The 115343-nt window shown below is 45.8% G+C and carries 109 protein-coding genes and 1 pseudogene (2 of these 110 only partly in view); 29 read left to right on the plus strand and 81 right to left on the minus strand.

Annotated elements, in window-relative coordinates; translation table 11 throughout:
* Window positions 1-407 carry the 5' portion of a hypothetical protein gene (locus J1C81_RS09235; protein ID WP_002915842.1) on the minus strand. 250 nt of this gene lie to the left of the window's left edge, so the window shows 407 of its 657 coding nt (coding positions 1-407); it begins with the start codon at window positions 405-407; its stop codon lies off the left edge, out of view.
* 183 nt (window positions 408-590) lie between these two features.
* On the opposite strand from J1C81_RS09235, the gene queG reads away from it, so the two are divergent.
* A complete protein-coding gene (queG, locus tag J1C81_RS09240; RefSeq protein ID WP_002915843.1) occupies window positions 591-1733 on the plus strand; it encodes a tRNA epoxyqueuosine(34) reductase QueG in 1143 nt (380 codons plus the stop codon).
* A gap of 33 nt (window positions 1734-1766) precedes the next feature.
* Here queG and J1C81_RS09245 read toward each other — a convergent pair whose 3' ends face one another.
* The 49 genes from J1C81_RS09245 to J1C81_RS09485 form a co-directional block, all read right to left on the minus strand.
* Entirely contained in the window at window positions 1767-2342 is a 576-nt protein-coding gene (locus tag J1C81_RS09245) for a flavin reductase family protein (RefSeq protein WP_002915845.1), read from the minus strand.
* A 40-nt stretch (window positions 2343-2382) separates the two neighbouring features.
* Window positions 2383-3105, minus strand: a complete 723-nt coding sequence (locus J1C81_RS09250; RefSeq protein ID WP_002915846.1) for an ABC transporter ATP-binding protein — start codon at window positions 3103-3105, stop codon at window positions 2383-2385.
* A complete protein-coding gene (locus J1C81_RS09255) occupies window positions 3092-3883 on the minus strand; it encodes an ABC transporter ATP-binding protein (RefSeq protein WP_002915848.1) in 792 nt (263 codons plus the stop codon). Before J1C81_RS09255 ends, J1C81_RS09250 begins: the two co-directional genes overlap by 14 nt.
* Window positions 3871-4677 (minus strand): ABC transporter permease, encoded by an 807-nt coding sequence (locus J1C81_RS09260; RefSeq protein WP_002915849.1) that lies wholly within the window; start codon window positions 4675-4677, stop codon window positions 3871-3873. The genes J1C81_RS09255 and J1C81_RS09260 overlap by 13 nt, the downstream gene beginning before the upstream one ends.
* Window positions 4670-5611: an ABC transporter permease gene (locus tag J1C81_RS09265; protein ID WP_002915851.1), complete on the minus strand. Its 942-nt coding sequence runs from the start codon at window positions 5609-5611 to the stop codon at window positions 4670-4672. The genes J1C81_RS09260 and J1C81_RS09265 overlap by 8 nt, the downstream gene beginning before the upstream one ends.
* A gap of 91 nt (window positions 5612-5702) precedes the next feature.
* Window positions 5703-7310 (minus strand): nickel ABC transporter substrate-binding protein, encoded by a 1608-nt coding sequence (gene nikA / locus J1C81_RS09270; RefSeq protein ID WP_002915852.1) that lies wholly within the window; start codon window positions 7308-7310, stop codon window positions 5703-5705.
* Between the two features lie 86 nt (window positions 7311-7396).
* On the minus strand, window positions 7397-8206 hold the full coding sequence (locus J1C81_RS09275) for an ABC transporter permease (protein ID WP_002915853.1): 810 nt from the start codon (window positions 8204-8206) through the stop codon (window positions 7397-7399).
* Complete coding sequence (locus J1C81_RS09280) at window positions 8199-9194, minus strand: ABC transporter permease (RefSeq protein WP_002915854.1); 996 nt, start codon at window positions 9192-9194, stop codon at window positions 8199-8201. Before J1C81_RS09280 ends, J1C81_RS09275 begins: the two co-directional genes overlap by 8 nt.
* The gene (locus J1C81_RS09285) at window positions 9187-10170 is read right to left on the minus strand and encodes a M14 family metallopeptidase (protein WP_002915855.1); all 984 of its coding nucleotides are present in this window, start codon (window positions 10168-10170) and stop codon (window positions 9187-9189) included. Before J1C81_RS09285 ends, J1C81_RS09280 begins: the two co-directional genes overlap by 8 nt.
* Window positions 10160-10930 carry an ABC transporter ATP-binding protein gene (locus J1C81_RS09290; protein WP_002915856.1) on the minus strand — a complete coding sequence of 257 codons (771 nt, stop codon included), beginning with the start codon at window positions 10928-10930 and terminating at the stop codon, window positions 10160-10162. The genes J1C81_RS09285 and J1C81_RS09290 overlap by 11 nt, the downstream gene beginning before the upstream one ends.
* Window positions 10927-11709, minus strand: coding sequence for an ABC transporter ATP-binding protein (locus J1C81_RS09295; protein WP_002902478.1), 783 nt, complete (start codon window positions 11707-11709; stop codon window positions 10927-10929). The genes J1C81_RS09290 and J1C81_RS09295 overlap by 4 nt, the downstream gene beginning before the upstream one ends.
* 3 nt (window positions 11710-11712) lie before the next feature.
* Window positions 11713-13308 carry an ABC transporter substrate-binding protein gene (locus J1C81_RS09300; protein ID WP_002915857.1) on the minus strand — a complete coding sequence of 532 codons (1596 nt, stop codon included), beginning with the start codon at window positions 13306-13308 and terminating at the stop codon, window positions 11713-11715.
* 122 nt (window positions 13309-13430) lie between these two features.
* Complete coding sequence (locus J1C81_RS09305) at window positions 13431-14534, minus strand: NADH-dependent flavin oxidoreductase (RefSeq protein ID WP_002915860.1); 1104 nt, start codon at window positions 14532-14534, stop codon at window positions 13431-13433.
* Between the two features lie 55 nt (window positions 14535-14589).
* The gene (locus J1C81_RS09310; protein ID WP_002915861.1) at window positions 14590-15162 is read right to left on the minus strand and encodes a histidine phosphatase family protein; all 573 of its coding nucleotides are present in this window, start codon (window positions 15160-15162) and stop codon (window positions 14590-14592) included.
* The gene (cobS, locus tag J1C81_RS09315; RefSeq protein WP_002915864.1) at window positions 15159-15887 is read right to left on the minus strand and encodes an adenosylcobinamide-GDP ribazoletransferase; all 729 of its coding nucleotides are present in this window, start codon (window positions 15885-15887) and stop codon (window positions 15159-15161) included. Before cobS ends, J1C81_RS09310 begins: the two co-directional genes overlap by 4 nt.
* Window positions 15884-16468, minus strand: a complete 585-nt coding sequence (cobU, locus tag J1C81_RS09320) for a bifunctional adenosylcobinamide kinase/adenosylcobinamide-phosphate guanylyltransferase (protein ID WP_002915865.1) — start codon at window positions 16466-16468, stop codon at window positions 15884-15886. Before cobU ends, cobS begins: the two co-directional genes overlap by 4 nt.
* Window positions 16461-17759 carry a glutamate-1-semialdehyde 2,1-aminomutase gene (gene hemL, locus J1C81_RS09325; protein WP_002915866.1) on the minus strand — a complete coding sequence of 433 codons (1299 nt, stop codon included), beginning with the start codon at window positions 17757-17759 and terminating at the stop codon, window positions 16461-16463. Before hemL ends, cobU begins: the two co-directional genes overlap by 8 nt.
* Window positions 17760-17802: 43 nt before the next feature.
* Window positions 17803-18774 carry a porphobilinogen synthase gene (hemB, locus tag J1C81_RS09330; protein ID WP_002915867.1) on the minus strand — a complete coding sequence of 324 codons (972 nt, stop codon included), beginning with the start codon at window positions 18772-18774 and terminating at the stop codon, window positions 17803-17805.
* A complete protein-coding gene (locus J1C81_RS09335; protein ID WP_002915868.1) occupies window positions 18761-19486 on the minus strand; it encodes a uroporphyrinogen-III synthase in 726 nt (241 codons plus the stop codon). The genes hemB and J1C81_RS09335 overlap by 14 nt, the downstream gene beginning before the upstream one ends.
* Window positions 19471-20391, minus strand: a complete 921-nt coding sequence (gene hemC, locus J1C81_RS09340; protein WP_002915872.1) for a hydroxymethylbilane synthase — start codon at window positions 20389-20391, stop codon at window positions 19471-19473. Before hemC ends, J1C81_RS09335 begins: the two co-directional genes overlap by 16 nt.
* On the minus strand, window positions 20378-21631 hold the full coding sequence (gene hemA / locus J1C81_RS09345; RefSeq protein ID WP_002915874.1) for a glutamyl-tRNA reductase: 1254 nt from the start codon (window positions 21629-21631) through the stop codon (window positions 20378-20380). Before hemA ends, hemC begins: the two co-directional genes overlap by 14 nt.
* A gap of 15 nt (window positions 21632-21646) precedes the next feature.
* Window positions 21647-22078, minus strand: coding sequence for a precorrin-2 dehydrogenase/sirohydrochlorin ferrochelatase family protein (locus J1C81_RS09350; protein WP_002915875.1), 432 nt, complete (start codon window positions 22076-22078; stop codon window positions 21647-21649).
* 11 nt (window positions 22079-22089) lie between these two features.
* A complete protein-coding gene (locus J1C81_RS09355; RefSeq protein ID WP_002915876.1) occupies window positions 22090-22665 on the minus strand; it encodes a cob(I)yrinic acid a,c-diamide adenosyltransferase in 576 nt (191 codons plus the stop codon).
* Window positions 22662-24161 carry a cobyric acid synthase gene (locus J1C81_RS09360; RefSeq protein ID WP_002915877.1) on the minus strand — a complete coding sequence of 500 codons (1500 nt, stop codon included), beginning with the start codon at window positions 24159-24161 and terminating at the stop codon, window positions 22662-22664. Before J1C81_RS09360 ends, J1C81_RS09355 begins: the two co-directional genes overlap by 4 nt.
* Window positions 24146-24961, minus strand: a complete 816-nt coding sequence (locus tag J1C81_RS09365) for an energy-coupling factor ABC transporter ATP-binding protein (RefSeq protein WP_002915878.1) — start codon at window positions 24959-24961, stop codon at window positions 24146-24148. Before J1C81_RS09365 ends, J1C81_RS09360 begins: the two co-directional genes overlap by 16 nt.
* Window positions 24962-25023: 62 nt before the next feature.
* Window positions 25024-25698: a CbiQ family ECF transporter T component gene (locus J1C81_RS09370; protein WP_032909763.1), complete on the minus strand. Its 675-nt coding sequence runs from the start codon at window positions 25696-25698 to the stop codon at window positions 25024-25026.
* A gap of 117 nt (window positions 25699-25815) precedes the next feature.
* Entirely contained in the window at window positions 25816-26121 is a 306-nt protein-coding gene (locus J1C81_RS09375; RefSeq protein WP_002911813.1) for an energy-coupling factor ABC transporter substrate-binding protein, read from the minus strand.
* Window positions 26118-26852, minus strand: a complete 735-nt coding sequence (locus J1C81_RS09380; RefSeq protein WP_002898257.1) for an energy-coupling factor ABC transporter permease — start codon at window positions 26850-26852, stop codon at window positions 26118-26120. The genes J1C81_RS09375 and J1C81_RS09380 overlap by 4 nt, the downstream gene beginning before the upstream one ends.
* 69 nt (window positions 26853-26921) lie before the next feature.
* Complete coding sequence (locus J1C81_RS09385; protein WP_002915880.1) at window positions 26922-27623, minus strand: cobalt-factor II C(20)-methyltransferase; 702 nt, start codon at window positions 27621-27623, stop codon at window positions 26922-26924.
* A 9-nt stretch (window positions 27624-27632) separates the two neighbouring features.
* Window positions 27633-28400, minus strand: coding sequence for a sirohydrochlorin cobaltochelatase (locus J1C81_RS09390; RefSeq protein WP_002915881.1), 768 nt, complete (start codon window positions 28398-28400; stop codon window positions 27633-27635).
* Window positions 28401-28413: 13 nt separating this feature from the next.
* Window positions 28414-29853, minus strand: coding sequence for a uroporphyrinogen-III C-methyltransferase (cobA, locus tag J1C81_RS09395; protein ID WP_002915882.1), 1440 nt, complete (start codon window positions 29851-29853; stop codon window positions 28414-28416).
* 23 nt (window positions 29854-29876) lie between these two features.
* Entirely contained in the window at window positions 29877-30626 is a 750-nt protein-coding gene (cobK, locus tag J1C81_RS09400; protein WP_002915883.1) for a precorrin-6A reductase, read from the minus strand.
* Complete coding sequence (cobJ, locus tag J1C81_RS09405; protein WP_002910545.1) at window positions 30623-31348, minus strand: precorrin-3B C(17)-methyltransferase; 726 nt, start codon at window positions 31346-31348, stop codon at window positions 30623-30625. The genes cobK and cobJ overlap by 4 nt, the downstream gene beginning before the upstream one ends.
* Before the next feature lie 76 nt (window positions 31349-31424).
* The gene (gene cbiG / locus J1C81_RS09410; protein ID WP_002915885.1) at window positions 31425-32486 is read right to left on the minus strand and encodes a cobalt-precorrin 5A hydrolase; all 1062 of its coding nucleotides are present in this window, start codon (window positions 32484-32486) and stop codon (window positions 31425-31427) included.
* On the minus strand, window positions 32476-33249 hold the full coding sequence (locus J1C81_RS09415; protein ID WP_002915887.1) for a cobalt-precorrin-4 methyltransferase: 774 nt from the start codon (window positions 33247-33249) through the stop codon (window positions 32476-32478). The genes cbiG and J1C81_RS09415 overlap by 11 nt, the downstream gene beginning before the upstream one ends.
* Window positions 33249-33818, minus strand: coding sequence for a decarboxylating cobalt-precorrin-6B (C(15))-methyltransferase (locus tag J1C81_RS09420; protein WP_002915891.1), 570 nt, complete (start codon window positions 33816-33818; stop codon window positions 33249-33251). The genes J1C81_RS09415 and J1C81_RS09420 overlap by 1 nt, the downstream gene beginning before the upstream one ends.
* Entirely contained in the window at window positions 33790-34422 is a 633-nt protein-coding gene (locus J1C81_RS09425) for a cobalt-precorrin-7 (C(5))-methyltransferase (protein WP_002915892.1), read from the minus strand. The genes J1C81_RS09420 and J1C81_RS09425 overlap by 29 nt, the downstream gene beginning before the upstream one ends.
* Complete coding sequence (gene cbiD / locus J1C81_RS09430; RefSeq protein WP_002915893.1) at window positions 34413-35540, minus strand: cobalt-precorrin-5B (C(1))-methyltransferase CbiD; 1128 nt, start codon at window positions 35538-35540, stop codon at window positions 34413-34415. The genes J1C81_RS09425 and cbiD overlap by 10 nt, the downstream gene beginning before the upstream one ends.
* Entirely contained in the window at window positions 35540-36244 is a 705-nt protein-coding gene (locus J1C81_RS09435) for a cobalt-precorrin-8 methylmutase (RefSeq protein ID WP_002915894.1), read from the minus strand. The genes cbiD and J1C81_RS09435 overlap by 1 nt, the downstream gene beginning before the upstream one ends.
* Complete coding sequence (locus tag J1C81_RS09440; RefSeq protein ID WP_002915895.1) at window positions 36245-36943, minus strand: cobalt-precorrin-8 methylmutase; 699 nt, start codon at window positions 36941-36943, stop codon at window positions 36245-36247. It lies immediately after the preceding gene.
* Between the two features lie 9 nt (window positions 36944-36952).
* Window positions 36953-37903, minus strand: a complete 951-nt coding sequence (gene cbiB, locus J1C81_RS09445; RefSeq protein ID WP_002915896.1) for an adenosylcobinamide-phosphate synthase CbiB — start codon at window positions 37901-37903, stop codon at window positions 36953-36955.
* Between the two features lies 1 nt (window position 37904).
* The gene (locus J1C81_RS09450) at window positions 37905-39263 is read right to left on the minus strand and encodes a cobyrinate a,c-diamide synthase (RefSeq protein WP_002915897.1); all 1359 of its coding nucleotides are present in this window, start codon (window positions 39261-39263) and stop codon (window positions 37905-37907) included.
* 298 nt (window positions 39264-39561) lie between these two features.
* Window positions 39562-41319, minus strand: coding sequence for an ABC transporter ATP-binding protein (locus J1C81_RS09455; RefSeq protein ID WP_002915898.1), 1758 nt, complete (start codon window positions 41317-41319; stop codon window positions 39562-39564).
* Window positions 41309-43075: an ABC transporter ATP-binding protein gene (locus J1C81_RS09460; protein WP_032909765.1), complete on the minus strand. Its 1767-nt coding sequence runs from the start codon at window positions 43073-43075 to the stop codon at window positions 41309-41311. Before J1C81_RS09460 ends, J1C81_RS09455 begins: the two co-directional genes overlap by 11 nt.
* Window positions 43068-43526 (minus strand): MarR family winged helix-turn-helix transcriptional regulator, encoded by a 459-nt coding sequence (locus tag J1C81_RS09465; protein ID WP_002915900.1) that lies wholly within the window; start codon window positions 43524-43526, stop codon window positions 43068-43070. The genes J1C81_RS09460 and J1C81_RS09465 overlap by 8 nt, the downstream gene beginning before the upstream one ends.
* A gap of 174 nt (window positions 43527-43700) precedes the next feature.
* On the minus strand, window positions 43701-44036 hold the full coding sequence (locus tag J1C81_RS09470; RefSeq protein WP_002903845.1) for a hypothetical protein: 336 nt from the start codon (window positions 44034-44036) through the stop codon (window positions 43701-43703).
* A 78-nt stretch (window positions 44037-44114) separates the two neighbouring features.
* Window positions 44115-44525 (minus strand): peptide deformylase, encoded by a 411-nt coding sequence (locus tag J1C81_RS09475; protein ID WP_002903844.1) that lies wholly within the window; start codon window positions 44523-44525, stop codon window positions 44115-44117.
* A 46-nt stretch (window positions 44526-44571) separates the two neighbouring features.
* A complete protein-coding gene (scrK, locus tag J1C81_RS09480; protein ID WP_002907200.1) occupies window positions 44572-45471 on the minus strand; it encodes a fructokinase ScrK in 900 nt (299 codons plus the stop codon).
* A gap of 158 nt (window positions 45472-45629) precedes the next feature.
* Window positions 45630-47642: a sucrose-specific PTS transporter subunit IIBC gene (locus tag J1C81_RS09485; RefSeq protein ID WP_002915901.1), complete on the minus strand. Its 2013-nt coding sequence runs from the start codon at window positions 47640-47642 to the stop codon at window positions 45630-45632.
* Between the two features lie 195 nt (window positions 47643-47837).
* Between J1C81_RS09485 and J1C81_RS09490 the strand changes: the two genes are divergently transcribed.
* Together J1C81_RS09490 and J1C81_RS09495 are read left to right on the plus strand one after the other, a co-directional pair.
* A complete protein-coding gene (locus J1C81_RS09490) occupies window positions 47838-49292 on the plus strand; it encodes a sucrose-6-phosphate hydrolase (protein ID WP_002915903.1) in 1455 nt (484 codons plus the stop codon).
* Window positions 49273-50238: a LacI family DNA-binding transcriptional regulator gene (locus tag J1C81_RS09495; protein ID WP_002915904.1), complete on the plus strand. Its 966-nt coding sequence runs from the start codon at window positions 49273-49275 to the stop codon at window positions 50236-50238. Before J1C81_RS09490 ends, J1C81_RS09495 begins: the two co-directional genes overlap by 20 nt.
* 94 nt (window positions 50239-50332) lie before the next feature.
* On the opposite strand, the gene J1C81_RS09500 is transcribed toward J1C81_RS09495, so the two are convergent.
* The 6 genes from J1C81_RS09500 to uvrA form a co-directional block, all read right to left on the minus strand.
* Entirely contained in the window at window positions 50333-54040 is a 3708-nt protein-coding gene (locus tag J1C81_RS09500) for a pullulanase (protein ID WP_002915905.1), read from the minus strand.
* A gap of 219 nt (window positions 54041-54259) precedes the next feature.
* A complete protein-coding gene (gene nusB / locus J1C81_RS09505) occupies window positions 54260-54691 on the minus strand; it encodes a transcription antitermination factor NusB (RefSeq protein WP_002915907.1) in 432 nt (143 codons plus the stop codon).
* Window positions 54684-55073, minus strand: coding sequence for an Asp23/Gls24 family envelope stress response protein (locus J1C81_RS09510; RefSeq protein WP_002896484.1), 390 nt, complete (start codon window positions 55071-55073; stop codon window positions 54684-54686). The genes nusB and J1C81_RS09510 overlap by 8 nt, the downstream gene beginning before the upstream one ends.
* Before the next feature lie 19 nt (window positions 55074-55092).
* Window positions 55093-55653, minus strand: a complete 561-nt coding sequence (efp, locus tag J1C81_RS09515) for an elongation factor P (protein ID WP_002896485.1) — start codon at window positions 55651-55653, stop codon at window positions 55093-55095.
* A 61-nt stretch (window positions 55654-55714) separates the two neighbouring features.
* Complete coding sequence (locus J1C81_RS09520; protein WP_002915908.1) at window positions 55715-56776, minus strand: M24 family metallopeptidase; 1062 nt, start codon at window positions 56774-56776, stop codon at window positions 55715-55717.
* A gap of 153 nt (window positions 56777-56929) precedes the next feature.
* Window positions 56930-59761, minus strand: coding sequence for an excinuclease ABC subunit UvrA (gene uvrA / locus J1C81_RS09525; RefSeq protein ID WP_002915909.1), 2832 nt, complete (start codon window positions 59759-59761; stop codon window positions 56930-56932).
* Between the two features lie 128 nt (window positions 59762-59889).
* On the opposite strand from uvrA, the gene J1C81_RS09530 reads away from it, so the two are divergent.
* The 4 genes from J1C81_RS09530 (at window position 59890) to J1C81_RS09545 (ending at window position 63871) form a co-directional block, all read left to right on the plus strand.
* Window positions 59890-60834, plus strand: a complete 945-nt coding sequence (locus tag J1C81_RS09530; RefSeq protein ID WP_002896489.1) for a magnesium transporter CorA family protein — start codon at window positions 59890-59892, stop codon at window positions 60832-60834.
* An 18-nt stretch (window positions 60835-60852) separates the two neighbouring features.
* Window positions 60853-61524: a DUF1129 domain-containing protein gene (locus tag J1C81_RS09535; RefSeq protein ID WP_002915910.1), complete on the plus strand. Its 672-nt coding sequence runs from the start codon at window positions 60853-60855 to the stop codon at window positions 61522-61524.
* 281 nt (window positions 61525-61805) lie between these two features.
* Window positions 61806-62549, plus strand: coding sequence for an ABC transporter ATP-binding protein (locus J1C81_RS09540; protein WP_002915911.1), 744 nt, complete (start codon window positions 61806-61808; stop codon window positions 62547-62549).
* A 2-nt stretch (window positions 62550-62551) separates the two neighbouring features.
* Entirely contained in the window at window positions 62552-63871 is a 1320-nt protein-coding gene (locus J1C81_RS09545; RefSeq protein WP_002915915.1) for a hypothetical protein, read from the plus strand.
* Between the two features lie 41 nt (window positions 63872-63912).
* Here J1C81_RS09545 and J1C81_RS09550 read toward each other — a convergent pair whose 3' ends face one another.
* From J1C81_RS09550 to hutI, 8 genes are all read right to left on the minus strand, one after another.
* Window positions 63913-64122 (minus strand): DUF1648 domain-containing protein, encoded by a 210-nt coding sequence (locus J1C81_RS09550; RefSeq protein WP_002915919.1) that lies wholly within the window; start codon window positions 64120-64122, stop codon window positions 63913-63915.
* On the minus strand, window positions 64122-65729 hold the full coding sequence (locus tag J1C81_RS09555) for a hypothetical protein (protein ID WP_002915920.1): 1608 nt from the start codon (window positions 65727-65729) through the stop codon (window positions 64122-64124). The genes J1C81_RS09550 and J1C81_RS09555 overlap by 1 nt, the downstream gene beginning before the upstream one ends.
* Entirely contained in the window at window positions 65656-66369 is a 714-nt protein-coding gene (locus tag J1C81_RS09560; protein WP_002915921.1) for an ABC transporter ATP-binding protein, read from the minus strand. Before J1C81_RS09560 ends, J1C81_RS09555 begins: the two co-directional genes overlap by 74 nt.
* 140 nt (window positions 66370-66509) lie before the next feature.
* Window positions 66510-67166, minus strand: coding sequence for a TetR/AcrR family transcriptional regulator (locus J1C81_RS09565; protein ID WP_002915922.1), 657 nt, complete (start codon window positions 67164-67166; stop codon window positions 66510-66512).
* Window positions 67167-67219: 53 nt separating this feature from the next.
* Complete coding sequence (rpsR, locus tag J1C81_RS09570) at window positions 67220-67459, minus strand: 30S ribosomal protein S18 (protein ID WP_000068664.1); 240 nt, start codon at window positions 67457-67459, stop codon at window positions 67220-67222.
* A gap of 36 nt (window positions 67460-67495) precedes the next feature.
* Window positions 67496-67990, minus strand: a complete 495-nt coding sequence (locus J1C81_RS09575; RefSeq protein ID WP_002915923.1) for a single-stranded DNA-binding protein — start codon at window positions 67988-67990, stop codon at window positions 67496-67498.
* An 11-nt stretch (window positions 67991-68001) separates the two neighbouring features.
* Window positions 68002-68292: a 30S ribosomal protein S6 gene (rpsF, locus tag J1C81_RS09580; protein ID WP_002896497.1), complete on the minus strand. Its 291-nt coding sequence runs from the start codon at window positions 68290-68292 to the stop codon at window positions 68002-68004.
* A 178-nt stretch (window positions 68293-68470) separates the two neighbouring features.
* Window positions 68471-69736 (minus strand): imidazolonepropionase, encoded by a 1266-nt coding sequence (gene hutI, locus J1C81_RS09585; protein WP_002910573.1) that lies wholly within the window; start codon window positions 69734-69736, stop codon window positions 68471-68473.
* Window positions 69737-69935: 199 nt separating this feature from the next.
* Here hutI and J1C81_RS09590 point away from each other — a divergent pair, with 199 nt between their 5' ends.
* The 8 genes from J1C81_RS09590 (at window position 69936) to hutG (ending at window position 80081) form a co-directional block, all read left to right on the plus strand.
* Entirely contained in the window at window positions 69936-71966 is a 2031-nt protein-coding gene (locus tag J1C81_RS09590; RefSeq protein WP_002915924.1) for a urocanate hydratase, read from the plus strand.
* 114 nt (window positions 71967-72080) lie between these two features.
* The gene (gene ftcD, locus J1C81_RS09595; RefSeq protein ID WP_002910575.1) at window positions 72081-72980 is read left to right on the plus strand and encodes a glutamate formimidoyltransferase; all 900 of its coding nucleotides are present in this window, start codon (window positions 72081-72083) and stop codon (window positions 72978-72980) included.
* A gap of 14 nt (window positions 72981-72994) precedes the next feature.
* Complete coding sequence (locus J1C81_RS09600) at window positions 72995-73621, plus strand: cyclodeaminase/cyclohydrolase family protein (RefSeq protein ID WP_002915926.1); 627 nt, start codon at window positions 72995-72997, stop codon at window positions 73619-73621.
* A 66-nt stretch (window positions 73622-73687) separates the two neighbouring features.
* Window positions 73688-75361, plus strand: coding sequence for a formate--tetrahydrofolate ligase (locus J1C81_RS09605; protein WP_032909767.1), 1674 nt, complete (start codon window positions 73688-73690; stop codon window positions 75359-75361).
* A 12-nt stretch (window positions 75362-75373) separates the two neighbouring features.
* A complete protein-coding gene (locus J1C81_RS09610) occupies window positions 75374-75973 on the plus strand; it encodes a HutD/Ves family protein (RefSeq protein WP_002915929.1) in 600 nt (199 codons plus the stop codon).
* Window positions 75974-76048: 75 nt separating this feature from the next.
* Window positions 76049-77401, plus strand: coding sequence for an APC family permease (locus J1C81_RS09615; RefSeq protein WP_002898305.1), 1353 nt, complete (start codon window positions 76049-76051; stop codon window positions 77399-77401).
* A gap of 5 nt (window positions 77402-77406) precedes the next feature.
* Window positions 77407-78948, plus strand: coding sequence for a histidine ammonia-lyase (gene hutH / locus J1C81_RS09620; RefSeq protein ID WP_032909814.1), 1542 nt, complete (start codon window positions 77407-77409; stop codon window positions 78946-78948).
* A gap of 143 nt (window positions 78949-79091) precedes the next feature.
* Window positions 79092-80081: a formimidoylglutamase gene (gene hutG / locus J1C81_RS09625; protein ID WP_155114778.1), complete on the plus strand. Its 990-nt coding sequence runs from the start codon at window positions 79092-79094 to the stop codon at window positions 80079-80081.
* Window positions 80082-80142: 61 nt separating this feature from the next.
* On the opposite strand, the gene J1C81_RS09630 is transcribed toward hutG, so the two are convergent.
* A complete protein-coding gene (locus J1C81_RS09630) occupies window positions 80143-83199 on the minus strand; it encodes an AAA family ATPase (RefSeq protein WP_002915939.1) in 3057 nt (1018 codons plus the stop codon).
* A 160-nt stretch (window positions 83200-83359) separates the two neighbouring features.
* On the opposite strand from J1C81_RS09630, the gene J1C81_RS09635 reads away from it, so the two are divergent.
* From J1C81_RS09635 to J1C81_RS09655, 5 genes are all read left to right on the plus strand, one after another.
* The gene (locus J1C81_RS09635; RefSeq protein WP_002915940.1) at window positions 83360-84181 is read left to right on the plus strand and encodes a PrsW family intramembrane metalloprotease; all 822 of its coding nucleotides are present in this window, start codon (window positions 83360-83362) and stop codon (window positions 84179-84181) included.
* A 316-nt stretch (window positions 84182-84497) separates the two neighbouring features.
* Window positions 84498-85547, plus strand: coding sequence for a bifunctional glycosyltransferase family 2/GtrA family protein (locus J1C81_RS09640; protein ID WP_002915941.1), 1050 nt, complete (start codon window positions 84498-84500; stop codon window positions 85545-85547).
* Window positions 85544-86455 (plus strand): phosphodiester glycosidase family protein, encoded by a 912-nt coding sequence (locus tag J1C81_RS09645; protein WP_002915942.1) that lies wholly within the window; start codon window positions 85544-85546, stop codon window positions 86453-86455. The genes J1C81_RS09640 and J1C81_RS09645 overlap by 4 nt, the downstream gene beginning before the upstream one ends.
* Complete coding sequence (locus tag J1C81_RS09650; protein WP_032909768.1) at window positions 86436-86891, plus strand: hypothetical protein; 456 nt, start codon at window positions 86436-86438, stop codon at window positions 86889-86891. The genes J1C81_RS09645 and J1C81_RS09650 overlap by 20 nt, the downstream gene beginning before the upstream one ends.
* A 250-nt stretch (window positions 86892-87141) precedes the next feature.
* Window positions 87142-88487, plus strand: a protein-coding gene (locus J1C81_RS09655; protein ID WP_173334392.1) for an IS3 family transposase whose coding sequence is annotated in 2 segments (ribosomal slippage) — window positions 87142-87592 and window positions 87592-88487 — 1347 coding nt in all. Because the reading frame shifts where the segments join, the coding sequence is not laid out codon by codon here.
* Between the two features lie 50 nt (window positions 88488-88537).
* Here the strand turns inward: J1C81_RS09655 and J1C81_RS09660 are convergent.
* From J1C81_RS09660 to J1C81_RS09700, 9 genes are all read right to left on the minus strand, one after another.
* The gene (locus J1C81_RS09660) at window positions 88538-89140 is read right to left on the minus strand and encodes a histidine phosphatase family protein (RefSeq protein ID WP_032909769.1); all 603 of its coding nucleotides are present in this window, start codon (window positions 89138-89140) and stop codon (window positions 88538-88540) included.
* Window positions 89137-89733 (minus strand): histidine phosphatase family protein, encoded by a 597-nt coding sequence (locus J1C81_RS09665; RefSeq protein ID WP_002915946.1) that lies wholly within the window; start codon window positions 89731-89733, stop codon window positions 89137-89139. Before J1C81_RS09665 ends, J1C81_RS09660 begins: the two co-directional genes overlap by 4 nt.
* An 11-nt stretch (window positions 89734-89744) precedes the next feature.
* Entirely contained in the window at window positions 89745-90587 is an 843-nt protein-coding gene (locus tag J1C81_RS09670; RefSeq protein ID WP_173334378.1) for an HAD family hydrolase, read from the minus strand.
* Between the two features lie 243 nt (window positions 90588-90830).
* On the minus strand, window positions 90831-93068 hold the full coding sequence (locus J1C81_RS09675) for an alpha-galactosidase (RefSeq protein WP_002915949.1): 2238 nt from the start codon (window positions 93066-93068) through the stop codon (window positions 90831-90833).
* Window positions 93069-93176: 108 nt separating this feature from the next.
* Entirely contained in the window at window positions 93177-94121 is a 945-nt protein-coding gene (locus J1C81_RS09680) for an AraC family transcriptional regulator (RefSeq protein ID WP_002915950.1), read from the minus strand.
* Window position 94122: 1 nt separating this feature from the next.
* Window positions 94123-95001, minus strand: a complete 879-nt coding sequence (gene metF, locus J1C81_RS09685; protein ID WP_002915951.1) for a methylenetetrahydrofolate reductase [NAD(P)H] — start codon at window positions 94999-95001, stop codon at window positions 94123-94125.
* Between the two features lie 137 nt (window positions 95002-95138).
* The gene (gene metE / locus J1C81_RS09690; RefSeq protein WP_002915952.1) at window positions 95139-97391 is read right to left on the minus strand and encodes a 5-methyltetrahydropteroyltriglutamate--homocysteine S-methyltransferase; all 2253 of its coding nucleotides are present in this window, start codon (window positions 97389-97391) and stop codon (window positions 95139-95141) included.
* Between the two features lie 230 nt (window positions 97392-97621).
* A complete protein-coding gene (locus J1C81_RS09695; protein WP_002915953.1) occupies window positions 97622-98716 on the minus strand; it encodes an AI-2E family transporter in 1095 nt (364 codons plus the stop codon).
* A gap of 78 nt (window positions 98717-98794) precedes the next feature.
* Entirely contained in the window at window positions 98795-99166 is a 372-nt protein-coding gene (locus J1C81_RS09700; RefSeq protein WP_002915954.1) for a hypothetical protein, read from the minus strand.
* A gap of 132 nt (window positions 99167-99298) precedes the next feature.
* Between J1C81_RS09700 and pabB the strand changes: the two genes are divergently transcribed.
* The 9 genes from pabB to J1C81_RS09745 all read left to right on the plus strand — a co-directional run bounded on the left by pabB (window position 99299) and on the right by J1C81_RS09745 (window position 107744).
* Complete coding sequence (gene pabB, locus J1C81_RS09705; RefSeq protein ID WP_002915955.1) at window positions 99299-101029, plus strand: aminodeoxychorismate synthase component I; 1731 nt, start codon at window positions 99299-99301, stop codon at window positions 101027-101029.
* A 1-nt stretch (window position 101030) separates the two neighbouring features.
* The gene (locus J1C81_RS09710) at window positions 101031-101654 is read left to right on the plus strand and encodes an alpha/beta fold hydrolase (protein WP_002915957.1); all 624 of its coding nucleotides are present in this window, start codon (window positions 101031-101033) and stop codon (window positions 101652-101654) included.
* 122 nt (window positions 101655-101776) lie between these two features.
* The gene (locus J1C81_RS09715) at window positions 101777-102685 is read left to right on the plus strand and encodes an ATP-binding cassette domain-containing protein (protein WP_002915959.1); all 909 of its coding nucleotides are present in this window, start codon (window positions 101777-101779) and stop codon (window positions 102683-102685) included.
* A gap of 16 nt (window positions 102686-102701) precedes the next feature.
* Window positions 102702-103460, plus strand: a complete 759-nt coding sequence (locus J1C81_RS09720; protein ID WP_002915960.1) for an ABC transporter permease — start codon at window positions 102702-102704, stop codon at window positions 103458-103460.
* Between the two features lie 37 nt (window positions 103461-103497).
* Window positions 103498-104190, plus strand: a complete 693-nt coding sequence (locus J1C81_RS09725) for an ABC transporter permease (RefSeq protein ID WP_002915961.1) — start codon at window positions 103498-103500, stop codon at window positions 104188-104190.
* A gap of 144 nt (window positions 104191-104334) precedes the next feature.
* On the plus strand, window positions 104335-105243 hold the full coding sequence (locus tag J1C81_RS09730; protein WP_002915962.1) for an ABC transporter ATP-binding protein: 909 nt from the start codon (window positions 104335-104337) through the stop codon (window positions 105241-105243).
* A gap of 12 nt (window positions 105244-105255) precedes the next feature.
* On the plus strand, window positions 105256-105951 hold the full coding sequence (locus J1C81_RS09735) for a lantibiotic ABC transporter permease (protein WP_002915963.1): 696 nt from the start codon (window positions 105256-105258) through the stop codon (window positions 105949-105951).
* Between the two features lie 145 nt (window positions 105952-106096).
* Window positions 106097-107029, plus strand: a complete 933-nt coding sequence (locus tag J1C81_RS09740; RefSeq protein ID WP_002915964.1) for an ABC transporter ATP-binding protein — start codon at window positions 106097-106099, stop codon at window positions 107027-107029.
* A complete protein-coding gene (locus tag J1C81_RS09745) occupies window positions 107022-107744 on the plus strand; it encodes a lantibiotic ABC transporter permease (protein WP_002915965.1) in 723 nt (240 codons plus the stop codon). Before J1C81_RS09740 ends, J1C81_RS09745 begins: the two co-directional genes overlap by 8 nt.
* Window positions 107745-107854: 110 nt before the next feature.
* On the opposite strand, the pseudogene J1C81_RS09750 reads toward J1C81_RS09745, so the two are convergent.
* The 7 genes and pseudogenes from J1C81_RS09750 to J1C81_RS09780 form a co-directional block, all read right to left on the minus strand.
* Window positions 107855-108472: pseudogene (locus J1C81_RS09750) on the minus strand (helix-turn-helix domain-containing protein).
* A 109-nt stretch (window positions 108473-108581) separates the two neighbouring features.
* A complete protein-coding gene (locus tag J1C81_RS09755) occupies window positions 108582-109412 on the minus strand; it encodes a CPBP family intramembrane glutamic endopeptidase (protein WP_002915969.1) in 831 nt (276 codons plus the stop codon).
* A 454-nt stretch (window positions 109413-109866) separates the two neighbouring features.
* A complete protein-coding gene (locus J1C81_RS09760; RefSeq protein ID WP_002915970.1) occupies window positions 109867-110742 on the minus strand; it encodes a sensor histidine kinase in 876 nt (291 codons plus the stop codon).
* A 1-nt stretch (window position 110743) separates the two neighbouring features.
* A complete protein-coding gene (locus tag J1C81_RS09765; protein WP_002914384.1) occupies window positions 110744-111424 on the minus strand; it encodes a response regulator transcription factor in 681 nt (226 codons plus the stop codon).
* A gap of 279 nt (window positions 111425-111703) precedes the next feature.
* Entirely contained in the window at window positions 111704-113143 is a 1440-nt protein-coding gene (locus J1C81_RS09770; protein WP_002915972.1) for a 6-phospho-beta-glucosidase, read from the minus strand.
* Window positions 113144-113352: 209 nt separating this feature from the next.
* Window positions 113353-113613, minus strand: a complete 261-nt coding sequence (locus tag J1C81_RS09775) for a SemiSWEET family transporter (RefSeq protein ID WP_001291473.1) — start codon at window positions 113611-113613, stop codon at window positions 113353-113355.
* Window positions 113614-113861: 248 nt separating this feature from the next.
* Window positions 113862-115343 carry the 3' portion of an ATP-binding cassette domain-containing protein gene (locus J1C81_RS09780; RefSeq protein ID WP_002915980.1) on the minus strand. Its footprint extends 93 nt past the window's final position, so only the last 1482 of its 1575 coding nucleotides appear in the window; its start codon lies beyond the right edge, outside the window; its stop codon occupies window positions 113862-113864.

Here is a 115343-nt window from a genome sequence, read left to right on the forward strand (position 1 = left end):
TAGAGCAAATTAATCAACTGATAAGACAAGCTGAGTATGATAAAAATCATAAAAAATGCTAAGTGGTTCTCACCAAAAAAGATGGAGCCCCAAAAAAGCAATTCAAAATGAAGAAATAGGTAAGAGCTGGTCGGAATGAGCTGCAAGACTTTGGTATCAAAAAACTTTTGGAAGAGTAAAAAGGCCAGGAACAAAATAAGCGCGTGAATGATAGTAAAATTCATGACTATCATGCTCAGATGATGCATCTCACCGCGTAAGAAAATAGAAACGATAAATACCAGTGAGATAAAAAATAACTCAATTAAACCAGCCTTATAAAAATCTAAGTTTCTAATTGGATTACAATCCGTAACAAGAACATTCAAAAATTCATAATATCTCTTTTTCATTTTGTAAACTCCCATTGTTTAACTTTATAAAATTTCCCCTAAACTTTGCGAAATTTTCTATAAAAAAATTCCACATTTCATTATATCATACAGTATATAGGCTAAGGAAGTCTTATAAAACTATAGGTATAGTTCTATAGGATAATTCCCTTTCTCAATCATTCGCCAAGTTGGCATTTTTCCGCTATAATAGTAAGGATGAACATCAAAGAAGAAATTATTAACTTAGCAAAAGACATTGGGATTTCTAAGATTGGCTTTACGACAGCGGATGATTTTGACTATCTGGAGAAGTCGCTGCGCTTGGCTGTAGAAGAAGGACGAAATTCTGGATTTGAGCATAAAAACATCGAGGAGCGGATCAAGCCCAAGCTCAGTCTAGCCTCGGCCAAGACCATTATCTCTATCGCAGTCGCCTACCCCCACAAGCTCAAGCAGCAACCTCATAAAACGGCCTACAAGCGAGGGAAATTCACCCCTAATAGCTGGGGGCTGGACTACCACTATGTCCTGCAGGACAAGCTGGACCGGCTTGCCAAGGGAATCGAAGAGCTGACCGCTGATTTTGAATACAAGGGCATGGTGGACACGGGCGCCTTGGTCGATACCGCCGTAGCCCAAAGAGCAGGAATCGGCTTTATCGGCAAGAACGGCTTGGTCATCTCCAAGGAATTTGGCTCCTATATGTTTTTGGGAGAGCTAATCACCAATCTGGACATTGAGCCTGATCAGCCTGTCAACTACGGCTGCGGAGACTGCAACCGCTGCGTGACAGCCTGTCCTACTTCCTGCCTGATTGGCGATGGCAGCATGAATGCCAAGCGCTGTCTGTCCTTTCAGACTCAGGACAAGGGCGTCATGGATTTGGAATTTCGCAAGAAGATTAAAACGGTCATCTACGGCTGCGATATCTGCCAAATCTGCTGTCCTTATAATAAAGGTTTGGACAATCCTCTGGCGACAGAAATTGACCCCGACCTTTCTCATCCCGAGCTCCTGCCTTTCTTGGAGCTTTCCAACGGTCAGTTTAAGGAAAAATTCGGTCATGTAGCCGGCAGCTGGCGGGGTAAAAATATCCTACAGCGCAATGCCATTATCGCTCTGGCAAATGCCAATGACCGCTCTGCCATTCCTAAAATGCTGGAAATTATTGACAAGGGGCAAAATCCGATTCATGTCGCTACAGCTATCTGGGCTCTGAGTCAGCTGGTGCGTGAGGTCCATCCAGAAATGATAGAACTGGTCATGAACGTCAAAAATCCGACCCCTCAAATCCAAGAAGAGCAAGGCCGTTTCCTAGAGAAATTTGGCCTAAAAGAAAAACTTGTGATAGAAAACTAAACCGCTGAGATTCTTCAAATCTCAGCGGTTTCTTTATTTTTCTTCTTGTTTGCGGATTTCTTTGATGATAGAGCCCATCTTGACTGACTCGTCGCTGAAATAGCGGTAAAGCCGTCCATCACCGTCTCCCATGTAGCTGATAGGGGAAAAGCGATCGCTGCGGAAAGCGTCATTCTCATCAATCAACTCCTCATCAACCACGCGCCGAGTGACACGGGCTATGACATTGGTCAAGGCACCGCATTCGACCATATCCAGCACCTGACACTCAATGGATACAGGGCATTGGTCTACCAGCGGAGCATCCACGGTCTCGCCGATTGTGTAGCTAAGACCGGTTAAGGCAAACTTGTCCTTGCGGCTGTTGAAACCAGCAATTTCAGACTCTTTGGTCAGATCCTTCTCTGGGACATTAACAGTGAATTGCTGGTGCTTGGTAATCTCTGTAATGGCATTTCCTTTTGTACGCATGGCAATAACCATCATGCTGCCCAAGGAATAAACCGAGCTTGAGGTTGAAATATTATAGCCGTGCACATCGTCCTTATAGCCTAAAAAGAAGACTGGAAAGCCGAAGTAAAGTTTTCTTGTTTCAAAAGTACGTTTCATATATGTTCCTTTATTTTTAATTTTAAAATAGATCAGCTAGTTAAGATATTCGTGAGCTGAAATGTCCCTTGTCGCCTATCAACTTTTTTGTCACGGGGTGATGAGCCTGGATAGGAAGCTCAAAGTCCTTTATCTCGTCAACGATTTCCCCATCTGCCATGACCAAAATCCGATGGCAGAGAGCGTAGCTCAGCTTGAAGTCATGTGAGATGAAAAGATAGGTCAGCTGGTATTTCTCCCACAAATCATATAGGAGGCGTAACAACCTGCCTTGAACAATGGGATCCAGACCGCTCAGAGCCTCATCAAAGATGAGAACATCTGGCTTTAAGAGTAAGCCGCGGGCGATGCAAATCCGTTGGAGTTGGCCGCCACTGAGCTGGCGCGCAGGCTGATCCAGATAGCTTTTATCCAGACCGACGTCTTCTAGAATGGCTTCTATCTCTTCTCTAGCCACATCTTTTGGCAGGGCCTCTGTCAAGACCTGCTCGACTGTAAAATGCGGATTGACCGAATGGAGTGAGTCTTGAAAGACCAGTAAAATTCTCACGCCAGACTTTTTGACTGAGTAGGGCAGGCCATCCAGTAAGACCTGGCCTTGACTGGGCTTTTCTAGACCAATCAGCAATTTAGCCAGCGTGCTCTTGCCACTGCCGCTCTCGCCCATCAGACCGATCATTTCACCCTTCTGGACGGTGAAGTTACAGTCTTTGACAACCATTTTGTCCTCGAATTTTTTAAAAACATGTCTACATTCCAGCATCTTGTCTCACCAACCGTTCGTATGGATTTCCTAAGATAAGGTCTTGGCTATAGGATTGCGAAGGACTTTCAAGGAGCTTGGCCACTGACCCTTCCTCCATGATAGCCCCCTGATACATGACAAGCATCTTGCCTCCCAGCTCTCGCGCCAAATGATAATCATGGGTCACTGTGATGAGGGTCTTTCCTTTAGCTAACTGCTCCTTTAAGATGAGAATAATCTGCTCGCGATTGTGGATATCTAGCGCCGAAGTAGGCTCATCCAAAATAATAGTCTCTGGCTCTAGGCAAAGCAAGATAGCCAGCATGACACGCTGCAGCATACCGCCGCTGAGCTCAAAAGGATATTTCTTCAAAAGCTCTTCCGGCTCTCCCAGTCTGACTTCTTTCATAGAAGCTATGGCCTTAGCCAGACAAGCGCTTTTTGAAATCTTGCTATGGCTGCGCAGGGTTTCCCAAAAATGACTTTGAATGGTCTGAAAGGGATTGAACATAGCCATCGGATTTTGAGACATATAGGCCACTCGTCTCCCCCGCAGCTGCTGCCAGTCCTTGAGAGAATTGCGCTCCAGAGACATGGAGCCATAGTGAACTTCTCCTTGCATGCTCAAGGATGAAGGCAACTGGCCAATCAATATCTTGGTTAAGAGAGTTTTACCAGAACCACTCTCCCCAATGATGACCAGAGACTGACCCGCCTCCACTTCAAAGCTGATGTCCTGCAGTATGGTCTTTCCCTCAATCTGGGCTGTCAGTTGCTTTACTACTATTTTTTCCATATCTGTTTCCAGCCTTTCTCTTCAAAGCATTCGGCAAATAGATTAAAGGCGACCACATTCAGAAAGATAGCCAGTCCAGGCGCCAGCATCATCCAAGTTGCCGTTTGAAAATGGCTTCTAGCATCATGCAGCATCATGCCCCACTCGGTAATGTTGGGCTGGACACCGATTCCCAGAAAGGAAAAGCCAGAAATCATGAGAATGATATTCCCGATATTCATCAACACAATAATCAAAATAGGCTTGTATATAAAGGGCAGGATATGAGTTTTGAGGATATGAATCTGAGAGAGTCCCATGGTCTGGGCAGAAATGACATAGGCTTCCTCTTTGGCACTCTTGACTAGATTGGCCGTTACCCTTGCATAGTAGACCCACTCTATGATGACAATGGCTAGAATCATATTGGTCATTCCCTGTCCCAATATCCCAACTGTAGCTAGCGATAGCAGGAAGCTAGGAAAGGCGGAAATAACATTTGCAAACCATAAGAAGGTGGCTTCAGCCTTTCCTTGGTACCATCCGATCAGCAAGCCGACTGTGACACCGATAACTACTTCCAGCAGACTGATAGTCAAGGATAAAAAGAGGGAATAACGAGCCCCGTGCAGCAGACGAGACAAGACATCTCTGCCCAGCTGATCGGTTCCCAGCAGATGAACAGTGTCAGGCGCCATTAGTTTGTTTGAGATTTCTACCTGCTGGGGATCAAAAGAGGATAGATAGGGAGCAAAGAGAGCGAAGATGAAGAGGACCAGCAAAATGACACTTGAAAAAATAAATCGTTTAGACATTGCTCCTCCTTTTTCTGACTCTAGGGTCTATCCAGAGCGGCAGCTGCTGGGTTAGAATATTATTTCCCAAGAATAATAGGCCAAATAAAAGCATACAGCACTGGATGATGGGTAGATCCACAGCCTGCAAAGCATCCACAAAGAGAGAGCCGACACCATTCCAAGAGAAGACTTCTTCGACAATCAAGGAGCCTGTCAGAAGATAGACCAAGGTCAGGCTCAGGCCTGTCGCAATGGCTGGCAGGGAATTTCTCAAGAGATGATTCTTGACCAGGAAGAACTTGCTGACTCCGCGCAGGAGGGCATTTTCAACATGGACACTCTTCATCTGTTCTATCACGGCCTTACGGATCAAGGCGGTATATTGGCCAATCAATGACATACTAAGGGTCAGACTGGGAAGAATCAAGCTGCTAAAATCCTGCTTGCCCGAAACTGGCAGCCATCTGAGCTGAACAGCAAAAACCACAATCAGCATGTAACCTAGCCAAAAGCTGGGCATGGAAACGCTGGAAAAGGATAGAAAGCGATTGACCTTATCAAAGAGAGAACCCTTGTAGACTGCACTAAAAATTCCCAAAGGAATAGACGTAAGCAAAATGAGGGCAAAGGAAGTCAAGCCCAGAGAAAGGGTGGACTGGAAACGCTCCAACACCAGGGGCAGGACAGGAACCTTTAATAGATAAGATGTCCCAAAATCCCCACGAAGAGCCTTAGTCAGCCAGCCTAGATACTGCTGGGGCCAAGGTTGATTGAGTCCCAGATATTCTCTGGCTTTTTCCAAGGATTGAGGAGTCACTTGAATCTTAGATACCCTTAGATAATTTTCTGCTTGATCCGCCGAGGATAGCTTGGCTAAGAGAAAGGTCAATACTGATATCATCAACAGGGCAGCTAAGAAAGAAACTATTTTTTTAAATAAATCTTTTTTCATAGTCCTTAAAAGAAAAGGGGCGGCTGATAAGCTTTTCAACTTAGCAGCACTACTCCCTTTATATTAAAATTTGCAGTTATGAAGCCAGTTTTTATTTTTTCTCAATATAGCGCAGTGGGAAAGCATTTTCTTCTGGAGCAAAACGCATGCCATTGATTTCTCCCTTGCGGTAGACGGAAACAACGGATTGATAAGTGATTGGAATATAGATAGCTTCATCGTGGAGCATAGTGAGGACTTTCTTGTAGCCTTCATCAACTTTTGCCTCGTCTGGTTCGACCAGAGTCGCCTTGATAATGCTGTTCATTTCTGACTTAGATGGCAGAGCTTCTAGGGAAACATTTTCTGGGTGGCCATGGTCAGCTGGTGAAGTCAGGGCAGTCATCCAAGCATGCGGATCCCACGGTGCTCCCCAAGAGAAGGTCAGCATCAAATCAAAGTCGCCCGTCTTAATATTTTCCCAATAGTCATCTTCTTCCATAGCTTTGAGCTGAACGTCAATTCCGATTTTCTTCCATTCGCCTTGGAAGTACTCAACCAAGTCCTTGTCTGTCGCCTTAGAAGAAATATAAGGAACATTTAGGCTTAATTTCTTGCCATCTTTTTCGCGGATACCGTCAGAGCCTTTCTTCCAGCCTGCTTGATCCAGCATCTTTTCAGCCAGTTTGATGTCGTAGTCATAGGGAGTCAGATTGGCGTCAGAGTGTGGTGTAGACTTAGAGAAGATGGTATCAGCTGGTGTTTCTGTTCCGCGGAAAATGTCTTTCGCGATAGACTTTTTATCAACCGCATGGTTCATAGCCTGACGGACAGTCTTGTCTTTGAAGATTTCCTGCTTGGCATTCAAGAGCATGAGGCGGCTGGACATTGGCTGAGATACATCTGTCGTGTACTTGTCATCCTTGGCATACTTGGCAAAGTTATCCAAACCGATAACGCCATTTCCATAGATCAAGTCAACATTGCCAGACTCAAACTCAAGAGCACGGGTTTGTGGATCTGGAATAATCTTGACTGTTACTTCTTTCAGTTTAGGCTTTTCACCCCAGTAATTTTCGTTACGGGTAAAGGTGATGTACTCGTTTGGCTTCTTATCTTTGACAACCCATTGACCTGTTCCGATTGGCTTCTTAAGGTTGTCCTTAGTCGTGTCGTCTCCGTCAGGGAAGGCAGCATCAGCTATGAAGCGGATTGGACGAATCATTGATAAATCATAGAGAGTCGCACTGTAGGCTTGTTTGAGTTTGATCTCAAAGGTATGGTCATCTACAACTCGATAGCTTTCCAGCTGGTTCGTAAAGTCAAACCAAGTGTGGTTTTTCTTATTTTCCTCTGAAAAGACGGTATCGAAATTCCGTTTGACATTCTCAGCATTAAAGTCAGAGTCGTCTGAGAATTTTGCCTTTCTCAGCTTGAAGGTATAGGTTTTACCATCTTCGCTGATATCCCAGCTTTCAGCCAAGGCTGGCTCGATTTTCCCATTGTCACCGTAGCGGACTAGGCCTTCATAGACCATATCCTGAATGACAAATTGGTCTGGATTGTAGCGATGAGGATTGACATCCCCAAAGTCCTCTCCCCAGACCATGGTGAGTTTGTCTTTCTCATTAGCTTGTTTGGAAGAATTTGAGTTTTGCTGGCAGGCTACCAAGAATAAAGGCAGCAAGAGGACAACTAATAAAAATAGTTTTTTTCTCATTTTTATTGAATCACTTTCTTGTATTCATATTTTTTTATGATTGCAGTCCCAAAAGATAGGGGCTATAGTTTATGTTTTTTTGATGATCAATTCATGCGGTTGTACTTGCTGTTCAGAGCGTCTCCGAATTTGGTAAAGAGGAGAATGGTCAAAATTAGCAAGATACAAGGGAAGACCACAATCCAGGGGGCTTCCTGGATGTAAATCCGGCCGTCATTGATCATGGCTCCCCACTCAGGAGACGGTGCCTGAGCTCCCAATCCGACAAAGCTGAGACCAGCGATTTCCATGATAATGGTGCTGATGTCAAAGCTCATGGTCGTCAGAATCTGAGGAAAAAGACTGGGGAAATAATAGTTTTTCAGGCTTGTCCAAAAACTATTGCCATACATTTTCGAGGACTGGATATAGGGTTCATTTTTCAGCTGCAGGGTCATGGAGCGCATCAGGTAGGCATACTTGGTCCAGGCCGTCAAGCAGATAGCGATGAGGGTTTGCTGGAGACCGATGCCCAAGATACTGACGATAGCAATGACCAGAATGATAGATGGGAAAGACTGAAAAGCCGTGATAACCAGCAAGATGAACTGGTCGAATTTCCCGCCGATGAAGGCGCTGGTTACCCCAATAAAGGAGCCTACCGTCGCAATTAGCATCAGAATCATCAGGGCTGGCAGGACTGTTTCCGCACCTCCGCTCACTGCACGCGCAAAGACAGACCGTCCTAGAGCGTCCGTTCCGAACCACTCACTGCTGCTCGGCCCTTGCAGGGCTTGGCCCAAATTGACCTTGGTTAAACTATCACCCAAGAGATGAGGGGCCAAGGAGGATAGGATCAGAGCCAGGACGATGAGGCCGCCCAAGGCCAGGAGTTTTCGATTGATTTTCTTATCCATACGAACCCTCCTTGCTTGCTTTTAATTTCTTCGTGCGCGGCAGCAGTTTGGGATTTTCCTGAGCCAGTCGGACGCGAGGATTGAGCCAAACCGTAAGCAGCTGAAAGACTAGATTTACAGTCAAGACTCCCGCTGTGATAAAGAGGACCGCCCCCTGAATGAGGGGATAATCCCGCTTGGCAACTACGCCAATCAGCATCTTACCGATGCCCGGCCAGGAAAAAAGATGCTCGATAATAGCCACACCGCCCAAGAGCGAACCCAGAGAAAGGCTGACCAAGGTGAGAAGAAAGGGCAGGACATTGTAAATCACGTCATGCAACAGGATATGCCCCTCTCGAATCCCCCGACCACGCGCACCTTCGACTTCTGGCGAATGCAGCACTTCTATCAGAGCGGTCCGCAGCTGCGGGATATAACGAGTGGACATAATCATGGCCAGTGTTATGACTGGCAAGACCAAGCCCAACTCATTAGCCGTTGCCTGAATGGGAAACCAGTGCAGCTGAACGGAAAAAATCAGAATCAGGATAATCCCCATAACAAAGCTTGGAATGGCATTTAAGAAGGCCAGACCTGCCATCAGGAAGCGATCAACTGGCTTTCCAGCATGGTAGGATGTGTAGAGAGCTGTCGGCAGGGAAATTCCCAAAGTCGCTAGCAGGGTATAAAAAGCTAGGTAGACTGTATTGGGAAAATAGAAAATCAGCTGCTCCCAGACCGAAGCTCCGGAATTATAGGTCACACCAAAGTCGCCATGGGCAATCCTGCCCAGCCAGGCCAGATATTGCTCCATAAAGCTACCATTCAGACCCATCTCTGCCCGCTTGATTTCCAGCAATTCCTTGGTAAAAGGAATGCCCTGAGCATTGAGGATACTCTCAGCCGGATCTCCCGGTGCTAGATAAACCAGCAAAAAGGAGATAAAGCTGACGCAGAGCAGGATGAGGACGAATTGCAGAATAGTTTTGATAATAAATTTAATCATGCGCCTCCCTTTCAGATGTCTGGTAGCTTTCAGGCTTCTTGCTAGCTACGGCCAGCAGCACTTCGTCTTGGTGGACAACCAGGGTCGCCTTCTGGTAGAGGACCAGACCGTCTTCCTTGGCAGTCACCTTTTCTAAAATATTGCCATAAATATCACAGATTTCGCCGATGACCTGACCAGCCTGTACTGTTTGATTGGGCCGGACAAAGCACATCCAGCAGCCCGACCTCTGACAGGTCAGATAATAACTGTCGTCAAAGATTAGCGGTGTCTGCTTATAATAAGGCATGGTCCCTTCAAAAAGATAGCGGGCGACTTGCTTGACTGACTCTTTCATAGCCAGCACATCCTCTGGCAGACAGGTGCCATTTTCCCCCTGCTCCAGCAGGATGCTAGGCAGTCCATAATCTACCGAGGCAGCGTGATAAAGATTGCCGCAGTCCTGAGATTGATAGATAATCGGTGTCCCTGAAGCCTGCAGCATCTGATAGGACTTTTCGACCACCTCTGGATCGGCCCGTAGAGAGTAGTAACCATGCGGTGTAAGCAGTTCTTCCCGATTGCCGCTATGCAGGTCAATCAGGAAATCACTGACGCTAAAGACCTGGCTCTCAATCACAGACCGAATCTGATAGCTGAGGCTGGAAACTGGCTCTTGGTCCTGAAAAATCCTGTTCAGATTGAGACCGTCCTCAGGTACAAGCGTCGTCTCCCGAGCCCAGAAGCCGCTGACATTGACTGCATGCAGGAGGAGGACAGAGCCTTGAAAGTTAAAGTCCCACTCATGCGCTAAGTCCATCAGCGCCTTGACACCGACATACTCGCAGCCATGGACTGCAGCACTGATGGTCAGCAAGGGCTGGGAAGCCTGTCCTTTGAGCAGAGTGTACTGGATAGCCAGCTCATCTGTGATAGGCAGACTTCCTTGATAGCTGCTGCATGGAGCCATAGAGTCTAGTTCTTGCTTAATCCTCATCTTTATCCTCCCTGTACTGACTGAGCAAGAGCTTGGTATAGTCACTCTTGGGAGCAGAGACGACCTCTCGCATGCTGCCCTTTTCCTGCACGATTCCGTCCTTGAGGACGACCAAATCTTCCGCAAAATTACTGACCAGAGCGATGTCATGAGAGATGAAGAGAAAGGAGGTCTGCGAGCGCTCTTTGATGTCTGCCAGCAGCTGCATGACTTCATACTGAACGGTCACATCCAGAGCACTGGTGATTTCATCGCAGATGAGCACATCAGGATTAATCAGCAGGGCACGGGCGATGGCCGCCCGCTGGCATTCTCCTCCGCTCAGCTGATGCGGTAGCCGCTGGGCAAGCTCAGCTGTCAGACCAACTGAGGTCAGCAAGTCATGGATGGCCTGCTTTCTATCTGACGGCTGCTGATAGAGAGAGAAGTTTCGACAGACCTCTTCCAGGCTCTGCTGAATGCTGCGCTTGGGATGAAAAGTCGACTGGGGCTGCTGGGCGATGTACTGGACCCGACCATAGTAGTCCCTATCCTTGTAGGCAGAGACTGGCTGGCCCAGTAGGGTTAGCTCCCCTTGGTCCGGCTTTAAAAAGCGGCAGATGAGTTTGGCAATGGTGCTCTTACCAGAGCCTGATTCACCGACCAGACCCAAAGCCTGTCCCTTTTCCAAGCTAATGTCAATATCAAAGACACCGATTCTCCGATTATCAATCTGACCATACTCGTAGGTCAGTTGGCGACCAACCAATACTTGATTCATAGCTGCCCCCCTTCTCTAAATGCTGCTAGCTTAGGCACAGCCTTCAGCAATTTCTGGGTGTAGGCCTGCTCAGGATGGCGAAGAACTTGATGGGCTGGACCACTTTCGACAATCTGCCCTTCTTTCATGACGACTACTTTTTGCGCTAGATGCTCAGCCACACTGATATCATGTGTAACAAAGAGAATGGCCATTTTTTCCTCCTGATGAAGCTTGCTCAAGAGATCAAGCAGCTTCATTTTCGACAGGACATCCAGAGCGCTAGTCGGCTCATCAGCCAGCAATAGTTTGGGTCTGCTAGCTAGAGCTAGCGCCACACCGACTAGCTGCATCATACCGCCACTAAGTTCGAAAGGATACTTATTGACGACTTTTTCAGGCAGCAGTCCCACCATTTCTAGACATTCTTCCAAGGGACGGAGATTTGCTGCCTGCTGGCCCTGATTTTTCACCAAGTCCTGATAATGCTTTTTGATCTTACGGCGGTTATTGAAGCTGAGACTGGCATGCTGACTAATCCAAGCCACTTCTCGGCCTACAAAAGGCAGATAAATGCGGTGGTCCTGGGGCTGAATTTCCTGCCCCTCAAAGGTAATACTGCCCTCTGTCACTGTCAGCCCCCTAAGAGGGAGGCCCAGCAGCATCTTGAGCAGGGTGGACTTGCCACTGCCACTCTCGCCCACAATCGAAAGGGACTCCCCCTCTGCAAGAGAGAGGGAGACCCGATCGAGAATGACTTTATCTGCTGACTGCACCAGCAGATCTTTCATTTCCAGCATGCTTTATTCCTTTGATAGTTTGTTGCTGACGTGATAGTAGTCTGTTGGATGGGATTCCAAACCAGAGACGGACTTGTCCATTACCAGAGCGACCTTGAAGAAGCCGATAATGGTAAAGCCGTAGTCCTTATCCATGATTTCTTGGATTTCCTTGCTGAGCTGATTGCGCTTAGCTGGATCCGTTTCAGTCGCCAGCTCTTCAATTTTCTTGTCTGCTTCTGGGTTGCTGTAGTGACCGATATTGGCTGTACCATTGGTCTTAACAGCACTGTTGAAGAAGGCATACGGGTCACCGATAGGAGCTGCTACCACCGCGTAAGGTGTGAAAGCATAGTCCTTTTCACTGGCAACAGCACTGACTTCAACTTTCTTAATGGTCGCTTCGATTCCGACTTCCTTGAGCTGTTGTTGGCTTGCTTCTACAGCCAGCGGCATTTCAGGCAGACGGGTGAAGGACAGCAGCTCAATGCTGACTTTTTGACCGTCTTTTTCACGGTAGCCATCGCCGTCAGTATCCTTGTAGCCAGCTTCATCCAAGAGTTTCTTAGCCTTGTCTACGTTAAATTCATGGACGCTCTTTTGCAGGGCAAAGGCAAACCCTTTAGGGAAAGGTCCAACAGCTGGTACAGCTGAGCCTTTAAAGAGGGATTCTGAGTAGGTCTTCTTGTCTACCAAGGTATCTAAAGCCTGACGGAACTTGTCATCTGCTACGTAAGGATTTTCAAAGTTATAGTAGTAAGCTAGGTAGCGGGAACCTTCTACTTCAGAAATTTTGTAGTTCTTATCGGAAGCATAAGTACTTAGATTTGCATAAGGCAGACCATAGACGGCATCGACTTCCTTAGACTTGAGGGCTGCAGAAATAGCTGTCGGATCAGAGAAGTATTTAATCTTCAGATTAGCAACTTTTGGCTTGCCATCCCAGTAGTCTTCATAAGCCTTGAGCTCTGCTCCGCTCTCAGGAGTGTACTTGGTCACCATGTAAGGTCCAGTTCCGACAGGAGCCTTGTCAGATGCGCTCTTGCCAGTCGTATCAACAATAGCGGAGTAGGGCTCTGCCAAGAGATTCGCCATGATAGGCTGCACAGCCTTTGTCTTGATGGTCACGGTTTGACCCTCCGCAGAGATACTGTCAATGCCCATATCTGATGCTGCCCGTTCGCTGGTCTTAATCAAGCGTTCCAGAGAAGCTTTGACCTTTTCACCGGTCATTTTTTCACCATTTTGGAAAGTCACCTTATCCTTGAGGGTAATTTTCCACTCTAGGTCTGAGACTGCTTCGATTTTCTCAGCCAGCCAAGGTTTTACTTCAAGTTTGTCGTCCATCTTAAAGAGGGTTTCTCCCACTCCGTAACGGACCGTGAACCAGCCATTGTATTCCGCTGCTGGATCTACATTTGCTGGAAACTGAGTATAGCCAATGGTTACAGTCTTGCTGCCACTATCGCCAGAAGGCTCACTGGTTTTGCTAGGGTTTACACAGGAGGCTAGGGCTAGGCCTGCCAAGGCTAGAGCCATAATTTTTTTAAAATGTTTCATAAAATATTCAACTTCCTTTTCTATTTTGTAAACTACTTTAAGACGGTCTGTCCTAGTCAAATCTAAATACGCTTCGCTCTCTGTCTAAGGTGGTTCTATGTCCTGAAGATGAGAGAGCAAACGAGTGAAAAACAAGTGATTGCTCATTTTCTTTCCTCCTTGGAGATTTGTTTGTCTTAGTCTTAATCTTTTCCTTCCAGATAGCTTCTAGTATCTTCGACAAAGGCAGTTGGCAGAGCCAAATCAGCCTGCAACTCATCGCGATAAGCTCGGATAACTTCTGCCTCTCGGCCGGAGACAACTTTTTCAGCCCAGTCTGGGTCTAGGAGCAGGGCCTTGCCGAGAGCAAAGAGCGGAATCCCCGCATCCAATACTCGCTGGGCATCCTGCTTGGTCTCTATCTGACCGACACCAATCAGGGGCACTCTATCATTAATTTTTCTGATAATTTTTTCAATCACTGGCTCCGAGTCCTGAGAATCTCTGATAGACGAGCGCCAGACATCAGAGGTCGAAATATGCAGATAGTCCACCTGATGATAGATGAGCTGCTCCAGTAACTGCAGGGTATCATAAAGCTGGATACCTGGCTCTTCAATCTCTTCCGGAGAAAAGCGGTAGCCAATCAGGAAGGGGCGGTCGGCCTCTTCTTTGACTAGTTGCTTGGCTCTTTTCAGCAAAGTCTTTGGAAAGCGCAGGCGGTTGTTAAGGCTGCCGCCCCACTTGTCCTGACGGACATTGGAATGAGGGGAGACAAACTGCTGGATCAGATAGGTATTGGCACCATGAAGCTCGACTCCGTCAAAGCCAGCCTGAATCGCTCTTCTAATAGCTGACAGAAAGTCCTCTATCACCTGCTCCACTTCAGCGTTCTTGAGCGCCCTTGGCTCTGCCAAATAATCGCGCGGAGCCTTGACAGCACTGGGTGCCACTGGCTGCCCGTCAATCAAATCAGGCAGAACCATACGACCACCATGATAGAGCTGGACAATAGCCAGAGCCCCTTGATCCTTGATGGCCTTGGCCAGACGGCTAAGCCCCTCAATCTTATCGTCCTCGGCGCCGCTGAAGCTCTCCGCAAAGGACTTGCCCAGAGGATGGACATAGGTACTGCCAGTGATAACCATACCAACCGACCTAGACCGGCGGGCAAAAAAGTCAATATCTGCCTGAGAGACATAGCCGCCCAGCTCACTAGCGCAGATGGTCATAGGCGCCAATACAACGCGATTGCGTATGGTCTGACCATTTTTAAAAGTAAATTTATCCTGAATCTGTGTATTCATCTGGTCACCTCTTTCCCAAGATAAATCATGTTGTTTGTTTTTAAATAATAAATCCTTAGAGTAAGGTAGCCTGCCAAGTCTGATCCCGCTCTTCCAAGAGCAGCACTCGTCCTTGAGGGACATCAATGTTCCAAAAAACAGCCTCTCCATCAACCAAATGCTGGTAAATCAAGCGAAGGACTCCCAAATGAGCGACTAGAGCCATTGATTCCTCCTCGCTATCCAGTAAGCGGTCTGTTGCCCTCCAGACTCTGGTCTGAAAGTCTGAGAAAACTTCTGCCTCAGGAGGCGTGACCTCAAAGGGAGCCTCCAGCCAAGCCTGCCAGATTTCTGGAAAGGCTGCCTGAATCTCATCAGCTGTCAAACCTTCCCATTGTCCAAAGCCCCGCTCGTCAAAGTCGCCTATGGGCTGGACTTGTCTGTCTGGAAAAGCTAACTGGGCTGTTTCCTGTGTCCGTTTGAGACAACTGGTGTAAATCACATCAACCGTGTTCTCCTGCATCAGTAGCGCCAGCTGCTTGGCGTCCGCTTGGCCTTGCCCGTTGATAGAGACGTCATGGCTGCCGTAAAAGCAACGCCTGCGGTTGTAGTCTGTCTGACCATGCCGCATTAGATACCATCTTTTCATCCTAGTACCACCAAACCTAAGAGATAGAGGAGCTGGGCAATTTCGACATAGGCCCCTAGCGTATCGCCTGTGTGGCCGTCAATTTTATTATAAACGAAACGACGATAGCCAATTGCTCCCAGAAATACCAAGCCGTAAGCCAGAAGGCCTCTCCAGCTGAAAACCAGCAGAGACAGGAGCAAAGGCAAAAGCTGGGCAAGAAGGATATGACTAGTCTTGCTGCCACTGAAGAAATTTCCTGAGCCACCGCCTTCTCTGGCATAGGTCATCCGGTAAAGCTGTAGGCTCAGACCGGCCTTGCCAATCATGGACAGACTAGCCACGATAAACCAGCGAGGCTCTGGCAGATAAGAGTAGAGAACCAGCATCAGAGCATAGTAGAGAATGAGCGCCAGAACGCCATTGCTGCCAATCCGGCTGTCCTTCATAATCTCTAGCATCCGCTCCTTCTTACGAGAGGCGAAGAGCCCATCCGCCGTATCCGCCAAGGCATCTAAGTGAAAGCCACCTGTCAGCAAAACATCGAAAGCAAGGGTCAGAACCCAAGCGACCATCCCTGGTAGGACTAGGTTCGTCAGGAAATAAAATCCTCCTGAAATCAAACCCAGCAAGAGGCCAAAGAGGGTCAGAAAAGGAAGTCCCCGTCGCAAGTAGGAGATATCCACTGCTTTTGGAATCACAATCCGGCTAAAAAATTGGGTATAGATAATCAATGCCTTTATCATTTCAACTGCTGAGCGAGGCCGCAGATGACTAGATAAGCCTCACCCGCCTCCTTTGCAATCAGTTGGTTAATCTTGCCCTGCACATCACGGAAAAAGCGTCCTAGTCTGGTCTCTGGGACAATACCCAGTCCAACCTCGTCCGTTACAATCCAGCACTCAGCATCTGTCTGACGGATTGCAGATAGGAGCTCTTGCCATTCTTCTTCCAAGAGCTGCAGCAGGAAAGACTGCTCCTGCCTACTAAGAAAGTGTTCCTCGGTCAGCTCCAGCTTGTCTGGAAAATGCTGGGCAATCAAATCAAAGAGGCGATTGCTGGTCAGAAGGGTGGCACAATCCAGCAGGTAAATTGGATGCGACTGCTCTCGCAGCCAGTCCGCCAGCCCTGCATACTGCTCCTGAGTTGTCCAGGAAGCCGGTCGGCGTTCTTGGTGCAGCCGAATCCGCTCCTGCCATTCTGGATCTTCTCCTCGGGGCAGGCCGGTCGCAATATAGCAAACTCGCTCTCGGTCCGCTAGTCGCTCCTCCGCAAATGCCGACTTACCGCTTCTGGCCCCGCCTGTCACTAACACAATCTTAGCCATTTGCTTCTTCTTTCATTTCTTGAAATGCCCGCTCAAAGGCTGCCAAGGTCTGGTCTAAATCCGCTCTAGTATGGGCACTGGACATAAAGTTGGTTTCATACTGAGATGGCGCCAGATAAATGCCCTCTTCCAGCAAGAGACCGTGCAGTCTTGCAAACTGAGCATGGTCAGCCGCCTTAGAATCCTCAAAGTTACGAACCGGCTTCTGACTGAAGAAGAAGCCAAACATGGTTCCCTTGGACACGACTTGCAGATTAATGCTGTACTTATCGGCTAGACTTCGTAAGCCATCACAGAGGTAGTTCGTTTTCTCTTCAATCTCAGCAAAGAGCTCAGGTGTCAGCTGTTTCAGGGTTTCGTAACCGGCCGTCATGGCCACGGGATTACCTGACAAAGTACCAGCCTGATAGATGCTGCCTAGGGGCGCTACCTGATCCATATAGACGGCCTTGCCGCCAAAGGCTGCGACTGGGAAGCCGCCACCGATAACCTTGCCCAAGCAGACCAGATCCGGCTCTGTCTGATAGAGGCCAACTGCCCCCTGATAATGAGCTCGGAAACCACTCATGACTTCATCCACGATGAAGAGAGAGCCGTATTCCTGAGTGAGGGAGCGAATATTACTGATAAAGTCCGCATTCGCAGGAATCAAGCCCATATTGCCAGCAACTGCTTCTAAAATGACACAGGCAATGTCGTCTCCGTGCTTTTCAAAGCAAGTCTTGAGAGCATCTGTATTATTGTAAGGCAAAGCCAGAGTTTCCCCAGCTACCTGAGCAATGACTCCGGCAGAATCAGCAATCCCAAAGCTAGCCAAGCCTGAACCAGCCTGAACCAAAAAGGAATCGCTGTGGCCGTGATAGCAGCCGATAAATTTGACAATTTTAGAACGCTTGGTCACCCCACGCGCTACCCGAATGGCGCTCATGGTCGCTTCCGTTCCCGAATTGACCATCCGCATTCTTTCCATGAAAGGCAGACGCTCCTGCACCAGCTGGCCGAGGGCAATCTCTCTGGGACTCGGAGCACCAAAACTGGTCCCCTCCCAAATAGCTTCCTCAACTGCTGGTAACACATCCTTAGGAGCATGCCCCAAAATCATAGGCCCCCAAGACAGAACGTAATCAATATAGCGGTTGCCATCGACATCATGCAGATAGGCTCCGCTGGCTTTTTCGATAAAAAGCGGATGGCCGCCCACAGCCTTAAAGGCCCTGACAGGACTATTGACCCCGCCTGGAAAGAGCTTTTGAGCCTCTGTGAAATATTGGTTGGAATGTTCTCTCTTCAAGTTCGTCCTCCTTATCTAGAAAACTGCTGATTTTCCGCAGTCTCTATCCTTCTTTCAGATAGCCAGCCGCATCTTTGGCAAAATAAGTGATAATCAAGTCTGCTCCAGCCCGCTTCATACTGGTCAAAGTTTCCATGACAATGGCTTTTTCATTGATCCACCCCTGCTGAGCTGCTGCCTTCACCATGGCGTATTCTCCACTGACATTATAGGTCACCAGAGGCAGCCAGGTTTCCTGGCGCAGCTCTCTGAGGATATCCAGAAAGGCTAGAGCTGGCTTAACCATGAGAAAGTCTGCTCCCTGCTCCTCATCGCTCTTGGCTTCTCTCAAAGCCTCCAAGCGATTGGCGGGATCCATCTGATAGGTCTTGCGGTCACCAAAGGTCGGAGCACTCTCACCAGCATCTCGGAAAGGTCCATAAAAGCTAGAGGCAAACTTAATCGCATAGGACATGATTGGAATCTCTTCAAAGCCCGCTGCATCAAGCCCCTGACGAATAGCCGCCACAAAACCGTCCATGGCATTGGAAGGGGCAATGACATCTGCTCCAGCCCTGGCTTGGCTGACAGCGACTTCTGTCAGTCTAGTCAGAGACAGATCATTGTCCACTTCCTCCCCTCGCAAAATACCGCAATGGCCATGACTGGTAAACTCACAGAGACAGGTGTCTGCAATGACGACCGTCTCAGGGAAATGCTTCTTGATTAGACGGATAGCTTCCTGCACAATACCATTTTCAGCTGAAGCTTGGCTGCCTCTTTCGTCCTTTTCTGACGGAATGCCAAAGACGATAAAAGCCCGAATGCCCAAGTCCACACATTCCTGCACTTCTGGCAGCAAATCCTTGAGGGAGAACTGATAAACTCCCGGCATGGAAGCTACTTCTTGCTTTTCAGTCAAGCCTTCCTTGACAAACAAGGGTTGGATAAAATCATCCACAGACAGCTTGGTTTCTCGAACCAGCTGCCGCAGACCGCTGCTTCTTCTCAGTCTGCGATGTCTATAAAATTCCATGCTTCTTCTCTTCTTTCTTGATTATTTCATTGACCATTTCCTCGACAGAAGGACTCTGGGGCTGGTAGTCTACTCCATAGCCAGACTCCTTGACTGCCTGAGCCGTTGTCTGGCCAATCACTGCAATCTGATGGCTGGACGCTAGATGGGGCTTAATAGCACAAAAACTCTGCCAAGCCGATGGACTGGCAAAGGTCCAAATCACATCCTCTTGGGACAGATAGGTCTCAAGCTGGTCCTGACCAGCAGGATTTGAGGTCGTTTCGTACATAGGCCAAGCCCAGACATCATGGCCTGCTTCTTTTAACTTCTCGGCCAGACTAGGATTGGATAGGCTGCTCTGGGGCAGCAAGATCTTCTGCGTCGGCAGATCCAAGTCCAGCCACTCCTGAATGAAGTCAAGACCATAGTGACTGCTGGCCTGAAAATCACAGTCTCGGCCTAGCTTAGACAGCGCCTGACTGGTCTGCGGCCCGATGGTCGCAATCTGGTAGTCAGCTTTCAGATAGGGACTAAAAGCCTCCACTGCGACAGCACTGGTAAAAAAGACCCAGTCAGCTTCTGACAGAATTGCTTGGACAGCTTCTGGCAAGGGCAGAGACTGACAGCGAATGAGAGGAACATGATGCGTCTCAAATCCAGCCTGTCTGATCTTTTCTAGCCAGGCAGAGTCCGGCGCCTGCTCCCTGGTAAAGATTATTTTTTTAACCATGGCATTCCTACTGCTCCCTTATCGGCTAACTGGCGCACAGCCTGCTCTGCTAATTCCTGACCATCCTGCCCTTTAAGGCTGACAAAGACACATTGGCCGTCCTCCTTGGCCAGCATGGCCTCTAGCTGATAGTCCTGACCTTTTTTCTGGGCAAAAGCAGCGATAGGGAAGGTGCAGTCTGCATTCATCTGAGCCAAAACTGCCCTCTCAACTGCTACTTCAGCAGCTGTCTTCTCATCCTGAACAGTTGCCAACAGTTGCAGCAGTTCCTTATCCTCTTCCCGGCATTCCACTGCCAAAGCGCCCTGAGAAATAGCTGGCAGACAAAGACTGGTCTCTAAAGGCTGAATGTGAAGATGGCTTTGGTCCAGCCAGCCCAAGCGTTTAAGTCCAGCCATAGCCAAGACAATCGCGTCGTATTCCCCTTCTTCCAGCTTCTTGATGCGTGTATCAATGTTGCCCCGAAGTGGCTTAAACGTCAGATCCGGCCTCTGAGCCTGCAACTGAACTTGTCGGCGAATGCTGCTGGTTCCTATCAGAGCACCCTCAGGCAGGTCCGCCAGCGTCTGGCCAGCTTGACGGAAAATCAAGCAATCCCGGACATCTTCTCGCTGACTAATCGCACCGAGCGCACAACCCTCAGCTAGTTTAGCCGGCATGTCCTTGAGACTATGGACTGCCATATCAATCTCACCAGCCAAGAGAGCCCGCTCAATTTCCTTGACAAAGACTCCCTTGCCGCCAATTTCCTGGAGGCTGACATGGGTCAAGCGATCTCCTTTTGTCGTATAGGGAACGAGGACAAAATCCCGCTCTGGATGGAGCTCCTTGAGCTGATCTACTAACTGTTGGGTCTGGGTCATGGCCAGCTTACTCTTGCGGGTTCCTACCTTAATGACCTTCATCTTTTCCCCTTTCTCTGTGCAAGCCAAATATCTTGGCAATCAAGGCAATGTCATAGTCTGAATGCTCTCCGACTGACAGCTCTTTGAGCTGCAAGATTGGCTCCTTCAAGACTTGGTTGATAATACTCTTCATGTGCTTGGAAATCTGCTTCTGCTCCCGCTCGGTCAAATCTGGAATCTTGCGATTAAGGCTTTCCATGGCCGAAGCTTGAGCTTCCAAAGCCTTGTCCCGGATTTCCTGAATCAGAGGAATAATACCCAACTGCTGACGCCAGTCAGCAAACTTGACCAGCTCCTCATCAATCTCCAAAGCAATCCGAGCGGCAATCTCCTGCCGCTCTGCCTTATATTGCTCCAGTTGATTGGTTAGATTTTCGATATTATAGAGCTTCAGAGACGAGCTCGGATGGCAGGAACGCGGCAGACAGAGGTCAAACACGACCGCATCCGCCTTAAGCATGGAGGGAAAGATAATGTATTCTTCCGTTTTAACCGCTGAAAAGACCACATCCGCATCCGCCAGCACCGCTTCCAATTCATCCCAGCCATGGGCAGATACCCTGTCTTCTGTCAGAAAAGGCTGGGCCTTGCTGACCGTCCGATTGAGCAGCATGACGGATTCGAATGGCCGCTGTAAAGCATACTTGGTCACTAGCTGACCAATCTCTCCCAAACCGATAACAGCTACCTTTTTGCTGGTGTAATCTAGACCTAAACGATCCAGCTCTTGGATAGCTGTCAGACCGATAGAAATAGGTCGGTCATTAATCCGATAAGCATCGTGCATGCGCTTGGCAAAGGTCAGAGCCTGCTTGAAAGCCTGATTGAGGACAATTCCAGTCGTGCCAGCATCTTGCGCTGTCAAGAAAGCCTGCTTGAGCTGGCCCAAGACCTGACTTTCACCAACAATCTTGGATTCCAATCCGATAGAGACCCGCAGCAGATGCCGCAAGGCCTCATCCCCCTCACGAAAGACTAAATACTCTTCCAGCTCCTTGACAGGAATTTGAAACCAGTCTGCCAAAAAATGCTTGGAATAGTAGCGGCCAGTGTGCAGCTGGTCCACCACTAGATAGAGCTCGGTCCGATTGCAGGTGGACAGAATAATATTTTCCAAGATACTTTTTTCTCTTTTCAGGAGCTTCAGAGCTTTGAGCCCCTCCTGATCTGAAAAATGCGCTTTTTCCAAAATTGTCAGCGGCGTTTCCCGATGGGTCAAACCCACATATAATAGGTGCATGCTTCTTTCCTTCTTTTAAAGTTGGTCTAAAATTGCTTCTATCTTCTTGCGAATCTCCTTGGAGCGACTAGGCGAGAGACCATTGGTCGAGATCATGACAGATACATCCTTCTTTCGCGCAATGGCTACATTGTAAAAGTCAGAGAAGGTCTTGTCGCCCGTATTGTTCACCAGCTGGCTAGGTGCCGCATCCTCCATAATCTGACGGTTGACTTCCGCCTGATCTGTACAGGCAAAGACCAGCTTCGCGCCTTCCAAATCACCTGTTTGGTAGGGTCTAGCTAGCCACTGAATTTCCACCTGAGGAATGTCAGCATGCAGAGTCGGACTGACCACTGTCACAGCAGCCTGCTCAGCCAACAGGGTTTTAATCTTCCGCGCTGCGACCTTGCCGCCTCCCACTACCACGACTTTCTTCTCTCTGATATTAATCATGACTGGATACATGCTAGCTTCTCCTATTTCTTTTCCCGAAAGATTTTCGCGCTGCGTTTGTAGACTGTATCCGGCTCCTCTAGACGGTCATTGACCAAGCGAGCCAGTACAAAAAAGTAATCCGATAGGCGGTTGATATAGATTAATCCTACCTCATTGACCGCTTCTTCTGCCTCTATAACAGCCACCATCCGACGCTCTAAGCGTCTCGTCATAGTGCGGGCTACATGTAGAAGACTGGCAATCCGATGGCCGCCCGGAATGATAAAGCGGTCGATTTTCGGAGGAATATGCATATATTCATCCATCCGCTCCTCAAGCCAGATGACATTGCCTGGCTCCTGCTTGTAGGGACGCAATTCCCTCGGTGTCGCTAAGTCGCTGCCACAGTCAAAGAGATGCTGCTGGATTTCCTCACATTCCAGACGCAGGTCATCCAAGATGGGATAGTCGCGCATCTCAGATACGACATAGCCTAGATGAGAGCATAGCTCATCCATCGTTCCATAAGCTTCGACCCGAATATGAGTCTTGGATACTCGATCCCCACCGTAGAGCCGTGTAAAGCCCTTGTCTCCGTATTTCGTATAAATTCTCATTTTTCTTCTCTGTTGATGATTTGATAAATTTGCTCCATGTCCAAAGACTGGCGCAGGACGTCTGCTAACTTATCATACTCCCTGTCTTTAAAGTCTTTGATACTGATAAGCTGGTCCTCTAGCGGCTCTAAGTCCTTAGCCAGACGAAGTTCATTCAGGTACTGACGAGTCCATTCTAGATTGTCAAAGACCCCATGCAGATAGGTTCCTTGGACCTGGCCATCATAAGCCACTGCTCCATCCAGACGCTCGGTTACTTCACCATTTTGCTCCTTGATGATGGAGAATGCCTCCAGACTATCCGCCAGCTGGGTTTCCCCCATGTGAATCTCGTAGCCCTCTAGCTCTTGGCCCTCATGCAGGGCTTTGACCTGAGTCGTCCTCTTGACCGGCTGAAGCACCGTCTCTGTCTCTAAAATACCTAGACCGCTAATCTCATCTAAGTCAGACTCTAAGTGAAGGGGATCGCTAATCTTTTGTCCCAGCAGCTGATAGCCGCCGCAGATACCAAAGATTCGCACACCCTGCTCCAGACACTCGAGAATCTCGGCTTCAAGACCAGACTCACGCAGATAGTTCATGTCTTCGATGGTGTTTTTGCTGCCCGGCAAAATCAAGAGATCTGGCCGACCGATTGCATCACCAGGCTGAACATAGCGGACAGAAACATCCGGCTGGATTTCTAAACTGTGGAAATCCGTAAAGTTGGACAGGCGCTTGAGGCTGACAACTGCGATATCCAGACTCTTTCTGCTATCAAAGCGCCGGCTTTTCTGCACCAATGCGACGCTGTCTTCGCTGTCAATATCCAGTTGGGCATAAGGCACGACTCCGATAACCGGCACCTGGGTCAGCTCCTCAATCATGTCAATACCAGACTGCAGCAAGGCAACATCACCGCGGAATTTATTGATAATAACCCCCTTGATCCGCTTGCGGTCCTCAGGCGGCATGAGCTCAATCGTTCCGTAGATAGAGGCAAAGACGCCTCCCTTATCAATATCCGCCACTAAAATCACTGGCGCATCGACCAGCTTGGCCATACCCATATTGACAATGTCTCGGTCATTGAGATTGATTTCAGCTGGACTGCCAGCACCCTCGATGACGATGATATCATTTTCAGCACCCAACTCCTCACAGACTTCCTTAATCTTAGGCAGGAGTTGCTGCTTGTATTCGTGGTATTCGACGGCATCCATATCCCGCAGTACCCGACCTAGAAAAACGACCTGAGACTTGCGGTCAGACGTGGGCTTGAGCAGGACTGGATTCATGCGGACATCCGGCTCTTTGCCAGCTGCCTCAGCCTGAACGACCTGAGCCCGGCCCATTTCATCTCCTTTTTTGGTGATAAAGGAATTGAGCGCCATATTCTGCGACTTAAAAGGCACCACTTCTAGGCCATCCTGCTTAAAAATCCGGCAGAGCCCCGCCGCAATAATGCTCTTTCCAGCATCTGAGGCAGTTCCCTGTACCATCAATGATTTGACCATGTTCCATTTCCTCCTAGCTGCTCAAAGAAAGCAGCTTCATTTTCTGCCAGTGGCGTCTGGATAGTCTGATGAAGCTTGACAATCCAAGGTACAGCCAAGCCTGCCTCTACTAGCAGTTCTCCCTGCTGGAAGAAATCAAACTTGCTGCCCTCCGCTATCAAATGCCCCTTCTGCAGCAGATAGGCATAGTCACAGCAATCATACATCAGGTCCATATCATGGCTGGATACGATGATGTTGGTTCCAGCTTGGACTAGCTTTTTCATGGTCGCGGCCATCTGGTCCCGCCCTTTTGGATCCAGTCCAGCTGTCGGCTCATCCAGCAGCAGATACTTGGGCTGCAGGGCCAGCATGCCAGCAATAGCCACCCGCTTTTTCTGGCCGTAGCTCAAATACTGCAAGGGTCTGTCCTGCAGATGGGAAATATCCATCATCTCTAAAGCTGTCGCGACTCTGCTTGCTATCTCGTCTTCTTCATAGCCTAAGTTTTCCAAGGCCATACCAATATCGTCCTTCACAATGGTATAAAAGAGCTGCTGCTCTGGATTCTGAAAGACCATATTGACATGCTGCCGATACTGAAACAAGGCCTTCTTAGAGTCGCCCACAGGCTGACCATCATATAAAATGCTGCCCTTCTGCGGTTTGAGCAGGCGGGTGATAATTTTCATGATGGTAGACTTACCTGAGCCGTTAACTCCTAGAATGCCGGTAATCCGGCCTTCTTCGAAGTCCATAGAAATATCGTGCAGCGTTGGATTTTCGTCATACGCAAAAGAAATATTCTTCACTTGTAACATCTGAGTTTCCTATCTACTTTCCATTATAGTATAAAAGCAGTCTTCTTGTAAATGCGCTTTCATTATTCACTGTGCTCTGCATCAAATCTTAGCGTCAGCACCTCATTTAAATGCTGATTATCATCCAGCAGTTTGACAAAGAGAGTATTGGCTAATCTGCCCCAAGCCTGGTGTTGCTTCCTTTTATTGTAAAAGGAGAATTTCAAGTCCAAGGTATCCCGAATGGTCACAAACTCATAGAAGACCAGGAAAATGAAGCGATACATGAGGACAATCAAGTCTAGCAGTACCCGCGGGACGTGCATGGCTTTAAAAAGCCGCAGCATCTGAGCAAAAGGCACTGTCAGGACAAAGAAATAAGTCGAAACCAAGGATGAGTAGATGCGCAAAAGGATAAAAATGGTCTGCTGGACAGAGGATTGGCTGATGCCCAGATAACCCTGACCTAAAGGCAAGGCCAGCAAGAGCTGCTCCTGATTATTCTGATAGGTCAAGATAAAGGTCAAGAGACTAATCAGAATAAAAATACTGGCGTGCAGATACCACTTTAGATAGCGCAACCACGGAAGCCGAGCTAGATAGCAAGTCAGAGGCGCCACCAAGACAATGAGCCCTAGCTGCAGACTCCTGACACCAGAAAAACTGACAGCTAACAAGAGTACATAGATGACAAATTTATAAGCAACCGGCAGATTTTTCAACCGGTTTTGATAGGCGTATTTATCAATCGCAAACATGAGGTAGCTCTCCTTTCTAGCTATGTTTTGCAATACCTCCCAGCACAGAGCAACTCCGGTCCCAGACAAGCTGAATCGCTATCAAGAACCAGAGCTCGCTCTTACTGTTGAAGGCTTTTATTTATGTTCAGAAACTTCCTTTTGTTGGCCTTGTTTTTTCCCTTTGTGGTAGCCAATGACATAGAAGATGATCCCCGCTCCGATACTGCCTTGCAGGGTAAAGAGCAGACTCTCTACTTCCGGACCTGCTGGCTCAAAAATCGGTGAAAACCAAGGCTCGTAGTCCTTTTGGATAGAACTAATAGTTTTTTCAGCAGCGTCATCTGTTCCACTGTATTCCACACCCTTAGGGGCAAAGATAAAGGCAGCTAGAGTGACTGCTACTGCAGCCAAGATTAAGATGATATTCTTATATTTTTTCATTTGAACAGACCTGCTCTTTCTTTGATATTTTCTGAGATCAAGTTATAGAGGACAACTGTCAGCAATCCTTCTACGATAGCAATCGGGATTTGAGTGGTCAAGAAGACACCCATGAATTTCAATGCAGAACCAACAAAACCGCTGTTAGCATCTGGGAAGACTAAACCGAGCTGGATAGAAGTTGTCGCATAAGTCGCCAAGTCCGCAATCACCGCACAGATAAAGATAGATACCGGTGTAGACAGCTTGATGGATTTAGCAAACTTATAGACAAAATAACCGACAAATGGACCAACCACTGCCATTGAGAATGCATTGGCACCCAGAGTAGTCAAGCCGCCGTGAGCCAAGAGGAGGGCTTGGAAGAGCAAACAGATGGTTCCCAAAACGCTGATAACGGACGGACCAAACATAGCTGTCCCCAGACCAACCCCAGTCGGATGCGAGCTAGATCCTGTAACAGACGGAATCTTCAAAGAAGACAGGATAAAGATAAAGGCACCGGACAAGGCTAGCATGGTCTTGGAATTTGGATCCTCTGCAACGATTTTCTTGATGCGCATCAAGCCGACCACAAAGAAAGGCAGGAATACGGCGAACCAGAAGATACACCAAAAGAGTGGAAGATAGCCTTCCATGATATGCATAGCTGACACAGACTGGGTACTCAGTACCGCCAAAATAGCCAACAAGGCCACAAAAGTTACTTTTTTATTTTTCAATAGTTTCATATTTTTTTCCTTTACTAAGAACCTAAGCTCAAAAGGATGAATGTTTATCCATGAACATGGGTTCTGATATTAAAAAATCTTCTTTTTCACGAGGAAGGTAGTAAAATAAGGCAGCTTGGTTTCTGGTGTGATTCCCTCGAGGCCCAGCAGGGTCTGCTGCTTATCCGTCGAAGAATTACTAACCATAAAAGTCTGCTGCAAGAGACCGAGCTTTTCTAGCAGGGGCAGGACGGTATCTAAGTGATTGGCCACCTTCATGATCACAATCGAGTCATGCAGCTCAAGCGCCGCCTCAATCTTCTCAGCAGAAGCCGTAGCTGGCATAACCGCCAGAGACTCCTCATCCATAGTCAGGGGCTGACCTAACTCAGAAGCCATGCTGCAGAAAGAGGTGATACCAGGGATGGTTTGACAGTCGATTTCCTTTTCCAGCAGGGCCAGCAGATAGCTGTAAGTGCTGTAGACCATGGGATCCCCCAGTGTGATAAAGCCGACATTCTTGCCAGACTTGACATCCTCCGCGATTTCAGCAGAGATGGCCTGCCACTGGACTTCTTTGGTCGAATTGGAACGGACCATAGGGAAATGCCGCTGTTTGATTTCCAGATGCTCTTTTAGGTAGGGTTCTGCAATGCCTAATGCAAAGCTCTTGCTCCCCATCTTAGCTTCCGGTGTATAGAGAATATCTAAGCCCTCCAAAAGCCGACTGGCCTTGATAGTTACTAGCTCGCTATCACCTGGTCCCACACCAATTCCGTAAAATTTTGCCATTCCTTCCTCCTATTCGATGATTTCTTCTAAATGCTGGATGTAGAGCTGCTGAACCTCAGGGTATTCACCCAGACCGACCAGATGGGCCTTGACCTCATATCCCTGCTCCTTGAAGAAGTGATACCAAGAACCTTCCTCATCTGAGCTCATATCATTGGTCGCATGGTCACCCGCTACCAGCATGAAAGGTGCCAGATGTACTTCTCGGACGCCCTCTTTCTTCAGTTCCTGCTCAATCAGCTCAACCGGAGGATAGCTCTCTACACAACCGACATAGACTGAGCTTCCCTTCAGCATATGATCCAAGGCTGCATAAGCTGTAAAAGCATAATGCTGGCTGCCGTGGCCCATCAAAACTGTTGCTGCATCTTGCCCCTCATGGCCATACCGTTCCAGCAGAATATCCTTGACAGCCTCATAGTCTTCCTGGCTGTTGAGCAGAGGCTTGGCAACGACCAGCTTTTTAAAAGCTGATTCAAACTCTTTGACTTGGGTGAGAATCTTTTCATACTCGCTGCCCAAAATGACATGGAGAGGCTGGATATAGACCTCTTCAGTTCCCGCTTTCAAGAGCTGCTCCAAAACCTCTTTGACCGTAGGGATATCCAGCCCTTCTTGCTTCTTAATCCGCCGTCTAACGACATTGGATGTAAAAGCTCGGTGGACCGGATAGGCTGGAAAATGTTCCTGAATAGCCTGCTCACAAGCCTCAATTGTTTTGCGTCTGGTCTCGGGATAGGTCGTTCCGAAACTGACTACTACTATAGCTTTACTCATGACCCGTATCCTTTCAGAGAATTTCCCGACATTTATCGATGATGGAAGCGATAGTCGCTTCATCTGTCTCAACAATCTTGCTAAAGCCTGCTTCCTCTAAAACAGCCCGCGTGCTGGCACCCATGACAACGATTGGAACATCCTTCCAGTCATATCCAGCTTCTTGACTGGCTGCCACAAAGTTCATGGCCGCAGCAGAGTTCGGAAGACAGACCACTTCAATCTCTGACCAATTGTCACTGCTAATCTGACTGTCAAAGGCCAGCCTGTGGCTAGCAATAATCGGCAGCGAATAGAGTTCTGCCAGACTGGCTTTCTTATGTTCAGCTGTCAGAATATACCAGTTGCCGCCTTCTTTTTCAAGAGCAGCTGCAAAATCCGCATCCGACTGCTGTGGCGTCCTCCGATCCAGCACAATCCCGCTCGCTTCGATAGATTTAGCCGTATGATGACCGATAGCTGCAAAGCGAATATGCGGCAGACTGCGCAAGTCTTTGCCTGCCTTGCGGAGGGATTTCAAGAAGAGCGGCCAACTCTGCATATCTGCAAAGAGGAGACCATCTACCTGCTCCAAGTCCGGCAGATTCAATTCTAACTCCTCAACCAAATCTCGAGCAGGGAAAGTGCTCAGCGCAGCCCCAGCATCCTTGAGCAAGCGAGGAAGTCTGCCAGTCTCTGACTGCTGGATGAAGATTTTACGGCCGAAAAGCGGCAGATTCTCATGGAAATTCAGCTGCTGTCTATAGGCCACGACATCACCTACTACGATGACACTCGGCGCCTTAAAGTCCTCAGCTTCTGCTAGTTCGACTATGTTGCCCAAGGTTCCGTCCACCGATCGCTGCTGAGGATGGGTTCCCCATTCAACGATAGCGGCTGGCTTGTCCTTGCCATAGCCTCTAGCCGTCAGCTCTTGGACGATGGTAGGCAGATTTTTCATGCCCATAAGGAAGACCAAGGTTCCTTTGAGCTTAGAAATTGCTTCCCAATTAAGCATTTCTGTCTCATCCTTGAGATGGGCTGTAAAGACATGAAAGCTTGTCGCTACATCCCGATAAGTCATAGGAATCCCTGCATAGGTCAGACCAGCCACAGCAGAGGTGATACCTGGCACCACTTCAAAGTCCACACCGGCTTCCACCAGCTTGACTCCTTCTTCTCCGCCTCGGCCAAAGATATAGGGATCACCGCTCTTGAGGCGGACTACCCGCTTACCCTGACGGGCTTTTTCGATGAGAATCTTTTCAATCTCTTCCTGTCGGATGCAGGGCTGGCCTGGCTTTTTACCGACATCTATCTTTTCGCAGTCAGACTTTAGATGCTGAAAGAGCTCTTGATTGACCAAGCGGTCAAAGACCAAGACATCTGCTTCTTGAAGACGTCTCTTGCCTTTGAGGGTCAACAACTCCGCATCGCCAGGGCCTGCTCCCAGTAATGTTACTAAACCGGACATTTTTTCTCCTTTTATTTTATTAGCTATTTTGTCAGATAAGCCTCTAGCTCTTCTAAGCTAGAAACCATCTGCGGATAGGCCACAATTGGCCGAGAGATGATAATGCAGTCCATCCCCAGCTCTTGGCAGCCGTCAATTTTTTCACGAATACCACCGACGGTACCGCTCTCCTTAGAAACAAAGACATCTGCTCCCGAGCGCAGCAAGAGCTCTTTATTACACTCTTTGGAAAATGGAGCCTTAATCGCATCGATCTGATCCGCTACCAGTCCCAGCTGCTCACAAGCCAGAAGCACTTCTGAAGTTGGCAGAACGCGAACAACAATCCGCTGCTCTGGCAGCCCTTTGACAAAGAGTGGCAGAGTCTTGCTGCCTGTTCCCAGATAGACTGTCTTGTAGCCGCGCTTGGCAATCTCATCAATCGCTTCTTGGGTCGAGTGCACCACGATGGCTCCGCTCAAATCCAAGGTCGCCTGACGCTCAAAGCGCAGGTAAGATACACCGGCCATCTCTGCCGCCCGAATGGCTTCCTTGGACACAATGTCCGCAAAAGGATGGGTCGCATCAATGATTTCATCCACATCATTCTCTTTGATAAAGGCAACCATGTCCTCGGCTGTCAGCCGGCCCTGAATGACCGGCTGGCCGTATTTGGAAGCCAAGTGCCGGCCGTAGTCTGTGACAACAGAGCTGGTCACATCAATTTTCAAGCGGTCAAGCACTTCTAAAATAGCGGTGCTGTCGGATGTCCCTCCCAGCAGTAATTTCATCATAAAGTATATCCTCGAGGTGTGATCATGCGTCCGTTTTTAACATAAGTTTCTTTGTTACCAACGATAACGATTGTCGTCATATCTACCAAAGTCTCATCCAAGTCTTTGATAGTCGTCAAGATGATTTCCTCATCCTTACGGCCAATATCCTTACCGATACCGACAATAGTATCCTCTGACTTATACTCAGACATGATAGAAAGTGCTTTTGCCAGATGGTCTGGACGTCCTTTACTCCGAGGATTGTAGAGGCAGACTACAAAGTCACCTTGAGCTGCAGCATGCAGACGCTTCTCAATCATTTCCCAAGGCGTCATCAAGTCACTCAGACTAATGTGACAGAAGTCATTCATAAGAGGAGCTCCCATAGCAGCAGCGGCACCCAGACTAGCTGTGATACCTGGAACAACCTTAACTTCTACATCACTGGCATCTCCCAGCAATTCTAAAATCAAGCCAGCCATTCCATAGACTCCGGCATCTCCACTGGAAACAACTCCGACATTTTTGCCAGTCTCTCTAGCCAAATCAATAGCCTTTTGACAACGGTCGATTTCCTGGCGCATACCATTCGCTACGAGCTCCTTGTCCTTGACCAAATCAAGAATCAATCGCATATAAGTTGAGTAGCCGACGATAATTTCACAATCGGCTATAGCAGCCAATGCTTCTTGTGACATCAATTCTTCTTTACCTGGGCCTAATCCGATAACGTATAACATATATTTTTTCTCCTTTATGGGTATGATAAAATTTTATAGGGGCAGTTGGTTCATAAGACCGTCTGCTCTTTTTGATTTACTTTTTGGTTATTGCTTTTGCAAGCGCATAGGTACAGCCGTTCTTGGCAAAGCGCTCTGTCAGGACTTGACCCTGACTGGCCAAATCTGCGCTGGCCAAGGCGACACTGCCGACTCCGACTGTCTTTTTGACAAATTCTGACTGAGGATAGCGGTCTGCTACGACAGACAGCTCCTCCTTGCTAAAGGTCTCAAAAGGACAGCCCAATTCCTCAGCTAAGGCCAGAATAGCTGCTTCATCCTTCTTGACATCAATGCTGACTATTTTGGAAATCTCACTGGCAGAAATCCCCTGCTGCTGACAAAATTCCTCAAAGCCTTCTCGGAAGACAGCAGGAGCCACATCTTTCCTAGCACCAACTCCTAAGATATAAGGTTGAGGATAGATGAGAGCCAGGTTTTCTCTTTGAATGTCCTTTTTTTCTGCAGTCAGCAGAATCAGCGGTTCCGTTCCCTTGAGAACAGCCGCCAACTCTTCCTCATGCACCAGAGTCAGACCGCGAAGGTCCGTAACCCAGTCCTTTTCCTGATAGAAATAGACTGTTCGGCCACTGCCTAGATAGCTGTTGAAAGGCTTGATGAACTCTCTTAATTCTGGCCGCCAGCCATTGACTGATTTGGCCAGATTGTCCAAGGCTGTCACATTCTGCACATCTGTCGCTGTCGTGATAACAGGATTGGAACCGAGCAATCCTGCGATGTCTAGCGTCACTTGATTGGCTCCGCCTAGATGTCCACTCAGCAGGCTGATAACATTCGTCGCTTTCTCATCCATGACAATCACTGCTGGGTCAGTCGCCTTGTCTTTCAAGACTGGTGCAATAGCTCGCACAACTGCACCGATAGCCATGATACAAATGAGAACATCCACTTCCTGAAAGAGCTGACCAAGCGCCTCAATCACACGTCCTTCGATGGCAATGACCCTGTCATCTGCCAAGCGAGGCGTCGTATAGATAGGAATTTCCTTGCCTAGCTTCTCCCGCAGAGTCAGAGCCAAGTCCTTGCCGACCGCTGTCACTGTTGCGATTGCATAGCGAGGTTGAGGATTACTTGGCATGGCTGCTCTTCCCCCGTCTAAACTCATGCTGGAAATCCGCATGGTAGAGCTTGGAATAGTAGAATTCCTGACCTAAAAAGTCACCGACCAAAATCAAAGCTGTCTTTCTAATCTTAGCTTCCTTGACCTTCTCAGCAATATTTGTCAAATCGCCAAAGACCTTCTTTTCATCCGGCCAAGTAGCCTTGTAAATGACAGCCACAGGCGTTTCTGGAGGATAGCCGCCCTCGATCAGCTCGCTGACGACCTTTTCAATACCTTGAACCGACAGGAAAATGGCCATAGAGGTCCGATGCTGAGCATAACTTTTCAGGGATTCCCGGTCTGGCACAGGCGTCCGACCAGCCATCCGAGTGATGATGAGGCTTTGAGAAACCTCTGGTACGGTATACTCTGCCCCGATACTGGAAGAAGCTCCCAGAAAAGAGCTGACGCCCGGCGTACAGTCAAACTCTATATCCCGCTTCTTCATCTCTTCAATCTGCTCTCGAATGGAGCCATAAATGGAGAAATCTCCCGTCTGCAGGCGGACTACATCTTTACCAGCCTTGACTCCAGCTTCCATGACATCGATGATTTCCATCAAGTGCATGCTGGCGCTGTCATGAACCTCAGCTCCTTCCTTACAGTAGTTCAGAAGGTCTGGATTGACCAAGGATCCTGCGTAAATGACCACATCAGCCTCAGACAGCTGCTTGTAACCTTTGAGTGTAATCAGCTCCACGTCACCTGGTCCGGCTCCAACAAAATGTACTTTAGACATCAATTAGCCTCTCTTTCTTTTTTCTTACAAGAAACGATAATGGTCGGATTCTGAGGCTTAAAGTAGTGCCCCTTGCCTATACCTGTCCAGCGGCTAGCCTGAACTGAAACAATCTCTAAATCCTCCCAGTCCATCTGTTCTGCTATTTGAGCTGCTTCCAGAGCGTTTTCCAGCAGGATAAAGTTCAAGACCAGCCGACCTCCCGGCTCCATGAGTTCGGCACACCAGTCGAAAATCTCCTGCATATTGCCCCCAGTCCCTCCGACAAAAATGGCATCAAAGCTGCCTTCCAGCTCAATCGGAGCCAGTCCTTGATAGAGACGGACATTGTGGCAGCCAAAGTGCTGGATATTCTCCTGCGTCAAGGCCACCGCATCTTCATTTCGCTCCACTGCCACCACTTCCAGTTCTGGATAGGTTCGGGCTGCCTGAATCGTAACACTGCCAGTTCCAGAGCCGACATCCAGCATGCGCTTGGCCCGATGCAGCTCCAACTTATCCAAACTGATGGCTCTGACTTCTTCCTTAGTCATAGGGACTTTAGCCCTGATAAATTCCGAATCCCTCATCTAACACCACCACCACATTCATTTCATATTCTCTATCTTCTACCTCGCTAGCAGGCAGAATGGTAATACGCTCGTCTTCATAACTCAGCTGCTCACCGATGACCAGCACCTTATCTAAGCCTCTTTTAACAGCCTCTTGAGCAATCTCGTAGGGGCCAACTTTCTGATCTGTCACCATAAAGACTTTTGACAGACTCATAATCAAGTCAAAGTTTGGTGCCTTAGCGTGACTGCTGGTCAGATAAGCATCGTTCATGGGGAGGGCAATTCTGCTGGCCAGATACTGCATAGCGCTGATACCCGGCGAGATGACCACGCGTCCCTTAAACTTCTCTGATAGCCATTTGCCCAAGCCATAAATCAGCGGGTCGCCTGAGGCCAGATATAGAATTTCTTCATCCTCACCAAAGCTCGCCAGCAACTCCGCCAGCGCAGCTAATTTTTTAGGAGGGACCAGACCCTTATCCTTATAAGCCGGTGGCAAAATTTCTAAATGCCGCTCGCTGCCTAAAATGCGGTCAGCCTTTTCAAAATAGGCTTCCTGTCCCAGAAGACCATAGCTCGGATCTCCCGGACCAATTCCGATAACATAAATCATGTCCATTCCTCCTTTATCTGCTCTAAAGGCTGAGTTGATGCCAGATAGCCTTCCTCAGTCCCAAAGACGACCACTTCAATACTGACTTCTGGCTTACGATAGCGGAGCAGACGCTCACTTCTAGCCTTAATCTTATCCGCCAAGACCTGATAGACACCCTCATAAGAAAATTCTTTAATGGCTGTCCCAGCTGCCTCGGTCGTCAAGCACTTGTCAACCTTTTCCAACAGCTCCATGGGCGCCCCCATCAGGGCTAGATTAGCCACCAGCGTTTCCATACGGGCATCCGAGTCCTTACTGTGGGTAGAGAAAATCCCAGCCGCCACTTTGACAAACTTGCCCATGTGGCCAATCATCAAAACCTTGGTAAAGCCAATCCGCTGCACTTCTTTGAGGACATGGCCGACAAAGTTACTCATATTGACGATACGCCCGCCTGGAATTCCCACAGTATTAGTAGCAAAATCTTCACCGTAATTCCCTGGCACCAAGACGACTGAGCGATGTCCTTGATTATAGAGCATGGTTAACTCGATCGTTATGGACGCCTTCCAGCTATCCTCGGACATAGGATTGACAATCCCTGTCGTTCCCAAAATTGAAATGCCACCGACAATACCTAGTCTGGAATTGTAGGTCAGCTTGGCCGTTTCTTCTCCTCCAGGAACGGAAATGATGATCCGCGCCCCACAGTTGGGACCGATAATCTCACGGACATGCTGCTCAATCATCCGTCTAGGAGTCGGATTGATGGCTGCCATGCCGACATCGCAGGCCAGTCCTTTCTCAGTCACGCGCCCGACTCCCTGACCACCGTCAATCTCGATTTCCGTCTGATCTGGCAAAAGAGTCACGGTCGAATAAATCAAGAGGCCATGCGTCGCATCCGCATCATCGCCGCCATCTTTTTCAATGGCCGCGGTCGCTTCTTCTGGTCCGAAGGAAGGATTGTGAACATCCATGGTCACTTCCACACCTGAAGCCGTATGAACAGTAACCTTTTCTTCTCTTTCCTGATTTAAAATCATGCTCAAGGCTGCAACAGTCGCTGCTGTCGCACAAGTGCCAGTTGTAAAACCTTTTCTTAATTTCTTTCCATTGACATAAGCGTATTCATCCATCATTAGCCTTCTCCTTTCCCCGGAGCCTGCTTTTTATCTGAAACACTGTAACGCTCATAGTCTGTAGTGTCGAGCTTGAGCTGGTAGAGGATAGCATTGATGACCGCTGCTGCGATGGTACTGCCGCCCTTTTGACCCAGTGCCGCAATAGAAGGCACAGAACTTTCATGTAGCTTGAGCTTGGATTCTGCCGCTCCGACAAAGCCAACTGGAACCCCGACAACCGCATCCGGCTGCAAGCTTCCCTCTTCGACCATATCTAAAACCTTAAAGATGGACGTTGGAGCATTCCCAAAGACAAATAGCTTTGGACCATCCACTTTAGCCGAATATTCCACAGCAGCCATGGAGCGAGTGATTCCTTTCTCCTTAGCTTCCTTAAAGATTGCTGGCTCATTGACCAGACAGCGATAGGAAACACCTAAGTCATCCAGCAGTTTTTTATTAAAACCACCCAAGACCATAGTCGTATCCGTAAAAATGGTGCCCTTGTTTCGGAGGACGTAGAGAATTTTCTCAATAACCTGATTGGAAAATTTGATATTGTAGAGGTAGTCAAAGTCTGCACTGGTAAAGACAACCCGCTTGAGCACTGCCTCTTCAAAAGGATCTGAAAAATGAATATCTGGATGCTCTTGGTCAATAATTTCCTGAATCTTGCTGAAACTAGCTTCTTCAATCTTGTGCGCTGCTTTTAGATAGGACATCTAGTTCTTTCCTCCTTCTTTACTGGATGGTGTGGAGTAGCGGACATAGTCATCCGTCACCACTTCTCTCAGCTGGTAGATAATAGCATTGATAATAGCTACAACAATCGTGCTGCCACCTTTTCTGCCGACATTGACAAGGGCAGGAAGACCTGACTGAAGTAGCTCTTCTTTTGACTCTTCGACATTGATAAAGCCGACTGGAACCCCAATCACTGCATCTGCTTCTACCAGTCCCTGCTCTGCCAGCTCAATCAAATAAGACAGAGCCGTAGGAGCACCACCGAAGGCAAATACTTTAGGGGCTTCAATCTTAGCTGCTATCTCAACAGCTGCCATAGCTCTGGTAATCTGCTTTTCCTTGGCCAGCGCAACCACTTCTTCATCGCTGATTAAACAGCGGTAGCTCACACCTAGCTGGTCAAGTACGCGCTTGTTAATCCCATTGAGAGAGATATTGGAGTCCAGCAGGATTGTTCCCTTAGCTCTGATTACTTCTTCTATTTTTTGAAGAACATCATGCTCAAAGCGCATGGTATAGAGATAATCAAAATCTCCCGTCGTATGGATAGCCCTCTTGATGATGGATTCTTCCATTTCCGAATGGAAGACATAATCAGGATCTTTTTCAGTAATCGTAGACTGAATAATTTGAAAACTCTTTTCCTCGATAGAGGAAGGATTTTGGATATATGTCATAGTATACTCCTAGAAATATGCTTGCTTTACTAAATAAAAAAGAGTGAACAAGATTAAACCTGTCATGGTGCTTGTATAAAGCAGAGAGATAGCCGTCTGAATATCATCCGCCGCAACCGGTCTGGAAGCCTCTCCAATGGTCGGCTTCTCAATCAGCTCTCCGTGATAGACGTGCGGTCCGCCCAGCTGAATGCCCAAAGCCCCAGCTACAACTGCCTCCGAAAAAGCACTGTTGGGACTGGCATGCTGGTAGCGATCCCGCCAGCCAATTCGCAACGCCCCCTTGAAATTTAGCAGTAAAATCTGACTGCTGAGAATCAAGAAAAACCAAGTCAAACGCGCAGGAATCAGATTGGCCAGATCATCCATCTTGGCAGATATCAAGCCGATTTTGCGGTATTTTTCCGTCTTATAGCCTACCATGGAGTCCAAGGTATTGATGGCCTTATATGTCATAGCCAGAATGGGGCCGCCCAGAAAGAGGCAGAGCAGTGGTCCGATAACCCCGTCACTGGTATTTTCGGCCACCGTCTCAATCGTCGCTTTGCTGATTTCCTCTGGTGTCAGCTGGGAAGTTTCACGGCCAACAATCATACCAACTTGCTTTCTAGCTTCTTCCAAAGTGCCAAACTTGAGCGTATGGTAAACCTTTTGGGCCTCAAAAGCTAGACTCTTAGCCGCTAGACTAGCATAGGCCAGATAGATCCAGACGAGCCAGTAGAGGACGGGATGAACCAGACCAGCCAACCAGAGCAACCCGTAGCTCACTCCCAGCGCAAGTCCAACTGTTGTCAGCCAGAGGAAAAAGCCAAACAGATAGGGCGAAAACTGCCTTTTCTCCTGCGAGCGCATACATAAATAAATATAGGAACCCATCCACTTGACTGGATGAGGCCAGCTATAGGGGTCGCCAATGAGCCAGTCCAGTAAGACAGCCAAAAAAATTGCAATGAGTGTCATATCAGTTCGCCTCTTTGATATAGTTCAGCCAGTTGGCTAGCAGCTGCTCGTCCTGATAAAAGTGAACATGCAGGTAGCTGGCAAAGGTCCGGCCCTTTTGATAACCGCCTGTCCAGGCAGCTACGACTTGACCGTCTCTGGCCTTCTCTAGCTTGAGGACCGTATCTTCCTCCGTCTCAAAGACCGAATGGTGAAACTCATGTCCCCTGACCGCTGTACCTTTAGGACCAAAAAGACTATCTACCTGCGTTTCTGCTTGGCAATAACCAAAGCTTTTCAGGCCGGGAGTCATCAGGCTCTTGCCCTTGAAAATACCGACCATTTCATAGACCTGACCATCTACTTCCAGCAGCTCTCCCAGGTACATGAGGCCGCCGCATTCTGCATAGATTGGCCGGTCTTGCTCGTGAGCTTTCTTAACCGAAGCCCGAAAGTCAGCATTTGCCATCAGCTCCTGAGCGTAGACTTCTGGAAAACCGCCACCAAAATAATATGCATCTGCTGCTGGCAGTTCCTTATCTTTCAGAGGGCTGAAAGGTACCAGCTGGACATTGAGCTCTCTTAGAAAGTCCAGATTATCTTCGTAGTAAAAGTGGAAAGCATCATCCAAGGCATAGGCCAAAGTCAAGGGCTGATCGTTTCGAATATGAAAAGGATTGGTCATCTGCTTATCGGGAAGTTCTGCCTTTTCCAGCAGTCTGTCTAGATTTATATGCTTAGCCGCTGCTGCTCCCAAGTCCTCAAATCGACGGTCCAAATCATCCATTTCTACGTCAGGGATTAGACCCAGATGGCGCGATGGCAGCTCTGCTGTCGCATTCTTAGGCAGATAGCCCAGCACCTCCACATCCGTGTAACGCTCAATGGCGCCCTTGATGAGTTCATAGTGATTCTGTGAAGCTACCCGATTGATAATGACCCCAGCAATATCCAAATCCGGATCAAAAGTCGCAAAGCCATGGACCATAGCAGCCGCTGAGGTGGATGTAGCTTTCCCATCAATAATCAAGACAACCGGAATTCCCAACTTCTTAGCAACAGAAGCAGAGGACGCACAGTCCTTGTCTGTTCCCAGACCATCAAAGAGCCCCATGACTCCTTCGACTACTGCCACATCCGCATCTCCATGCCATTTGTAGTAGGACCAAGCCAGACTCTGATCGTCCGGTATCATAAAGCTGTCCACATTCCGCGACGGTCGCTTGGTAATCCGACTATGATAAGCTGTATCAATATAATCAGGTCCTACCTTATAAGGCTGGACCCGATAACCTCTGTCTGCCAGAGCTTTCAAAATCCCTAGGGTAACTGTGGTCTTTCCGACACCGCTGGAAACACCAGCCAGCATAAATTGCTTCATTGCTTTACTCCAGATTCGCTGATAAAAAAAGTACTACAAAAAAATAAGGAATTTTTATTTTTTTGTAGCACCGTTGCTCACTTATATGTAGAACAAACACCCCGTTGTGTTCGCTCTCAGTTCTTATATTAAATTTATTTTAATATAAACGACAAAAGCTGTCAAGTTTTTAACAGAGCATCTGCGAAAAAAGTCAGGATTTTAGAGCGTCCTCACTGAAAATTGAGCATTTTTTACAATTCTGTTAAATTTAAAAAAACATCAGAAAAACGAACATTCCTGATGTTTTATTTGAGCATCAACCTGCATCTTCCTCTACAAACTGACTATTATAGAGGTCCGCATAGAAGCCATTCTGATTCATGAGTTCATCGTGGTTACCCTGCTCGATAATATTTCCATCGCGCATGACCAAGATAAGATCCGCATTACGGATAGTAGACAGTCGGTGGGCAATGACAAAGGAAGTCCGGCCCTCCATGAGTTTGTCCATAGCCTTTTGAATCAGCTCCTCCGTCCGCGTATCGACTGACGAAGTTGCCTCATCCAAGATCAAGAGCGGCGCATCTTTCAGCAGAGCACGAGCGATTGTCAATAGCTGCTTCTGACCGACCGATAAGTTAACCGTATCATCCAACACTGTATCATAGCCCTGTGGCAGAGTCATGATAAAGTGATGAACACCGACCGCCTTCGCTGCAGCGATAACTGCTTCATCTGTGACATGCTTCTGATTATAAATCAAGTTCTCCCGAATCGTCCCCTCAAAGAGCCAGGTATCCTGCAAGACCATTGAAAAGGCATCGTGAACCTCAGAGCGTTTCATATCCTTAATATCTATACCATCAATGCTGATACGCCCTTTATCAATTTCATAGAACTTCATGAGCAGATTAACGATGGTCGTCTTACCAGCACCCGTTGGGCCGACAATGGCAATCTTCTGTCCGGCTTTGGCCTGGGCTGAGAAATCATGAATAATCGTCTGGTCTGGCTTGTAACCGAAGAAGACATCTTCAAAGGCAACATCTCCCTTGACAGCAGCAAGCTGCTGCTCTTTATGCTGGTCGTCTTCCATCTCAGGCTCAGCCAGAAATTCAAGGACACGAACCAGTGCTGCACCAGCCTGCTGCAAGACAGCGATACCTTGGGCAATCTGTGACAAAGGCTGAGAGAAGGTCCGCACATAAACCATAAAGGCGACGATAATTCCGATACTAATAGAGCCATTAATCGCCAGAGCAGCACCTACCAAAATAACCAGCACATAAGCAAAATTCCCTGTAAAGAACATGAGCGGCATCATCATACCAGAGATAAATTGAGACTTCCAAATACTGTTATAGAGATTGTGATTGAGAACTGCAAAGCGCTCCTTAGACTGCTCAATGGCATTATAGCTGGTAACGACATTATGACCGGAGTACATTTCCTCTACATAACCGTTTACCGCAGCCAGATCGTTTTGCTGGGCAGTGAAATAGCCCTGAGACTTGCCCATGATGAGGCCGACAAAGACAAAGCCTAATATAGTAGCCAAGATAGTTACCAAGGCCAAGATCCAGTTCATGAAGAACATGGTCAAGACCACAGCCACCAAGAGCAAGCTGGCAGAGATAACATTCCCCAGACTCTGGTTGAGGGATTGGCCGACCGTATCTACGTCATTGGTCACGCGCGACAGAGTATCCCCCTGAGAATGACCATCGAAATAGCCCAACGGCAGCTTGTTAATCTTCTCCGCAATGGCCGTCCGTAGTCGCTTGGAGAAATACTGGATAACCGTACTGATGATAAAGGACTGGCCGTAGTTGAGCAGGGCTCCGACTGCATAGAGAACGGTCAGCAGAAGGGCAATCTCAGACACAGCTTTTAAATCAATATTGGTAGCCAAACCATCAGAGATGAGATTGGTAATTTCTTTTAGTTTATTTGGCCCATAGACCGTGATAATGTTTGACAAGACAGCTCCCACAAATGCCAAAGCAAGAGGAAGCTGGAAACCTTTGAGATAAGGCCTTATCTGGCTAAATAATGAAGGCTTCTTATTTTCCATTTTCTAATTCCTCCTTGGATAGTTGTGAGTAAGCAATTTCTTGATAGACTTCGTTGCTGGCCAAAAGCTCTCGGTGGGTACCTTGACCGACCACCTTACCAGCATCCAAGACCAAGATTTGATCCGCATCCATGATAGTAGAAATCCGCTGCGCCACGATCAGCTTGGTCATATCCTGCGTCCGCTCAGCCAGTTCCTTGCGCAAAATGCGGTCTGTCTTATAGTCTAGGGCTGAGAAGGAGTCGTCAAAGATGAGGATTTCTGGCTTACGAGCCAAGGCTCTGGCAATGGCCAAACGCTGACGCTGACCACCAGAGAAGTTGGTTCCGCTTTGAGCTACTTCTGCTTTCAGCCCCTTTTCCTTCTCTTGGACAAAGGGCTTAGCCTGTGCAAGGTCAAGAGCCTCCCACATTTTCTGCTCATCCAGCGGGCTTTCTTTGCTTTGACCGAAGTCCAGATTGCTCTCGATATCGCCAGAGAAAAGCACAGCCTTTTGCGGGATGTAGCCAACCTTATTATGCAGATCTTCCAGCTGGTAATCCTGAACATTGACACCATCTACCAGAATCTCTCCTTCAGTCACATCATAGAAACGAGGAATGAGATTGACTAGCGTGGATTTCCCTGAACCGGTTGAACCGATAAAGGCCACGGTATCACCAGCCTGCGCTGTAAAGCTAACATGCTCAATGACCGCTTCTGAATTCTTGGAATAGCGGAAGGATACATCTCGAAAGACCACCTCTCCCTTGCTATCTGATGCTGCCTTAGGATGTTCTGGACTGGTGATAGAAGAATGCAGGTCCAGTACTTCATTAATCCGGCCAGCGGATACAATGGTCCGAGGCAGGACGATGAAGAGTGCCCCCATGAGCAAGAACCCAATCACAATCTGCATAGCATAGGACATAAAGACAACCATATCACTGAAGAGTGGGAGACGCTCCTGCAGCCCAGCCTCCTGGATTAAATAAGCACCAATCCAGTAAATCGCCAGTGTCAAGCCGCTAGAAATCCCCATCATAACTGGATTCATCATAGCCATTAGACGACCGATAAAAAGATTGAGCCGGGTTACTTCATCATTGGCCGCCGCAAACTTCTTATCCTGATAATCCTCAGCATTGTAAGCTCGGACCACGCGAATCCCAGTCAGACTCTCTCTAGTGACGCTGTTTAGCTTATCGACCAAGCGCTGCGCAACTGACTGCTTAGGAAAGGCCAATGTCACCAAAACTACTGTCAGCAGGATATTGACTATAACAGCAATAAGAACAGCTATCAGCCAGTTCTCGGACTTGCCAATAATCTTAGTCATAGCCCAAATCGCCATAATCGGTCCCCTAGTCACCACCTGCAGCCCCATGGTAATTAAGGTCTGTACCTGGGTAATATCATTTGTCGTCCGAGTCAGCAGACTAGGGATCGAAAATTTCTTAATCTCCGTCTGTGAATAGTCTAGCACACGGTTGAAAATATCGCTCCGCAAACTCTGGGTAAAGCTAGCTGCTATACGAGCTGCAAAAAAGCCAACCACAATAGCTGACAGCAAGCTTGCAAAAGACAGACCAATCATTTTCAGACCTGGCTCCCACAAATCTGCCAAACCAGTCCCTGGTGTTTGCAGCAACTCTGTAATCGTCGAAATATAGGTTGGAACTTCTAATTCCAAATATACTGTCAGGAAGGTGAAGAGCACACTGAGAACAATCATGCTCACTTCCCTTGCCGTCAGCCGTTTAAATAACTTAAACATCTTTTCCTCCATTTTCTAAACTTTCGATATTCTGATAAAACTTGGCCATGACTTGAGAAAAAATCAGCAGTTCCTGCTCAGAAACACCATTCAAAATAGAACGGTCCATTTCCTCAAAAAAGTCACGGATTTTCTTCATTCTTTCCTGCGACTGCGGAGTAAGACGGATATACTTGGCCCGCTTGTCCGTCTTGCTCGTTTCCAGCTGGATAAAGCCATTCTTCTCCATCCTTTTCATTAAGTTAGAGGCCACCGATTTGGAAATATCCAACTTCTGCTCAATATCCTTGATAAGAGTATTCTTCCCCTCTTCCGTACGACAGGCGACAATATGCAAGACTTGCCCCTGTGGCCCAGCCATGGACTCAATCCCTTGCTCCTTGGCAAGCTTTTCCGCTATGAGATGAATCTTTCGTCCAAAACGCTTCAATTCCAGTAAAGGCTTATCCATACCTGTATCCTTTGTAAAAATAGTTTTCGTGAGAACTATTTTAACACAAGAAAAAAGAAAGTCAAGAAAAAAGTTTCCATGAGAACTATTTTTTCAACAAGAAAAAAAGCGAAGAAAATTTCTTCACCCTTCCTTTCAAACTGACAAACAGCCTAAAAATTGATTGGTCCCGCATTAAAATTTTGAAGAAGAAGCGAGGAATAGAGCCCCTCCAATGATAAGGAGAATGCCTGCAATCCAGCCTATAAATGGAATGGGCGCGATGTTGCTGCTTCCGACGATAAGGAGGACGCCCGCTGCGACACTGAAACGCATTTGACCTTTGTAATAAGCCAAGGAAGTAATTCCCAAGCCCAGAGCTGCCAATTTAATCACCGCTCCCAGTAAATTCAGGCCAGAATCACCTAGTAGGGCTGAAAAAGGAACAAAAAAGATATTCGAGAGCAGCAAAATAGTCCCTCCAATCAAACCAACCAGACCGCTTATCAGTGCTAAAGTTTTTGTTTTCATTTACATCTTGCCTCCTTCAATATTATTCTGCTAATTATCTCTAATTTTAGACATTTTTTGCAATTTTGTCAAATTTTTCTAAATGATAATCCCTTCCAAATGATCCAATTCATGCTGGCAGATTTGGGCAGGCAGGCCTTTCAAGGTCATGGTCTGCTGCTGCCAATGTTTATCCAGATAATCAATTGTGATTTCCTGATAACGTTGGGTAGGACGGCTTCCAACCAAGGACAGGCAGCTCTCTTCTGTCTGATAAGGGCCTGACTTAGAGCGCAGCACCGGATTAAACATGACTACCGGCACCAAACCATATAGAAAGATAATGACTCGCTTACGGACGCCAATCATATTGGCTGCGAGTCCTATACAGTTTTCTCGATTGGCCTGCAGAGTATCCTGCAAGTCTTGAGCCAGATAAAGGTCTTCTCTGCTAGCCTGCTCTGATGGCTGCTGTAGGAAGAAAATATCTTTGACAATTGCTTTTTCCATTACTTTTCCTCATAGAGAAGGGCCTGATAAATCAGACCCTATAAACTTATTTTGCGTGGCGCTCACTAACTTCTTTAGCCAGTACAAAGTTGCCCAGCGTTGCGGAGCCATTTCCAGCCACAGCCGGTGTCACGATATAGTCACGGACATCAGGAACTGGCAAATAACCATTCAGAAGAACTGTGAATTTCTCACGCACCCGATCCAGCATGTGCTGCTGAGCCATAACCCCGCCACCGAAGACGATAACATCTGGACGGAAAGTTACTGTCGCCTGAATAGCCGCCTGAGCGATATAGTAAGCTTGAATATCCCAGACTGAACTATTGAGTTTAATATTTTCCCCACGAACTCCGGTCCGCGCCTCTAAGCTTGGTCCAGCCGCCAATCCTTCCAAGCAGCCATTGTGGAAAGGACAAACGCCATTGAACTCTTTTTCCACATCCATAGGGTGCTTAGCTACATAATAATGCCCCATCTCTGGGTGACCTGTCCCCCCTACAAATTCGCCTCGCTGGATAGCACCAGCACCGATTCCTGTCCCAATCGTATAATAGACCAGATTTTCAATACGGCCGCCAGCATTGTTGCGAGCTACCACTTCACCATAAGCTGAACTATTGACATCCGTTGTAAAGTAAATAGGCACATTGAGAGCTCGGCGCAGAGCTCCGACAATATCCACATTAGCCCAGTGTGGCTTAGGCGTAGTCGTGATAAAGCCGTAAGTCTTTGAGTTGGGATCAATATCAATCGGCCCGAAAGATCCAACAGCTAGACCAGCTAGATTGTCGAAACGAGAAAAGAACTCAATCGTCTTGTCTAGCGTTTCAATAGGCGTGGTCGTTGGAAACTGTGTCTTTTCAACAACTTCAAACCGTTCATCGCCTACAGCACAGACAAACTTAGTGCCGCCCGCTTCCAAACTTCCATACAATTTTGTCATTATAAATCCTCTTTTAAAATTTGATTTCTACTCTATTCATTATAGCATATCTCTTGCAGACTATTTGCCAAAAACTTTCCTTATGACACTCTTATTAAATAGACTTACGTTATTAGAAAAAACGAACAAATCAACTTTTGTTCGTTTTCTAAATTCCATTAGGCTTTCACTTCGATAATTGCGTCGCCTTTCGCAACAGCTCCTTTTGCTACTGGAGTCACAGAAGCATAGTCAGCTGTGTTGGTAACGATAACCATAGTCGTATCATCCAGACCAGCAGCTGCAATTTTCTCAGCTTCAAATGTTCCCAGAACATCGCCAGCTTTGACCTTGTCACCTTGAGCAACCTTTTGGTCAAAACCTTCTCCGCCCATAGATACTGTGTCGATTCCGACGTGAATCAGAATTTCAGCACCATTAGCTGTCTTCAAACCATAAGCATGGCCAGTCGCGAATGCAATCGTAACTTCTGCATCGGCCGGAGCATAAACCACACCTTCGCTAGGCTTGATAGCAATTCCTCGTCCCATCGCTCCGCTAGAGAAAACAGGATCATCAACATCGCTCAAAGCTACTGCCTGACCAACAATTGGAGAAATAATCGTTTCGTCTTGGAGGGCAGCTGGCACATTACCAGTTGTTTCTTCTTCGACCAGTTTTTCAGTTACAGCTTTTTCTTCAGCAGTTTCTTCGTCTTTGTAACCAAACAAATAAGTCAGAACAAAACTCAAACCAGTTGTCAAAACAACCATAAAGATATATTGCAACAATTGACCATTCAGGTAAAGGAGAGTACCTGGAATAATTGTGATACCGAAACTTGTACCTGCAAGCCCCATAATAGAAGCTAACCAACCACCAACGGCACCAGCACCCAGTCCAATTACAAAAGGTTTAACAAAGCGCAAGTTAACCCCGAAGATAGCTGGCTCAGTAATACCCAATCCTGCAGAAAGTGCTGCTGGGAAGGCAAGAGCCTTGAGTTTTTTAGATTTTGTCTTCACAGCTACAGCCAAAGTCGCACCAGCTTGAGCTGTCATAGCAGCAGTGATAATCGCATTAAATGGATCTTTCCCAGTTTGAGATACCAACTGAGATTCTAGTAAGTTGAAGATGTGATGAACACCAGTTACGACAATCAGCTGATGCACAGCACCGATAATCAATCCAGCAAGACCAAACGGAAGGCTAAGAAGGAACTCTGTTCCATTTAAAACATATGACTCTACAATGTGGAAGACTGGACCAATCACAAAGAGTCCCAGAATAGACATGACAAGGAAAGTAAGGAATGGAACAAGAAGAAGATCCAAAACATCTGGAATTTTCTTGTGCAGCCATTTTTCAAATTTTGCACCAAACAAACCTACAAAGAAGGCTGGAAGCACAGAGTTTTGGTAGCCAACTACTGGAATAAAACCAAAGAAGTAAATTGGGTGAACTTTTGTTGCTGTAACTTCGCTGGTAAATTTCAAACTTCCTAGAACATCCATATTAGCAATTTTGTCTAAAATGTCCTTAGAAGGATCAACAGCAAATTTAGTAGCCTGACCAGCTACCTCCCAAGCATTTGGAAGTGCTGAGTTAACCATCATTAGACCAAGAACCAAACCAATGATTGGGTTTCCGCCAAAAACTCTAAAAGCCGACCAGCAAATCAAAGCAGGGAAGAAAGCGAAGGCAGTATCAGTTAAGACTACTGTATAAGTATAGAAGTCAGTTGCTTTGAAAGCATCCGCAGTAGTACCAAACAAAGCTAAAACTTGATCCTGAGCAATTGCTCCACGAACTCCCATGAAAAGTCCTGTCGCAACAATAGCTGGAAGAATTGGTACAAATACATCACCAAATGTACGGATGGCGCGTTGGAACCAATTCCCTTGCTTAGCAGCTTCTGCTTTCATGTCATCTTTTGATGAAGTTGGCAATCCTAAAGCTACAACTTCGTCATAGATTTTATTAACCGTACCGGTACCAAAGATAATCTGGTACTGGCCGGAGTTAAAGAAGGCACCCTGAACTTTTTCCAGATTTTCGACAGTGTTTTTGTCGATTTTACCCTCATCTTTAACCATCACGCGCAAGCGAGTCGCACAGTGAGCCACACTGTTGACATTCTCACGTCCGCCAAGGGCTTCGATGACTTTTTTTGCAATGTCAGTATTATTCATTTGCAAAAATCTCCTTATAAATATTTTTAACTTTTGAAAGCGATTTTATCGCCTTTACGAATATTATTTTACCATGATTCAAAAATATGTCAAGCGTTTTGCAGAAAAAATATTTTTTCACTGTTAAATGTTGATTTTTCATCGGAAAACGTTTACTATAGTAATAAGAAATAATATGATTCGGAGGACAAAAGATTGGCTTGGACGACTGAAAAACGCTACAAACGCTATGAAGACTGGACTCAGGAAGAGCTACAGCAGATCAAAGAAAACATCTCTAAATCTCCTTGGCGGGCTAACTACCATGTAGAGCCTCATACAGGTCTGCTCAATGACCCCAATGGCTTTTCTTATTTCGACGGCAAGTGGGTGGTTTTCTACCAAAACTTTCCTTTCGGAGCTGCTCACGGCCTCAAGTGCTGGGTCCAGATGGAAAGCGACGACCTAGTTCACTTCACGGAAACTGGTCTTCAAGTGCTGCCAGATACTGCTCTGGACAGCCACGGTGCCTACTCAGGCTCTGCCATGCAGTTTGACGACAAGCTCTTTCTCTTCTATACTGGCAATGTTCGTGATGAGAATTGGGTGCGTCATCCTTATCAAATCGGTGCCTTGTTAGATAAATCAGGCAATCTCAAAAAAATTGACAAGGTCTTGATTGAGCAGCCTACTGAAGCGACCGACCACTTCCGCGATCCCCAGATTTTCAACTACAAAGGACAATTCTATGCTATCGTCGGAGGACAAAATCTAAACAAACAAGGCTATGTCAAGCTGTACAAGGCTGTTGATAATGACTATACCAACTGGGAAGTCGTCGGCGATTTAGACTTCGCCAATGACAAGACAGCCTATATGATGGAGTGTCCTAACCTAGTCTTTATCAACGACCAACCAGTCTTGCTTTATTGCCCTCAAGGTTTGTCCAAGGACGTACTGGACTATGGTAACATTTACCCGAACATGTATAAAATAGGTCAATCGTTTGACACAAACAAGGCTGCTTTGATTAATCCTAGCCCTATCCAAAATCTGGACTACGGTTTCGACTGCTACGCCACCCAGGCTTTTAACGCACCTGACGGTCGTGCACTCGCTGTCAGCTGGCTGGGCTTGCCTGATGTGGAATACCCATCTGACCGCTTCGACCATCAAGGTGCCTTCTCCCTCGTCAAGGAATTAAGTCTGAAAAACGGCAAGCTTTACCAATACCCAGTGCCAGCTATTAAGCATTTGCGAGCAGGGGAACAGCCTTTCGCTGCTTTGGTAGAAAGCAAGAACAGCTACGAACTAGAACTGAATCTCGCTGCAGACGCCGAACACGAAATCATTCTCTTTGTGGACAAGGATGGCAAGGGACTACGCATCAATTTCGACCTCAAGGCAGGTCAAGTGACCGTTGACCGCAGTCAGGCGGGTGAGCCATTCGCTCTGGACTTTGGAACCAGCCGAAGCTGTGATATTGACAAAGAAGCCACAAGTGCTACTATCTTCATCGATAAATCAATTTTTGAAATTTTCATCAATAAAGGAGAGAAAGTATTTTCCGGCCGTGTCTTCCCGAGAGAAGACCAGACAGGCATTGCTATTACTAAGGGCAATCCAACCGGTACTTACTATGAATTAGATTATGGTCGCAAAGCTAACTGATGTAGCAAAACTAGCAGGAGTCAGCCCCACAACTGTTTCCCGCGTCATCAACAGAAAAGGCTACTTATCCGACAAAACAATCTCTAAGGTTGAGGCAGCCATGCGAGAATTGTCCTACAAGCCCAACAATCTTGCGCGGAGCCTCCAAGGAAAATCGGCCAAGCTAATTGGACTCATTTTCCCTAATATCAGCAATGTCTTTTACGCAGAATTGATTGACAAGCTGGAGCATGAGCTCTTTAAACAAGGCTATAAAACTATCATCTGCAATAGTGAGCATGACTCAGACAAGGAGCGTGAATACCTTGAGATGCTGGAAGCCAATCAGGTGGACGGCATCATTTCTGGCAGCCACAATCTAGGCATCGAGGACTACAATCGCGTGACCGCTCCAATCATTGCCTTTGACCGGAATCTCTCACCGGATATCCCAGTTGTTTCCTCAGACAACTATGGTGGCGGAGTGCTAGCGGCTCAGACCTTAATCAAGGCTGGAGCTCAAAACATCATCATGATAACCGGTAATGACAATTCCAACTCACCAACCGGCCTGCGCCATGCTGGCTTTGCTTCCGTCCTGCCGGACGCACCGATTATCAATGTTTCCAGTGATTTTTCTCCCGTCCGAAAGGAGATGGAAATCAAGCAAATTCTGACTCAGACCAAACCTGATGGCATTTTTACATCAGACGATCTGACAGCCATCTTAATTATGAAAGTAGCTCAGGAGCTGGACATCCAGATTCCCGAAGATTTGAAAATCATTGGCTATGATGGCACCTACTTTGTGGAGAACTACTACCCACAGCTGGCAACAATCAAGCAGCCGCTGAAAGATATTGCCCGTCTCTCTGTAGACCTACTCCTCAAGAAGATAGCCGGCCAAGAAGTTCAAACAACTGGCTATTTCCTGCCAGTCAGTCTCTTGCCTGGTAAGAGTGTTTGAAACTTATATAAACAAGAAAAGACGACCTCCATTATCGGAAGTCGTCTTTATTTAGCCATAGTCTAAAAATTCTCACAGGGCATTCATCAAATTATTACTCTTTCTTTCTAAAGGTTAACAGACCGGCCAGGAAAGCAAGGAAGCCACCTAAAAGTGCCAGTAGGGAAGTGCTTGTTCCAGTTTTTGGCAAGGCTTTTTCTGTTTGGCTAGCCACTTCTTTTACTTCTGAAGCCTGAGGTTTTTGCGCATCCAAGGATAAAGCCTGAGGCTGAGCCTTGGCTACAGAAGCGGCAGACAGCTTCTCTTCATGAGCTGCTGGAGCTTGGGATTTTTCTTCCTGAGCTGGGTTAACTTTTCGAAGTCGCAAAATTGTCGCTGTCAGCGGAGCTAGGGCTAAGCCATTGCTGTGTCTGGTGACACCTGCTGGATCAGAAATAGCTGTCACTCCTGCCGTATTGCTATCTGCCACAACCTCTGCACCTGCTAGATGCTTGTAGGCTTCACCAAAGTTGAATTGTCGTTCCTTGGTGTCTGCATTGACAAAGATAGCATAAATATCGCCATTCGCCGCAACCACTTGGTAACCGAGCACGAGGTCTTCTTTCTCAACACCATCCTTGCCAGGCTGGGTGATGAGGGTCACATTTTGCTCCACTTCATCTTTGGAACTGCGGGTAAAGGCATCCGTTGATTTCCGCAAGGCAATCAAGCCTTTCATATAGGCACGGCTCTTGGCATTTTCAGGAAACTTCTCTGAATCAGTCGCCTTAGTCCAGTCAAAGTGGTTGACCGCGTCGCTCGAATCATAAGAATCATGAATGAAATACGGATAGTCAAAGGGCGTGCCGTCTTCATTGGTCAACAAATGCGCTTTGTTTGGAACCTTGTCTTCTGAGACAGGATATTTGTAGGCAGGATCACGGAATTGCTTGGTTCGGCCGTATTCTTGACCAGAGTGGATAAATGGTGTCCCTTGCGAAGTCAAAATCATCAGATTTCCCAGACGCAGGCGGCGATGAATCTCTTGATAATTGGCAGCCACTGCCGGATCTTTCTTGATCGACTGGGCAATGATATCAAAGAGCGTCAGATTATCATGGGCTGCGATGTATTGGATCACATCCCCTGGGCTATCCGCCTCAAAATTTGTTGGCTGCGCCTTGATGTTTTTGAAGACATTTTCCACACTGCGTTTGCCACCGGTGATAAAGGCTGGTGTTCCCTCATTTGGATAACCTGATTTCAAGGTATTGCGAATATCATCCGAGAAAACCGCTACCGTGTCCGTTGACTTCATCCAAGACTGGTCAGCAGGCTGGACAGCTTTATTTTCATCACCTGTATAGGTCTTCCAGCCCTCACCTAGCATAATGAGATTTGGATTAAGCTTCTTGGCTTCTTCGTAGGCTTTTTGGATGGACTCAGCATCATGGTCTCCCATCATATCAAAGCGGAAACCATCTACCTTGTACTGCTCTGTCAGGTACTTGATCGAATCCACCAAGACCCGTCTGCTCATATAGTGAGTAATACCCAAGCGGCCACCGCCAAAGCTGGATCTCGGTGTACCATCCGCATCCATAAAGTGGTAGTAATTGGGCTCCAAATCTTCAAAGATAGAGGTCTTAGCCGTATGATTATAGACCACATCCAGGATAACTCCCATGCCACGCTTATGAATTTCGTTGACAAGGTTTTTGAATTCCTCAATGCGCTTGGCTGGATCTGTCGGCGCGCTGGAGTACATACCTGTCAGCGAGAAGTAGTTTTGCGGGTCATAGCCCCAGTTATAGTTGCTGTTGCTGGAAGCATACTTGTCCATGCGCTCAGCATTTTTCAGCTCATTTACAAAGTAATAACTTAGAACTGGCAAGAGCTGAATGTGAGTCACTCCCAAGTCTTTCAAATAATCTAATTTCTCAATGAAAGCTGAGAAAGTTCCAAATTGAGATTTCAAATCCTTTGAGATAACTGGATCTGAAGTAAAATCACGAACGTGTGCCTCATAAATCAAAGCATCTTCCCGCTTCTTAAAGTTCGGTATAGTAGCATAGGTCAGGTCTTTCGGTCCATATTCACTTGGATCTACAAAGGCTGCCTTGGCAATCTTGTAGGCATCCCCCTTGTCCGCATCTTCACTGTTCCAAGCAGCTAAAGACTTGGCATAAGGATCCAGCACAAGAACCTTTTTGCCACCGCGAGTAATTTCATAATGATAGAAATACCCTCGATAGTCAGAAATCCCCAGACCGCTCTCAGGGGTCAAGCTGCCAGTCCATGTGCCAGATTCCCCTTTTTCCATAGCCAGGCGACCAATGACCTTGTTCTGATCCTCTTTGTCATAGACTACCAATTCAACTTGGTCGGCACTTGGAGACCAGAAGGTTACATCCACTTGTTTGCCCGCTTGAGAAACACGCGCTCCCAAATCACCATCATACTTATAAATACTATCCTTCAGCTGCCAGTTCATGCTGGTTTTGAATTGATCATTGCCATATTTGATAAGGTAAGGTGACTGGGCTTGGTTAAAATCACCGATGAATTTGGCACTTTTGGTCTTAGGATCCAGAACCACATCTTTAACAACGACTTCATGGCCATCTTTGTCTGTAATCTTTAAGTTCTTTAAAATGTCTTCTTTTTTAGCACTTTCTAAGGTAGAAAAGCTGGCTTCAATCTCGGTCAAGCCTATATGCTGGGCTCCCGTCATGCGAATATCGTTGACGAAGTAAGGGTTAGTATAAACTGTCGGATCCGCATCACGCAAGAAAATTTGGCTGTTTTTCTCCAAATTCGCGAAATTATAATCCTGATTTTGAATCTTCACATCATCTCCTGATTTGCTTTCGTCTAGAAGCAAAAAGCCAATCATCTTAGCAGCATCTTTCAAGGGAACATCTACATAGCGACCATATTTCCCAGTATTTTCAAAATCCACTCCGTCAGGCCAATTTTTACTTGGATTTTGGACATCTCCCCAGAGCCAGAGCGACTTCTTATCATACTGGCCATCTGTACGATAGTAGTTGATTCGTACCATCCCTTTTTTCAATGGCTCATAAGTATGAGGTTGATAGTCCGTGTCAAACCAAACCTCATTCATCTGAGGACTGAGCAGTTCGACCGTCTTGTCACCCGTAATATTCTGACCTGCTGTATTATTGATTAGAAGGCTGATTTTGCTTCTTTTCTCAGCCATTTTAACATCAAGATAATAGCCGTAGTCATCTTCTTTAGTAGTCGCAAAGCTAGTCGCTCCGGTTGGCCAACCTCCCTTTTGGCTAGAAGGCGTCTCGACATCATCCCAAGTCCACAGGCCCAAGCTGTCTAGATTTTGTGACGGCAAGGTTTTGAAATGAAAGCGAATATTGCCTTCTTCGATAGCATCTTTTGCCGAAGCTTGCGGCTGACTAACTGGTTCTTGCTTGTCTTTTTCAGTGGAAGCAGCGGTTTCCTTTGCATCTTGCCCAGCTGCTTCCGAACCTGCACTAGCTGGAGCTTGATCTGCTTGCACACCAGTTGGCGCAGCCTGCTCTGAAGCCTCCGCTCCTGAACTATCTGCCTCTCCAGCTTTTTCTTCATCTGCTGACTTAGCTTGGGCTGTCGCATTTGCATCAGAGATTGCTTCTGTTGCAGTGCTGGCCGATGTGCTCACCTCCTCCGCTTGGACTAATTGGGCATTTCCCAGGAGGAAACCTGAGGCAATGACAACAGAGGCTACTCCTACTTTTAAGCAACGAATGCCGAAATAATGACGCTTTTCGCCCATCCGAGACTGTAGGTGATCGTAATTTTTCATAAACAGAAAACTCCTTTATTTTTTCTTATAGAGAACATCTATGCAAACGTTTTCTGTATTTATTATACCGATTCTTTTTCAAGTTGTAAAGGATTTCAATAAGAGTTTTTCTCACTCAGATACTTCATGCTCTCTGAGCAGATTTTGATGAATTATTTCTGATTTAATCTCTGATTTCTAGTAAACAAAAAGGTCAAGACACTTGTCTCGACCTTCATTTTATTCAACGATAAATTGACTCAAAATCCCATTGATGAACTTACTGGACTTTTCGTCAGAGAATTGCTTGGAAAGCTCGATGGCTTCGTTGACTGCTACCAACTGTGGGGTGTCAAACTCTGTAATCTCAAAGATACCCAGACGCAGGATATTTTTCTCTACCAGCGTCAGACGATCCACTGTCCAGCCCTTTTTGAGGTGCTGGGCAATTTTCTTGTCTAAGTCGTCCTTGGACTGGACCACACCAGAGACCAGATTGAGCAAGAAGGCTGGAATATCAGCTTCCGCAGCTTTGTCAGCCTCTTCATCCTTATCATACGAATAAGCAAAGCGGCAAGCTTCTACAAGATCCCCTTCATACTCTAGGCTCATCAGGGCCTGAAAAGCCCGCTGGCGCAGACCTCTTCTGGATTCCAACAGTATATCAGTCATTGAGGAAGTCCTCATCAAATAGATCTTTCAAGTCTGGCTTCGGTGCCTTTTCTGGAACAATGCCTGCCACATGGATATTGACCGCAGACAGCTCTACCTCAGCCATATCAAAAACAGCGCTTTTTACAGCCTTCTGGATTGCTACTGCAACAGTCGGAACGCTGACACCGTATTCCAAATACAGATAGATGTCTACAGTCACATCACCTGTCTCATCTGTATGGAGCGATACTCCCCGACCGAGTGAGCGCATAGAAAGACTGTCTGACATACTCTTATTTGCGAAGGAATAAACACCTTCTACCTTTGCCGTTGCAATGGCAATGATTTTTTCCAAAACACGTGGCGCAATGACGATTTCACCTAATTGTTCAGCTGCCATAGTTATTACCTCTTCTATATTATGCGCGAGAAACGTAAGTTCCTTCTGCAGTGTTGATAATTAATTTTTGTCCAACTTCGATGAAGTCTGGTACGTTGACAACAAGACCTGTCTCAAGTGTTGCTGGCTTACCAGATCCAGTAACAGTAGCTCCCTTGATAGATGGCTGAGTATCTGTTACGACCAATTCAACTGTTGTTGGCACAGTCACACCAATCACTTCTGTTCCGTAGAACTGGATTTTCACATCAGAGTTTTCAAGGATGAATTTCAATTCTTCTTCTACATTGACTACTGGAATTTCATATTGATCGTAAGTCTCAGTATTCATGAAATAAGCAGTGTCATCCATTTGGTACAAGTATTGAGCTGGAACAGTTTCAATAATGGCTTGTTCAAATTTTTCTTCTGGACGGTAGCTGGTATCAAAGGTAGAGCCCGTACGAACATCGCGCAGCTTCATACGCATAATCGTATTTCCCTTACCTGGTTTGTGGTGGCTCGCTTCCAAAACGCGGATGAGTTTCCCATCAGCTGTTTCGAAGGTCATTCCAGCTTTCAGCTTACTTGCTTCAATCATTCTATATTACCTCTTTTTAAAATTATATTTCTACTTATTCTATCATAAAGCCTGATAATTCTCAAATAACAATCAACTCTGTCGGCGCAAGAGTTAGGACTTCGCAGCCTGTTTCTGTGATGAGGAGATCGTCTTCGATGCGGACGCCGTATTTACCGTCCAGATAAATACCCGGCTCATCGGTCAGGACCATGCCGGTCTCAATCGGCTCTTCTGACTTGCCAAAGTAAGGAATTTCATGGATATCCAGGCCGATACCGTGGCCAATCCCATGGCTAAAGTAAGGACCGTAGCCAGCATCGTTAATAATCTGGCGCGGAATCCGGTCAAAATCAATTCGGCTAAGACCAGCCTTGGCTGCTTCTATCAGGGCTTGATTGCTGCGCAGGACAATATCATAGATTTCCCGCTCTTCATCTGTCACTTGCCCCACATGAACAGTCCGCGTCATATCGCTGACATAGTGGTTGTAGTAGCAGCCAAAGTCCATGGTCAGGGTTTCACCCTTTTGAATAACCTTGTCACTAGCCACACCATGCGGCATAGCAGAGCGGTAGCCCGAAGCGATGATGAAGTCAAAAGAGGCACCTGAAGCACCTAGCTGACGCATACGGGCATCTAAAAAGTTCATAACAGCTAGCTCTGTCGTCTCACCGGGCTTTATAAAGTCCAGTACATCTAGGAAGGCTTGGTCCGAAATCTGACAGGCCTTGCGAATGGTCACGATTTCTTGCTCATCTTTAATCATGCGCAAATTTTCAATAAAGGCTGTCATGGGAACCAGCTCGTAGGCCGAGAAGACACTTTCCAGCATTTTGAAATAGGCATAGGAAATCTCGTCATCAAAACCGATTTTTTGTAGCTTGTCGTCTGCAATAATCTTGACAATCTCCCCAATCGCGTCGCGCGTTTCGACAATATCAAAACCTTGGACTACTCCCTTGGCAATCAGCGTATAGCGTGCATCCGTCAGGAAAATCCGACGAGTCTTGCTGATGAAAACCGTCGCTTCTGTACCGCTGAAACCAGTCAGGTAGTAAATATTTTTCAGATTGGTTACTAAAACAGCGTCGCATTCTGTCTGAGCCAATGCTGCTTCAAACTTCTCAACTCTTGTTAACATGAGGCACCTCCATGAAATAACTAAGCTTATTATATCAAAAAACCAGTCAAATAGGACATTTTTTAACAAGTCCTATTCAAGACTTAAATCTGACCAACATTCTCCGACACGAAAAATCCCTGTTCTTTTCTAGAAAAACAGGGATTTGATGTATTATTTCACATGCAGCTTGCCTTTCAAATATTGGCCGGTATAGCTGGCTGGATTAGTAGCGACTTCTTCTGGTGTACCCGTCGCTATGATCGTACCGCCACCGACACCGCCTTCTGGTCCCAAATCAATGATATGGTCAGCCGTCTTGATAACATCCAGATTGTGCTCGATAACGAGGACTGTATTGCCATCGTCCACAAAGCGAGATAACACTTGAAGGAGCTTGGCAATATCTTCAGAATGCAGACCCGTGGTCGGCTCATCCAAGATATAGAAGGACTTACCAGTCGAGCGCTTGTGAAGTTCGCTGGCCAGTTTCATCCGCTGGGCTTCACCACCTGACAAGGTTGTGGCTGGCTGCCCTAGAGTCACATAGCCTAGCCCCACATCCTTGATGGTCTGGAGTTTGCGGGCAATCTTGGGAATATGCTGGAAGAATTCTACCGCATCATTGACCGTCATGTCCAGAACCTGAGCGATATTCTTCTCCTTGTAGTGAACCTCTAGAGTTTCGCTATTATAGCGGGTGCCGTGGCAGACCTCACAGGCCACATAGACGTCAGGCAGGAAGTGCATCTCAATCTTGATAATTCCATCACCCGAGCAAGCCTCACAGCGGCCACCCTTGACGTTAAAGCTGAAACGGCCTTTCTTGTATCCGCGAATCTTGGCTTCGTTGGTCTTGGCAAACAGATCGCGAATATCGTCAAAAACTCCAGTATAAGTAGCCGGATTAGAGCGTGGTGTCCGGCCAATCGGACTTTGGTCAATATCAATCAGTCGATCCACATGCTCAATACCGCTGATTTTCTTAAACTTACCTGGCTTGGCAGAATTACGGTTGAGTTTTTGGGCGATGGCCTTTTTAAGGATAGAATTGACCAGCGTTGACTTACCGGATCCAGAAACTCCTGTCACAGCGATAAATTTGCCCAAGGGGAATCTGGCCGTGATATTCTGCAAGTTATTTTCCTGAGCCCCTGTCACTTCAATAAAGCGGCCATTGCCTACACGGCGGTCCAATGGCACTGGGATTTCGCGCTTACCTGACAGGTATTGGCCAGTGATGGATTTCTTGCTCTTGGCCACTTGTGCAGGAGTGCCCGCTGCGACAATTTCACCACCGAAAACACCGGCTCCTGGTCCCACATCAATCAGCCAGTCAGCCTCCCGCATGGTGTCCTCATCGTGCTCAACCACAATGAGGGTATTTCCTAGGTCGCGCATCTTCTTGAGGCTAGCAATTAGGCGGTCATTGTCACGCTGGTGCAAGCCAATAGAGGGCTCGTCTAGGATATAGAGGACCCCACTCAAGTTAGAACCAATCTGAGTCGCCAGACGAATCCGCTGACTCTCACCTCCTGATAGAGTCCCAGCCGAGCGAGACAAAGTCAGGTAATTAAGGCCAACGTTATTGAGGAAGGTCAGTCGGTCATGAATTTCTTTAAGAATAGGCCGCGCAATCGTAGCTTCGTTGTCAGTCAAGCTAAGCTTGTCCAACTGAACCAGATGATCTGCAATGGACAAGTCTGAAATCTCACCGATATGCAAGCCGTCCTCGCCGCCAACCTTGACAGACAAGGCTTGGGGACTGAGTCGATAACCATGACAAGCCGCACAAGTCAGCTCATTCATATAAGCCCGCATCTGCGTCCGAGTAAAATCACTATTGGTCTCATGGTAGCGACGGTTGATATTGGTGACAACCCCCTCAAAAGGAATGTCAATATCGCGCACGCCGCCAAATTCATTTTCATAGTGGAAATGGAACTCTCGTCCATCTGAGCCAAAGAAAATCAGCTGCTTTTCTTCCTCCGTCAGCTCCTCAAAAGGCTTGTCCATATCAATGCCAAAGGCTGCCATGGCCTGTTCTAGCATCTGCGGATAGTAGTTGGAGGATATGGGATTCCAAGGTGCTAGCGCTCCTTCGCGTAAGGTCTTACCAGCTTCTGGCACAACCACATCTAGATCCACCTCCAGCTTAACCCCCAGACCATCACAGTCCGGACAGGAGCCAAAAGGCGCATTAAAAGAGAAGAGACGTGGCTCTAACTCTGGCACCGTAAAGCCACAGACTGGGCAGGCATAGTGCTCAGAAAAGAGAAGCTCTTGACCGTCCATGGTATCAATAACCACATAGCCCTCAGCAATCCGCAGAGCAGCTTCGACCGAGTCAAAGAGGCGACTGCGCACCCCTTCCTTGATAACAATTCTGTCTACCACAACCTCAATATCATGCTGCTTGCTCTTAGAAAGCTCTGGCACTTCCGTCACATCGTAAATATCGCCATCCACGCGCACACGGACATAACCGTCTTTCTGAATCTTATCAAAAACGGTCTTATGCTGACCCTTTTTCTTGCGGATGACCGGCGCTAATATCTGCAAACGCTGACGATCTGGCAATTCCAAGACCTTGTCAACAATCTGTTCAACAGATGAAGCCGTAATAGCTCCATGACCATTGATACAGTATGGCGTTCCAACACGAGCATAGAGAAGGCGCAGGTAGTCATTGATTTCAGTAGCTGTCCCCACTGTTGAGCGGGGATTTTTACTGGTCGTCTTCTGGTCGATGGAAATAGCCGGGCTGAGACCATCAATCGAGTCTACATCCGGCTTTTCCATATTGCCCAAAAACTGCCGAGCATAGGCCGACAGACTCTCCACATAGCGGCGCTGCCCTTCTGCATAGAGGGTGTCAAAAGCCAGACTGGACTTGCCTGAACCAGACAACCCCGTCACCACGACTAGCTTGTCCCGTGGAATTTCTACATCAATATTTTTTAAATTATGAGCTCGCGCTCCATGAATCACAATTTTATCTTGCATCTTGACCTCGTTTCACTTATAAACCTTCTCCATTATAACAAATTTTTCTGCAAACTTTTGCCCCAAAAGCCTGAATTTGTAGTATAATAGTACGGTATGCAAAAAACACTCTGGAAAGGAAAAAGATCATGAAGCAAGTCTTTTTATCTACTACGACCGAATTCAAAGAGATTGATGCGCTCGAATCAGGCACTTGGATCAATCTTGTCAATCCTTCCCAGAGCGAATCAATCGAAATCGCCAACGCCTTTGGCATTGACATCACTGACCTGCGAGCGCCGCTTGATGCGGAAGAAATGTCTCGGGTCACCATCGAAGATGAGTACACACTGATCATCGTTGACGTGCCCATCACTGAGGAGCGGAATAACCAGACTTACTATGTCACGATTCCCCTTGGTATTATCATCACGGAAGAGGCGATTATTACCACTTGTTTGGAAAAATTACCTCTGCTGGATATCTTCATCCACCGGCGCTTGCGTAACTTCTATACTTTTATGAAGTCACGTTTTATCTTTCAGATTCTCTACCACAATGCCGAGCTATATCTGACAGCCCTGCGCTCCATTGACCGTAAGAGTGAGCAGATTGAAAGCCAACTGCACAAGTCCACACGAAATGAAGAACTGATTGAGCTCATGGAGTTGGAAAAGACCATCGTCTATTTCAAGGCCTCTCTTAAGACAAATGAGCGCGTGATTAAGAAGCTGACCAGCTCTACTAGTAATATCAAGAAATACCTAGAAGACGAGGACTTGCTGGAAGACACCTTGATCGAGACCCAGCAGGCCATTGAGATGGCTGATATCTACGGCAACATCCTCCACAGTATGACTGAGACCTTCGCCTCTATCATTTCTAATAATCAGAACAATATCATGAAAGCCTTGGCTCTGGTGACCATTGTCATGTCTATCCCGACCATGATTTTCTCAGCCTATGGGATGAACTTCAAAAATAACGAACTGCCTCTCAACGGTGAACCACATGCCTTCTGGATTATCATGTTCATCGCCTTTGCCATGAGTGCTTCGGTCATGGCCTATCTCATGCACAAAAAACTATTTTAACCTTTAGAAAGAACGCCTATGTCACAAGTATCCCTCGACAAACTCAGCAAAAAAAACAAAGAATTTATCCATATCGCGACTAATCAACTCCTACAAGATGGCAAATCTGATCAGGAAATCCAGACTATCTTAGAAGGTATTCTACCGGAAATCCTGGAAAATCAAACCAAAGGAATCACTGCCCGCGGCCTCTACGGAGCCCCAACTACTTGGGCAGCTTCTTTGACCGCAAAAGAGCGCTATGATGCCGAGCATCCAAAAGAAAATGACGATCCTAAATGGATGATGCTGGACTCTGTCCTCTTTATCTTTGGTTTCTTTACCCTCCTGACCTCAATCGTCAATCTAGCTTCCTCTCAGCCATCTGTCTATGGACTGACGACTCTCGTACTCGGAAGCATCGTCGGTGGCCTTTCTTTCTATGCCCTCTACCACTTTATCTACCGTTTCTACGGACCAGATAAGGACCGCAGTCAGCGCCCTAAACTGCTCAAGTCTATCCTTACAATGGCAGCGGCTATTCTCCTCTGGAGCATGTCCATCGTATTGACTAGTCTCCTGCCTGAATTCCTCAACCCCCGTCTATCCAATATCGTAGTTGCTATTGTCGGCGCTATTACCCTAGTCCTGCGTTTCTATCTCAAAAAACGCTTCAACATCAAGAGTGCGACTATGGGACCGACGAGATAAGATAATAAAACGAGTCTGAAATATAAAATTTAGACTCGTTTTAATTTAGCACTTATTCTTAGAAAGTACAAAAACAAATTGATAAAACGCTTGCAAACTCATTTTTAAGAGAGGTATAATAGAATGGGTTAGTTGTTTGATGAATTATTTTCTAATTTAGAAAGCAATAATTCATATTCCATTCACGACACTCTTTTTAATTTAAACATTTTATTTATAACTGACATATGTAAGCTAGAGAATGGTAAGCTTGTGAAAATAAAGTAATTGGAGGTAAAATCATGATGAAAGCTGCAGATATTTTGCAAGTAAAAGAATTATACCATCAATTCTCGCTTGGAAATAATAAAACTTTACCTGTGTTAAAAAATATATCGCTCTCCGCTTCAAGAGGCGAGTTTATCAGTATTCTGGGGATTAGTGGTTCTGGAAAAACAACACTATTAAAGTGTATCTCCAGTTTATTAAAGCCAACCAGTGGAAAAGTAATGTTGAATCGAATAAATCCTTATAATATCGGAAATTCAAAATTATCAAGTTTAAGACGCAACGATATAGCCTTTATTTTCCAATCCTATAATCTAGTACCATCTTTACCAGTTTTTGAAAACATAGTCCTCCCTTTAAGATTATCTGGAAAAAAGATAAATACTAAAGAAATCAAAAATCTACTTGAACGGATGAAGTTTAATGCAGGCTTAAATGATTTTGTAAATACCTTGTCAGGTGGGGAACAACAAAAGGTAGCCATTGCTCGCGCTATTGTCGCGGACAGTGATATAATTTTTGCTGATGAGCCAACCGGAGCACTAGATAGTGTCTCACGTGAAGTAATCTTCGAATTATTAAGAGAGCTTGTTACAGCAGGGAAATGCGTCATAATGGTAACTCATGATATTGAATTAGCTTCAAAAACTGACCGAGCGCTAATCCTAAAAGATGGAGAAATTTTTAAAGAACTACAAAATCCTAAAGGAGAGGAACTTTATAAAATACTAGAAGTACATTCATCTAAGGAGGAGTAGAAATGCTTAAATTAATACAATATCAGTTTCAACATAATAAAAAACAATGGTTAGGCATTTCTCCTGTAATTTTTGTTTCTAGCCTAGTTATAGGTTTGGCGATCAACAGATATATTAATGTCGATATTAACTCACAAGCTTTCGCAGGACTCCCAGATCCAAAACCTATTTTTATGTTTCCAGTAGTATTTGGAGGAATAACGTTATTCTTTGCAATTTCTGCTTTAATAAATATGCTAATTGAAATGTTCAAAGATGATTATACGCTTCTAGCTGTACTAGGTGCAAGCCGATTTCAACTCTCGTTCTTGGTCGGGGGACAGCTATTTATAATATCGTCATTAGTTAGTTTTGTTGCATATTTATGTTCTATCCCTATCACATCTAGTTATTACTATTTTTTACAATATTTTTTCGGAAAAAATGTTTTACCTGATATTCAGTTCCAAATGAGCTTATTAGGCTGTGTAATAACAGTCTTGCTCATTTCGCTTCTAGCATTTTTTAGCGGCTGCTACTATACCTTTAAAGGTATTAAAGAAAAAAATACTACTAAATTCAAACATATATTATCCATTATGATAAAAGGGAGCCTACTATGCACTTTAATAATGATTTGGGGAGCCTTATTCTATCAAATCTTTCAGGATAATACTATCTTAATGAGAGCCCAACTAATTTTCAATATTGTCATTTTAGACATTGTTATTATTTACCAAGTATCTCCATACCTACAAATATTATTTATCAAGTTGTTTTCAAAATCGATTTTTAGAAGCAAATTCATGTTTATTTCTTCAAAATGGAATTTATTATTTCGTAAACCATATATAAAGTCTGTTAGCGCTGCAATTATTGGAGCAATACTCCTAATTTCTAGTTTTCAAATGATATCTCAGAACATATTAGCACAATTTCAAAACAATAGTGACTTAGAGATGAAAGTATCATTCATTGTTTATGTAGGTGCCCCTATTCTTATTGTGCTAGGAAATATCATTTCTATTGCATTTCTATCCTCTTACCAAGAAAAGAGCGAAATAAATCAATTTGAAATTTTAGGTGTTTCAAACTATCAAATGATAATGGTTAAATTAGGGGAATCTCTGTTTTTAACAATAGTTATCGCAGCAATTTCTCTGCTATTAACTATTAAGATCCTAGCATTGATATATTACTCTCTAAACGGAGTTTCTCTCAAGGAGTTAAATTATTCTGGCTTAATACTTTCTAACATAACAATCTCCACAATATTATTCGTTTTGTTATTCCTGACTAAAAGCTTTTATTTTATCTATAAAACTAATAAAAATAATTGCTAGTCATTTACAATTTATTGATGAGACAAACTATCAAAAAGAGGTCAGTGACCTCTTTTTGATTTGTTTCGAAAATATTTCCAATAAAGAGAGTAGGGAATGGGCAAACTGAGAATCAAGCAAAAGCGATTGACAACAATGTCCGCCTTTCCTGCGCTGTTAAAATGAATGGGCACTTGCTCTGGCAGCAGGCAGATAATCAAAAATATGATTACTGCTAAGAAAAACAAAACGAATAAATCTTTCTTTTTCATTAGCCATGGACCTCCTTAAAATATCCTTGTTTTATTAAATGCCTATAAAGGACGACTGTCAAAAGCAAAAGTTCAAGAGCTGAGATTCGCAGCGAAATCTCCAAGTCCATACCAAATAGTAAGGATAAGCAAAGAGGGAACACAAGAACCAAGATGCCAATTCCTCCAGACAAGATAGTCGAAAAACTTTGCTTAATAACAATCATTTCATTGTCCCAGATGAACTTAGGATAATGAAAATTGACCACAAGTCCCTGAAGAGCTGTAAATAGAGAATAAGCCAGTGAAACAAGGACCAAATCCACTACTTGCAAGCCTCCTAGCGAGAAACGCCAAACCAGAACAGGCAAGCCCAGCAGCAAGGCTGTGCAGTGTAAGGACACCGTCAAGGCCAGCTTTGCCATCATTATATGCCTCATAGAAACCGGGAGTGTCTGAAGCAGCCAAATCTCTTCCCCCTCCAAGGAAATACTGACAGCTGCAGGATTGGAAATACTGAGACAGCCAGCCAGTAATAGGGGTAAAAATTCTCGGCTATCTCTGAGTACAATCGAAGAAAAGAGGACATCAGGGCTCATAAAACAAAGTGAGATGGCTAAAACGATGATTAAAATGGTTCCCAGTCCACTATTGAGCATATAAAGATAGGAACTCATAAAATTCGCAATTTCTCTCCTATAAAGAGCCATAAAGGGAGACTTCTGCCGGCTTCTATAGACTTTGCTTTCTGACTTCACCCCTGTTATCATCTGATTTATTTTTAAATAATTTCTACTTAAATACCTTAGAAAAAGTCCTGTCAGCGCAAAAGATATAAGCATCAACAGAAGGCTAGGCCACCAAAAATGCTGAGAGTTAAAAAACAAGCTTGTCGGAGGATAGAGAGAAGTCAGCTGCTTGGTAAGCAAGAGACCAACATTTTCCGCTGACAGTCCGGCTCTCATAGCCCACATACTGCCTGTTGCCAGCCCCAAAAGCAAGAGTAGAGAAAAAAGGAAGGCAACTAGATTTTTATGAGGGGCCTTTGAGGCTATGTAGGCAACGCACAAGCCAAGTAAAGAGGCTAAACAGAGAGGTAAAAGAGGAACAAATCCCATTAAAAGCAGATAAAGAAGCAACTCCAACAAGGACGCACCATATCCAAACCAAACGAGGCCTGCTGGAAGCATGAGAAGGACGGAAAACACACTGTTCAAAAGATAAAGAAAAGCGTATTTCTCATAGACGATTTCTCTAATACTGAGCGGCAATACGATGAGCCTGTCAAGTTCCTCTTGGTCAAACAAGATGCCATTTGACTGCATCAGACTGAAAAAGAAAATAATAAAACTAACCAAGGCAATCATATAGGCTGGAATCAAATTTGCCTGCCCCAACCTGACCAAACTCAAAGCCGTCAAAAGGTTATAGCCTGAAAATAGCAAAACAAGCAAGAAGAGCAGACCCAGCTTAAAACACCTAATCAATCCTCCTTTCCTTAAATCATTAAGCGAAAATGTGCTGTATAATTGTACTTTTAAAAGCAAAAGAATATTAGTCATCTTCCTGTAACTCCATAAATACTTGTTCCAAACTGGATGTCCCCTTAACTTCAGAGGTCCTTCCATTAGCCACCAAACGTCCCTTTTGCAGAATTGCTACCTTATTGCAGAGTTCTTCCGCAACCTCTAAAACGTGAGTAGAAAAGAAAATCGCATGCCCTTGATCGGCTAACTCTCTCATGATCTGCTTAAAATAATATGCGCCTTTCGGATCTAAACCGACAAAAGGTTCATCTAAAATCAGTAATTCTGGCTCATGCAAGAGGGCCGCTATTAGTGCCAATCGTTGCTTCATTCCATGTGAATAAGCCGATATCAACTGATCCAAAGACGTATCCAGCTCAAACATTTTAGAATACTTTTCTATAGCTGCTTGCCTCTTTTCCATAGAAACCCTATAAATGTCTGCTACAAAATCCAAAAACTGCCTTGCTGTCAGATTTTTATAAAGGTCTGGGTTATCCGGCAGAAACGCCATCTTTTTCTTACAAAGCAAGGGCTCCTTACTGATAGAGTACCCGCAGATATAAATCTCTCCTTTATCAAAATCATGAATCCCCACAATGGACTTAATGGTGGATGTCTTACCTGCTCCATTAGCGCCGATGAAGCCATAAATATCTCCAGGCTCCACCATCAGACTAAGATCATCCACAGCCTTTTTACCATTGCTATATACTTTTGTTAAATGTTCTATTTTTAACATGAATTTCTCCTTTTATTTGAACTGACATTTTGTCAGTTTTAGCGTAAAATTTATTAAAATTTAGATTAAGAGATTGAAGGCTTGAACTGACATTTTGTCAGTTATGTTTCTAAATAAAAGGCAGAAAACTGCCGATTATTCTAAAAAATAGATTCTTCTAATCCTAAGCTTCTTTCTAGGATTGCCTGGAAGCTGGTGAGATAATCCTGCAAAGTTTCTGGTTTTTCCTGACTCATCTTGATATCATTGGACACAAATACGTAGGCAGTCATGAGAAAAGAAGCCGTCTCATGCGGATATTTTAAATGAAAATCTCCAGATTTCTGACCTTCCTCCAAGATATGAGTGAAGAAAACAATCATCCGCTCACAGAGTCTATGATAAAAGCGATCCAAGACATAACGATTGGTCTCTAAATTGACTGTTTCCTGCAAGACTTGATTTTCCTGTGTTCTGCTCTCCTCTGGGATAAGGGTTGCCTCAATAAAAGTTCTGATTTTTTCCTTAGCTCCGACATTTGGCTGATAGCTGATTGTTTCGAGCTTTCTCAGCAAGGGCTCAGAGTTCTTTTCAATCAGACAATAGAGAATGTCTTCCTTATCCTTAAAATGATAGTAAAGCAGGCCTCGAGAAATTCCAAGCTTATCAATAATGTCTTGAGTTCTAGTCTTTAGATAGCCCTTTTGGGCAAAGAGCTGCAAGGCTGCAGACATAATCTCTGCCCGCCGTACCTCTACTTCCTTGACATCACGCATGATTTCTGCCTCCTTGTGGTCAGTATAGCACTCCACTGACATTTTGTCAATGATGAAATAAAAAAACAGCAAGCCAGAGCCTGCTGCTAATCTAATTAGTCTTCATTTACGAAAGGCATCAAAGCCATTACGCGAGCGCGTTTGATAGCTGTTGTTACTTTACGTTGGTTTTTAGCTGAAGTTCCTGTTACGCGACGAGGAAGGATTTTCCCACGTTCTGAAACGAAACGGCTAAGAAGCTCAGTATCTTTGTAATCAACATATTCAATTTTGTTCGCTGCGATGTAATCAACTTTTTTACGGCGTTTGAATCCGCCACGACGTTGTTGAGCCATGTGTTTTCTCCTTTATATTATAGTTAGATTCGATCCTTAGAAAGGTAGATCGTCGTCTGAGATATCCATCGGGTTAGAATTACCAAATGGGCTCTCATCACGAGAAAAGTTCGGTACTTGGTTAGACGAGTCTGCACTGCCATAACTTGAAGCAGAGCTGCCGCCGAAGCTGTTTCCACCGTAACCGCCAGATGACTGACCTTCACGATTAGAGCGACTTTCCAAGAGTTGGAAATTGTCCGCAACAACTTCTGTGACATAGACACGCTGGCCTTGCTGATTCTCGTAGTTACGCGTTTGAATACGGCCTGTAATTCCGATCAGGGCTCCTTTTTTAGCCCAGTTTGCAAGATTTTCTGCCTGTTGGCGCCAGATGACAACATTGATAAAGTCTGCTTCTCGCTCGCCACTTTGATTTTTAAAGTTGCGATTGACAGCCAGAGTAAATGTTGCGACCGCTTGGTTCTGCGGAGTATAGCGAAGCTCGGCATCACGGGTCATGCGACCCACCAGTACAACGTTATTAATCATAGTTTACCTTCTTAAGCGTCAAGTTTGACGATCATGTGACGAAGAATGTCAGCGTTGATTTTTGAAAGACGGTCAAACTCTTTAAGAGCTGCATCGTCGTTAGCTTCAACGTTAACGATGTGGTAAAGTCCTTCACGGAAATCTTGGATTTCGTATGCAAGACGACGTTTTTCCCAGTCTTTTGATTCAACAACAGTTGCACCATTGTCAGTCAAGATAGAGTCAAAGCGTGCTACCAAAGCGTTTTTAGCTTCTTCTTCAATGTTTGGACGAATAATATAAAGAATTTCGTATTTAGCCATTGATTTTTCCTCCTTTTGGTCTAATGACCCCAAGACTTTGCAAGGGGTAAGTGAGGTTTGCTCACAAATAACTATTATAGCAGACTTCCAGCAGAATGGCAAGGGAAAATTTTGATATAAAGAAAACTCTCCCTGTCACCAGAGAGAGTCCGAAAAATACGATTCGTTTTTAGAGACGCTAGACAATTCTACCTTGATCGACGACCAGTTTTCCTGCCTTGTAGACCTGATGGGTCAGGTTAGTCGCAAAGAAATAAAGTGGATAGTCAATATTCTTAGCATCTAGAATGGTAATGTCAGCCTGCTTGCCAGTATCAAAGCTACCAATCTTATCTTGGCGGTTAACTGAGTAGGCTGCATTGATGGTTACAGCATTGAGAACTTCTACTGGTGTCAGACGCATCATAAAGCAGCCCAGCTGCATGACGAACTGCAGGTTAGCTGTTGGACAGGAGCCTGGATTGCTGTCGGTAGTCAGGGTGATGGCCATACCAGCTTCCAGCATCTTGCGAGCTGGTGCATAGGTATCTTCCATCAGACTGAAGGTAGTTGCTGGTAGGAGATTCCCGATAACCTTGGCTTCTGCCATCTTGCAAATGCCCTCATCGGTCGCTACCATCAAGTGCTCTGCACTAGTTGCTCCTAGTTCAGCTGCTACATCTACTCCACCGATAGACTCGATTTCATCAGCATGGATACGAAGCTTGAAGCCCATTTCTTTAGCCTTAGAAAGCAGGTAGCGTGACTCGTCAGCTGTAAAGACGCCTTTTTCACAGAAAATATCACAGAATTCAGCTAGATTTTCTGCCTTTACCCGAGGCAACATTTCCTCGACGATGAGTTCCAGATATTCCTGAGAACGTCCCTTGTATTCTGGTGGAACGGCGTGGGCAGCCATAAAGGTCGAAACCAAATCAATATCGTGGTCACGGTCCAAAGCCCCAACGACATCCAGCTGGCGCTTCTCTGTTTCCCAGTCCAGACCATAGCCACTCTTGGCCTCAACAGTCGTTACCCCATGCAGTAGCATATAGTCCAGCAGCCTCTTGGACTTATCATAGAGAGTGTCAAAAGAAGCTTCTCGCGTTGCCCGGACTGTACTGAGAATACCGCCGCCTTGGGCAAGAATTTCCAGATAAGGGACTCCGGCTAATTTCTTAGCAAATTCATGCTCCCGGCTGCCGCCATAGACCAAGTGAGTGTGACAGTCGATCAAGCCAGGTGTGGCAATCTTGCCCTCATAAGACTGAATCTTAGTATCTGGTCCAACAAGACTGGCATCCGGCTCTCCGCTGCCAACCACTAGGATTTTGCCGTCTTTGACTGCAATGTAGCCGTCTTCTAACACTTGAGCTTCCTTCATCTCTGCTCCAAAAAGGGGATGGCCGAGGTCCTTGGGACAGAAGACTTGATTAAAGTGAGTTAATAGTAAATCAGCAGTCATGCTTGTTCCTCCATTTCATTTTCCGACATATTTGCTTTTCATCATAATACACTATCGTCAAATTATAGTCAAAAGCTTGTAAAAGATAGGAGCCCCACTTTTTTTACTGTTTTTGTCATTTTCTTGACTCTTTATGGACGGGAGTCTTATAGAATGTAGGAGAAAGATATTTTACACTTGACTAAAAGGAGGATTTTTCATGTCATACTTTAGCGAAAATGAAATTGCAGCAGCAATGACCGTCAAATTAGACGATGTACTGCCTGAAAAAACAGTTTTCCAAGAAGGCATCCGCCGAGCACCTGACCGGGGCTTCCGTTTGACTCAAGCTCAAACCGAAATTGCTTTAAAAAATGCCCTTCGCTATATTCCAAAGAGATTCCATGAGGAAGTAATTCCAGAATTCTTAGAAGAACTGAAGACTCGCGGACGGATTTATGGCTACCGCTGGCGTCCAAAAGAACGCATCTACGGCAAACCAATTGATGAATATAAAGGGAACTGTACTGCGACCAAAGCTATGCAGGTCATGATTGACAACAACCTGAGCTTTGAAATCGCCCTTTATCCTTATGAATTGGTTACCTACGGAGAAACTGGATCTGTCTGCGCTAACTGGATGCAGTATAACCTGATCAAGAAATACTTGGAAATCATGACCGACCATCAAACCTTGGTCGTGGAATCTGGCCATCCACTTGGACTTTTCAAATCTAAACCAGAAGCTCCGCGTGTTATCATCACCAATGGCCTCTTGGTCGGTGAATACGACAACATGAAGGACTGGGAAATTGCAGAAGAAATGGGCGTGACCAACTATGGTCAAATGACAGCTGGCGGCTGGATGTACATCGGCCCTCAAGGCATCGTCCATGGTACTTTCAACACCCTCCTCAATGCTGGGCGCTTGAAACTGGGTGTAGCTGATGATGGCGACCTGACTGGCAAACTCTTCATCTCTTCTGGTCTGGGCGGCATGAGTGGAGCTCAAGGGAAAGCGGCCGAAATTGCTAAAGCTGTGGCAATCGTAGCTGAAGTAGACCAATCTCGGATTGAAACTCGTCATTCACAAGGCTGGATTAGCCAATTGGCTGAAAGTCCGAAGGAAGCTATCGACTTGGCTCAAAAAGCTCTGGAAGCTGGCGAATCAACTTCTATTGCCTATCACGGTAACATCGTAGACCTCTTGGAATACGTCAACGAGAACAATATCCATGTCGATTTGCTGTCTGACCAAACTTCTTGCCACAATGTCTATGACGGCGGCTACTGTCCAGCTGGTATCAGCTTTGAAGAGCGGACTCGCCTTCTGGCTGAAGACAAGGAAACATTTGCTAAGTTGGTTGACCAAACCTTGGAACGTCACTTCAAGGCAATCAAGACCCTGACTAGCAATGGTACCTACTTCTTTGACTATGGTAATGCCTTTATGAAGGCAGTCTATGACTCTGGCATCAAGGAAATTTCTAAGAATGGCTTTGACGATAAAGACGGCTTCATTTGGCCATCTTATGTAGAAGATATCATGGGCCCAATGCTCTTTGACTATGGTTATGGTCCTTTCCGTTGGGTATGTCTGAGCGGTAAGCACGAAGACCTAGTCGCTACTGACCATGCAGCTATGGAAGTGATCGATCCTAACCGTCGCTACCAAGATCGCGATAACTATAACTGGATCCGCGATGCAGAAAAGAACCAGCTGGTTGTTGGAACTCAGGCTCGGATTCTCTACCAAGACTGTATGGGACGCGTCAATATCGCCCTCAAGTTCAATGAATTAGTCCGCGAAGGCAAGATTGGTCCTGTCATGATTGGCCGTGACCACCACGACGTATCCGGTACTGACTCTCCATTCCGCGAAACTTCTAATATTAAGGACGGTTCCAATGTCACCTGCGACATGGCCGTGCAATGTTACGCTGGTAATGCAGCTCGCGGTATGAGTCTGGTAGCTCTCCACAACGGTGGCGGAACTGGTATCGGTAAAGCAATCAACGGTGGCTTTGGCTTGGTACTGGACGGTAGCGAACGCATTGATGAAATCATCAAATCTGCTATCGCTTGGGATACAATCGGCGGAGTCGCTCGTCGTAACTGGGCACGTAATGAGCATGCCATCGAAACTGCTATCGAGTACAACCGCCTCCACCAAGGAACAGACCACATTACCATTCCATACTTAACTGACGAAGATTTGGTCAAAGAATCTGTTAAGAAGTTGTTCGAATAAGAAAAACTTGTCCCCCGACTTCCGACCTGAGCTGGGTGTCAACCTGGCTCAAACGGAAGTTCCACTTTATCTACTTTGTAAATTTTAATAACATATAACACGAGGTAATATCTTATGGCAAAAATTGTTGAATGTATTCCTAACTTTTCTGAAGGCCGCAACCAAGCGGTCATTGACGGTCTAGTGGAAACAGCTAAGAGCGTGCCAGGCGTAACACTTTTGGACCACTCTTCTGATGCCAGCCACAATCGCAGCGTCTTTACCTTGGTCGGTGATGACCAAAACATTCAGGAAGTTGCCTTCCGTTTGGTTAAATACGCTTCTGAAAATATTGACTTGACCAAGCACCAGGGTGAACACCCTCGTATGGGCGCAACTGATGTCCTGCCTTTTGTACCGATCAAGGACATCACAAGTGAGGAATGCGTAGAAATTGCGAAGACCGTATCTGAGCGGATCAACCGTGAACTCGGTATCCCTATCTTCCTCTATGAAGATGCAGCGACTCGTCCAGAGCGTAAGAACTTGGCTAAGGTTCGTAAAGGACAATTTGAAGGCATGCCTGAAAAACTCTTGGAACCTGACTGGGCGCCTGACTACGGTGAAAGAAAGATTCACCCAACTGCTGGTGTTACTGCTGTCGGAGCTAGAATGCCACTCATCGCCTACAACATCAACTTGGATACAGACAATCTGGAAATTGCCAACAATATTGCCAAAGTCATCCGTGGATCAAGCGGTGGTTACAAGTACTGTAAAGCTATCGGCGTTATGCTGGAAGACCGCAACATTGCTCAGGTTTCTATCAACATGGTCAATCTGGAAAAATTCCCACTCTATCGTGTCTTTGAAACTGTTCGCTTTGAAGCCAAGCGCTACGGAGTTGGAATCCTCGGCTCAGAAGTCATCGGTTTGGCACCAGCCAAGGCTTTGATTGACGCAGCAGAATACTATCTGCAAATCGAAAACTTTGACTACGGCAAGCAAGTTCTGGAAAACCATTTGCTGGGCTAGGAGGACTGAAACATATGAAATTAGTAGATTTAAGCTTGACAGAATTTGCCCAGGTCCTAGGCTCAGATGCTCCTGCACCTGGCGGTGGCTCTGTCGCTGCTCTTTCCGCAGCGAACGGTATTTCCCTGACTAAGATGGTCTGTGAATTGACCCTTGGCAAGAAAAAATACGCAGAATTTGAAGCAGAAATTGCTCAAGTGCACGCAGAAAGTGCCCGCCTGCAAGAAAACCTGCTCGCAGCTATTGACAAGGACACTGAAGCCTTCAATCTAGTCTCCGCCGTCTTTGATATGCCTAAAGAAACAGACGAAGACAAGGCTGCCCGTCGAGAGGCGATGCAGCAAGCCCTCAAGGAAGCGACCAAGTCGCCTTATGGCATGATGGAAGACATCTTTGCTGCCCTGCAAACAACTCAAAAAGCTGTTGGCAAGTCCAATACCAATGCTGCCAGCGACCTGGGAGTAGCAGCTCTCAATCTTAAGGCTGGTCTGCAGGGGGCTTGGCTCAATGTCCTCATCAATCTGTCAGGTGTCAAGGATGAAGCATTCGTCGCAGACTACCGCAGCAAGGGTGAAGACCTCCTGCAAAAAGGCTGCGCTCTAGCCGATGAAATTTATCAAGAAATTTTGAAAGTTGTCTAATAGATAAACGGAAGAGAAACCCACTCTTTCCCATGAATGGACTTTCTTTTCTCAAGAGGTAACAATATGGTTTTATCAGATATTGAAATTGCGAATTCGGTTCAAATGAAGCCCATCAAAGAGGTAGCAGAAAAGCTAGGAATTGCTGAAGATGCCCTGTCTCTTTATGGAAATTACAAGGCAAAAATCAGTGCCGGCCAACTGGAAGCCTTAAAAGACAAGCCAGACGGCAAACTGATTCTCGTGACAGCTATTTCTCCGACACCAGCTGGAGAAGGCAAGACCACGACTTCTGTCGGATTGGTCGATGCTCTGGCTGCTATCGGTAAAAAAGCCGTTATCGCTCTGCGGGAGCCTTCACTCGGACCTGTCTTTGGTATCAAGGGCGGAGCTGCTGGCGGTGGGCACGCTCAAGTTGTGCCCATGGAGGATATCAATCTCCACTTCACTGGTGACTTTCATGCCATCGGTGTTGCCAACAACCTGCTGGCAGCCCTCATTGATAACCACATCCATCATGGAAATGCCTTAGGTATCGATTCTCGCCGCATCACTTGGAAGCGGGCAGTGGATATGAATGACCGGCAACTGCGCCACATCGTAGACGGCTTGCAAGGTAAAGTCAACGGTGTTCCGCGTGAAGATGGTTTTGACATTACAGTTGCTTCTGAGGTTATGGCTATTCTCTGTCTGTCAGAAAATATCACTGACCTCAAGAACCGCTTGGAAAAAATCATCATTGGCTACAGCTTTGAAGGTAAGCCAGTAACTGCTAAGGATCTGAAAGCTGGTGGCGCTATGGCTGCTGTGCTCAAAGACGCCATCCATCCAAACTTGGTTCAAACTCTGGAACACACACCAGCCTTGATTCACGGTGGACCTTTTGCCAACATTGCCCATGGCTGTAACAGTGTCCTAGCTACCAAGCTGGCTCTCAAATATGCCGACTATGCAGTCACAGAAGCTGGTTTCGGTGCTGACCTTGGTGCTGAAAAATTCATTGATATCAAGTGTCGTACATCTGGCCTGCGTCCAGCCGCTGTAGTTCTAGTTGCTACCATCCGCGCTCTCAAGATGCACGGTGGTGTGGCTAAGAGCGACCTGGCTGAAGAAAATGTCCAAGCCGTTGTAGATGGTCTGCCAAACTTGGAAAAACATCTGGAAAACATTCAAGATGTTTATGGATTGCCAGCAGTCGTTGCCATCAATAAATTCCCGCTGGACACTGAAGCAGAACTGCAAGCAGTTTATGATGCCTGCCAAAAACGCGGCGTTGACGTCGTGATTTCCGACGTCTGGGCGAATGGCGGAGCCGGTGGTAAAGAGTTGGCTGAAAAAGTCGTAGAACTGGCCGAAGGAGACAATCACTTCCAATTTGTATATAATGAAGAGGACTCCATTGAGACCAAGCTGAACAAAATTGTTACTAAGGTCTATGGAGGCAAGGGCGTTCGCCTGACTCCTGCTGCTAAACGCGAGCTCAAACAACTGGAAGAGCTGGGCTTCTCCAACTATCCTATCTGTATGGCTAAGACTCAATACTCCTTCTCAGACGATGCTAAGAAACTAGGCGCACCTAAAGACTTTGTCGTGACTATCAGCCAGCTCAAAGTTTCTGCTGGTGCAGGCTTCATCGTTGCTCTGACTGGTGCGATCATGACCATGCCAGGATTGCCTAAGGTACCAGCCAGCGAAAAGATTGATGTTGACAAAGACGGCAATATCAGCGGTTTGTTCTAATAAATACCAAAAATGACAAATATAAGCCTTTTAAGAGCAAAAGATTTTCAAGTTTCCGATTGGTCGGGGGGAAAGACAAAACAGCTTTATCTTTCCCCGCCAACTGGCCACTATAGTAATCGGGAATTTGACTATCGACTCTCGACAGCAACTGTGGAGTTGGCTGAAAGTCAGTTTTCTGACCTCAGTGGCTTTCACCGCATTCTCGTGAGCCTGGACCACACACTCCATCTCCACAATGCCAGCCGGCAAGAGGAAACGGTTCTAGCTCCCTTTACTCCCTACGCCTTTGAAGGGAGTGATTCTATCACAAGTCGGGGGACTTGTACCGACTTTAACTTAATCTACAGCGACCATTATCAGGGACAGATGATTGCTATCTCGAATGGGCAAGGGCTCGCACGAGATGAAGAAATTCAATTTATCTATGCCTTAGAGGATCTGACGGTGACGGGAACAAACCTGCCAGCGCTTAACTTAGAGGCAGAGCAGCTTCTGATAGTGGAAAAAGAGACTCAGGAAACTGAGCTGCAAATAATGTTTTCGAGTAACCAGCCAAAGGGCGCTCCCCTTGCTATATGGGCTGGTTTGACCCACATCCCTACTAGGTAAAGATACCATGATGCCTTGTCACCATTCTATCTTTACTTGGAAAGGATCCCATATCTCTAAAGGAGAAACATTATTATGGATGCAACTAAACTCACTGCACAAGAACAAGAACAGGAAAAAGCGAAATTCAGCTTTTCCGGTGCAACCCTCTACGGTATCAACGCCGTTATCGGATCAGGGATTTTCCTCCTACCGCAAAAGATTTATAAAGGACTTGGTCCTGCCTCTCTAGCTGTCATGCTTGGAACTGCCCTTCTCGTTATTCTCCTAGCCGTCTGCTTGGCAGAAACTGCTGGTTATTTTAATAAAAATGGTGGAGCCTTCCAATATTCCAAAGCAGCCTTTGGAGACTTTGTCGGATTTAATGTTGGCTTCCTAGGCTGGGCGGTTACCATCATCGCTTGGTCTGCTATGGCAGCAGGATTTGCGAGACTTTTTGTTATTACTTTTAAATCCTTTGCCCCCTATGAACTTCTGCTCAGTGTGAGCCTGATTATTTTGCTCAGTCTAATGAATATATCAGGTCTTAAGACTTCCAAAATGTTCACCTTGACCGCAACCGTAGCCAAGCTCATCCCAATTGTCGCTTTCAGTCTATGTGCGATTTTCTTCATCAAAGGAGGAATTGACAAAGGAAACTTCACTCCGTTTCTTCAGCTAGAACCTGGCGTAGATATCATGAAAGCTATCTCTAGTACAGCCATTTATATCTTCTACGGATTCATCGGATTTGAAACCATGTCTATCGTTGCTGGTGAAATGCGCAATCCGGAAAAGAATGTACCTCGAGCTATTTTGGGCTCTATCAGTATTGTCTCTGTTCTCTATATGCTGATTATCGCAGGAACTATCGCCATGTTAGGCAGCCGTATCCTGCAAACAGATGCTTCTGTACAAGACGCCTTTGTCGAAATGATTGGCCCTGTTGGAGCATGGATTGTTTCTATCGGAGCGCTGATTTCTATTGCTGGACTTAACATCGGGGAATCTATCATGGTTCCACGTTATGGTGCAGCTATCGCAAATGAAGGTCTGCTTCCTAAGAAAATTGCAGAAACCAACTCTAAAAATGCCCCTATAGTTGCCATTATTATTTCAGGAATCCTGGCCATCGTCCTGCTCTTCTCTGGTAAATTTGAAGAATTAGCAGCCCTCAGCGTGGTCTTCCGCTTCTTCCAATACATCCCAACTGCTCTAGCTGTACTAGTATTAAGAAAGAAATATCCAGACAAGAAAGTAGTTTTCCGCGTTCCATTTGGTCCAGTAATTCCAATTTTGGCGGTTCTAGTCAGCCTCGTCATGATTTGGGGTGAAAACCCAATGAACTATGTCTACGGCCTCATCGGTGTCCTTATCGCCAGTGCAGTATACTTTATCTATATAGTACTGATTTGTAAAAATAAAGTTCTTGAACAAGAAGGAGAATGAATCTTATGACACATGTAATCAATTTGGATGGCGAACACCTTACTTTAGAAGACGTCATCGCAGTAGCCCGTCATGGAGCCACTTGCGAAATCGACCAAGAAGCTAAGAAAGCTGTAGAAGCTTCCCGCAAAATCGTAGATGACATCGTCCGCGAAAAGCGGGTCGTATACGGTGTTACAACCGGATTCGGCTCTCTCTGCAATGTCAGCATCTCACCAGAAGATACGACTCAACTGCAAGAAAACCTAATTCGGACGCACTCCTCAGGCTACGGTGATCCCCTGCCTGAAGATGCAGTCCGTGCGATTATGCTAATCCGGATTAATTCCTTGGTCAAGGGCTATTCTGGTATCCGTCTCTCTACTGTCGAAAAGCTCCTGGAATTGCTCAATAAAGGCGTAGTGCCTTACATTCCAGAAAAAGGCTCTTTGGGAGCTTCTGGTGACTTGGCACCGCTGGCTCACATGGTTCTGCCTATGTTAGGACTAGGCCGCGCTTATTATCAGGGTGAATTGCTCTCTGGACAGGAAGCTTTGGACAAGGCTGGTATCGAGAAAATTGCTCTAGCAGCCAAGGAAGGGCTGGCACTGATTAACGGTACGACTGTCCTGACAGGTATCGGAGCTCTGGCTACCTACGATGCCATCCAGCTTCTTAAACTATCAGATGTCGCTGGTGCTCTTTCCATGGAAGTCCACAATGGTATTACCAGTCCTTTCGAAGAAGACTTACATACCATCCGTCCTCAAAGCGGACAGCTGGCTACAGCCCGCAATATCCGCAACCTTCTAGAAGGCAGTGGCAATACGACCGTAGCTACTCAACAACGGGTCCAAGACCCTTACACCCTGCGTTGTATTCCGCAGATTCATGGTGCCAGCAAAGACTCTATCGCTTATGTGAAAACTAAAGTTGAGATTGAAATCAACTCTGTTACGGACAACCCTATCATCACCAAGGAAGGCCATGTTATCTCAGGCGGTAACTTCCATGGAGAACCAATGGCTCAGCCATTTGACTTCCTCGGTATCGCTATTTCTGAAATCGGTAATGTATCCGAGCGTCGTGTTGAACGTCTGGTCAACAGCCAACTGAGCAAGCTACCATCTTTCTTAGTTAAACACCCTGGCCTCAACTCTGGCTTTATGATTACCCAGTATGCTTGTGCTTCGCTTGCTTCTGAGAACAAAGTTCTGTCTCATCCAGCCAGCGTAGACTCTATCCCATCTTGTGAAAACCAAGAAGACTTTGTCAGCATGGGAACAACCGCAGCACGCAAGGCAGCTGAAATTCTCAAGAATTCTCGCCGCATCGTGGCAACAGAAATCATGGCAGCTTGCCAAGCTTTGGATCTGAAACCAGAAAACCATGAACTTGGTAAAGGAACCAAGCCAGCCTACGACCTCTTCCGTCAGCATGTCCGCTTTATCGAGTTCGACAAGGATATCGAAATCTATGAAGAGCTCAACAAGGCTTCTGAGCTGATTGAAAACGAAGAATTCCTAGCCGTCGTTGAAAAGGCTGTAGACTTGAGCATTCAGTTCTAAAGCTGGTGACTCTGTAAAAAAAGCTAACATAAGAAGCCCGCTCTCGTTCAGCTGGGCTTCTTTTCCCGCCAAAAGTCATTGACAGGCTTGCGGGAAACTCTTATAATAAAGTCGCAAGTATCGTTATGGAAAAGGACAAAATCATGTTAGAAGATTACTATCAGCTAGATAACAGCTACTATCATAAGAGACTGGATGATGATTTATATGCTGCCAAGTGGGGTATGGTTATTGAGTTTTTGGACTTAAATGACCCTAACTTAAAACCCTTTGACGGCGTAAACTTTGCCCTAATTGGCTTCAAGAGTGACAAAGGGGTTTATATCAACCACGGCCGAGTGGGCGCTGTCGAAGGACCACAGGCTATCCGAACCCAGCTGGCCAAGCTTCCTTGGCATCTGGGCAGAAACGTTCGCGTCTTTGATGCTGGCGATATTGACGGTCCTAACCGCTCTCTGGAGCAGCTGCAGCAAAGCTTGGCTCGGGCAGTCAAACGCCTGCGAGAGCTCAATCTCCGGCCTATTGTCCTAGGGGGCGGCCACGAAACAGCCTACGGCCACTATCTGGGCCTCAAGTCGTCACTAGGATCTGACCAAGACTTGGGCGTTATCAATATGGATGCCCATTTTGATTTGCGTCCCTATGACCAGACTGGTCCTAACTCTGGTACCGGCTTTCGCCAGATGTTCGATGACACTCTGGCTCAGAAGCAGGCCTTTAACTACCTTATCCTAGGGATTCAGGAGCATAATAACAATCTCTTTCTCTTTGACTTTGTGGCAAAATCCAAGGCTATCCAGTTTCTGACTGGAATGGATATGTACCAAATGGGTTACAAGGAAGTCTGTAAGGTGGTCGATACCTTTTTGGCCGGCAAGGAGCAGGTCTATTTGACCATTGACATTGACTGCTTTGCAGCTGGTGCAGCGCCTGGTGTCAGTGCCATTCAGTCGCTCGGTGTGGACCCTAATCTAGCTGTTCTAGTCTTCCAGCACATCGCCGCCTCAGGCAAGCTGATCGGCTTTGATATCGTCGAAGTCTCTCCACCTCATGATATAGACAACCATACGGCCAATCTGGCAGCCAGCTTTGTCTTTTACCTGACCCAAGTCTGGGCGCAAGCACATGATTGATGGACATTTAAAAACTTCATTACAAACAATAAAAGAGAATGGAATCTATGTTCATCCTCTTTTATTGTGCGTTTAATGCCTGAGACAAGTTCTGGCGTAAGTTTTCTAATTCCTTTAGCTGGTGGCGATCTCGGTAGGGATTGAGCTGGCTTTTAGCCGTTTCATAGTAGGTCTCAAAGTCCTGATCCAGCAAGTCTTCAAAGCCTGCTTCCTGCAAGCTGCCAGTCAGCAGGCAATACTTAATCACAGCCATCAGATAGTAGATCAGCCCTTTGTCCCGCGGATTGCCATAGCGGCTGATGAGACTATCCTTTTTCCGCAGCAGATCAAGCACCGGTTGATAATCTCTCTTCTCACAGCCAATCAAGGCCAAATAAACTTCTAACTGGGTCTCTTTCCAAGGAAAGCTGAGGGACTTCAGAGCTGTTTTCGCCTTGAGGAAAATTCGCTCCGCCTGCTCATAATCTTTCAGCTGATAATAGGTCATGCCCAAGCCGATGTAGAAAGCAAAAATCGAAGGCTCTGCTGTTTTATTTTCCGTCAGCTTAATGGCCTCTTTCTGATGAGCCAGAGATGCCGTAAAATTCCCGCGAATCTGCTCAATCTCTGCCAAATAGTCTAGAGCCGCCGCAATCTGAATCGAGTACTTGGAACGCAGCGAAGACGTCAGGCTGAAACAGTCAATGGACTGGTAGAGATGGTGAAGCGACTGCTCCTCATCTCCAATCATGAGATGATAGAGTCCTTTGAGTCGAAGGTTGATAGCAATGGCCTCGTGATTGTTGGCCTGGACCGAAGCATCCAGAGCCAACTCCGTATAATAGCGCATCTCAGAGATATTCTCCGTCTGGATGCAGTAATAAATCATCTGCCGATATCCTTCTAGAAGAAACTCCATCTGCTGCAACTCCTTGGCAGAAATAATCACCTGCTGGATATTGTCCATCCCCTGCTTGTAATTCCCTGTCCGAATGGCATAGCGCCCTTCTAGATAGAGAAAGCGGAGAACCAATAGCTGAAAATCCTTGTGATTCTGATGTTTTCTCTCTAAGTACTCTATCTCCCGACGAATACGGTCAAATTGGTCTAAAACCGCTGATTGATTGCTATCATCCGTCTTTTCGATAAAGCCAAACTCCCGTGAATAAATCGGAAAGAGCTCGTGATGAAACTGCAAAGTGGCCTCAAGATAATGCAATTCGTACTCCAGAGACTTAATCGGCTGCTTGGACATCTTGTAGTGATAGGTGATTTCATTGAGCAGCTGGGCATGATGGAGAGAGTCTCCCAGCTGGTCTTCCATGCCTTGGGCAATCTGGTGATGCAGCATTCGCTTCTTGGCAAGCGACAGGCGGTCATAGACGTAGATTCTCAAAAGCTCCTGACTGAACCGCACTACCAATTCCTCGCCTTGCTCCTCTTCCACCAACAGCCGTTTCTGCTCAAACTCCTCTGTTATTTCGACCACCTCTTCCGTCGGAAGGCCTATTAGCCTAGCCAAAAGCGAAACCGACGCAGAAGCCCTAAAGCAGGCCAGATAGTCTACCAACTCCTCCTCTTGACTGCTCAGGTAATCCAGCTTCAGAGACAACTTAGCCTTAATAGCCGGAGTCAACGGATAAAACTTCTCTCCTCGCAGGAGCTGCTCAGCGTATTCCGACAGGAAGAAAGGGATGCCTTGACTGACCCGATAAATATCCTCAAGGCGTGCTTCAGACATGGCTAGCTGACCTGTCTGGGCTTGCAAGTAAGCCACACTATCCTTAAAATTCAGCGGCTGCAGCTCAATAAAGCCTAGCTTATTGCGAACCAGCAGGTGATTGAAAAAATGTTCCAAATAAGAAGGGGTGCTCAGATGCTTGGTCAGCACAAAGGCCACAGGATAACCAGTCAAATGATTCATGACCTGCTCCAAGACAGCAACACTGGCCTTATCCATCCAGTGACAGTCCTCAATCAAGACAATCAAAGCCTTTTTCTTAGAAATCTTCTGCAGAATATCCACTACAAACTGAGCCAGCTTGTCCGCATCCAACTGAAGACCAGAAGTGCCGCTTGTCAAAATAGGAAAATAACTCTCCAAAATGACCTGCCACTGGCTGATAGAGAGAATCTGGTGCTGAATGACCAAGTCGCCCAGGCCGTCCAGCAAGCCACGCCAAGGCTGCAGCTCTGCCTTCATCTCTTCCTTGAAGCACTCCGCCATGACAATCTGGAAATACTTGGTCTGATTGGCCAATACTTGACGAGTCACTGTCCTCTTTCCGATACCAGTACCACCGACTAGGACCAGAGCACGCGCCTCCTGAGTCTCTATCACCTTAGAAAAGTAAGATTCCAAACGCTTGATTTCATCGACCCGCCCGAAAAAGTGATCCGTATTGCGCAGAAACTGCTTGGTCTTACGCTCGCTCCGGTCCTTGGCAAGCACCTCATGATATAGTTGCTGGATAGGCTCAGTAGGACTAATGCCCAGTTCCTTATCCAAAATATTGACCAATTTATAATAAGTCTCAATCACCTTGCCAGGCCGATCATGATCCTGATAGAGCTTCATGAGCAGATGGTAGTTCTTCTCATTAAACTCATCAATGCTGATCAAGCGGCGCAAATTCTGCTCAGACTCTTCCAAATCCAACTGGTCTTTTTCTGTTTCCAGCTGTTGGTAGCAGGCTTTGATATAAAGCTGCTCATATCGCGCCCGCATCTTGGACACCCAGTAATCAAAAGCCTCGCTGTCCTTGAGATAGAAGCCCTGCAGAAAATCCCCTTGATAGAGCGACAGATGCTCCGCAGGATGGTTCATAAAAAGTTCTACATCACTTTCAATCGCACACTCGGGATTAAGCGACAGTACAGTCCTGTTGGGAGCGACAATCCATTCCCCACCTAGTAGCTTGTTAGCTTGATAAATGGTATTACGCAGATTCTTTTTGGCGGTCTGGTTGTCCTTGTTTTCCCAAAGGATTCCTGCAATCTCCTCCCGATTGACTGCACCATTGATGTGGAGATAATAAAGCAGAGCATTGATTTTAGCAAAAGGAAAAAAGACTTCCTCCTGATTGAGAAAGACACTCGGACTTCCCAGCAATTTCAATCTCAACAGATTTTTCGACATGCAAACGCCTCCAAGAAACCTTATAGAACTAATATAAACAAAAAGAGACAGTTTGGCAAGTAAAGTATTATACCAGCCCTTAATTTCCAGTTTTTAAATTGGTTTTATTTATGATTTTTTTGTTATACTAGGATGAAAATAAAATTTTAGAAAGTTACTTATGAAGAAAAATATTGTTCTTTTCATTTTTCTCCTTCTGAGCGCGATTGGCTTAGAATACGAGACACAAGCCTATACTACTGGCAGTATGTCAGGCACTTCCTATGGGATTGTCGGACTGTCAGCCCTCTTGGCTCTGCTCTATATCGTCCCTGCCCTGCTCTTGATTCGCCAACTGGGTAAAAAATGGCAGACGCCTGCACTTAGCCTTGGGGTAGCTCTGCTAGGTGGCCTTTTCATTTCTGGCTGGACCTCTGGTTTGGCCAACACCTATATCCACGAATGGGTCAGCACCAGCTTCCCAAATACTCTGCTCAGTGACCTAGAAAATGCCATCGCAGCTCCGCTGGTTGAAGAACCACTCAAGCTGTTGGCAGTTGCCTTCGCTGTCTACCTAGTCCCCGTCAAAAAGTTCAAATCCTTCTTGATGCTTGGGATTACAGCTGGCATGGGCTTTCAGATTAGCGAGGACTTCTCTTATATCCTCTCTGACCTGCCCGAAGGCTTCTCCTTCACTATCTCTGGGATTCTAGGCCGCATCACTGGCGGCGTCGCCTCTCACTGGCTCTACACCGCCCTAACCACTCTCGGTCTAGCTCTCATGCTACGCTATGCCAAAACTCAGAAAAACTACTTCCGAGTGGGGCTCTTCTACTTCCTAGCAGCCTTCGTTCTCCACTTCTTCTGGAACTCACCGCTGACTGCTATCGAAACAGATATCCCAATCATTGTACCGGCTATGACTGCTGTGGCTGTCTTTATCTTTTACCAAGCCTACCGAACAGCTCATAAAATTGACCAAGAAGAATTGGAAGTGGAATGATGCAAAAAAACGACCGTTAAGGTCGTTTTTTTGGGTATTCAGGAATATATTTTCTTAACATTCTACATTTAAGACATACCAATCAATTCCAAAAATCGGAACGATCTATTTTTATACATATCTACATAAGCCCTTTGTCATACTCTAGCATTCATTTCATAAAACCACCTCTAATCCTCTCCCCACCAGCCTTTCTATCCTCTTCTTTCTCTGCTCTTTCCTTAAAGAAATGTTAACATTTTCTTAAAACTAACTTATATTAGGAATCTTTAAGCCGCAGTCTGTATACTTTCTACAAATCATCTAAGAAAGAGGTATGGATATGGATTATCTAGTGATTCCGGCCTATGAGCCTGATTATAATCTTATTAAGCTGATAAAAAAAATTCACCATAAGAGTGATTTTCATATCATTGTTATCGATGACGGCAGCTCTTCCAAATGCCAGATAGTCTTTGAGCAGGCGGAGCAGTACGCGACCGTGCTCCGTCATCAGGTCAATCAAGGCAAGGGGCAAGCGCTGAAAACTGCTTTTACCTTTATCCAAGCACTGAAGAACTATGGCACGGTGATAACAGCAGATGCGGACGGCCAGCACAAGGTCTGGGATATTTTCCGTGTAGCGAGCAAAGCTTCTGAAAATCCCAATAGGCTGATTCTGGGAGCACGCGCCTTTACTGGCAAGGTGCCTCTGCGCAGCCGCTTCGGCAATAGTCTGACTCGGGCTCTTTTCAAGCTTCAGACTGGGGTGGATGTTTCCGATACTCAGACAGGCTTACGAGCCTTTACGACCAACATGATTCCATTTATGCTAAAGGTAGAGGGGCAGCGCTATGAGTATGAAATGAACATGCTCCTAGAAGCCAGCAAGGAATATCCCATTTTGGAAGTTCCCATTAAGACGGTCTATATCAATGACAATCAAGGCTCGCACTTCCGACCAATTCGGGATGGGCTCATGATTTATAAAAATATTTTTAAATTTGCCCTGACTTCTCTCAGCAGTTTCGTCGTTGACTACATCGTCTATGCTCTGGCTCTCTTGTTTTTAACTGCTGCGCCGACCAGCCTGAGAATTATTCTCGCAAACGGGATTGCCCGCGTGACCAGCTCAATCTTTAATTACTCGACCAATAAAAGGCTGGTCTTTAAGAACGATGACAGTATACTCAAGACAGGAACCGGCTATTTCAGCCTAGCTGTAGTACTCTTTATCCTAGATACACTGCTGATTCGCCTCTTCTACGCTGTCTTTGATCTCAATCTTCTGATTGTCAAAATCATCGTCGGCATCTTACTCTTCACCGTCTCCTGGATGGTGCAAAAGAGATTTATTTTTAAGGAAAGGACACACACCGCATCATGAAATTTTTAAAGAAACGCTATGCCTATGCCTCCATTTTCGGACTGCTTCTGACAGCTTCTTTCAGCTACTCCATGCTGAAAACCTTTGTCATCGCAGAGACCATTTCCACGGTTTCAAGCGCAAGTTCGTCGTCCAATGTCGAGGCTGCCAGCAAGGCTGCTGAAACAGCGACAGTGACGGATACCAGCTATTCAGACGACAACATCTCAGTCACGCTGACTGAAAAGACCGTCAGCAACACCCAAGTCTACATCGCTGATGTAACCGTCAGCTCCTCGGAATACCTCAAAACCGCCTTTGCTCAAAACACCTACGGAAACAATGTCACAGCAAAGACCTCGGAAACGGCCGCCAACAACAATGCTATCCTAGCGGTTAACGGCGACTACTATGGAGCCAACACAACTGGCTATGTCATCCGCAATGGCGTCGTTTACCGCGATACTGTCCGCGAAGACTCCAGCAATGGCGATTTAGCTATTTACAAAGACGGCTCCTTCAAGATTATCTATGAAGACCAAGTCTCTGCTGATCAACTGGTCAAAGACGGTGTGGTCAATCTCTTGGCCTTCGGCCCATCTCTCGTAGAAAATGGTGAGATTGTCGTTGATACCAACTCCGAAGTCGGCCAGTCCATGTCTTCCAATCCTCGGACAGCTATCGGTATCATTGATGAAAACCACTACATCATCATCGTCTCAGACGGACGCACCTCAGAAAGCGAGGGGCTTTCCCTCTACCAGATGGCAGAAATCATGAAATCTTATGGTGTTAAGACCGCATACAACCTAGACGGCGGCGGTTCCTCTACACTTTACTTTAATGGTCAGGTCATTAACAAGCCTACAACCAACGGAAATACTATCTCAGAAAGGTCGGTGAGTGATATTGTCTACATCGGTTACTAATCCCAGCAAAAAACGTTTTAGAAAAACGGCCCTTATCTATGCACTATTAACTATTTTCTTCTTTGCTTTCAGCAGAATCTATGAATCCTTCAGCTTCGGCGAAACATCTAGCCACATGCACTATCTCTTTGCCATTCCTCTAGCGGGCGGCATCCTACTCCTGCTCTTCATGAAGGTCATCCCTAATCTCTCTCGGCTCAGCCTCAACCTCTGGAACTCAGCTGTAGCCATTATGACAACTGGCATGCTCTTCCGTGGCATCGTCAACCTATCTGGCCGCTCCACGACGCTGGATATGCCCTACTGGTACCTAGGAGCTGCCTTTGCGGCTCTGGCACTACTCTCCATGGTCTTTACCCGCAGTGAGTGGAAGGCAGAAGGGGAAATCAGTAAAAAGAGAAAAGATTTTACACATACAGAATTTGAAAGAGCATAAAAAATCATCCCCTTCAGCTAAATGGAGGGGATAAGTTCGATGTCAAAATATAAAAAATCAGATAATAATGTAAAAAAATTATTGACATAAACATGTTTCTGTATTATATATAGTATCAGAGATTTATATAAATTTAAATTGAAAAAGGTGGGAGATATTATGACTATATATAAAGGAAAAACAACTGAGGACGCAATGAACTGCACCCCAAAAGTTAGACATAAAATCTAACGATTGGGGTGCTATTTTTATGAAATTGAGTTATGAAGACAAGGTTCAAATCTATGAGCTCATAAAACAAGGTTTAAGCTTTAACCAGCTTTCAAAAAGATTTGGTGTGGATGTTTCTGGACTAAGGTACATGATTCGCCTGATTGACAGGTATGGGTTAGCCATTGTCCAAAAAGGGAAGAATAGTTATTATTCTCCAGAACTGAAGCAAGAGATAATAGATAAAGTTCTGATTGATGGGCAATCTCAGAAACAGACGTCCTTAGATTATGCCTTACCAAATTCTAGTATGATTTCAAGGTGGATTGCGCAATACAAGAAAAATGGCTATACTATTCTTGAGAAAAGAAGAGGGAGACCAATAAAGATGGGGCGTAAACCAAAGAAGACTTGGGAACAAATGACAGAGTTGGAACGACTCCAGAAAGAATTAGACTACCTTAGAGCGGAGAATGCGGTGCTAAAAAAGCTGAGAGAATACCGATTGAGGGACGAAGCAAAGCTCAAAGAGCAACAGAAATCATCCAAGAATTAATCGGTCAATTTTCTCTAGCGACTCTGCTGGAAATCCTTGATTTATCACGGTCAACCTATTACTATCAAGTCAAGCGACTAGCTGCTCAAGAAGATCAGGACATGGCCTTAAAGGAGCTCATTCAAGACATCTATGATGAACATCATGGCAATTATGGCTATCGTCGCATCCATCTGGAACTAAGAAATCGTGGTTTTATCGTCAATCACAAAAAAATACAACGTTTGATGAAGAGGTTAGGCTTAAAAGCCCGTATCCGCCGCAAACGCAAGTATTCATCATACAGAGGGGAAATAGGTAAAAAGGCTGATAACCTCATTAACCGTCAGTTCAGTGCATCTAAACCTTATGAGAAGTGTTATACTGATGTGACAGAGTTTGCTTTAGCAGAAGGAAAACTCTACTTGTCCCCTGTGTTGGATGGTTACAACAGCGAGATTATTAACTTCACTGTGTCACGTTCACCAGATTTGAAACAAGTTCAGAGCATGCTTGAGAAGGCCTTTCCAGCTAAATCATATAGTGGAACAATCCTTCACAGTGACCAAGGCTGGCAATATCAGCACCAATCTTATCATCATTTTTTAGAGAACAAGGGCATTCGTCCATCCATGTCACGTAAAGGGAACAGTCCTGATAACGGAATGATGGAATCTTTCTTTGGGATACTTAAATCTGAGATGTTTTATGGTCTTGAGACATCATATCAGTCCCTGGATGAGCTTGAGCAAGCTATTGCGGATTATATTTTTTATTACAACAACAAACGAATTAAGACAAAACTAAAAGGACTTAGCCCTGTTCAATACAGAACTAAATCCTTTGGATAAATAAATTGTCTAACTTTTGGGGGTCAGTACATATAAGAAACCAGTTTTTTTCATTCACACTCATACACACTACCCGTCAGCGGGTCAATGACTTCTGCCAGCCTAAAATGCCCCTGCTCATAATGGTAATGACAGATGGCGCAGTTGCCAAAGCGTACCTTGGGGTCCAGGGCTTGAGCCGCAATCTTGAGATAGAAGGCCCACATGGCACCGCCGTGGCTAACAGCTAAGACTGGCTCTGCTCCTGCCTGCTCCATAACCTCAGTCAGAGTGATTAGCACACGCTCACCGACTTGGTCCACACCTTCTCCTCCATAGGGAACGAATAGGTCTTCAAATGAGGTGGCTCCTGGTCGAAATTTCGGCTGCAGGCGTTCAGGCTGGGCTTCAAAGAGACCAAAGTTCCATTCTTTAATGCCTTTAAGGCGAGTATAGTCGGTCCGACCGGAGACAAGTTCTAAAGTATCAGAAGCCCGCTCCTGGGTGGAGGAGTAGAGCTGACCAAAACGAATGCCCCGCTCTTGCAAATAAGCTCCTGCTTGCCGGGCTTGATCCTGCCCCAGTTCTGTCAAAGGAGAATCGCAAGCTCCCTGTACCAAGCCCTCTTGATTGAAAAAAGTCTGACCATGCCGCATCAAATATAAATCTTTCATTTTCCCTCCCATTCGCTAAAATCGTGACCGATGGCCTCTTCTAGATAGAATTGGTCATCTTCAAAAGTAAACTTCAAAATCCCGCAGTTGGTCATGTGACCTAGGTCATCCAGACGCCAGTTTTTCCGCCAAGCTCTGGCAAAATTGGCCATAGCCCCGCCATGGGAGACCATGAGCACAGACTGACCATCCGTCTCTTGCATGAGCTGGAGAATGGTCGCTGCCATGCGCTCCCCGACCTGATCTTGTGATTCACCGCCATAGGTAACAAAGAAATCTTTATAAGGCAGGGGTGGATTGAGGTCTTCGCTTTCCCCTTCAAAGGTGCCGAAGTTCCACTCCTTGAGTCCCTTGACACGTTTATAGGAAATCTTACCATCTGTTACCAATTCCAAGGTATCACAGGCCCGCTCTTGAGTAGAGCTATAAGCATCATCAAAAGTAATTCCGGCATCCTTAAAATATTGCCCTGCCACCTTGGCCTGATAGATGCCAAAATCGGTCAGAGGAGCATCACACCAGCCCTGCACCTTATGGCGTAGGTTGAAAAGCGTCTGGCCATGCCGCATCAGATAAAGAGTTTTTGCCATCATTCATTTCTCCTTTAGATGAGACCTAACTTTTCAAAGGCCTTGTAGAGACCGTCTTGACTGACCGAGTCTGTCACCAGATCGGCCATGGTCTTGATTTCCGCTCCGCCATTTCCCATAGCAACGCCGACCTGACAATAGTCCAGCATAGAAATATCAACCTTGGCATCGCCAAAAGCCAGAGTATCTGCCTTATCAGCATGAAGATGCTTCAGCAGAACCTCAATAGCATGCGCCTTGGTAATATCTTTGACTCCTAAATCACCAAAGAGAGCATGCTCGCCCTTGCCACCCCACGTACCTGCCTTGAGCTCAGGAAAAGCAGCCTTGGAATCCAGATGGTCTTGGTAACTCTTTAGGATAAAACTGACTTTGTTCAGGTCGTCCCGATAGAGCTCTCCTCCATAGACCAAGCCGTGAAGATCTTCTTCGGCCTCCATATTTACGACTTCTTCTGGCTTAGCACCTTTTCCAAGGACGTAGGTCTGAAGCACTGGTCGCGCTGCTTCGCGGAAGCCCCTGCTTGCAAAGAGACCGTTATTACTCTCCAGGTAAAACTCTAGCCCTCTCTCCTGAAGCCAGTCGACTAGCCTTTTAGCGACATCTCGCGGAATCAGCTGGTACAAAATAACCTGCCCCTCATGCTCCACATAGGAGCCGTTACCACCAATCATACCATCAAAGCCAATATCCCAAATTTCCGGCGGCATCTCAGCCTTGCTGCGACCTGTACATACATAAACCAAATGGCCCTTTTCCCGTGCCTTCCGAATGGCAACCACAGCAGACTCCGGTATATGATTATCATAGTCGATGAGGGTACCGTCCACATCAAGAAAGATGATTTTTCTCGTCATAATGCTCCCTTCTTTCTCTTTTTTTCCTGGCATTTGCTGAATGCTTTCTTCATTTTTTACAAATTCTCCCATTCTGACCCAGCTCTATTTTATAAAAGCTTCATCCTATTATATACCTTTTTGAAAGCCTTTTCCTATAGAATTATCAGAGATAATGGTACTATCCTTTTTTCAGAGAAAAAAAGCAAGAAGGACAGCTTTTAGTCAACTTGTTCCTTCTGTTCTTTTTATTTCCTAGCTTATCTACTCATCCTCTGCTTCAAACAGCCAGAGTTTGGAATCAAAGTCATAGCTTGGCTTTTGCTCAGAATCCTCCAGTAACTGACCGCTGGAAGCGTCCGTGGTGACCAGCCCAACTCGCATGAGCTCAGCCCCAGTATAGAAACGCCCCTCTAGCCGATAGACCTTATCCACAGCCAGCCCTTTCAGTTGCAAACGCTGATGAGAGCGATTGACTTGATTGAGGACCTTGAAAGTGCCTAAAAGCGCAGTGTTCTGATCCTGACTGACAACCATCCAAGCTGTCTGTCCATCTCCCTTAAATGGCGACTGCAGTCGATAAAAAGTTCCATTATGAATCAGCTCTCGATGGCGCTTGTAAAAAGCTATCTGTTTCCTGACTTCAGCCAATTCTTCTGGGCTTAGCTGATTAAGATCCAGCTCATAACCAAAGGAACCGAAAAAGGCGACATTGCCCCGCGTCTTTAACGGAGTCACACGATTGGTCTGGTGATTGGGCACGATGGAGACATGAGCTCCCATAGACGAAAGGGGATAGAGAAGACTGGTCCCATACTGAATTTTCAAGCGCTCAATCGCATCCGAATCATCGCTGGTCCAAGCCTGAGGAGCATAGTAGAGCATACCTGGATCAAAGCGGCCCCCACCTGAAGAGCATGATTCAAATAACAAGCTTGGGTAGCGACTGATCAAACGCTCATACAAGTCATAAACGCCCAAGACATAGCGGTGAAAAATCTCTCCTTGCTGATCGGCTGGCCAGGCAGCTGAGAAGACATCCGTCAGAGGGCGATTCATATCCCATTTGATATAATCCAGCTGCGCTTCCTCGATAACCGCTGATAGACGCTCAAAAATCTCATCCACTACTTCCGGCCGAGAATAGTCCAAAACAAACTGGTTCCGACCATGGTGGGGCTGTCTATCTGGCACTGCCAGCAGCCAGTCAGGATGAGTTCGGTAGAGTTGGCTGTCCTTATTGACCATTTCCGGCTCAAACCAAAGACCAAACTGCATGCCCAAACCGTGAATACGCTCTGCTAGCGAGCCCAGCCCCTTCGGCAGCCTTTCTGGATTGACAAACCAATCCCCCAGCCCAGCGCGATCGTTAGTCCGCTGGCCAAACCATCCGTCATCTAGCACAAAGAGCTCCACTCCTACATCTTGAGCCTTTTCAGCAAGCTCCAGCAGCTGATTCTCACTAAAGTCAAAATAGGTAGCTTCCCAGTTATTGATGAGAACAGGACGCGCTCGCTCGCGCCAGTAGCCCCTAGCTAGGCGTCGACGAAATAGCTGATGAAAGACTTGACTCATGCCGTTGAGGCCCCGCTCAGAATATACTAGCAGAGCTTCTGGACTGGTAAAGGACTGGCCTGCAGCCAGCTTCCACTCAAAACCAAAAGGATTGATGGCTAGCTGCAACCGGGTCACATCATAGGTATCCACCTCAGCCTGAATGAGAAAATTACCTGAATACACCAAGGCCGTTCCTAGTACTGGACCTGAAAATTCAGTCGTTTCCGGTCGCTTAAGAGCCACAAAAGGATTGTGGTGGGGACTGGAAATGCCGCGGGTTGACTCAATAGACTGAATCCCCTGCTGAAGCGGGCGCTCCTTGATATGGCGTTCCCGGGCCCATGCCCCTGATAACTGCAGCCAGTCATAATCAGCATCTGGCAGATCAAGCGACAGACTAGCTAGGGATTCCAAGTAGCAAGTTTCCCTGCCTTGATTAATCACTTTGCTGGAGCGAGTGATAACCGGCCAATCAGCAAAAATCGTATAAAACAGCTGAACTTCTACTTCTGTCACCTCATCTCGTAGGGTTAGAATAAGAGTCTTAGCCTCCGTTTGAGTCTCTGTATAAGTAGCGGGCAGCCCCTCTAAAGCAGGCTTACCATCTACTATCTGATGACTGACATAGACAAAATCAGTAATACGCGAGCCATTTTCCTGCCGCAGACAGATAGCGGGATGACGAAAATCTGTCGTGCCGTATTCTGGAAATTCCTGCCGCACATGCTCCAAAGAATAGCGTAAATCTCCTTCTTTCCGATAGGTCGTCATGGGCCGATGCTGCAGCTCCACCAGATAAGAATAATCTCGCTCCGGTACCGCCGCTCCGTAGTAAAGCTGCAAGAGTTTACCATCCTCCGAAACCTGGAAGATATAAGAAATCTCACCATTAGTCAGATGAAATTGCCTGCACTCTTCCTTAAACAAAATACTCGCCTTATTCATGGTCTTCTCCTTTCACAGTCTGCAATCAAACTTCCACTTTCATTATAAAAAAGGCCACCCCTTTTGGTAAGCCTTTCTTTCTAGTATTATTTATCCAAATGTGACTTTTTACAGCTCCTGCCCCAGATGAGAGCTAGCCTTGCGAAAATTTAAGGGTGACTGACCACGCGCCTTCTTGAAGGCTTTTGAAAAGCTCTGTGTTCCGGCAAAACCTGTCTTACTGGCAATCTCTTCCACCGAAAGCTGACTGCTCGTCAGCAGATCAGCGGCCAAATTGAGCCGCAAATCATTACTGTACTCCTTAATTCCCTTGCCTACTTCATCCTTGAAAAGCCGAGATAGGTAGGAAGGGTGCAGCGCCAATTTCTGCGCCAACTCCTGCACAGATAAACTTTCTGGCAGATGGCTACTCAGCAGTTCCAATACCTGCTGGACATAAGGATTGACCCGACGGCTTTCCGTGATTAAAGAGGTCTGCTTGAGACGCTGGGACAAGAGCTCCAAGAAGCGATAAACTTGCCTTTGCAGGGCTAGTTCAGCTGTTATTCCACTGCCCTCATAGGCCAAACTTTCAAAGACCAAGGCCTTAAATTCCTGCAAAGAAGTCAGCTCAAAAGACCATTGGCCCGACTGTAAGCTCAGATCCTGCAGATAGCGAGGCAAGAGACGCCCACCCAGTCCCATCCAGACATAAGACCAAGGCTCTTCCCTGTCAGCCTGATAAAAGACCGATTGACCTGGCGGCACCACAAAGCCCTGCCCTTCCTGCAAATCATAACGTTGATTGCCAACGGAGTAAGTCCCTCGTCCCGCCAATACAATATGAACAACATAAACATCCCGAATAGCCGGCCCAAAGCTATGATTGGCTTCCGTTTTTGAATAACCACAGAAGGCAAAAAAACAATCTTCTTGGCCAAACTGCATAGACTTAACCAAGGTCAGCGAATGTTCCATCAGCTCCTCCTTAGATTTAGATAAAACTTTTATCCTAATTATAAAACAAAAACCACTAAACAGCAACTGAATCTGATTAGTGGTTTCTTCATTCATCTTAAAAAGATTGGACAGATGGGTGATGATTAAAGAGAGCATGGGTAGCCTTATAGATATGGTAGGCTGTTGCAGCGTTATTCATAGTGTAAAGGTGTATGCCCGCCACATCCTGAGTCACCAAGTCAACAATTTGATCCACGGCATAAGCCAGACCAGCTGCTCTCAGGGACTCTGGGTCATGTTCGTACTTATCCAGAATAGCCCGGAATTTTCTCGGCAGCTTAATATTTTCGCATGTCTTGAGCAGGCGCAGAGCCTGATTACGATTGAGAATCGGCATAATCCCAGCATGGATTGGCACTTCAATACCGGCTAAAATACACTTATCCTGAAAATCATAAAAGCGCTCATTGTCAAAGAAAAGCTGGGTCACTAGACTAGAACAGCCAGCATCCACCTTTTTCTTGAGATTTTGAATATCTGAAATCTGATTTGGCGAATCTGGATGCCCCTCTGGATAGCAGGCTCCGATGATGTTAAAGTGCGGCGCTTCTGTCTTGATGTACTCGATCAAGTCAGTCGCATAGGTAAAATCATCCTTAGGCGCTGCATCTGGAAAAATATCCCCTCGCAAAGCCAGAATCTGATGGACACCAACCCGATCCAAAGACTGCAAGATATTAGACACCATGTCCTTGGTCAGATAGACCGCTGGTAAGTGAGCAATGGTCGGAATCTTGAGATCATTGGCGATGAACTCAGTCAAACGAACCGTCGTCTCCTCAATGTCAAACTTATTATTGCTGGCTGTCACACTGATAAAGTGTGGAGCCAAATCTTGCATCTCTCTCAATGCCTGAAAAATCTTATCATTGCCTACTGCCGGATTGGGAGGAAATACTTCAAACGAGAGACTAGGTGTATGACGACGAACCATATAACAAAAAGTTCCTTTCAATGATGGTAGTGATAGCTGAGGACAATCCTAGAAGAACAGCTCCTGCAGGATTGTCAGCTCTGCTTCAATTTTTGGGGTATCCTCCATCAAGATCAACTTTTGAGGTTCCAGGAGGATTATTGCAAATGTTGTCTAGCTGCTTTAGCTGCTTCTACTAAGCGCTCCAAGCTAGCCTTAGTTTCTGGGATACCACGAGTTTTAAGACCACAGTCAGGGTTGATCCAGACCTTGCTGCTTGGCACCTTAGCCAAGATAGCTTCGATTGTATGGTCAATTTCCCCTTCATTTGGCACGCGCGGTGAGTGGATATCGTAAACTCCAGGCCCCACTTCTGTTTGGAAGTTCTTAGCCTTAAGCTCATCCAGGATTTCCAAGTTAGAGCGGCTTGCTTCAAAGGAAATCACATCCGCATCCATGTTGTCGATAGCTGGGATGATATCGGTAAATTCTGAGTAACACATGTGAGTGTGGATTTGCGTATCTGGCGCTACTGTTGAGTGTACTAGACGGAAGGCTGGAATTGCCCAATCAAGGTAGTCTTCGTACCAGTCGCTACGACGGAGTGGCAATTTCTCACGAAGAGCAGCCTCGTCGATTTGGATAATCTTAACACCTGCAGCTTCAAGGTCAAGCACTTCGTCCTTGATTGCCAGGGCGATTTGAAGGGTAGAATCCTTGATAGAGATGTCTTCACGTGGGAATGACCAGTTGAGGATGGTTACAGGTCCAGTCAGCATGCCCTTAACAGGTTTGTCTGTACGGCTTTGTGCATAGCTAGACCATTTAACAGTGATTGGGTTAAGACGAGTCACATCACCCCAGATGATTGGTGGTTTCACCCCACGCATACCGTATGATTGTACCCAACCATTCTTAGAGAAGAGGTAACCTGACAGGTTTTGACCGAAGTACTCAACCATGTCATTACGCTCGAACTCACCGTGCACCAGCACGTCAAAGCCGACTTCTTCCTGCCACTTGATCCAATCATCGATTTGCTCAGCCAAGAACTTGTCATAGTCTTCTGCTGACAGCTCGCCCTTGCGGAAGGCCAAGCGTTTGGCACGGACTTCCTTGGTTTGAGGGAAGGAACCAATTGTCGTAGTTGGCAATGGTGGCAGATTGAGCGCCTTGTGCTGGATTTCTTCACGCTCTGCAAAGACCGGCAGGCGAGTGTAGTCTGCATCTGTCAAGCCAGCGATCCGAGCAGCCAGCTCTGCATTTTGCCCAACACGCTCTGCTGCAAAGAGAGCTTTGTTAGCAGCAAGTGCTTCTGCGCCACCGCCATTACGGATAGCATCCAAGTCACGGATTTCATCCAATTTTTCTACCGCAAAGGCAAAGTGGTTCAAGATTGCTGGTTCAAATTCTTCGTTAGCCGTTGTAAATGGCACATGGAGAAGTGAGCATGAGCTTGTCAAAACAAGATTTTCAGCTGGGATTTGCTCAAGCACCGCCAAGCTCTTTTCGTAGTTGTTGCGCCAGATGTTTTTACCATTGACAATCCCTGCATAAAGTGTCTTATCAGCTGGGAAACCACCTTTGACAAGGTCAAGAGTTTTCTTACCTTCGACAAAGTCCAGACCAATCGCATCTACTGGCAACTGTACCAGGTCTGCATAGATGTCACGAACGTCACCAAAGTAGGTTTGAATCAAGACTTCCAAGCCTTTCTTGTCTGCCAAAAGCTTCTTATAAAGGTCCAAGAAGAGAGCTTTTTCTTCTGCTGACAGGTCTTTGACCAGACTTGGCTCATCCAGCTGGATACGCTCTGCACCTAGCTCTGCTAATTTGGCAAAAACTTCTTGATAAGCTGCAACCAGGGCATCTACAAAGTCAGCCGGCGCTACACCGTCTTCAAAGTCAGATACTTGCAGGAGGGTGAATGGGCCAACCACAACTGGACGGGTTACCAAGCCCAACTCTTTAGCTTCTGCAAATTCATCAAAAATCTTATGCCCAGCCAGCTTGACTTGGGTTTCTTTTTCAAATTTAGGAACGATATAGTGGTAGTTGGTGTTGAACCATTTCTTCATCGGAAGAGCGCGGACATCCCCTTTTTCGCCCTGATAACCACGAGCCAGGGCAAAATAACGCTCCAAGTCAGTCAACTCCAAGCCTTGCACAGATGATGGCACCACGTTAAAGAGAAAGGCCGCATCCAACACATTGTCATAGTGAGAAAAGTCATTTGACGGAATCTCTGAAATTCCTTTTCCCTTAACAATATTCCAGTGCTTAGCACGCAGCTCTTTGGCCGCAGCCAGAAGCTCTTCTGCTGAGATTTCATGTCTAAAGTATTTTTCAGTTGTAAATTTCAATTCGCGGAATTCACCCAAACGTGGGAAACCAATGATAGTCGTTGACATAAACGTCCTCCAAAATTTTTCTTGATTTTATCTTATCAGAAAATCCCCCCTCTGTATAATTGGAATTTCCCAGAGTTTGATATAGCCTAAAACTATAACCACCCTCATCAACCAATCCAAAATCCCTATTTTAACAACACTATTGACTGAAATTATTGTTTGCTATAGGTAGAAGTTATGACCTTGGAACTTGAAAAAAACCAGCGATTTTTATTTTCGCTGGTTTCTTTTCATTCTTTTACTAGTGCTTTTTTCTCCTCCTTCTCCACAACAAACTCTCTAACCAAGCGATAGATAACTGCGAAGATCGGCGTGAAGAAAATCATGCCGACCAAACCAAAGAGATTACCTCCAATCAGGGCGGCGGCTAGGGTAAAGAGAGTTGGGAGACCGACGGACTGGCCTACCACGCGCGGATAGATAACATTGCCCTCAATCAGCTGAACCACCTGAAAAACTGCGATTGAAAGAAGGGCTTTCCAAGGGCTGTCGGTGAAGATAAAGATAGCACCTAGAGCACAAGCTGAGAAAGGCCCGATGTAGGGAATGAAAGAGAGCACTCCAGCCAGAACTCCTGTCAAGGCTGCATAAGGCAGGCCTGTCAGAGAGTAGGCGATAAAGACTAAAATCCCAACAATGACGGCCTCTATCATCTGCCCCATCAGAAACTTATCATAGGTCTCAACAATGACAGAACCGACATAGGATAGGCGTTTCACAGCCTTCTCAGGAAGCAGGACCTGCAAGAGACGGCTAGTGATTGTCTGCAAATGCTCCTTGCTGCTCAAGAAGGCAAACATGAGAAAAATAGACATGATGACAGAGAAGAAATTGCCAAAGATAGCAGAGATATTGCCCGTCAGACTGCCCAGAAGAGAGATGGCTCGGTTGACAATGTCACTGTTTTGCAGCTGCTTGGTCAAATCTTTCAGCTGGCTAGAGGAAAGCAAGCCAGACTGTTGCAGCCACTTGGCTACCTGAGGCGCTACCTTGCCGATTGTTGCGCTCAGCTGATTGACCGCTGTGGTCAGAGTCGGTACGACGATAGAGACAATCCCTGTCATAATGAGAGCTAAAATCAGCACCTCTAAAATTAAGGCCAAACCGCGCTGCAACTTCTGAGGGACTCGGCATTTGTCCAAGAATTCTTCCAGTTTTTTCATCGGAACATTGAAGATAAAGGCTAGGACTCCACCCAGTATAATAGGCGAAAAAACCGAAGTCAGACTCTGCAGGCCAGACCAGATGTTTCCGATATAGAGAACCAGAGCCAGAGCGAGCGCCGCAAAGACGATTAGTTTATAAGATTCATTTATTTTTTTCATAAAGCTTCCTTTTAATGTTTTGTCATTTCCTTATTTTATCATAATTTTCGAGGGCTTTCGAGCAGGAGAAAGCGGTCTTTAGTCAGCTTTGTCATTGCTCTTAAAATTTTGCAAATCTTGAAGATAGAGACTTCCTGATATGATAGCCAGAAGACCAGCCGCCTCTCCCAAAAATGGAATAACTCCTGCAAGGAAAGCAAAGAAGAGAAGCTTATGGCTCATCTTATTGACTCTTGAATTTTCGCTATAATGAGCCATTCCAACAATAGAAAGTCCCAAAAACAACAAGCTGATTAATACTATCAGACCGCCCCAACCAGAGTTTTCAACCAGTTTGGGAACTAAAGCAACTATTTTCCAGTGCCATCGCTTAGAAGAAGCGTAAAGGATTAGAAGACCTCCTAAGATACTCACAACTCCATTTACCAATAACAATTTATTCGACTTCATATAAATCTCATTCTTTCTTTTTTTAACATAGTATACCTAGCCACTTTCTAATCTGTCAACCGTTATCAAAGAATGGCTGTTTCATCCGATAAATCCGTTTTCATTCAAATTATCTTATGATAAAATAACTTTATGCACAAGAAAACGATTATTGATTTTAAGCAGTTGGGCCAACGCCTGATTTTTACGAATCCCATCAAGGAGCTAAAGACTCGCCGTCTTGACCAAGTGGAGGAACTTTTGACAGAGATTGAGGGCTGGCAGGAGAAAGGATACTATGCTGTCGGCTATGTCAGCTATGAAGCAGCGCCAGCCTTCGAGGAAAAATTCCAAGTTCATTCGGCTCCGCTCCAGAAGGAATATCTCCTCTACTTTACTATTCACGATAAGGCTGAGGAGGCTTCCATTCCCTTGACCTATGAGGAAGTGGAAATGCCAGCGGCTTGGCAGGGGCTGACTTCTGAGCAAGAGTACCAGAAGGCTATCGAGACTATTCATCACCATATCCGCCAGGGCGATACCTATCAGGTCAACTTCACGATGCAGCTGTGCGCGGAGCTCAATCCTGAGGATAGCTTGGCTATTTACAATAGGCTGGTCGTTGAGCAAAATGCGGCCTACAATGCCTATGTAGAGCATGATGAGACCGCCATCTTGTCCATCAGCCCTGAGCTCTTTTTCGAGGAGCACCGAGGTCAACTGACAACTCGTCCGATGAAAGGAACTACCAATCGGGGACTGACCTTAGAGCAGGATAGAGAGCAGGCCGCATGGCTGGCCCAAGATGCCAAAAACCGAGCAGAAAATATGATGATTGTCGATCTGCTGCGGAATGACATGAACCGTATTTCTCAGACGGGCAGTGAGCGAGTTGAGCGGCTCTGCAGTGTCGAGCAATACTCTACAGTCTGGCAGATGACCTCTACCATTAAAAGCCTTCTGCATGAGGGAATCGGACTGGCAGAGCTTTTCAAGGCGCTCTTTCCTTGCGGATCCATCACAGGCGCGCCTAAGATTTCGACCATGGCGATCATCAAGGCAACAGAAAAAGCCGCCCGCGGGGTCTACTGCGGTACAGTCGGCATCTGCCTGCCAGACCAGAGACGGATTTTCAATGTCGCCATCCGCACCATTCAGCTAGAGCGGGAAAAAGCTATCTACGGCGTTGGCGGCGGCATCACTTGGGACAGCACGTGGAAATCTGAATACATCGAAACCCAGCAAAAATCTGCCGTCCTCTATCGAAAAAATCCGCGATTCGACCTGATTTCTACAGGAAAAGTAACGAATGGAAAGCTGACCTTGCAAGACCAACACCTGCAAAGACTGACAGAAGCAGCCGGCTACTTCGCCTATCCTTTTGACCAAGACAAACTAGAGCAAGAACTAGAAGAAACCTGCGCTCAACTAGATAAAGGGCAGGATTACAGGCTGCGTATAGCTCTAAAAAAAGACGGCAGTATTGAGCTAGAAACGACTCCTCTACTGCCACTGACGGATACTTTCAGAAAGGCAAAACTGCTCGAGCAGACAGCCAATCTAGCCCAGCCTTTCACCTATTTCAAAACCAGTCATCGGCCACATCTGACCTTGGAGCAGCAAGAACAGATTTACTACAATGCCCAAGGCCAACTACTGGAAACTTCTATCGGCAATCTGCTGCTGGAGCTAGACGGCAAGCTCTACACGCCTCCAGCTGAATTGGGCCTGCTCAAGGGCATCTATATCCAGCAGCTACTGGATAAGGGTCGAGCTACTGAGAAAATTTTAACACTGGCTGACCTGGCTCAAGCAGAGAAAATCTACGCCTGCAACGCAGTCAGGGGATTGTACGAGCTGGAGATTGATAAAGGAAAGCTCTGACATGAAAGTTATCTTTCTGCACGGACTAGGGCAAGATGCACATTCTTGGAAGAAAGTCCAAGAAGCCCTAGCCAATGTCCCAACGGAGTCGCTGGCTCTCTTTCCGAAGGGCAATGAAAGTTACCAAGACATTCGACAAGCAACCCTCCAGCACCTTCAAGCTGAAGAACAGCCTTTTATCTTAGTCGGTTTGTCACTCGGTGGCCTGCTGGCACTGGACCTGGCTGACCAAGCCCTTCCTCATCTAAAGGGCTTGATTTTATCCGGAACTCAATACAATTTAGCAGATAATTTTCTCTACAGACTGCAGATTCTCGTCTTTAAACTGATGCCCAAAAGCGTCTTCACCAAGCAAGGAGCCGATAAGGTCCAGATGCTGCGGATTTTGACCGAACTGCGTAAGGTAAATCTCACTGATAAAGTAAAGAAAATCAAGCTTCCCAGCCTGCTGGTTTGCGGCAGCAAAGACAAGCCTAATCTAAAAGCTGCCTATGAGCTTAACAAGCTGCTGAAAGATTCTCAGCTTTGCATTATAGAAAAGGGCGGCCATACTCTGAATAGCCAAGCGCCAGAAACATTTGCTCAAATAATAGAGAAGTTCCTACATGAGTTCACCCTTTTATAAGACCAACCAAAAACTTTAGAAATATTTGAGAAATTCTTTATAAATATTTGAAAGTTTGGTGCTATACTAGTTAATAAGAAGAGGAGTTTTCTCTCCTAGTATCATGAAAAGGAGACTCAATCATGGAAAATGTTTTGGTTTTACAGCAAGTCAGCAAGAAATTCGGCCGACAGTACGCTCTGACCGATGTGAATCTGACGATAAAAAAAGGAGATATTTACGGTTTAATTGGCAAGAACGGGGCCGGTAAGACCACTCTGATTAAGGTCATTACCCAGCTCTTGGAAGCAAGCAGTGGCAATGTCTCCCTCTTTGGCTCTCAGAACTATCAAGAATGGACGCAGAGCCTCAAACGGGTCGGATCGGTTATCGAAACTCCGGTTGCTCACAACCACCTGACAGCCTATGAAAATCTCAGCTACTACTGCAAGCTCCGCCATATTCCCCATGCAGATAAGGTCATCCGTGAAACCTTAGAATACGTGGACTTGACGGATACCGGAAAGAAGAAATTCCGCGACTTCTCTCTCGGGATGAAACAGCGGCTGGGTCTGGCTATTGCGCTTCTTACCAGACCTGACCTGATGATACTGGATGAGCCTATCAACGGACTGGATCCAGTCGGCATCAAGGAATTCCGCCAGCTGGTGCAGCGGCTCAACGAGGAATTGGGCATGACCTTTATCATCTCCAGCCATATCCTGTCTGAACTCTACTTGGTGGGGACCCGGTTCGGCATTATCGAGGAGGGACGACTGATCCGCGAGATTTCCAAGGCGGAGTTTGAAGAACAGAGCGAAGACTATATCGTGCTTAAAACATCGCAGTTAGAAGAAGCCAGCCGGCTGATTCACGACCAGCTCATGCATCGTATCAAGGTGGTCAATGCTTCTGACGAGATTCATATCTTTACCCATTCGCATGAGATTAGCAAGATTGTCAAGGAACTTGCGGTCGCAGATATACCGGTGCAGGAGATTTACTATGCACGACAAAACCTAGAAAACTTCTTTACAGACTTGGTCAAATGACAAAGGGAGGCTTATCATGATGGATTTCATTAGAGCCGATTTTTACCGGCTCATGCGTTCAAAAGGCTTTTGGATTACTGAGTTTTTATTAGTCTGTGTGATTTTCTCAGCAACCTTCTTCCAAGCAAATATTCATTTTGGAGCAAATATCTCCAGAAATGAGGCTGCTACTCAAGCTCTAGGAAAACTAACCGGCCTTCAAGCTCTGGACTATTTTGCAGGAAATACAGACAGTATGCTCTTTTTCACCATCATTGGTATCGGTATGGTCCTTGGAGTGGACCTATCTCGGAAACTTTATAAAAACTGTCTGAGCTATGGCATCTCTAAGCTCAGCTATTATTTTTCTAAATTCTTTGTCTGCGTTAGTATCGCAGCCTTTCACTTCCTGATGATTTTATCTATCTCCTTTGTGACCGCTAGTCTGTCCAACGGAATTGGAAGTGCCCCCAGCTCTTTTTTGCCTCAGCTGGGAGCTGCTCTCTTCATTCAATTTCTCAGCACGGTTACATGGATTGCCATCATTTCTTTTGTACTCTATGCCAGCCACTCCATCGTATCTATCTTTCTGACCTATTTCCTTGGCGGTACCTTACTGACTATTCCCCTCATCTTTTACCCGGACAATGAATGGCTGATCTATCTGACTCTGCGTTTTAACACAAATATGGCAGCAGATGGCGGGGCTGTTATCAAGGCTATCCTGACAGTGGTAACGGTCACCCTGCTCTTTCTGGGTGGCGGGCTGATAGTTTTCAAAAAGAAAGATTTATAAAAAGCAGGAACAATCTTAAATATTCAGAGGAGATTTCATGTTACATACTATCCAGGCGGAGCTCTACCAGCTTGTCCGCTCCAAACCTTTTTGGCTAATAGAAGGGCTGCTCTTTTTTCTCATTTCCATCAGCTCTCTTGGTGAACGAAACTTTAATTTTTATATCTCTACGTCTTCTGATCCAGAAGAAATAGTCATCCAAGGTTGGACAGGATTTGAAGCTCTCGGGCAGCTTGCTAAAGACTTCCTGCCCTTTGTCATGATTACTGTCCTTGTGCTCATCATCTCTCTGTTAGGTCGTGACCTGACTAGAAAACTATACAACAATATATTAGCTGGCGGGATTTCTCGGAAAGAATTTTACCTATCCAAAATAGCTGTTCTTATCACAATTATCATCTTGCAAATGGCGGCAGCCTTTGCTGTAGCCTTTATCTTTGGGAGCCTCTTCCACGGACTTGGGACTATGCCAAAGAACTTTTTCTGGAGCTTTTCCTTGTCTTTCTTTCGCTCCTTTCTCTTTATTATGACCTGCAGTTCTGTAATTACCTGTCTCCTCTACCTAACCCGCTCCACCCTAGCCAGCTATCTCGTCTTTTTCGCCCTGATTATGCTTCAGTCTAGCCTCGTCATCGTTTTCCCTCAGATAAATTCTGAACTATTCTTATTCCTTATCCTAGCTGCTTCTCTCTTAGGTGGTTACCAAGCCTTTCAGCACAGGGACTTATAAATCTAAGCAGTCAGCCCTTTGGCTGCTTTTTTATTGCTTTTGGATTGGTTCTGCATTTCTTTAGAAATATTTTAGAATTTCTTGAGAAATATTTGAAATCTAGCTTGTATACTAAAATCAAACCTAAGAAAGCGAGAATATACCATGCAAACTGTTTTAGAAGTAAAGCAAGTTACCAAACAATATGGCCAGCAATATGCCCTTGATCATGTGAGTTTTTCGATCCAGAAGGGCGAAATTTACGGTTTAATCGGCAAGAACGGAGCTGGCAAAACCACTCTTCTCAAGACCATTAGCCGGCTCATTCATGCCAACAGCGGAACCGTTTCTGTCTTTGGTTCGCAGAACTCTAAGGAATGGAATGAAGCCCTGCGCAAGATAGGTACTGTCATCGAAACACCAGTCGCTTACAATCAGATGACTGCTTATCAAAACCTCAACTACTACTGCAAGGTTCACCAGATTGCCCAGCCCGACCAGCTCATCAAGGAAACCCTGGCCTATGTCGGATTGAGCAATACTGGTAAAAAGAAATTCCGCAACTTTTCGCTAGGAATGAAGCAGCGCTTGGGAATCGCTATTGCACTTATAAGCAAGCCTGAACTCATGATTTTAGATGAGCCCATAAATGGCCTCGATCCTCTTGGCATCAAGGAATTTCGACTGATGATTCAGCGACTCAATCAAGAATTGGGAATCACTTTTATCATTTCCAGCCACATCTTGTCTGAGCTTTATCTGGTAGCCACCAAGTTTGGAGTGATTGACCAAGGACGGCTTGTTGCAGAATTCACCAAGGATGACTTTGACCGAGCCAGCGAAGATTATATCGTCCTCAAGACTAGCTATAAAGAACAGGCTGCCAATCTCATCCAAGGCAAGCTCCACTATCAGCTCAAGGACGCTGATAAATCTGACGAACTGCACATTGTCGCCCAAGAGCAGGAACTAAATGACATCAACAGGGAGTTGGTCCTATCCAACATTCATGTCAATGGTATCTATGCAGCTCACAAAGATTTAGAAAAATACTTTACAGATTTAGTCCAGTAAGGAGAAAAAACCATGTTACATACTTTTCAAGCAGATTTTTACCGTTTCTTTCGTTCCAAGGCTGTTTGGATTACCGAATTCATCTTTCTACTGACGACCTTGAGCGCAGTCTTTGGCAAATTAAATGCCGTCCAGCTTATACAAGCGGTGTCCAACGCTATCGGTAATAATACATTTATCATCATTATCCTCTCTATGGTCGTCATCGGGACAGATCTGAACAAGCAGCTTTACAAGAATACTTTAACCAGCGGCGTTTCTCGTACCAGCTTTTTCGTCTCTAAAGCCCTAGTCATGGTCTGCGTAACGTTCCTGCAGTTGGCTCTCTATTATAGCATCAACTTTATCCTAGCAGCCATTCTAAATGGTATCGGTGATTTATCCGCTACCTTCCTGCTTCAGTTTATTCTTCTATTCTTTGTGCAGTGTCTGACTGTCATTGCTTGGACAGCCATTATTTCCTTTATTCTTTATCTGAGTAAATCTATGATTGCTGCCCTGGGAGGTTACCTTTTCTGCGCATCCTTAACCGGAGCTCTTGCTCAATTTTATCCCAAATCTTTATGGCTGCAGCATTTCACCATGAGCTTTGATTTTGAGACGCTCCAAAGCAACGGTGTAACCTTGAGAATTGTTCTAATCGCCCTGTTTTTAGGAACAGTCTTCACCGCAGCAAGTCTTTATACTTTCCACAAAAAGGATTTATAGTTGAAAATGAGCTGGCTCTCGACTGGCTCATTTTAATCTTTTCAATTTTAAATTTCTTTAGAAATATTTTAGAATTTCTTGAGAAATATTTGAAATTTAGTTTGTATACTAAAAGTATAAACAAAGTAATTAAAGGAGAAACATCATGCAAAATGTTTTAGAAGTGAAAGGACTCACTAAAAAATACGGTGATCAGTATGCTCTGAAAGATGTCAGTCTTTCCATCAAGAAAGGAGAGATTTACGGTCTCATCGGAAAAAACGGTGCTGGTAAGACCACACTGATCAAAATCATCACGCAAGTCATCTATCCTAGCGGAGGGTCCGTGTCTGTTCTGGGCTCTCAGAACCAACAAGAATGGACAAAAGCCCTCAGCCATACTGGATCTGTTATCGAGACCCCTGTAGCTCATGCCCATATGTCGGCTTATGAAAATCTGCGCTACTACTGTACCGATCGGGGCATTCCAAATGCTGACAAAGTCATCAAAGAAACCCTGCAATATGTCGGCCTGACCGATACTGGAAAGAAGAAATTCCGCAATTTCTCTCTAGGGATGAAACAGCGGTTGGGCATTGCCATTGCCATTTTGGGGCGTCCCGACTTGCTCATCTTGGACGAGCCCATCAATGGTTTAGACCCAGTTGGGATTCAGGAATTTAGAGAAATGGTCAAGCGCCTCAATCAAGAATTAGGCATCACCATCATCATTTCCAGCCATATCCTGTCCGAGCTTTATCTAGTAGCAACTCGCTTTGGTTTTATCAATCAAGGGCATTTCATCAAGGAGCTGTCTAAGGAAGAATTTGACCGAGAAAGCGGCGACTATATCATCCTAAAAACGGATAATATCAAGCAAGCTGCTCATTTAGTGCAAGACAAGCTAGGCTACCAGCTCAGACCGACCAACAAGGAAGATGAGCTGCATATTTCCGGTAAGGTACAAGAAATTCGCAAGATTGCCAAGGAACTAGTCCTAGCCGACATCCCAATCGGGGAAATCTACTACGCCCACAAAGACTTAGAAAAATACTTTACAGCCTTAATCAACCAACAAGGAGGAAACACTCATGTTTAATAGTATCAAGGCGGATTACTACCGTCTCTTCCGCTCCGTAGGATTCTGGGGAGTGCAGGCTTTCTGCATCTTTGGAATTCTCCTCGGCATTTTCACTTCCAAAGTTGTCAGTTCCGACAACGGTATCTTTTTTGCCATAGATGTCGTCTCCTACAACAGCGGCATGCTCTTTATTGCCTGCAATGTCATGACTAGCTTGCTTCTCGGTGTTGATCTCAATGACAAACTTTATCACAATAACCTGACTACAGGCAAGACTCGGACCCAGTATTACTTCTCTAAATCACTGACTATCGGTAGCTTACTTCCGATACAGTTCATACTACTCTACATTTTTGGTATTGTCATCGAATTTGTCCGAACCGGTGGTAATATGGGAACCCTGCCAGCTAATTTCTGGGGACAATTCGCAATACTCTTTGTCATGCAGGTCATCTGTACCTATGCTTGGTACTGCATTACCAGCTTTGTCCTCTACTTGACTCGAAACTATAGTGTCGTCTTTATCACCTATATCATGACCTACATCTTACTCGGCCTCCCTAGTCAAATGGTTGATGCCAATAATGAATGGTTCAAGGCTATCAAGATGGAGTTCGTCTACGGAGACGCTTCAATACCAGGTGTCATCACCAAAACAGCTATCTTTGCTCTCAGTCTGATCACGGTCTTTAGCTTAGCAGGACTGGCTACACTGAAAAAGAGAGATTTGTAAAATAAAAACTCAGCTAATCACTAAATTAGCTGAGTTTTTTTGAGCGGATTTTGATTGGATTATGAGCGGATTTCACCCTTTCTGGTCTAGCCCTCTTTATCGGCTTTCTTTCACTGCTTCCAATCTTGCTTTTTCAAGAACAGACTGATGCAGACTCCTAGGATAAGGTAGAAAGTGACAAAGGTAAGACTAGCTGCCAAACTGGTCGGATATGGAAAGATCTTGCCCAGAGGAAAAAGAACATTAGATAGAAATCCGAGGGGAACAAAGAGCAAGAATAAAATCAAGGCTAGCTTAACCTGAAAAGAAGGTCTTACATCGGATAGATTGCGGCCTGTTCCCCACACCAGCAGCCCTACTCCCTGAACAATCAGCACCGGCGTTAGCAAGACACTAATCTTGAGAAAATCAGCTAGGATAATGGAGAGGATGATGCCCAGACCGATAAAGCCAAGAGAGAGCTAATAGCAAATATTGCTGGCTATTCTCCTGTACTTGATTGACTGCTCTTCCTCTTTCTGGACTACAGGCTCAATTCCCTTGAGCAGATAGTCTGTGGTCACCGCAAAATAGTCACTCATGGAAATGATCTTATCCAAATCAGGCATACTCTGCTCGCTCTCCCACTTGGAAACGGCCTGTCTGGACACACCGAGTTGGTCGGCTAGACCCTCCTGCGAAATGCCCCGCGCTTTCCGCAGGTACTGGATTCTGTCTGATAGATTCATGGATTGTTTTACCTATTCTTTCTTATTTTTTATACTTTCTTTCATTTAAACTTATTATAGCACAAGGCGGAGAGACTGCAAAGTCTGATTGTCATCTCTTCATAAAATGCTAGACTTCTTCTTTAGATGGAAGAGCTTTTTCCTCCCTATCCGTCCGATACCAGAGATAGATACTATAAAGTGTCAGGAGAAGCACACCTCCAAAGTAAAAGAAGGGATTAACTTGAGAGAAATCTAAATTGTTAGCTTGAGCTATTCCAACAAAAGTCGGGATGAGGGTGTTGGAGAGTGCATGAAAGATGTTACAAGCAAGGACAGACTGGGTCTTCTTATACAGAGCTGCAAGCCAAAAAGATAGAAGGATACTGAAAATGATAAAAACTGAGAACAGATCCTGGCTTCGATCATAAAAGCGATCGTAAAACCAGAGAGGGATATGCCAGATGGCCCAAATAATACCGGTCATCAAGGTAGAGACAAAGAAAGAAAACTTTTTCTCTAAGGCTGGCTGTAGGAAACCGCGCCAGCCAAATTCTTCAATCCCGCCCGATAGGACAATACAATAGATAAAAAACCAAGGAAATCTTACTAAAGCGCCGTCTACCAGCTTGCCACCAGAAGCTAGGGCATAGAAGGTGGTCAGACCGCCACCATAGATTAGCAAGTAGAGCCAGGTCTCTTTCTTGCCTGAAAAGAGATAGGAGCAAATGGCCTTGAAGCCTTTCTTTTTCAGTACGATTAGGCTGGCCAGCATAGGCCCAAACATAGCAATACCATTTAGAATAGCTTCAAGAGCTAGATAGGCTGTAGGTGGACTGTCTGGCCAAAGGTTTTTGAGGATAATGTCCAGCAGCCAGAATCCCCATGTCCAGACGAAGTTCCAAGCTAGGAACGGCAAAATTAGTTTTAGTTGTGGTTTGATAGTTGTTTCTGTATTCATGAGAATACCTCCTTATAATATAATTAAACTCAAGTTTTTGATCCAAATCTTCAAAGACAGCGACTCGTTCATTCCGAAATCAAAAACTCGGCTTCTGCTTTCAGATTAACAAAAAAGCCAGTTGCCTTTCTAGCGACTGGAATTGGAATAAAGAAAAAATCTAGTTGCTTTTTGAGTGATTGAACTTGGAATCTTTGTCAACTGTCAGTTGCAAGTCAGTTATATCAAGGGTTTAGAGTAGTTGGCTGATTTTTCACTTTGACCGGTAAAATGACCTCGTTGATATGACTTGCTTTTCAAATCACAAAACAAAAAGGCATCTTTATCATGACTTTCTTCGACTTAATCTAAAAATAAACCTCAGCCAATTCGAAAATTAACTGAGGTTTATGAGCGGATTTTGAGGCTAGCTGATAGAGCTGAGCCTTCCTTATTTTGCTTTTTTAAGTCTTTTTTACAAAGTCACAACCAGTTCAAACCAGTCGTCCTCTGCTTTCATTGTCAAGTCCCCGCCTAGGATTTCGACTAACTGCTGGGTGATGTAGAGCCCCAGACCAGAAGACTCCTCACTGCTGGATAGATTTTCTGAGTAAAAGCGATTGGTCAGCTTATCTAGATATTGGATAGGCTGCTGGACGATATTTTTGACGGTAAAGATACAATGCTCGCCCTCTTTTTTCAGAGAAATGCTGGCAGCCTTACGACCGTGCTTGAGGACATTGCTTATCATATTCTGAACAATGCGCTCTAGAATTTCTGGGTCTGTCTCTAGCTCTAGACCTTCAGCCAGCTCTACCTGCAGGTCAATCTGGGCTTTCTGGAAGGCATCATAATAAGTAAAAAGCTGCTGGGTTACCAGCTGAGATATATCTGTCGGCTGGACATTGGCCCGAATGGCTCCCTCCATCAGCCGGCGGTACTCCATCAAGGCTTCCAGCCGTTTGGATACCATTCCCAGACTATCTGCAATTTTGACTAGCTGCTGACTTTCCTGACTATCATCCTTCAGCAGCTGCTGGGTATAGCCGCTGGCAATGGTCAGAGGGGTGCGGATATCATGGGCGATATTACTGATAGCCATATCCAGCGTCTTCTTTTCCTGCTGGACAACAAAGGTCGTCTTATCTAGCTCCCTAAAGAGCAGCTCTGCTTCCTCTGTCAATTCCAAAATACTGGGGGCATGGGCAGCAGGAGCCAGACGATTCTGGCTCCCTGTCTGCCGCTTCAGACGAATCTGCTGAGCCACATCCTTGACCGCCAGATGATAGCGTATGAAACCAATGGCCAGAAACAGACTGATAAGGGCAAATAAAATGACTAACACCAACATATCAGTCCTCCTTGAGCCGGACACCCAGTCCCCAAACAGTCTCTATGTATTCCTCTGTTGGGTCCAACTGAGCCAGTTTCTTACGTAGATTGCTGAGGTGGGTATTCAGGGTATTATCCCCAGGCAGATAGCTCTCTTCCCAGACCTGCTCAAAGAGCTCTTCCTTGGTGTAGATCTTCTTGGGATGACGGAGTAAGAGCTGGAGGATATGATATTCTTTCTTGCTCAGACGGACGCTTTTCTCTCCACAGACCGCCTCAAAGGTAGTCTTGAGCAGCCGGATATTTTTAAAGGACTGGCCTTCTTCCTCGCCAGTCAAAGCCTGCTGGCTGCGCAGCTGCACGGTAATACGGGCAAAAACCTCATCCAGATTGAAAGGTTTGACGATATAATCATTAGCACCATTCAGCAGGTACTGGCTAACCAGCGCTTTCTCACCAAGGGCCGTCAGCATGACCACAGGCACCGTAGCATTGCTACTGCGAATTTCCCTCAACACTTCATCGCCATTCTTCCCCGGCAGCATGATATCCAAAAGGACCAAATCAATCTCCTCCCGCTCAAACAGCGAGATGCCCTCCGTCCCCGAATAGGCGGAATAAACTGTGTGTTCCTTCTGAAAAAGATCTTTTAGAATTTCATGAATATCACTGTTGTCTTCGATGAGTAAAATATGAGCCATAAACACTCGCCTCCAGAAATTTCCTATCACTAGTGTAGCAAGGATAAGAGGCTAAGTCAATAAAAGATGGACTATTCGAAAAACTTTAGAAATATTTTAGAATTACTTGAAGGATATTTGAGAATCGAACTTTAAAATAGAAAGAAATAAGAAATGTATGTGCTATAAAAAGGAGACTCAGAATGTTTAAAATTTTTTGCAAAATCGTTTTTAGAAGTATTACTTTCGTCCTTGAGGGCTAAGGAAAAAAGCTGAGACATTCATATCTCAGCCTTTTTTCTATTTCACAGATGCTCCGTTAGTTGCGATGACTTCCTTATACCAGTCAAAGGATTTCTTCTTGGAACGTTTGAGTGTTCCCTTGCCTTCATTATCCCGGTCCACATAGATAAATCCATAGCGCTTCTTCATCTCGCCAGTACCGGCTGATACCAGGTCGATACAGCCCCAGGTCGTGTAGCCCCACAGCACCACGCCGTCCTCATTGATGGCTTCCCGCATGGCCTTGACATGGGCCGCCAAGTAGTCAATCCTGTAATCATCAGCCACATAGCCATTTTCATCCGGACTATCCACTGCACCCAGACCATTCTCCACGATAAACATGGGCTTTTGATAGCGATCCCAGATGGTATTTAGCGTAATGCGCAAGCCCAGTGGATCGATCTGCCAGCCCCACTCAGAAGCTTCCAAATAAGGGTTCTTCAGTGAAGCAAAGATATTGCCCTCCGTTAGCTCATTGACCTTAGGATCTCCCGAAGACACCCGGCTAGAGTAGTATGAGAAGGAAATGAAGTCCACCGTATGCTCCTTGAGTAGTTGCAGGTCTTCTTCTGTCATTTCGACAGTGATGCCCTCGCGCTCCCAAGCTTTCTTGGCATAATTGGGATATTCGCCACGCGCCTGCACATCAATGAAGAAATAGTTTTTCCTGTCTTCCTCCATACCAGCCCATACATCACGTGGATGACAGGTATTAGGATAATTTTGACCCGCTGCCAGCATACAACCGACCTTATTTTCCGGATCAATCTCATGAGCCAGCTTGGTAGCAATGGCTGACGCGACCAGCTCATGATGGGCTGCTTGGTATTTGACCTGCTCCTCATTTTCGCCTTCTTCAAAGCAAAGCCCCGCCCCCATAAATGGTGCATGGAGGATCATATTAATTTCATTGAAGGTCAGCCAGTACTTGACCAAGCCCTTGTAGCGGGTAAAGAGAGTGCGGCAGAGACGCTCGTAAAATTCCAGCATGCGACGATTCCGCCAACCACCATATTGCTCGATCAAGTGCATGGGACAGTCAAAGTGAGTAATGGTCACCAAGGGCTCAATGCCGTACTTATGGCATTCCTTAAAGAGGTCTTCGTAAAATTTCAGGCCAGCTTCATTGGGCTCCAGCTCATCCCCCTTAGGGAAAATCCGACTCCAAGCAATGGACAGACGATAGGTCTTAAAACCCATCTCGCCAAAGAGGGCAATGTCCTCCTTGAAACGGTGGTACATATCAATGGCTTCCTTGGCTGGGTAGAAATAGCCTTCCTCAAAGTCAAACATCTTTTTCTTACCCGTGATGATGGCCAGACGATCCTCACCAATCGGCACCACATCTACATTGGCTAGCCCGCGACCATCCGCATCATAAGCGCCTTCGCACTGGTTGGCAGCTGTCGCTCCGCCCCACAAAAAACCATCCGGAAAAGTCAGTTTTTCAGTCATATGTCTACTCGCTTTCTAATTGCTTGTTTATTTACTTATATTATAGGTCATTCTGTAAACCTTTTCTTATAAAATACTGTGATACACTGATACTATTCTACTATTTAAGTTGATCAGATCCTTTTTAAAAAAATTATCCTCTCAAAAAAAGCAATAGTCTCCTCTGAAACAAAAAAAGAAGACTGAAAACCAGTCTCCTCCTGTTTCTTTTAAATCAAAGCTGTGATAGCCGTTACTAAGCCAAAAACAATCCCAGGTGCATTGGCTGCTGCAAGTGGAATATCTCTTTCTTTTTTGAAAAGTCCATAATAGACCCAGAGACTGCAGTTGATTGCTGCAACCAAGGGCTGGATGAAATTCCCCTTTTGGCCAGCTAGATTGTTCATGATTTGTGGGAAGTAAGACACATACATCATAACAGACATGAAGGTCGCTACCCAACCCAGAATTTTCATTTGTTTTTCAGACATTTTTATAGTCTCTTTCATTTTTGCTGAATCTTATTTTATAATCTTCTTTCAAAACAATCAAGTCTTTAAAACTTTTGTTATAAAGTTGTAAACTATCACAATCTTGTGATAAGAAAGAAGAGTGAGGTTAGAAAAAGTATATAATCAGAAAAACGCATATTACTATGCATTGAAAAATCTTGATACTGGGTGTTTTATTGCTGAAATATTTACTTTATTTTCTGATAAAACTGACTTTTAAGCCAGATTCAATATTTTCCTAAATCTACAACTTGTTGATATCTACTTTCATCATCAATATGATGGGCAATTTCTAACATCATAACAGGAAGAGAAAATAGTAGTTCATGTACCATGAGGGCGTTTTCTTTATCTAGGGTTGCGGTCACTTCATCAGCCAATAACAGATTTTTTCTACGAAGAAGAAAACGTGCCAATTCAATCCTTACTCTTTGTCCCCCAGAAATATTCTCCCCGTTATTTTTGATAATAAAATCCATCCCACCCGTCAATTCAAAATCTAGTTTGACTTGTTTCAAAACAGCAAGCAACTCTTCCTCAGAAAATTCTTGTCCTAAGGTCAAATTATAACGCACTGTATCATTAAAGAGAAATGGATGTTGACTAATAATTCCTATACTGGATACAAAACTTGATGTACATTCATTAACAGTTGTAACGCCGATAATTTCTCCCTCATCTGCTATTTCTTCTCCAGTAATGAGTCGAAACAAGGTTGACTTACCACAACCACTCGGTCCTTTGATTAAAACTTTCTGACCTGCTTGAACATCCAAATTTAGATGAGTAAAAAGTTGTCTGTCACCATAGGATTTACTTAAATTTTTAATGTGTAGAGCATTCAATTCTTGCGCATCTTTTTTATCTATCTGTTTTACATCTCCAATTTCTAATACTCCAAAAATCTTATCTGCTGTCGTTTTTGCCCCTTGTATATCTACAGCATCATACATAATAGTCTGAATAGGGCTCACTAGCTGACCTGCTGCGATGTACATGGCAACAAGACTTGCCACTGACACTTTCTGCCCAGCCATAGCAAAGTAAAAACCTAAAACAAGTGGTAAAACTTGGCTTAAAAAGACCATGAAACCGTTGCAAAAGAAAATTATATTATGGGTAAAGCAAAATTTTTGAATGGCTAGTTGATAATGTCGATTAATCTTCCAAAATCTGTTCTGATTTTCAGAAATTGCTTGGTTCATGAGTAGAGTATGTGCTCCTCGGATACTATCAGATACTTGATTATGCACTTCTACTCTGCCTTGAGCCATGTCATCACCAGTATGTTTGAGTCTTTTACTCATCAAGAACTGAGGAATAGGACGTAAAATAGTGAAAAAGACAAAAATACTACCTAGTAACAAATTTTGCGAAATAATATAAATCGCTGTTAGTATTGCTACAAAGCTCCAGCAAATGATATTGACGTATTTTTCTAAGTAATTATCCCCCAAATACTCCATATCTTGTGTGAGCATGGTGATTTTTTCATCTTCGTTAAAATCTTTATTTGTCATCAGCTTGTCAAATAAATCTGCCCTCATATTCATTTGAATTTCACGTCGAAAAACATTATGTGTATGATTACAAAAGAGCATTAAGCTATACAAGACGAAGTATACTGTAAAGCCAAAAATAGCAAACTGTATGATTTTAGAATAAGTCAGTTCTCCTTGATTTAAGGACAAGGCTTGTGATACGACTAA

The sequence above is a fragment of the Streptococcus sanguinis genome (genome assembly GCF_050225395.1).
In the GTDB taxonomy this organism is placed as follows: domain Bacteria; phylum Bacillota; class Bacilli; order Lactobacillales; family Streptococcaceae; genus Streptococcus.

Excerpts from the sequence above, each read along its gene's own strand:
- J1C81_RS09305 (WP_002915860.1), bottom strand. The coding sequence starts at position 14,534 with ATGAATACACAGATTCAGGATAAATTTACTTTTAAAAATGGTCAGACC.
- J1C81_RS09355 (WP_002915876.1), bottom strand. The coding sequence starts at position 22,665 with ATGAGAATTTATACGAAATACGGAGACAAGGGCTTTACACGGCTCTAC.
- J1C81_RS09635 (WP_002915940.1), top strand. The coding sequence starts at position 83,360 with ATGAAGAAAAATATTGTTCTTTTCATTTTTCTCCTTCTGAGCGCGATT.
- J1C81_RS09700 (WP_002915954.1), bottom strand. The coding sequence starts at position 99,166 with ATGAAGTCGAATAAATTGTTATTGGTAAATGGAGTTGTGAGTATCTTA.
- J1C81_RS09630 (WP_002915939.1), bottom strand. The coding sequence starts at position 83,199 with ATGTCGAAAAATCTGTTGAGATTGAAATTGCTGGGAAGTCCGAGTGTC.
- cobJ (WP_002910545.1), bottom strand. The coding sequence starts at position 31,348 with ATGTTATACGTTATCGGATTAGGCCCAGGTAAAGAAGAATTGATGTCA.
- metE (WP_002915952.1), bottom strand. The coding sequence starts at position 97,391 with ATGTCAACGACTATCATTGGTTTCCCACGTTTGGGTGAATTCCGCGAA.
- hemC (WP_002915872.1), bottom strand. The coding sequence starts at position 20,391 with ATGAAGGTCATTAAGGTAGGAACCCGCAAGAGTAAGCTGGCCATGACC.
- hemB (WP_002915867.1), bottom strand. The coding sequence starts at position 18,774 with ATGGAATTTTATAGACATCGCAGACTGAGAAGAAGCAGCGGTCTGCGG.
- J1C81_RS09485 (WP_002915901.1), bottom strand. The coding sequence starts at position 47,642 with ATGAATAATACTGACATTGCAAAAAAAGTCATCGAAGCCCTTGGCGGA.
- J1C81_RS09770 (WP_002915972.1), bottom strand. The coding sequence starts at position 113,143 with ATGACTGAAAAACTGACTTTTCCGGATGGTTTTTTGTGGGGCGGAGCG.
- ftcD (WP_002910575.1), top strand. The coding sequence starts at position 72,081 with ATGGCAAAAATTGTTGAATGTATTCCTAACTTTTCTGAAGGCCGCAAC.
- cobA (WP_002915882.1), bottom strand. The coding sequence starts at position 29,853 with ATGTCCGGTTTAGTAACATTACTGGGAGCAGGCCCTGGCGATGCGGAG.
- J1C81_RS09260 (WP_002915849.1), bottom strand. The coding sequence starts at position 4,677 with ATGTCTAAACGATTTATTTTTTCAAGTGTCATTTTGCTGGTCCTCTTC.
- hutG (WP_155114778.1), top strand. The coding sequence starts at position 79,092 with ATGTTAGAAGATTACTATCAGCTAGATAACAGCTACTATCATAAGAGA.
- J1C81_RS09265 (WP_002915851.1), bottom strand. The coding sequence starts at position 5,611 with ATGAAAAAAGATTTATTTAAAAAAATAGTTTCTTTCTTAGCTGCCCTG.
- cbiB (WP_002915896.1), bottom strand. The coding sequence starts at position 37,903 with ATGACACTCATTGCAATTTTTTTGGCTGTCTTACTGGACTGGCTCATT.
- J1C81_RS09280 (WP_002915854.1), bottom strand. The coding sequence starts at position 9,194 with ATGATTAAATTTATTATCAAAACTATTCTGCAATTCGTCCTCATCCTG.
- J1C81_RS09455 (WP_002915898.1), bottom strand. The coding sequence starts at position 41,319 with ATGGAAAATAAGAAGCCTTCATTATTTAGCCAGATAAGGCCTTATCTC.
- J1C81_RS09510 (WP_002896484.1), bottom strand. The coding sequence starts at position 55,073 with ATGGCAGCTGAACAATTAGGTGAAATCGTCATTGCGCCACGTGTTTTG.
- hutH (WP_032909814.1), top strand. The coding sequence starts at position 77,407 with ATGACACATGTAATCAATTTGGATGGCGAACACCTTACTTTAGAAGAC.
- J1C81_RS09375 (WP_002911813.1), bottom strand. The coding sequence starts at position 26,121 with ATGAAAAAATATAAGAATATCATCTTAATCTTGGCTGCAGTAGCAGTC.
- J1C81_RS09675 (WP_002915949.1), bottom strand. The coding sequence starts at position 93,068 with ATGAATAAGGCGAGTATTTTGTTTAAGGAAGAGTGCAGGCAATTTCAT.
- J1C81_RS09615 (WP_002898305.1), top strand. The coding sequence starts at position 76,049 with ATGGATGCAACTAAACTCACTGCACAAGAACAAGAACAGGAAAAAGCG.
- J1C81_RS09725 (WP_002915961.1), top strand. The coding sequence starts at position 103,498 with ATGTTACATACTATCCAGGCGGAGCTCTACCAGCTTGTCCGCTCCAAA.
- J1C81_RS09380 (WP_002898257.1), bottom strand. The coding sequence starts at position 26,852 with ATGAAACTATTGAAAAATAAAAAAGTAACTTTTGTGGCCTTGTTGGCT.
- cobK (WP_002915883.1), bottom strand. The coding sequence starts at position 30,626 with ATGATGAAATTACTGCTGGGAGGGACATCCGACAGCACCGCTATTTTA.
- J1C81_RS09450 (WP_002915897.1), bottom strand. The coding sequence starts at position 39,263 with ATGAAGCAATTTATGCTGGCTGGTGTTTCCAGCGGTGTCGGAAAGACC.
- J1C81_RS09335 (WP_002915868.1), bottom strand. The coding sequence starts at position 19,486 with ATGGTTAAAAAAATAATCTTTACCAGGGAGCAGGCGCCGGACTCTGCC.
- J1C81_RS09460 (WP_032909765.1), bottom strand. The coding sequence starts at position 43,075 with ATGTTTAAGTTATTTAAACGGCTGACGGCAAGGGAAGTGAGCATGATT.
- J1C81_RS09390 (WP_002915881.1), bottom strand. The coding sequence starts at position 28,400 with ATGAGTAAAGCTATAGTAGTAGTCAGTTTCGGAACGACCTATCCCGAG.
- nikA (WP_002915852.1), bottom strand. The coding sequence starts at position 7,310 with ATGAGAAAAAAACTATTTTTATTAGTTGTCCTCTTGCTGCCTTTATTC.
- J1C81_RS09285 (WP_002915855.1), bottom strand. The coding sequence starts at position 10,170 with ATGAGGATTAAGCAAGAACTAGACTCTATGGCTCCATGCAGCAGCTAT.
- J1C81_RS09495 (WP_002915904.1), top strand. The coding sequence starts at position 49,273 with ATGGTCGCAAAGCTAACTGATGTAGCAAAACTAGCAGGAGTCAGCCCC.
- J1C81_RS09745 (WP_002915965.1), top strand. The coding sequence starts at position 107,022 with ATGTTTAATAGTATCAAGGCGGATTACTACCGTCTCTTCCGCTCCGTA.
- nusB (WP_002915907.1), bottom strand. The coding sequence starts at position 54,691 with ATGACTGATATACTGTTGGAATCCAGAAGAGGTCTGCGCCAGCGGGCT.
- rpsF (WP_002896497.1), bottom strand. The coding sequence starts at position 68,292 with ATGGCTAAATACGAAATTCTTTATATTATTCGTCCAAACATTGAAGAA.
- queG (WP_002915843.1), top strand. The coding sequence starts at position 591 with ATGAACATCAAAGAAGAAATTATTAACTTAGCAAAAGACATTGGGATT.
- J1C81_RS09640 (WP_002915941.1), top strand. The coding sequence starts at position 84,498 with ATGGATATGGATTATCTAGTGATTCCGGCCTATGAGCCTGATTATAAT.
- J1C81_RS09695 (WP_002915953.1), bottom strand. The coding sequence starts at position 98,716 with ATGAAAAAAATAAATGAATCTTATAAACTAATCGTCTTTGCGGCGCTC.
- J1C81_RS09735 (WP_002915963.1), top strand. The coding sequence starts at position 105,256 with ATGTTACATACTTTTCAAGCAGATTTTTACCGTTTCTTTCGTTCCAAG.
- J1C81_RS09565 (WP_002915922.1), bottom strand. The coding sequence starts at position 67,166 with ATGTCAGTGGAGTGCTATACTGACCACAAGGAGGCAGAAATCATGCGT.
- J1C81_RS09475 (WP_002903844.1), bottom strand. The coding sequence starts at position 44,525 with ATGGAAAAAGCAATTGTCAAAGATATTTTCTTCCTACAGCAGCCATCA.
- J1C81_RS09610 (WP_002915929.1), top strand. The coding sequence starts at position 75,374 with ATGACAAATATAAGCCTTTTAAGAGCAAAAGATTTTCAAGTTTCCGAT.
- J1C81_RS09500 (WP_002915905.1), bottom strand. The coding sequence starts at position 54,040 with ATGAAAAATTACGATCACCTACAGTCTCGGATGGGCGAAAAGCGTCAT.
- J1C81_RS09540 (WP_002915911.1), top strand. The coding sequence starts at position 61,806 with ATGATGAAAGCTGCAGATATTTTGCAAGTAAAAGAATTATACCATCAA.
- J1C81_RS09600 (WP_002915926.1), top strand. The coding sequence starts at position 72,995 with ATGAAATTAGTAGATTTAAGCTTGACAGAATTTGCCCAGGTCCTAGGC.
- J1C81_RS09360 (WP_002915877.1), bottom strand. The coding sequence starts at position 24,161 with ATGGTCAAATCATTGATGGTACAGGGAACTGCCTCAGATGCTGGAAAG.
- J1C81_RS09730 (WP_002915962.1), top strand. The coding sequence starts at position 104,335 with ATGCAAACTGTTTTAGAAGTAAAGCAAGTTACCAAACAATATGGCCAG.
- J1C81_RS09520 (WP_002915908.1), bottom strand. The coding sequence starts at position 56,776 with ATGTTAACAAGAGTTGAGAAGTTTGAAGCAGCATTGGCTCAGACAGAA.
- J1C81_RS09415 (WP_002915887.1), bottom strand. The coding sequence starts at position 33,249 with ATGTCTAAAGTACATTTTGTTGGAGCCGGACCAGGTGACGTGGAGCTG.
- J1C81_RS09665 (WP_002915946.1), bottom strand. The coding sequence starts at position 89,733 with ATGATGGCAAAAACTCTTTATCTGATGCGGCATGGCCAGACGCTTTTC.
- cbiD (WP_002915893.1), bottom strand. The coding sequence starts at position 35,540 with ATGATGGATGAATACGCTTATGTCAATGGAAAGAAATTAAGAAAAGGT.
- J1C81_RS09530 (WP_002896489.1), top strand. The coding sequence starts at position 59,890 with ATGAAGCAAGTCTTTTTATCTACTACGACCGAATTCAAAGAGATTGAT.
- J1C81_RS09365 (WP_002915878.1), bottom strand. The coding sequence starts at position 24,961 with ATGTTACAAGTGAAGAATATTTCTTTTGCGTATGACGAAAATCCAACG.
- J1C81_RS09290 (WP_002915856.1), bottom strand. The coding sequence starts at position 10,930 with ATGAATCAAGTATTGGTTGGTCGCCAACTGACCTACGAGTATGGTCAG.
- J1C81_RS09680 (WP_002915950.1), bottom strand. The coding sequence starts at position 94,121 with ATGAATGAAGAAACCACTAATCAGATTCAGTTGCTGTTTAGTGGTTTT.
- J1C81_RS09575 (WP_002915923.1), bottom strand. The coding sequence starts at position 67,990 with ATGATTAATAACGTTGTACTGGTGGGTCGCATGACCCGTGATGCCGAG.
- J1C81_RS09425 (WP_002915892.1), bottom strand. The coding sequence starts at position 34,422 with ATGGACATGATTTATGTTATCGGAATTGGTCCGGGAGATCCGAGCTAT.
- scrK (WP_002907200.1), bottom strand. The coding sequence starts at position 45,471 with ATGACAAAATTGTATGGAAGTTTGGAAGCGGGCGGCACTAAGTTTGTC.
- metF (WP_002915951.1), bottom strand. The coding sequence starts at position 95,001 with ATGGTTCGTCGTCATACACCTAGTCTCTCGTTTGAAGTATTTCCTCCC.
- J1C81_RS09670 (WP_173334378.1), bottom strand. The coding sequence starts at position 90,587 with ATGACGAGAAAAATCATCTTTCTTGATGTGGACGGTACCCTCATCGAC.
- cbiG (WP_002915885.1), bottom strand. The coding sequence starts at position 32,486 with ATGCCAAGTAATCCTCAACCTCGCTATGCAATCGCAACAGTGACAGCG.
- J1C81_RS09245 (WP_002915845.1), bottom strand. The coding sequence starts at position 2,342 with ATGAAACGTACTTTTGAAACAAGAAAACTTTACTTCGGCTTTCCAGTC.
- J1C81_RS09755 (WP_002915969.1), bottom strand. The coding sequence starts at position 109,412 with ATGAATACAGAAACAACTATCAAACCACAACTAAAACTAATTTTGCCG.
- J1C81_RS09385 (WP_002915880.1), bottom strand. The coding sequence starts at position 27,623 with ATGGCAAAATTTTACGGAATTGGTGTGGGACCAGGTGATAGCGAGCTA.
- J1C81_RS09660 (WP_032909769.1), bottom strand. The coding sequence starts at position 89,140 with ATGAAAGATTTATATTTGATGCGGCATGGTCAGACTTTTTTCAATCAA.
- J1C81_RS09545 (WP_002915915.1), top strand. The coding sequence starts at position 62,552 with ATGCTTAAATTAATACAATATCAGTTTCAACATAATAAAAAACAATGG.
- hutI (WP_002910573.1), bottom strand. The coding sequence starts at position 69,736 with ATGACTGCTGATTTACTATTAACTCACTTTAATCAAGTCTTCTGTCCC.
- J1C81_RS09370 (WP_032909763.1), bottom strand. The coding sequence starts at position 25,698 with ATGTTTGCGATTGATAAATACGCCTATCAAAACCGGTTGAAAAATCTG.
- J1C81_RS09465 (WP_002915900.1), bottom strand. The coding sequence starts at position 43,526 with ATGGATAAGCCTTTACTGGAATTGAAGCGTTTTGGACGAAAGATTCAT.
- J1C81_RS09740 (WP_002915964.1), top strand. The coding sequence starts at position 106,097 with ATGCAAAATGTTTTAGAAGTGAAAGGACTCACTAAAAAATACGGTGAT.
- J1C81_RS09350 (WP_002915875.1), bottom strand. The coding sequence starts at position 22,078 with ATGTATCCAGTCATGATTAATATCAGAGAGAAGAAAGTCGTGGTAGTG.
- J1C81_RS09535 (WP_002915910.1), top strand. The coding sequence starts at position 60,853 with ATGTCACAAGTATCCCTCGACAAACTCAGCAAAAAAAACAAAGAATTT.
- J1C81_RS09550 (WP_002915919.1), bottom strand. The coding sequence starts at position 64,122 with ATGAAAAAGAAAGATTTATTCGTTTTGTTTTTCTTAGCAGTAATCATA.
- J1C81_RS09715 (WP_002915959.1), top strand. The coding sequence starts at position 101,777 with ATGGAAAATGTTTTGGTTTTACAGCAAGTCAGCAAGAAATTCGGCCGA.
- J1C81_RS09765 (WP_002914384.1), bottom strand. The coding sequence starts at position 111,424 with ATGGCTCATATTTTACTCATCGAAGACAACAGTGATATTCATGAAATT.
- pabB (WP_002915955.1), top strand. The coding sequence starts at position 99,299 with ATGCACAAGAAAACGATTATTGATTTTAAGCAGTTGGGCCAACGCCTG.
- hemA (WP_002915874.1), bottom strand. The coding sequence starts at position 21,631 with ATGCACCTATTATATGTGGGTTTGACCCATCGGGAAACGCCGCTGACA.
- J1C81_RS09440 (WP_002915895.1), bottom strand. The coding sequence starts at position 36,943 with ATGACATATATCCAAAATCCTTCCTCTATCGAGGAAAAGAGTTTTCAA.
- J1C81_RS09760 (WP_002915970.1), bottom strand. The coding sequence starts at position 110,742 with ATGTTGGTGTTAGTCATTTTATTTGCCCTTATCAGTCTGTTTCTGGCC.
- J1C81_RS09295 (WP_002902478.1), bottom strand. The coding sequence starts at position 11,709 with ATGCTGGAAATGAAAGATCTGCTGGTGCAGTCAGCAGATAAAGTCATT.
- J1C81_RS09255 (WP_002915848.1), bottom strand. The coding sequence starts at position 3,883 with ATGGAAAAAATAGTAGTAAAGCAACTGACAGCCCAGATTGAGGGAAAG.
- J1C81_RS09435 (WP_002915894.1), bottom strand. The coding sequence starts at position 36,244 with ATGTCCTATCTAAAAGCAGCGCACAAGATTGAAGAAGCTAGTTTCAGC.
- J1C81_RS09605 (WP_032909767.1), top strand. The coding sequence starts at position 73,688 with ATGGTTTTATCAGATATTGAAATTGCGAATTCGGTTCAAATGAAGCCC.
- rpsR (WP_000068664.1), bottom strand. The coding sequence starts at position 67,459 with ATGGCTCAACAACGTCGTGGCGGATTCAAACGCCGTAAAAAAGTTGAT.
- cobU (WP_002915865.1), bottom strand. The coding sequence starts at position 16,468 with ATGGCTAAGATTGTGTTAGTGACAGGCGGGGCCAGAAGCGGTAAGTCG.
- cobS (WP_002915864.1), bottom strand. The coding sequence starts at position 15,887 with ATGATAAAGGCATTGATTATCTATACCCAATTTTTTAGCCGGATTGTG.
- J1C81_RS09560 (WP_002915921.1), bottom strand. The coding sequence starts at position 66,369 with ATGTTAAAAATAGAACATTTAACAAAAGTATATAGCAATGGTAAAAAG.
- J1C81_RS09275 (WP_002915853.1), bottom strand. The coding sequence starts at position 8,206 with ATGGATAAGAAAATCAATCGAAAACTCCTGGCCTTGGGCGGCCTCATC.
- J1C81_RS09555 (WP_002915920.1), bottom strand. The coding sequence starts at position 65,729 with ATGGAAGGACCTCTGAAGTTAAGGGGACATCCAGTTTGGAACAAGTAT.
- uvrA (WP_002915909.1), bottom strand. The coding sequence starts at position 59,761 with ATGCAAGATAAAATTGTGATTCATGGAGCGCGAGCTCATAATTTAAAA.
- efp (WP_002896485.1), bottom strand. The coding sequence starts at position 55,653 with ATGATTGAAGCAAGTAAGCTGAAAGCTGGAATGACCTTCGAAACAGCT.
- J1C81_RS09590 (WP_002915924.1), top strand. The coding sequence starts at position 69,936 with ATGTCATACTTTAGCGAAAATGAAATTGCAGCAGCAATGACCGTCAAA.
- J1C81_RS09470 (WP_002903845.1), bottom strand. The coding sequence starts at position 44,036 with ATGAAAACAAAAACTTTAGCACTGATAAGCGGTCTGGTTGGTTTGATT.
- J1C81_RS09250 (WP_002915846.1), bottom strand. The coding sequence starts at position 3,105 with ATGCTGGAATGTAGACATGTTTTTAAAAAATTCGAGGACAAAATGGTT.
- J1C81_RS09720 (WP_002915960.1), top strand. The coding sequence starts at position 102,702 with ATGATGGATTTCATTAGAGCCGATTTTTACCGGCTCATGCGTTCAAAA.
- J1C81_RS09310 (WP_002915861.1), bottom strand. The coding sequence starts at position 15,162 with ATGAAAAGATGGTATCTAATGCGGCATGGTCAGACAGACTACAACCGC.
- J1C81_RS09420 (WP_002915891.1), bottom strand. The coding sequence starts at position 33,818 with ATGAGGGATTCGGAATTTATCAGGGCTAAAGTCCCTATGACTAAGGAA.
- J1C81_RS09710 (WP_002915957.1), top strand. The coding sequence starts at position 101,031 with ATGAAAGTTATCTTTCTGCACGGACTAGGGCAAGATGCACATTCTTGG.
- J1C81_RS09775 (WP_001291473.1), bottom strand. The coding sequence starts at position 113,613 with ATGTCTGAAAAACAAATGAAAATTCTGGGTTGGGTAGCGACCTTCATG.
- J1C81_RS09645 (WP_002915942.1), top strand. The coding sequence starts at position 85,544 with ATGAAATTTTTAAAGAAACGCTATGCCTATGCCTCCATTTTCGGACTG.